Source organism: Microbacterium galbum, assembly GCF_032464915.1.
In the GTDB taxonomy this organism is placed as follows: domain Bacteria; phylum Actinomycetota; class Actinomycetes; order Actinomycetales; family Microbacteriaceae; genus Microbacterium; species Microbacterium galbum.
The window spans coordinates 1-114701 of the sequence record NZ_JAWDIS010000002.1; the positions used below are offsets into that span (position 1 = coordinate 1).

The following is a 114701-nucleotide window of genomic DNA, read 5'->3' on the forward strand; positions in this document are numbered from 1 at the left end:
CGCTACTTGAGGGGCTGCGGGGCCTTCCGGCCGCTCCGCTCTCCCCTGTGGGGCGAACAAGTAATAAGTTACGCCCGAACGACCACCCCGTCGAATCGAGCACACACCCCGGGCGTGTCGCGATCGTGATGCCGCGGAAACAGGCCCGAAACGCGGGATGGCCCGGCGGACCGTGACCGTTCAGGCGTTCGCGGCCTCGGCGCTCTTCTGCGCCGGAGCGGGCCAGAGCGCATCGAGCAGCTGCCGCACCCAGGCGATGAGGTTCGCGTCGTCGGCATCCTGAGGAAGGGGGACGACCATGGCATCCCCTCCCGCCACCAGCTTCGCCTTCGGGTAGAGGCGCTGGAGACGCACGCGCATGGAGTCGGGGAGGTCGGCGGGGGCGATACGCAGGTTGGACCCCATCGCCACGACGTCGGCGAGTCCGGCCTGGGCGGCACGGCGACGAAGACGCGCCACGGCGACGAGACCCTCGACCTCCGCCGGGGGCTCACCGTAGCGGTCGCGGAGCTCTTCGACGACGAGGTCGATGGCATCGTCCTTCGCCGTGGCGGATGCCGCGGCCGAAAGCTTCTGGTACGCCTCGAGGCGCAGCCGCTCGCTGTCGATGTAGAACTCGGGCAGACGCGCATCGACCGGCAGCTCGAGGCGCAGCTCGGTCGGGCCGTCGACGTCTTCACCGCGGAATGTCGACACCGCCTCGCCGATCATGCGCAGGTAGAGGTCGAACCCGACGCCGGCGATGTGGCCCGCCTGCTCCGCTCCCAGCAGGTTGCCGGCTCCGCGCAGCTCGAGGTCTTTCAACGCCACCTGCATTCCGGAACCGAGGTCGTTGTTGACCGCGATGGTCTCGAGGCGGTCGGCCGCGGTCTCGGACAGTGGCTTCATGTCGTCGTAGAGGAAGTACGCGTAGGCCCGGTCGCGGCCGCGCCCCACACGCCCGCGCAGCTGGTGCAGCTGCGACAGGCCGTACTTGTCGGCACGGTCGATGATGATCGTGTTCGCGTTCGAGATGTCGAGACCGGTCTCGATGATCGTGGTCGACACGAGCACGTCGGCCCGGCGCTCCCAGAAGTCGTCGACGACCTGCTCGAGGGCGTGCTCACCCATCTGCCCGTGGGCGACGACGATGCGCGCCTCGGGTACGAGCTCGGCGAGGTGCGCGGCGACCCGCTGGATCGACGACACGCGGTTGTGCACGTAGAACACCTGGCCTTCGCGCAGCAGTTCACGGCGGATGGCCGCGGCGATCTGCTTGTCGTTGCGCGGGCCTACGTACGACAGGATCGGATGCCGGTCCTCCGGCGGGGTGGCCAGGGTCGACATCTCGCGGATCCCGGTGACCGCCATCTCGAGTGTGCGCGGAATGGGTGTCGCGCTCATCGCCAGGATGTCGACGTTGGTCTTCAGCTTCTTCAGTTGGTCCTTGTGCTCGACGCCGAAGCGCTGCTCCTCATCGATGATCATGAGCCCGAGGTCCTTGAAGACGACCTTCTCGGTGAGGATGCGGTGCGTTCCGATGACCATGTCGACCGTGCCGTCGGTGAGGCCCGCGAGCGTCGCTTTCGCCTCTCTGTCGGTCTGGAAGCGAGAGAGCGGGCGAACGGTGACGGGGAACCCGGCGAAACGCTCGGCGAACGTCTCGAGGTGCTGCTTCACCAGCAGGGTCGTCGGCACGAGCATCGCGACCTGTTTGCCGTCCTGGATGGCCTTGAACGCGGCGCGCACCGCGACCTCGGTCTTGCCGAAGCCCACGTCGCCGGAGAGCAGGCGATCCATCGGGATCGGCTTCTCCATGTCGGCCTTGATCTCGTCGATCGTCTGCAGCTGATCCTGCGTCTCGGCGAAGGGGAACGCCTCCTCCAGCTCGCGCTGCCACGGCGTGTCGGGCCCGAAGGCGTAGCCCTTGGACGCCATACGCGCCGAGTACAGCTTCACCAGCTCGACCGCGATGTCGCGCACGGCCTTGCGGGCACGGCCCTTGGCGGCCGCCCAGTCGCTGCCGCCCATCTTCGACAGCGTCGGCGCCTCACCGCCGACGTACTTCGACAGCAGGTCGAGCTGGTCGGTGGGGACGAACAACTTGTCGCCGGGATAGCCGCGCTTGGCCGGCGCATACTCCAGAACGAGGTACTCCTTCGTCGTCTTCACCGCGTTGCGGCCTCCGCTGGAGACCTCGCGCTGCGTCAGCTCGAGGAACTTGCCGATGCCGTGCGTGGCGTGCACGACGACGTCGCCGGGCTTGAGCTGCAGAGGATCGACGACGTTGCGCCGACGGGATGCGAGCTTCTTCGCGCCGCGGTTGTCGGAACCCACCGACCGGCCGTAGAACTCGGTCTCGGTGATCACGGCGAACCGCGCCTCGACGAGCTGGAAGCCCCGTTCCATCGGCGCGCACACGACGTGGGCCACCCCGGGCTCGGGCGGGCGGCGCAGATCGTCGACCCGTCGGGCCGCGATACCGCGCTCCGCGAGGACGTCTCGGGCGCGATCCACCATCCCCGGTCCGGAGGCCGTGACCACGACGGACCAGCCGTCGGCGAGCAGCTGACCGACGTGCGCGGTGGCGCCCTCGACGTTGCCCTGGAACGACGGCACCGCGTCGGCCTTGACGCGCTGAGCGGAGTCGTCGCCGATCACGAGGCCCTCGTCCTCGGCATCCGCCGCTCCGGAATCGAAAGCGCTGAGCTGCCACCACACGCCTCCGCGGCCGCTCGCGCGCTCGTGCAGGTCGTCGAGCGTCACGAAGTCGCCGGAGTCGAGATCGACGGGGGTGTCGGCCCCCGCGGTCGCCGCCGACCAGGCGGCCTCGAGGAACTCGCGGTTGGTGTCGCCGAGGGTCGTCGCGCGGGCGAGAGAACGCTCGGGATCGACGAGGGCGACGGCGCTGCCGCCCGGCAGGTAGTCGACGAGGGTGACGAGATCGTCGACGAGCACGGGGATGAGGGACTCCATGCCCTCGGCGGGAATTCCCTCGGCCATCTTCTCCAGGAGCTGACGCAGGCCCGGGTACCCGTCGCGCAGCGCGGCCGCTCGGGCGCGCACCTCCGAGGTGAGGAGGAGTTCGCGGCTGGGGACGAGCGTGACCTCGGTGACCTCGCCGGGCAGCGATCGCTGGTCGGCGACCGAGAAGGCGCGGATCTGATCGACCTCATCGCCGAAGAACTCCACGCGATAGGGGTGGTCGGCCACCGGAGGGAAGACGTCGAGGATGCCGCCGCGCACGGCGAACTCGCCGCGCCGGGACACCATGTCGACCCGGTGGTACGCCAATTCGACGAGGCGGGTGGTCACGCTCTCGAGCTCGTGCCCGCGTCCGCCGACGACGAGTTCGACGGGCTCGACGTCGCCGAGCCCGGGCGCGAGGGGCTGAAGGGCGCTGCGGACGGACGCGGTGACGACCAAGGGCGACTCGCCGTTCCACGCGGCGATGCGCCGGAGGACGTCGAGGCGGCGCCCGACCGTCTCGGGGCTGGGGCTCAACCGCTCGTGCGGAAGCGTCTCCCAGGCGGGGAAGTGCAGCACCTGGGCGCCGGGGAGCACGGCATCCAGTGCCGGACCGAGCGACTCGGCCCGACGACCCGTCGGCGCGATCACCAGAACAGCGCCCGGGTCGCCCGAGGCGCGACGACGCTCGATCAGGCCCGCGATGACGGGCGCGTCGAGGCCGTCGACGAGGGAGAGAGACAGGTCGGCGGAGGCCGCGGACGCGGCCTCGCGGTACGACTCAGCCTGCTCGAGGGCGCGGACGATCCCGGGAACTGTCACTCGGGAAAGTCTACGCGGGGCCACCGACACCGGGCGGGGCTGGACGAACACGGGCACGGTCATTCGTACGGTGTCGACCGGTGACGTCGACGGGTTCTGCCACCTCCGCGTGAAGCGAAGCCACCCGGGACGGGGCTCGACGGGCTGAGCCACCCCGGAGGGAGGGTGCTGCGTAGAGTGGCGGCATGTCCTCCCCCAGCGCTCCGGACGGACCGGTCTTCACGGCGCCCCACGTCGCGCCGCCGGTCGGGACCCTGCTCGCTCCCGTGCCGACGAAGCGCCGCGGGCGGCCTCTGGGAACGTGGGCTCTGCTGCTGGCGCTGATCGCGGGGGTGCTGGCATCCGCCGTCGCCGGATTCGTCGCGTTCCGCATCGCGCGGGGTGCCGGGCCCGGTCTCCTCGCCGCCGGCCCCTCGACCATCGATCTCCGGGTGCTCTCACCCGTCCGCGATCTGGTGCTGGTCGGCGAGATCACCTTCTGGACGGCGACGGTCATCGGCGTCGCCGCGGTCGCGATGGGCATCGTGGCGACGGTGCGCGGCTCCGCACGCGGGGCGGGCATCGCGGCGATCGTGATCGGCGTGCTCGGACCTGTGCTCTTCGGGATCTTCGTCGCCCTCGCGCTCGTCGGCGGGATCGCGACCCTGCCGGGTGGAACCGGCGTCGCGGTCTGACCCCGCTACCGGTCGGCGCGCCCGCCGTCCACCCGGTGAGCGGCGACGGCGGATTTCCTAGGCTGGGGTCCGGGCAACGGCCCGTCGACCCATCCGAGGAGGATCCCGTGAGCAGCACCACTCCCCCGCCCTATGATCGCGCGAACGCCTACCCCGACGCCGGCCGGGCGCCCTCGGCACCGGTGTACGACGGCGGTCGGCGATCGACGACCCTCGGGCTGATCGCGTTCCTCGCCGCGGCCGCGGGCGTCGTCGTGGGCATCATCCTCGCCGTCATCGCCGGCGTGCAGGCCGGCGGGTTGCAGCAGTACGCCGGGCTGGACGGTCAGAACGACCCGACGACCTTCCCGCCGGACGCCTCGCAGAAGGCCATCGCCGCCAGTGTGCTCGGCATCGCCGCGTTCGCCGTCTACGGGATCTTCGCGCTCTGGGGATTCATCCAGGGCATCGTCGCCGCGGTCAAGAACCGCGGGCGCGGATGGGGCTTCGCCGCCGTCGCCATCTCGGTCCTCGGCGGCATCGCCGTCATCGTCGCGTTCGTGAGCGGCATCGGGATCGGCGTCGGCTCCGGCATGTGACCCCCTCACCGTCGTGCGTACGGGGCGTCGGCTCAGCGCCGCTCAGGCGCGCGGGGCGTGGAATCGCTGCTGCGCGGCGACGAGTCCCTCCTCGACCAGGAGCTCCACGGCATCCGCGGCATCCGAGACGAGGATCGGCAGCGTCGTGCGCTCGGTGGCGCCGAAGGGGTCGAGCACCCAGTCGGCAGGATCCTGGCGACCCGCCGGTCGGCCGATGCCCACCCGCACACGCGGGAAGTCCGCCGTGCCGAGCGCCTTCGCGACGTCGCGGACGCCGTTGTGCCCGCCGTGACCGCCGCCGGTCTTGAGCTTGAGCGTGTCGAAGGGGATGTCGAGCTCATCGTGGACAACGACGACGCGATCGGGGTCGATGCCGTAGAAACGCGCGAGACCCGCCGCGGGGCCGCCCGAGACGTTCATGAAGCTGTTCGGCTTGGCGAGGATGAGCTTCGCCGCGCCGGGGCGCACCCAGGTCTCGGCCACGCGCGCGTTCGCCTTGTGCGCACGGAACGCCTCACGCCGGCGGGCGGCGAGCTCGTCGACGACCATCTGGCCGATGTTGTGGCGCGTGGCCTCGTATCGCGGTCCGGGATTGCCGAGACCGATGATGAGCCAGGTGTCAGCCATGGCATCCATCCTTCCGGATCCGCGCGCGGACCCCGTGGAAACGACCGAGGGGACGCGAATCCGCGTCCCCTCGTCGTGTGCGGGTCTCGGAGGACCCGCGCAGGATCAGTTCTCGTCGCCCTCTTCGGCGGCCGTCTCGGCCTCCTCCGACTGCTCCTCGGCGACCTCGGCGTCGGCCTCGGCGATCTCCTCGTCGGCGGCGATGGTGTCGAGCGGAACCGAGACGCCCACGACGAGGGTCTCGGGCTCGGTGACCAGCGAGGCGCCGGCGGGGAGGGTCAGGTCGGCGGCGGTGATCTGGGTGCCGTCCTCGGCGCCCTCGACGTCGACCTCGATGTTCTGCGGGATGTGGGTGGCCTCGACCTCGAGCGACACCGAGGTGGCGTCGAGCATCGCGATGGTGCCGGGGAAGGGCTCACCGGTGACGACGACGGGCACGTCGACCTGGACCTTCTCGCCCTTCTTCACGACGATGAGGTCGATGTGCTCGATGATCTGACGCACGGGGTCCTTCTGCACGTCCTTCACCAAGACGAGCTGGCTCTTGCCCGCGATGTCGAGGTCGAGCAGCGCGTTGGCGCGACGGATGAGCAGCGCGGTCTGGTGACCGGGCAGCGCGACGTGCTGGGGCTCGGTGCCGTGACCGTAGATGACGGCCGGGATCTTGCCCGCGGCGCGGAGGCGACGGGCGAAGCCCTTGCCGAAGTTCTCGCGGAGCTCCGCGACGACCTTGTTGTCTTCCGACATGTTGTTCTCCTCGCGGGCTCATGTCCCGCAGCTTGTGAGCGGACGGTGTCCGCACCTGTGTGGTCTGGATTCGACTCGAACGCGAGCGCGTGAGGAAAGCCGGGAGCCTGCATCACCGCGTCGATCACGGATGCCGGGTGCTCCCTGCGGGCGCACGGCGATGGCATCCCTCGCCGAAGTACCCCGGAAGTCTACCAGCGACGGCCCGCGCTCTCGACCCCCGCGATGCGGGGGCGGACGGGAGCACGCGACGGCGACGGTAGGATCGAGGGGCCACACCGACCCGGAGGATCATCATGGACAGCGGCTTCTTCTCTCACGTCGTGATCTGGGTCGTCGGCGGCCTGGCCGCGATCGGCGGCGTCGCCGCGATCGGCGCGCTCTTCTCGCTCGGCCGCAACGCCTCGTACAAGAAGCACTGACGCCCACCCGGGCTGCTCCTCGAGCCCCGGTCTCGCGTCGAGGTGTCCGCGCGGGGGTCGTCCCCGGCGCGCGCCCCGGCTTCTTCCGACGGATTCGACGCGCCGAGCCCGTAGACCATCGTCGCCGCGACCTGACGGCGTCCGCGCGCGCATTCACGACACGTCCCGGCCGGCCCGGGCCCATCGGACGCTCGAACGCCCCGGTCACCGTCCTCGCGGGCGGCGACCGGGGCGTTCTCGTCGGTCAGAGCGCGAAGACGACCTTGCCCGAGCGCTGCGAGTCGCGCGCCGTGGCGAAGGCCTCCTCGGCATCCGTCACCGCGAACTCGTGCGTGAGCGCGCTCTCGATACCGGGGGTGGACGCGAGCAGCTGCACCGCGCGGTCGATCTCGTCGAGGAATCGGAACGCGCCGAGGTAGCGGACCTCCTTCGAGATGAAGGGGGCGAGGTTCACCGGGCGCGGGTCATCCGGCAGCATGCCGACCTGCACGACGGTGCCTCCGGGGCGTACGGCCTTCAGCGCCGTCGAGATGGAGACGGGCACGCCCGAGCATTCGAGCACCACGGCGTACGCGTTCGGCTCGACCTGCTCGCTCGACACGTCGACGGTCGCCGCAGCGCCCAGGTCCGCGGCGCGCTCGAGGGGCCCGGTCAACACGTCCGTCGCCGTGACGCGCGCTCCCGCCGCCGCCGCGGCGGCCACGGCCATCAGGCCGATGGGTCCCGAGCCGGTGACGAGGACGTCGAGTCCCGCGACGTCTCCCGCCTTGCCGAGCGCGTGCAGCGCCACGGCCAGAGGCTCGGCCAGCACCGCCCGGCGCACCGGCAGCTCCTCCGGCAGCACGCGCACCATGCCGGCCTCGACGATCAGGTACTCGGATGCCGCGCCCTGGGTGTGCGGCCATGTCGAGGCGCTGCCGAGGTACGACCCGCCCGGCCACAGGTGCGGGGCGTTCTCGATGCCCTCTCGCGGCGTGCCGAAGCGGGCGGGGTGCACGGTGACCGGCGTCCCCTCCGCCAGAACACCGGAGGGATCGAGGTCGACCCGCCCCGAGAGCTCGTGCCCCGGGACCAACGGCTCGCGCACGACGAAGGCGCCGTTGGCCCCCTCGTAGTAGTAGTGCAGGTCGGATCCGCAGATGCCGACGTATTCCACGCGAAGGCGCACCTGCCCCTCCCCGGGCTCGGGAACGGCGACGTCCTGCACCTGGGCGGTGAGCGCCTTCTCGATCAGCAGCGACTTCATCGGTCTTCCTCTCCGCGGTCAGACGACCGCCGTCATCCCGCCGTCGACGAAGATGTTCTGCCCCGAGACGAAGCTCGACGCGTCGGACGCGAGGAACAGCAGAGCCCCGCGAAGCTCGTCGAAGTCGCCCCATCGGGCGGCGGGCGTGCGCTGGGTCAACCAGCGCGTGAACTCGGGATCGTCGACCAGGGCGCGGTTCATCTCCGTCGCGAAGTACCCCGGACTCAGGGCGTTCACCTGGATGCCGAACCGCGCGAGGTCGGCGGCCATGCCGGCCGTGAGCTGCGCGACGCCGCCCTTCGTGGCCGAGTACGGCGCGATCGTCTGCCGCGCCAGGCGCGATTGAACCGACGCGACGTTGACGACCTTGCCCGATCCGCGCGCGACCATCGCGGGGGTGACGAACCGCGAGACGTAGAAGACGCCCGAGAGGTTCGCCGCGACGATGTCGTCCCAGTCGGCGACCGCGAACTCGTGGATCGGCGCCCGGCGCTGCACGCCGGCGTTGTTGACGAGGATGTCGGGAACCCCGACCTCCTCGAGCAGGCCGGTCACGCTCGTCTCGACCGCGGTGGCATCGGTGACGTCGAACACCACCGCGTGGGCGGGGCGCCCCGACAGCTCCTCGGCCTCGGCGCGGGTCCGCTCCACGGCATCCTCGTCACGACCGTGCACGATGACGCGGGCGCCGCCGCGGGCGAGGGTGAGGGCCAGCGCGCGGCCGAGGCCCCGCGATGAGCCGGTGACGAGCGCGAGTCGGTCGGAGACGTCGAACAGGTCGGCGTTCGAGCCGGTCACAGCAACGCGCCGATGCCGAAGACGAGGAGCGCCGCGAGGAAGCCGAGCACCGACTCGATGGCCTGCTGCACCGTCCACGTCTTCAGGGTGGTCTTGACGTCCATACCCATCAGGCGTCCGACCAGCCAGAAGCCGGAGTCGTTGACGTGACCGGCGAACACGGAGCCGGCGGCCGTGGCGAGGGTGATGGCGACCACCTGCAGCGGCGAGAAGTCGCCCGCCATGACGGCCGGGGCCGCCAGGCCCGCGGCGGTGACGAGGGCGACGGTCGCCGAGCCCTGCGCGAGACGGAGGATGACGGCGATGACGTAAGCGGCGACGATGACCGGCAGACCCAGGTCGCCCAGGCTGTCGGCCAGCGCGTCGCCGATGCCCGAGGCGCGCAGGACGGCGCCGAACATGCCACCGGCGCCGGTGATGAGGATGACCGAGCACACCGGTCCGAGCGCCGAGTCGACGACCTTCTCGAGGGCGGTGCCGTTCTCGCCGCGGCGGAAGCCGAAGACGACGGTCGCGACCAGCACAGTGATGAGCAGCGCGACGGGCGAGTTGCCGAGCAGGATGAGCACCTGGACGACCGTGTTGTCCGTCGGCACGACGCCGGCGGCGCCCAGGGTGGTCAGACCCGTGTTGAGGAAGATGAGCAGCATCGGCAGCAACAGGACGGCGATGACCGTGAGCGGCTTGGGCGGGTTGGCCGGCTGATCGGCGTCGACGTCGCCGAAGAGGGCGGGCACGGGCAGCACGATGCGGCGCGCGATGAACTTGCCCCACAGGTAGCCCGAGAGGTACCAGATCGGGAACGCGATGATCAGGCCGACGATGAGCACGAGGCCGAGGTTCGCGCCGTAGAGGCCGCTCGCCGTGACCGGGCCCGGGTGCGGCGGCAGGAAGACGTGCATCACCGAGAAGGCGGCGGCGGCCGGCAGACCGAACAGCAGCACGTTGTTGCCCGAGACGCGGCGCGCGATCGCGAAGATGATCGGCAGCATCATGACGAGCCCGGCGTCGAAGAACATCGGGAATCCGAGGATGAGCGAGACGATGCCGAGGGCGAACGGCGCCCGCTTCTCGCCGAAGATGCGCACGAAGGTCTCGGCGAGCGACTGCGCACCGCCGGAGTGCTCGATGAGCCTGCCGAGCATCGCGCCGAGGGCGACCAGGAGGGCGACCGTGCCGAGTGTCCCTCCGAACCCTCCCGTCAAGGTGGTCACGATGGTCGACACCGGGATGCCGGCGACGAACGCCGTCACCAGCGACACGATGATGAGCGCGAGGAACGCGTGCACCTTCAGCCAGATGATGAGCACCAGGATGAGCGCGATCGCGCCCGCGGCGATGGCGAGCAAGGGCGCCGTGCCGAGTGTTTGGGTCCAGTCGTCCACGAGATCTCCGTTGATTCAGGGGGGCGCGGCATCGGGCAAGCTGTGTGTGACCCGCACCCACGGGTGAGTGAAGGCATTTTCACATAAAGATCGTATCTTTGACAAGATAAGGTCGTATCAAACGACCTGAGGAGGGGTCATGGCCCGCGCATCGCACGGATCGTTGCTGGACGCCTTCGGCATGCGCATCGTCGACGGGGACCTGCCCACGGGCCACGTTCTGACCCTTGCCGCGCTCGAGGCCGAGTACGGCGTCTCGCGCACCGTCGTGCGCGAAGCCGTCCGCGTGCTCGAGGCCATGGGCATGCTCGCTCAGCGTCGTCGCGTCGGCATCACCGTGCGGCCCGCCTCCGACTGGAGCGCTCTGGACACCCGGCTCATCGGCTGGCAGCTCGCCGGCAAGCGCCGCGACCAGCTCATCGCGAACACCACGGAGCTGCGCGCCGCGGTCGAACCCGTCGCCGCGCGACTGAGCGCGCGTCGGGCGACCGACCTGCAACGCGGGGAGATCCTGCGCCTGGCCGAGGAGCTCGAGCGCCTCGGCGCCGCCGGTCTCGGCAACTCGCCCGAGTACCTCGCAGCCGACATCGCCTTCCACGACCTGATCCTCGTCTCCAGCGGCAACCTCATGCTCGCCGCCGCGCGCGCCCCCATCGCCGCCGCGATCGAGGGACGCTCGATGCACGGCCTGACCCCCGGCATCCCGAACCCCGACGCGCTGGACAATCACGTCGCCACCGCCGCCGCCATCGCCCGGGCCGACGCCGACGCGGCGGAGGAGCACACGCGGCTATACGTCGCCGCCGTGCTCACCGAAGTGCGCCGCTCCATCTGACCCCTTCCCCCGACGAAGAGAGAAGCCATGACCGTCCCCGTCCTCGTATTCATGGGCCCCGCCGGCACCGGCAAGTCCACCGTCGCCGGCATGCTCGCCGGCCGGCTGGGGTGGGACTTCCAGGAGGGCGACGACCTGCACCCCGCGGAGAACGTCTCGAAGATGGCATCCGGTCACGCCCTCACCGACGACGACCGCTGGCCGTGGCTCGACCGGGTCGCCGGATGGATCGACGGTCAGATCTCCGCCGGACGGCCCGGCGTCATCACGTGCTCGGCACTCAAGCGCAGCTACCGCGACGTGCTGCGCCGCGACGATGTGACCTTCGTGCTGCTCATGGGCGACCCGAAGCTCGTGCTGGACCGCCTGCTGCGCCGCCAGGGGCACTACATGCCGCCCTCCCTGCTGACCTCGCAGTTCGAGACGCTGGAGATCCCGGATGCCGACGAGCGGGCGATCCGCGTCGACCTCGACCTGACCCCCGGCGAACAGGTGCAGGAGGTCGTCGACCGCCTCAGCCTCTCCCCCGCCTGAAACACGCGGGAGTCGAGCCGATAAAGTGGCATCGGCAACCCCACGTGCGCCCGAAACCCCTTCTCGCAGCCGATTTACGGAGCAACGAATGACGTCGACCCCCTCCCCGACCGGACCCTCGACCGACCAGGATCAGGCCCCTCACGAGGCCGCACAGGTGCACGAGGGTGCGCCCGGTATCGAAGAGGTGGACCGCCCCACCGCCGAGGCCGACTCGCGCCCCGAGGGCGAAGGCGACGGCCGCGCCAACATCGGCGTCGTGGGTCTGGCCGTGATGGGCTCGAACCTCGCCCGCAATCTCGCCAGCCGCGAGGGCAACACGGTCGCGATCTTCAACCGCAGCCAGGACAAGACCGAGCACGTGCTCGCGCAGCACCCCGAGGCGGACTTCGTCGCCTCGTTCTCGTACGAGGACTTCGCCGCGTCGCTGTCGAAGCCCCGCACCGCGATCATCATGGTCAAGGCCGGCCGCCCCACCGACTTCGTCATCGACGAGCTGGTGAAGGTGTTCGAGCCCGGCGACATCATCGTCGACGGCGGCAACGCCCTGTTCACCGACACCATCCGCCGCGAGAAGGCCGTGCGCGAGACCGGCATCAACTTCGTCGGCATGGGCGTCTCGGGCGGCGAGGAGGGCGCGCTGCGCGGCCCCTCGATCATGCCGGGGGGCTCCGACGAGGCCTGGGCCACGCTCGGCCCCATCCTGAAGTCCATCGCCGCGGTCGCCGAGGGCGAGCCGTGCGTCACGCACGTCGGCCACGACGGCGCGGGCCACTTCGTCAAGATGGTGCACAACGGCATCGAGTACGCCGACATGCAGCTCATCGCCGAGGCCTACGACCTCATCCGCCGCGCCACGGGCAAGTCGCCGGCCGAGATCGCCGACGTCTTCGCCGAGTGGAACCGCGGCGAGCTGGAGTCCTACCTCATCGAGATCACCGCCGAGGTGCTGCGCCAGACCGACGCCGACACCGGCAAGCCGCTCGTCGACGTCATCCTCGACCAGGCCGGGGCCAAGGGCACCGGCGCGTGGACCGTTCAGACGGCTCTCGACCTGGGCGTGCCGGTCTCGGGCATCGCCGAGGCGACCTTCGCCCGCTCGCTGTCGAGCCACCCCGAGCAGCGCGAGGTCTCGCGCGAGCTCCCCGGCCCCTCCGGCACCGACGTGCTGTCGGGCGAGGATGCCGACGCGTTCATCGAGCAGGTTCGCCTCGCGTTGTACGCCTCGAAGATCGTGGCCTACTCGCAGGGCTTCGACGAGATCCGCGCCGGCGCCGCGCAGTACGACTGGAACATCGACCTGGGCGCGGTGTCGAAGATCTGGCGCGGCGGCTGCATCATCCGCGCGCAGTTCCTCAACCGCATCGCCGAGGCGTACGACGCCGAGGCCACCCTCCCCGTGCTGCTGACCGCCCCGTACTTCGTCGAGGCGCTCGGTCGCGCCCAGGACGCCTGGCGCCACATCGTCTCGCTGTCGGCGGCGAGCGGCATCCCGGCCCCCGCCTTCAGCTCGTCGCTGGCGTACTACGACGGCCTGCGCGCCGAGCGTCTGCCCGCAGCGCTCATCCAGGGTCAGCGCGACTTCTTCGGGGCGCACACCTACCGCCGCATCGACAAGGAGGGCACCTTCCACACCCTCTGGTCGGGCGACCGCACCGAGATCGAGGCGGAAGACACCCACTGACCATCGGTCGGGCGAGGCGGCGACGGGCACTGCTCGTCGCCGCCTCGTGCGTCTACGCCGCAGCGGTGTGGTGGATGACGCTGCGCCCCTCGATCTACGACGACCGGGTGGGCGGCATCCTGCACCGGGTGTTCCGGGCGCTGGCGTCGTGGCCCGGCACGGCGTGGATCACCTTCGACCTGGTGGAGTTCAGCGCGAACGTGCTGCTGTTCGTCCCCCTGGGCGTGCTCGTCGTCGCGTGGCGTCGACGGTGGTGGCAGGGGATCCTCCTCGGCCTGGTGCTGAGCGCCGCGATCGAGATCACTCAGCTGGCGTTCCTGCCGACCCGGGTCGCCGACCCGCGAGACGTCATCGCGAACACGCTCGGGGCGGCCGTCGGCGTGGGGGTCGCGATCGTCCTCAGCCGCCGGATCGTTCGCTCTCAGGAATCCCATAAGCCGCGCCATAGAAAGCTCATAGATAGGGGCGCACAATGAGTTCCATGACCGCGACCGCCGCCGCCCCCGCCTTCACCCGCCCCGACGGGAGCGCGCTGCGCGTGCTCGTCGTCGACGATGAGCAGATGCTCACCGACCTCCTCTCGATGGCTCTGCGCATGGAGGGCTGGGAGGTCAAGACCGCCGGCTCCGGATTCGATGCGCTCTCCGCCGCCCGTGACTTCGAACCGGATGCCATGGTGCTCGACATCATGATGCCCGACCTCGACGGCATGGCCGTGCTGCAGCGCCTGCGCCACTCGGGCAACGACGTGCCCGTGCTGTTCCTCACCGCGAAGGACGCCGTCGCCGACCGCGTCGCCGGTCTCACCGCCGGCGGAGACGACTACGTCACCAAGCCCTTCAGCCTCGAGGAGGTGGTGGCGCGCCTGCGCGGCCTGATGCGGCGGGCCGGGACCGCGCTGACGCGCGACTCCGAGCCCATCCTGCGGGTCGGCGACCTGTCGCTCAACGAGGACAGCCACGAGGTCGTGCGCGGCGACAAGGAGATCGAGCTCACCGCCACCGAGTTCGAGCTGCTGCGCTTCCTGATGCGCAACCAGCGCCGCGTGGTCTCGAAGGCGCAGATCCTCGACCGCGTCTGGAACTACGACTTCGGTGGTCGCTCGAGCGTCGTCGAGCTGTACATCTCGTACCTGCGCAAGAAGATCGACGCCGGCAACGAGCCGCTCATCCACACCGTCCGCGGCGTCGGCTACATGATCAAAGCCCCCCAGTGACCCCGCCTCCGCGGCCGGCTCCCCCGGTCCCCCCACGCGCATCCGCGACCGAGACCCGGTTCCAGCGGCTGCGGCGGCGACCCTGGACGCTTCAGGCGCGCCTCATGACGGCGGTCATCGGCATGGTCGCTTTCATCCTCGTGATGATCGGCATCTCCACCAGCGCGATCCTCAGCGGCGTCCTCTACGTCAACCTGGGGGCGCAGGTCGACGAGGCCGCGGCCTCGATCCAGCCGCGCGCGGCGTTCCAGAGCTCGGCGGAGGAAGTGCTGGCATCCGGGTTCTTCGATCCGGGCACGCTGCTCGTCATGAACTCCCGCGGTACGGGCATCACCGGCGCCGTGGTGGGCGACGAGGGCGCCCGCGCCCTGTCGACGGACGACCTCAGTCGCATCGCCGACAGCCTGCAAGCGGCGGCGGACTCGAACGCTCAGACCGTCGAACTCCCCAATCTCGGCGAGTATCTGGTCCGCACCTTCCAGTCCCCGGGCAGCGACAGCCTCTTCCTCGTCGGTCTGCCCCTCTCGAGCGTCACGAGCACGATCGGAGCGATCCTCACCACCGTCGCCCTCGTCACCACCGGCGGTCTGCTGCTGCTGGGCGCGATCATCGCGATCGTGATCCGCCTCGGTCTGCGTCCCCTCCGTTCGGTCGCCGAGACCGCCACCCGGGTGGCCTCGCTGCGCATGGACCAGGGCGATGTGTCGATCACCGAGCGCGTCCCCGCCGACCAGGTCGACGACCATACCGAGATCGGGCAGGTCGGCCTGGCGTTGAACACCCTGCTCGACCGCGTCGACGCCTCGCTGTCGGCCCGCCAGCGCAACGAGGAACTCATGCGCCGGTTCGTCGCCGACGCCAGTCACGAGTTGCGCACCCCCTTGGCATCCATCCGAGGATTCTCGGAACTGTCGCTGCGTGCCATGCGGCAGGCCCAGGATGACGAGAGCCGCCAGCGCACCGCTCTCGCGGTCGAGACCACCGAACAGTCGCTCGAGCGCATCCAGGCGCAGTCGCTGCGCATGACCACTCTCGTCGAGGATCTGCTGCTGCTCGCGCGGCTCGACGAGGGGCAGGAGCTCGTCTACGGATCGGTCGATCTCACGCAGCTCGCGGTCGAGGCGGTCGGAGACGCCCGCCCGGCCGGCCCCGACCACTCGTGGAGCATCGAGGTCCCCGACGAGCCGGTCGAGCTGGCCGGCGACGCGTCACGGCTGCACCAGGTGATCGCGAATCTCCTCGCCAACGCCCGCACCCATACGCCCGCCGGCAGCACCGTGACCGTGTCGGTCGCGCACGAGGGCACCGAGGCCGTGCTGCGCGTCCACGACGACGGCCCCGGCATCGACCCCTCCGTGGCCTCGCAACTGTTCGAGCGCTTCGCCCGCGCCGATCGCTCGCGCGACCGCAAGACCGGCGGCACGGGACTCGGCCTCTCGATCGCGCGCGCGATCGTGGACGCCCACAACGGCACCATCACCGTGCGCAGCGCTCCCGGCGACACGACATTCGAGGTGCGTCTGCCCGCGAAACCGACCGACCCGGCGTGAGCCGGACGGTCTGAGCCCACCCGGTGCGAGCCGGACGGTCCGGGCGACCGGGTGGGAGCGTTCGGTGCGGGTCGTCACGGTCCGCGCTGCGTCGGCCGGCCCGGGCCGTCAGGTGCAGCGGGCGCGCAGCTCGTCACGGGCCCGTTCGAGGTCGCTCGGGACGCTGCCGGGCGGCGCGACGACATCGGGCTCGAGGGGGCCGTCGTAGACGGTGCCCGTGCGGTCGACGTCGTACGAGGTGGTCAGCACCAGCCTTGCGCCGTCGCTGAGCTCGCGCACCTCGTTGCCGGTGGTCAAACCCGCCGTGCGCGCGCCGACGCGCACGGTGTCGGCCTGACCCGCGAAGGCGATCGCCACGATCTCGGCGGCGCTTGCGGTGGTCGTCGACGTCAGCAGAGCGACGGGGGCGTCGATCGTGAAGCCGCCCGGCGTCTCGGTGCCGGCGTCTCCGGGGGTCGACACGACGCCGCCGCCCTCGACGCGCGCCCACGCCAGCTCGCCCTCCCGCGAGCGCAGACCCACGACGTCGCCGTCGTCGAGCAGCGGGGCTGCCACGGCGAGCATCGGCCACGCGTTGCCGCCGCCGTTCGTGCGCAGGTCCACGATCCACCCGCACGTGGTGGCGTCCGCCGCCCGCTTCATCGCCGTGAGCCCGGCGGATCGGTACCGCTCCTCGGCCTCCGCGGACTGCCCGTTGAACGACGGCAGCGACACGGTCGAGATGCCCTCGAACGTCGACACCGACGGCACCGGGAACGTCGCGCCCGGCTGATCCACCGACCGCGCTGCAATAGCCTCCGCGGGGGTGAGGAAGAACGAATGGATGCCGCCGGCCGCCACCGCCAGTTCGCCGAGACCGGCGTGCGCATCGCTGATCGTCTCCCGCGCTTTCAGCTCGCCCTCCGCCGCGGTCACGGCATCCTGGAACTCGGCGGTGTCGGCATGGATGCCGTCGCGCATCTCGGCGACGGCGCGGTCGACGTAGGCGGCCACGTCGTCGTCGGCCGCCGTGCACCCCGGCAGGGACAGCGCGCCCAGGAGCGCGACGCCGATGACGACGCGGAGGCGGGACGTCACCGCCCGCCGCCCTCGAACCGCGTCGCACCCGGCGTGAGAGCAGCGCGCACCCGCGCCGCCATCTCGGCGTCGAGCACCTCGTCGACGCGCGAGACGTCGTACCACCCGAGGTCGGTCATCTCGCCGTCGACCGGCGTCGGCTCCCCCGACAGCCACCGGCACGCGAAGACCAGATCGAGGTAGTCGGCACGATCGCCGTTGGCGTAGGTCACGCGCGGGATCTGATGCACCCAGGCGAGGCGGTCGACGCCGATCCCGACACCCGCCTCTTCCAGCGCCTCGCGCGCCGCGGCGTCGGCGGGCTCCTCCCCCGGGTCGACGATGCCCGTGAGGGGAGTCAGCCGGCCGTTGTCGCTGCGGCGCCCCAGTAACACCTCGTCGCCGCGGCGGATGACGGCGGTCACCCCCACGAGGGGGAGCGGAACCGTACCGACGTGTCGACGCAGCTCGAGAACGAAGTCCGGTGTGGGCACCGGCTCACTGTAACCGGTGCTCAGTACCCCGCGAAGGCGTCGGTCGTGAGCGACTTCGCCTTCGCGAGCGCCGGCGCGAGGGCGGCGATCAGCCGCGGCGGACCGGAGACGTACGCCGCGCGCTGCGCGATGTCGGGCACCGCGCGCAGCAGCGCACCGGCATCCACGCGATCCGGCCCCGCCCACGTCCAGCCCGCCGGGAGGTCGCCCGGTTCGTCGCGCGAGAACACCACGACGGGGATGCCGCTGGCCGCGATGTCGTCACGGAAGGCCAGCTCCGCCGCCTCCGACACCACGTACACCAGCACCGCGTCGCGCTCCTGGCCGGTGGCGACGAGGTGGCGCAGCTGCGCGACGAAGGGGGTGACCCCGATGCCGGCCGCGACCATGAGCACCGGGGCGGTCGGACGCGCCGGAAGGACGAAATCGCCCCACACGCCCGTGACCGCGAGAGTGGAGCCGTGCGCGACGGCGGCGAGGGCGCGCTTGTACGACGACTGCGACCCGTCCTTGAAAGCGATGCGCACCTCGGGCAGGTCTTCGGGTGCCGAAGCGATCGAGAACTCACGGCGCGTACCGCGGCGGTCGGGCCGACGGTGCGGCACGTCGAGTTCCAGGTACTGGCCCGGGGCGAACGAGAAGGGACGCGCCGCGCGGAAGGTGAGCTCGCGCACGGTGGGGGTCAGATCGCGCCGCTCCTCGACGCGCAACCGCACGGCCGCTCGCAGGCAGAACAGGAACGCCACGACGTTGCCCACGAGCAGCGCCCGCTCCTGGCCGAGGGTGATCCCCCCGACCGCGAGCGGCCACCCGGCCAGCACGCCCACGACGATGGCGACGAGGAGCTGCTGAGCGCGGCGCGGCGGCAGCGTGAGCGGCTCCGAGAGCATGAACGCCCCGAGGAAGAGGAACGGCGACGAGAAGGCCACCTGCACCAGCACGCTCGGCACGTCGACCGGGAACCCCGCGGAGGTGAACTGAACGGTCGTGCGGACGAACGCGACCGTCATGGCCACGACCCAGAACGTCGCGACGACGGGCAGCTTGTCGGTGCGCAGCAGCAACAGCACTCCCAGCACCAGAACCGGCGCCGCGAGCCACGGCGAACCCACCCACCACGCCGACGACCCCAGATCGGGCGCCCAGATGCTCACGATCGTCAGAACCGTCGCACCGGCCGCCGCGGGGTTGAAGATGTGGCGCCCCCGCCACGCCAGCACGTACTTCGACGCGGATGCCACGACCCCGGCCAGTACGAGACCCGCGATGCCCAGCGGTTCGACGCTCGGGCGCAGCACGAACAGCAGGATCGCGGCAGTGATGAGCGAGGACTCCAGGCGGCGCGGCATCCGGAGCACGCTCTGCGCGACGAGATCGGTCACCGCGCACGCCGCGACCAGGACGACGGCGCTGACGACGAGCTCGAGCGGCTCCGGCACGACCAGACCGGCGAACGACAGCACGAGCGAGAAGATCGCGAGCAGTCCGAGCGATGACAGGACCAGGCGGTACATCGAGACACGGCCGATGAGACCGCGCACGCGGGTGGAGCCGGCGGTGAGCGTGGTGCTCATGACAGGGGTCCCTTCCGAGGGGTGAAGAGGGTCAGGCGAAGATCTCGCCGGAGAAACCGGGCGACCACTCAACCCGGCCGTCGGTGCGCATGCGCACCCACTGCGCATCCCAGGATGCCGCGAGCTCGGGCCCGCCGTCGAAGAACAGCGCCGTCGCCAGGGCATCGGCGCGCATCGCGGTGTCGGCGAGCGCCCACGTCGCCGCATACGCGCGGACGGGAGCGCCGGTGCGCGCGTCGAGAACGTGATGGAGGCCGTCGCCCCACGCGCGGCGATTGATGGCCGAGGCGCAGAGGGCGGCATCCTCCACCGTGACGACGCCGATCACCCGCGTGGGGTCGTAGGGGTGCTCGAGGCCGACGCGCACGGGGTCCCCGCGAGCGGCGAGGTCTCCGGAGGCGTCGACGATCAGGTCGCCGCCGACGTGCGGGGAGAGGGCCTCGACGACGAGGTCGACGAGACGCCCCTTCCCGAGCGCCCCCACGTCGATCGTGGCGGGACGCGCGAGCCGCAGCCTCCCGTCGGACCACGACAGGTCCCGGCGCCAGTCGGGTGCCGCGACAGGGTCGCCCTGCGGCGCGAGGGAGAGGCGCGCGTCGTAGCCGAGCCGGGCGAGGGCGTCGCCGATCAACGGATTGACGGCACCCCCGGTCGCCCGATCGAGTTCGTCGTAGAGCGAGAGCATGGCATCCGCGTCACCGGGAAGGTCGACGGATGCCGCACGCCCGTCCGCGAGGGCCGACACCACCGAGTCGTCGCGGAAGCGCGACCACTCGCGGTCGAACCGCTCGACGACGGCGGTCACTGCATCGCGGGCGACCGGCGGCACGGGTGCGGCCGAGTCGATCGCCCACGAAGTGCCGATCGCGTCGAAGGCCCACGTCGAGCCCGTCGCGGTCGGAGTGCTCATCTCGGTCAGGCCTTCGCCTCGGTCTTGATGGTCTCGACGGCCGTGTTGAAGCCGCCGCTGGTGAGGGAGGATCCGGCGACCTTGCTCACCGAGATCTCGTCGAGCTTCTTGCCGACGACCTCGTCCTGGATGCCGCCGATGAACTCGCTCTGGTACCGCTTGGACTCCGCGGCCTGCGGGTCGCCGGTCACCTCGACGGCCGTGACGGTGTCGCCCGCGATCGTGAGGGTGACGTCGATCGTCTCGACGCTCTCGGGGGTCGCGTACTGCCCCGTGGCCTCGTAGGTGCCGTCGGCGTAGGTGCCCGAGGTCGCGGAGCCGGTGGCGGAGCTCGCGCTCGCGCTGGGGGCGGACGAGGCGGCGGGGGCCGCGGTCGTCTCGGCGGGAGCGGCGGCGTCGGTCGTGCCGCCCGCGCACCCGGCCAGGGTGACGATGCCGGCGACGCCCAGGAGGGCGGTCCCGACGCGGACGGGACGGGGTACGGCTGTGGTGCGGATCATGAGGGTCCTCCTTCGGTCGTGCCTCGCGGCGCGTGCATGCTCACGGTAGGGACACGACCTTCACGGCTCCCCGGTTCATACCTTTGTGCCGGCTATGAGCGGAGGCGACGCGGGAGGTCTCAGCGCTTGTCGAAGGGACCGGTGGCTTCGACAGGCTCAGCCACCTGACGAGCGTCGGGAAAACGGACGCAGCCACCTCACCCAGCGAGGACCGGTGGCTTCGACAGGCCCAGCCACCTGGCGACCGTGGGAAAACGGGCGCAGCCGCCTCCCGGCGGGGAGGCGGCTGCGTCGCGACAGGCGGGGAGGGCGCTTACGCGTCCCCGCCGAACATGCTCGTGACCGAGCCGTCTTCGAACACCTCGTGGATGGCGCGGGCCAGCAGCGGTGCGATCGGCAGCACCGTCAGGCGATCGAAACGGCGCTCGGCGGACAGCGGAACGGTGTCGGTGACGACGACCTCGTCGATCGCGGCATCCTGAAGCCGTTCCGTGGCGGGATCGCTGAAGATCGCGTGGGTCGCGGCGACGATGACCTTGCGGGCTCCGGACGCCTTGAGCGCCTGCGCGGCCTTCTGGATCGTGCCGCCGGTGTCGATCATGTCGTCGACGAGCAGGCAGGTGCGGCCCTTCACGTCACCGACGATCTCGTGCACCGAGACCTGGTTGGCGACCTTCGGGTCGCGACGCTTGTGGATGATCGCGAGCGGAGCGCCGAGGCTGTCGGACCACGTGTCGGCCACGCGCACACGGCCCATGTCGGGAGAGACGACGGTGAGGGTCTCGCGGTCCTCCCCCGTGAGCCCCTGCTCGAAGTGCTCGAGCAGCACGGGCTTGGCGAAGAGGTGATCGACGGGGCCGTCGAAGAAGCCCTGGATCTGCGCGGCGTGCAGGTCCACGCTCATGATCCGGTCGGCGCCCGCGGTCTTCAGCAGGTCGGCGACGAGACGAGCGCTGATCGGCTCGCGTCCGCGGCCCTTCTTGTCTTGCCGCGAGTACGGGAAGTACGGCGCGACGACGGTGATGCGCTTGGCGGAGGCGCGCTTGAGGGCGTCGAGCATGATGAGCAGCTCCATGAGCCACTCGTTGACCGGCGGTCCGAACGACTGCACGACGAAAACGTCGCATCCTCGGATCGACACCTCGAAGCGGGTGTAGATCTCGCCCGAGGCGAAGGTGCGGTGCTCGGTGGGGGCCAGCTCGGTGCCGAGGTGCTCGGCGACCTGCTTCGCCAGTTCGGGATGCGACCGGCCGGAGGCGACGACGAGCCTCTTCTTGGTCTTGGCGACGAGCCCGGGGGCGATGCCGTTGTCGCGGTCGAGGTCTACACGATTCTTCTTACGAGCCATCGGCCGCTTCCTGTTCAGCCCGAGCCCGCGCAGCCACGTCGGCCGCCGCGGTGCCCGGTCGGTTCTTCTCGACCCACCCCTCGATGTTGCGCTGGGGGGACACGCTGAGCGCCAGAGCACCGGCCGGAACGTCCTTGCGGATCACCGCCCCGGCACCCGTCTTGGCACCGGCTCCAATCGTAACCGGCGCCACGAAGACGTTGTGCGATCCGCTGTGCACATCGTCGCCGATGACGGTGCGGTGCTTGGCGATGTCGTCGTAGTTGGCGGTGATCGCGCCGGCGCCGAGGTTGACCCCGCGGCCGATCTCGGTGTCGCCGATGTACGACAGGTGCGGGACCTTGCTGCCCTCTCCGATCGAGGAGTTCTTCACCTCGACGAAGGTGCCGACCTTGCCCTTGACGCCGACGCGGGCGTTCGCGCGGAGATAGGCGAAGGGACCGACGGTTGCGCCCGCCTCGACGACCGCGAGAGTCCCGTCGGTGCGCGTGACCGTGGCATCCTCACCGATCTCGCAGTCCACGAGGCTGGTGTCGGGGCCGATCGTGGCGCCCGAGGCGATGACGGTCGCTCCGCGCACGTGCGTGTTGGGCAGGATCGTCACGTCAGGAGCCAGCGTTGCCGTCACGTCGATCCACGTCGTCGCCGGGTCGACCACCGTGACGCCCTCGAGCTGCCAGCGGCGTACCGTCCGGGCGTTGAGGGTGCGTCCGGCTTCCGACAGCTGCACGCGGTCGTTTACGCCGAGGGCGGCCGCCGCATCGGAGGTGACGGATGCCGCGACGCCCAGCTGCGCGTCGCGGAGCAGTCCGATCACGTCGGTGAGGTACTTCTCGCCCTGCGCGTTGGCGGTGCCCACGAGCGCCAGCTGGGCGCGCAGCGGTGCCGCCTGGAAGACGTAGACCCCCACGTTGATCTCGGTGACCGCGGCCTCGTCGGTCGTGGCATCCTTCTGCTCGACGATGCGGCGCACACCGTCGGTCTCGTCGCGCAGGATGCGGCCGTAGCCGAAGGGCTCGTCGACGCGGGCGCTCAGGAGCGTCACGGCCGTTCCGCCGGTGCGGTGGGTCGCGAGCAGCTCGGTGAGGGTGCCGGTCTCGAGCAGCGGCACGTCGGCGCTGAGCACGAGCACGTCGCCCTCGAACCCGTCGAGCGCGTCGAGTGCGGCCTCGACGGCGCGCCCGGTGCCCGGGACCTCGTCCTGATCGACCACGACGACGCCGGGGGCGAGCTCCGACACCGCCTCGGCGACGAGCTCGCGCTCGTGCCGCACGACCACGACGATGCGGGCCGGGTCGAGGGATGCCGCGGTGTCGAGCACGTGTCCGACGAGCGGACGACCGCCCACCGGATGCAGCACCTTGGGAAGACGCGACCGCATGCGGGTGCCCTGACCCGCAGCGAGGACGACGACGGCCAACTCGGTCGGTGATGTCATGCTCCGCCGCCAGGATTCGAACCTGGACCTAACAGCTCCAAAGGCTGTCGTGCTGCCGTTACACCACGGCGGACCGGTGCCCGCGGGCACCGGTCAAGTCTGCCAGACGTCGGCCCTCCGCACCCTCCCGACGCCACGACCACGGCGTCCTCTCGCCATAATGAGGGAGTGAGCCGGGACAGCGACGAAGTCGACCGCATCGTCGATGCGTGGATGCGGCAGCGCCCCGATCTCGACTTCTCCCCCCTCGAGGTGCTCTCGCGCGTGGCGCGGCTCTCGCGCCACCTCGACATCGCGCGCAAGGAGGCGTTCCGCCGCAGCGACATCGAGTCGTGGGAGTGGGACGTGCTCTCGGCCCTGCGGCGTGCGGGAGAGCCGTACCAGCTGAGCCCGAAGCAGCTGCTGCAGCAGACGCTGGTGTCGAGCGGCACGATGACCAACCGCATCGACCGCCTCGTTGCCCGCCGTTTCGTGCGGCGCGAGGCCGACCCCGGCGACGGTCGCAGCATCCTGGTGACCCTTACCGATGACGGACGCGTGCGAGTGGATGCCGCGATCACGCGCCTCGTCGACGCCGAGGCTCTGCTGCTGGAGGGTCTGGCGAAGAACGACCGCGAGCGCCTCGCGACACTGCTGCGCAAGCTGAGCCTGGGATTCGACGCATGAGCGCCCCCGTCTCCTCCCCCTCTCGATGGGCGCGCGTGCGCGCGTGGTTCGACGTGCGCTTCCGCTCCCCCGCGGCCATCTACGGCCTGATCGTCTTCGCGGCCTTCGTCACGATCGCCGACGACCACGCCGAAACGGTGTGGGAGGTGCTGCTGAGCGCGTCGACCTCGCTCGTGGTCTTCTTCATCGCCCACGTCTTCGCCCACACGCTCACCGAGCACGCTGACCACGGCCTGCGCCACGCCACGCGCGAGGGGATGCGCCACGGCGCCGGCATGCTGTACGCCTCTGTGCCCTCGGTGCTGGTGCTGGTGTACGCCGGTGTCACCGGGATGCCGATCGACGACGCGTCCGAGCTGTCGATGTGGTCGACGTTCGTGGTGCTCTTCCTGCTCGGCTACAGCGCCTATCGCCGCCGCGGCGCCCGCCTCTTCGGGCGGCTCGTCGGCGGGTTCGCGACCGCGTGTCTCGGGGTCTTCATCGCGATCCTCGAGTACGCGATCCACTGAGGCCCGCGGGTCGCACCCGATCGCGGGGGCGACGACCCGGAGGCCGCAGCTGCGGCATCCGGAACGGCGCGAGTAGCGGCGCTCGGGCTCAGCCGATCGCCTCCGTGAGCTCGAACCAGCGTCCCTCGAGCTCGTCGCGCTCGTCCTCCAAGGCGCTGATGCGCTCCATCTCCTTGCCCAGACCGACGTAGTCCGACTGATCGTGGTCGGCCAGGGCGGCTTTCGCCCTGTCGATCTGCTGCTGCAGCTTCTCGATCTTGCGCTCGGCGGCCGAGGCCTCCTTCTGCGCGGCGCGCAGGTCGGCGCCCTGCAGCCCCGCCGGAGCCACTGACCCACCGGATGCCGCGGGGCGGGAGGGCTCGGCATCCTGGAGCGCCCGCAGGCGCAGGTACTCGTCCACTCCCCCGGGGAGGTGGCGGAGCTTGGCATCCAGGATCGCGTACTGCTGGTCGGTGACGCGCTCGAGGAAGTACCGGTCGTGGGAGACGACGATGAGGGTGCCCGACCACGAGTCGAGCAGGTCCTCCATGGCCGCGAGCATGTCGGTGTCGAGGTCGTTGGTGGGCTCGTCGAGGATCAGCACGTTGGGCTGGTCGAGGATGACCAGCAGCAGCTGCAGGCGCCGCTTCTGCCCACCCGAGAGGTCTTTCACCGGGGTCGACAGCTGGGCGCTCGAGAACCCGAGGCGCTCCAGCAGCTGCCCGGGGGTCAGCTCCTGCGCCTTCGACCCGGTGCCGAAGGCGTAGGTGGTGCGGAGGTTCGAGATGACCACGCGCACCGGGTCGTCCAGGTGCTGGTCGAGTTCGTCCAGGCGCTGGGTCAACGTGGCGACTTTGACGGTCTTCCCGCGCTTCACGCGTCCGCTGGTGGGTTCGAGGGATCCGGTCACCAGGTTCAGCAGCGTCGACTTGCCCGCGCCGTTGACGCCCAGGATGCCGGTGCGCTCCCCCGGCGCGATCCGCCACTCGACGTCCTTCAGCACCGTCTTGTCGCCGAACGCGACGCCCGCGTCGAGCAGGTCGACGACGTCCTTGCCGAGCCGCGCGACCGCGAGCGACTGGAGCGCCACCTTGTCGCGGATCTCGGGGACGTCGGCGATGAGCTCGTTCGCGGCGTCGATGCGGAACTTCGGCTTCGACGTGCGCGCCGGCGCCCCGCGGCGCAGCCACGCGAGCTCCTTGCGCGCGAGGTTCTGACGGCGCTGCTCGATGGATGCCGCCTGGCGGTCGCGCTCGACGCGCTGCAGGATGTACGCCGCGTACCCGCCCTCGAAGGGCTCGACGAGGCGGTCGTGCACCTCCCACGTGGTGTTGCAGATCTCATCGAGGAACCACCGGTCGTGCGTGACGACGAGCAGCCCGCCGGCGCTCGGCGCCCAGCGCTTCTTGAGGTGTCCGGCGAGCCAGGTGATGGCCTCGACGTCGAGGTGGTTGGTGGGCTCGTCGAGGAACAGCACGTCCCAGTCGCCCGAGAGCAGCTTCGCCAGAGCGACGCGACGCCGCTGACCACCGGAGAGCTCGCCGAGTCTGGCATCCCAGGGCAGGTCTCCGAGCAGCCCGGCGATGACGTCTCGCGTGCGGGCGTCGCCGGCCCACTCGTGCTCGGGGCGGTCGCCGACCACCGCTTGTCCGATCGTGTCGTCGTCGTCGAGGGTGTCCTGCTGGTCCAGCACCCCGACCGTCACTCCCCCGCGCACCGTCACGCGCCCGCCGTCGGGTTCGCGGATGCCGGCGAGCATGCCCAGCAGGCTGGACTTGCCGTCGCCGTTGCGGCCGACGATGCCGATGCGGTCGCCCTCGTTCACTCCCAGCGAGACGGAGTCGAACACGACCTTGGTCGGGTATTCCAGGTGCAGGGCTTCGCCCCCGAGCAGATGTGCCATATCCGTCCCAGGCTACGCGGTGCGGTGACCCGCCCGAGCGCCGCGGTCGCGGCATCCTCCCTCCCGCTCACGCGGCAGCGCCGACGCAAGGGCGATTTCGACGCCGTGAGACGGCGACTCGGGCGCAGGATGCCGCCGACCCGGCCGCGGAAACACGGCGGGGCCGCCCGGCGAACCGGACGGCCCCGCACTGCGGAACGGGCTCAGAAGCCGTTGGCGGCGAGCCACTCCTTGGCGATGTCGGGCGTCGACTCCTGGTCGACGGTCGACTTCACGTTGAGCTCGACGAGGCCCTCGGGGGTGAGCGCCGCGCTGACCTTGTTCAGCACGTCGGACACCTCGGAGGCGACGTTCGAGTTGACGACCGGCACGACGTTCGACGCGAGGAACAGGCCCTTCGGGTCGGTCAGCGTGACGAGGTCGTCGGTCTGGATGCGGGGGTCGGCCGTGTAGACGTTCGCGACCTGGATGGTGCCGGCGACGAGGTCGTCGACCGTGGTCTCACCGGTCGGCGAGAACTGCACGTTCACGCCGTAGGTCGACTGCAGGCCGGTCGGGCCGTAGGGACGCTCGGCGAGCTCGGCGTTTCCACCGAGCGTGACGCCCGAGGTGACCTTGGCCAGATCGGCGATGCTCGTGAGGCCGTTCGCCTGCGCGAAGGCCGCGGTCACGGTGTACGAGTCCTGGTCGGTCGCGTCGGACTGGTCGAGCACCTCGAGGCCCTCGGGAAGCGCCGCCGGCAGCGCCGCGTACACGTCGTCCGCGGTGCGGGCCGTGGTCTCGGCGTCGAAGAACTGCAGGAGGTTGCCGGTGTATTCGGGGAACACCGAGACGGTGCCGTCCTCGAGCAGCGGGATGTAGGCGTCGCGCTGGCCGATCTGGAACTGGCGCGTGACCGTCTTGCCGGCGCCCTCGAGGGCCTGGGCGTAGATCTCGGCGACGATCTCGTTCGAGTAGTAGGCCTGCGAGCCGACGACGATGGTGTCGGACGACGCCGACGCGTCGCCGCCGCCGTTGCTCAGCGGGTCGCTCGAGCCGCCACTGCAGCCGGCGAGGGCGATCGAGGCGACAGCGAGGCCGGCGAAGACGCCGAGGCCCTTCCGGGTTCGTGCTGTGAACATGGGTGCTCTCTTTTCTGGTGATGCGGGATTCGGGTGGGTCAGGGGGTCGCGGGCGGCACGGCGGGGGCGCCGACGGCGATGGCCTCGGCACGGCGCTGACGCGCAGAACGTCGCTGCGGTTGCGCGGAGCCGGCGGCGCGGATGCCGCGCGGCACGACGAGATGCTGGAGCAGGGCGAACAGGCCGTCGATGACGAGGGCGAGAACGGCCACGAGGATCGCGCCGCCGATGAGGATGTCGAAGCGACGCAGCGGGATGGCTGCGATGATGTACTGCCCGAGACCGCCGAGACCGATGTAGGCGGCGATCGTCACGGTCGCGAGCACCTGCAGTGTCGCGGCGCGGATGCCGCCGACCAGCAGCGGGAGTCCGAGCGGCACCTCGATGCGCCAGAGGATCTGCGATTCGGTCATGCCCATCGATCGGCCGGCGTCGATGACGCGCCGGTCGATCGCCTCGAAGCCGGTGTACGCCCCGGCCAGGAGGGAGGGGATCGCGAGGACGACGAACGAGATGACCGCCGCCTCGGGCTTGTGCAGCACGCCGAGCAGGAGGGTCAGGAGGATGAGCAGTCCGAACGACGGGATCGCACGCGCGGCCCCGGAGATCGCGACGGCGATCTCTCGTCCCTTACCCGTGTGGCCGATGTACCACCCGAGCGGGATCGCGATGACGCCCGCGATGACCACCGCGATGAGGGTGTAGAGCAGCTGTACGCCGATCGCGAGCGGGATGGCATCGAACCCGCGGCCGGGATCGCCGGAGAAGATCCACCCGATGGCATCTCCGAGAAGGTTCACGCGGCCACCGCCGTCCGTGCGCGTCGCGCCGAGGGCACCGCGGCACGACGGGTCCAGGGCATCAGCAGGCGCCCCGCGATCACCAGCACGAGGTCGATGACCAGCGCGAGCACGACGACGGCGACGACCCCGGCGAAGACCTCCGGGATGATCCGGCGCTGCAGTCCGTTGGTGAAGAGGTAGCCGATGTTCTGGATGCCGACCAGGATGCCGACCGTGGCCAGCGCGATCGTGCTCGCCGAGGCGACGCGAAGACCCGCCAGCACCACGGGTCCGGCGAGGGGGAACTCCACCGCGATGAAGCGGCGGAACGAGCCGTAGCCGATGGCGGTGGACGCCTGGCGGACGCCCGCATCCACCGAATCGAGACCGTCGGCGACGGCGCGGACGAGGATGGCGACGGCGTAGATCGCGAGCGCGACGATGAGGTTGGTCTCACTGACGATGCTGTACCAGCCGGTGACCACGGGCACGAGGATGAGCAGCGCGAGCGAGGGGATCGTGTACAGCAGCCCCGTGATCGTGATGACGCCGCTGCGCACCAGACGGTACCGCCAGGCGACCCAGCCGAGGGGGACGCTGATGACGAAGCCGACGACCAGGGCGATCAGACTCTGACGCAGGTGCACCAGCGTCAGCTGCCCGATGAGGTCGAGGTTGTTGCCGACCCAGTTCACGGGCGCGCATCCTCCACGAGGGCGCCCTGCGTGCGGCCCTCGGCATCCACCACGACCGTGCCGGTCGGCGTCTGCTTGAGGTGGAGTGCGCGCTTGCCCTTGACGGCACCGATGAAGCTCGCCACGAAGTCGCTCGCGGGGTTCTCCACGATCTCGCTCGGCGTGCCCACCTGGGCGATCTTGGCGCCCTTCTCGAGGATGACGACCTGGTCGCCGAGGAGGAAGGCCTCGTCGATGTCGTGAGTGACGAAGACGATCGTCTTGCCGATCTCGCTCTGCAGCCGCAGGAGCTCCTGCTGCAGCTCGTCGCGCACGATCGGGTCGACGGCGCCGAACGGCTCGTCCATCAGCAGGATGTTGGGGTCGGCGGCGAGGCCCCGGGCGACGCCCACGCGCTGCTGCTGGCCGCCCGAGAGCTGGCTCGGGTAACGGTCGGCCATCGCCGTGTCGAGGCCGACGGTCTTCATCAGCTCGAGCGCGCGCGTGCGTGCGGTCTTGCGGTTCTGGCCCTGCAGCACGGGAACCGTGGCGATGTTGTCGGCGACGGTGAAGTGCGGAAGCAGACCGGAGTTCTGCATCACGTAGCCGATGCTGCGTCGCAGCTGCACGGCGGCCTTTCCGCCGATGTCGTCGCCGTCGATGGAGATCGTGCCCGACGAGGGCTCGACCATGCGGTTGATCATGCGCAGGAGGGTGGTCTTCCCGCAGCCCGAGGAGCCGACGAAGACGGTGGTCTTGCGCGAGGGGATGACGAGGTGGAAGTCGTCGACGGCGCGGGTGCCGTCAGGGAAGACCTTGGAGACGGCCGAGAACTCGATCATGCGAATCGCCGCCTCAGTCGGAGACCACGACCTTGCGGTCGAAGGCCACGTAGCCGGCGAAGTCCTTCCCGACGCGCTCGACGGCACCGTCGCGCAGGTCGGGGTACGACCATGCGCCGTCCTTCAGCTCGGCACCGTCGAGGGAGACGTTCCAGTACTGCGCGGCGCCCTTCCAGGGGCAGGTGTAGGCCGTGGGGCTCTTCTGCAGAGCCCCCTCGCGGATCGCCTGCGGCGGGAAGTACCAGTTGCCCTCGATCGAGGCCAGGTCGTCGCGGTCGGCTTCGGCGATCACGACGCCGTCGAGAACTGCCTTCATGGGTACCCCCTCCGTGGCGCCCCGCGGGCACAGCGCCGACGGGTGACGATCCACCTCGGTCGAGGCTAGCGAGGTACGGAACGCGTCAGCGGAAGATTGCTCCGTGTGTCGACCTGGGCTATGGTGCCCGGCTCCTGCGAGGCGACCCGGATCGGCCGGAGGGACCGGGGACATGGGGACCGGTGGCTTCGACAGGCTCAGCCGCCTCTGCCGCGACGCGGGTCCCCCGACACGGTCGAGGGACCGGGGGCGCGGCGGGGTCAGACGACGCGGGCTCCGGGCACCGGTCCGTGCACGTGGAGAGCCACGTGACCGGCAGCGCTCAGCGTCACCTGAAGATCGATCGCCGACGACTCGTCGGCGGCGAGGAAGGCGAGGGTCGGCCCCGACCCCGATACGAGACCCGCCAGAGCGCCCGAGCTCTCTCCGCGTTCGAGGACCCGGGCCAGGTCGGGCCGCAGGTGAAGCGCCGGAGCCTGCAGGTCGTTGCGCAGGGTCGCGGCGAGCATTCCGGCATCCCCCTGGCGCAGGGCGTGCAACACGTCGGGGTCGACGGCCGGGACCCGCCGGGCGGGTCCGATGTCGACCGCGTGGCGTTCGCGGTGGGCGTCGAGTTCGCCGTAGACCACCGGCGTCGACATGCCGACCTCGTTCGTGACCAGCACCCAGTCGAAGCGTCCGCGCGCCAGGGCCGGGCTCAACTCATCACCACGGCCCGTGCCCACGGCGGTGCCGCCGAGGAGGGCGAACGGCACGTCGGCCCCCAGCTGCGCCGCCAAGTGGGCGAGCTCGCTCGTCGGCATCCCGAGCCCCCAGAGGGCATCGCAGGCGACCAGGGCCGCCGCCGCATCCGCGGACCCGCCGCCCATACCGCCGGCCACGGGAACGGCCTTGCGGATCGCGAAGTGCGCGCCGCGGTCGACACCGGCCGTTCGCGCGAGCAGCCGGGCGGCGCGGATCGCGAGGTTGCGGTCGTCGGTGGGAACGCCCTCGATGTCGACCGGACCCTTCGCACTCACCGACATCGCGAAGTCGTCGGCCGGGGTGGCGATCATCTCCTCGTAGAGAGACACGGCCTGGAACGCCGTCGCGAGTTCGTGGTACCCGTCGTCCTGCACGTCGCCGACCTCGAGGAAGACGTTGATCTTCCCGGGCGCGCGCACGCGGACGGACGCGGGGGTGGTGAGGCTCACGACAGCCCCCGCTCACCCGTGCGCCGCGAGGCCCCGGCGTGTGCGAAACTGGAACGTCGGCCCGCTTCCCGCCGTCGCTCGCAGGGCGGTTCGGGACAGACCGGGCCGGAGCGAGCGATGAGAGTCACTCCTCGACAGTAGCGCTCCGCTCCCCGCCGTTCGGCGTCGCCGCCGAAACGTCTTCGTAACCCCGGAACCTTACGGTGTCCGGAACCCGTCACCTACCCCCGAGGAGGCAGTATGCGCCCGATGGTCCCCCTGTCGATCGACACCGACCCCTGGCGCGCGCTGCTCTCCCGCTCCGATATCCGGATGCACGACGGCATCCTGCACGTCGTCGACGACACCTCGACCCCCTCGATCGCCGAGCGCGACGACCTGCTCACCGCGGCATCCGCGATCGAAGCGGCCGGCGTGCGCGTGCTGCTCGTGCGCGACGCGAACCGTCGCCCGAAGCTCGTGGTCGACACCGCCGACGCCGAGGCGGCGCTGACGGCACTGCGCGACCCCGAGCTCGGGCCGATCTACCTCAAGGCCCGCGGCGAAGACCCGGTGCCCGCGCACAGCGTGCACCCCTCCGCCGGTTCGGTGCAGGCGTACGCCGTCTTCCGTCCGCGCACCTCGACCGAGGGCTCCTACCGCTACGGCGCCTCGCTCGCGCCGCGGCTCGAACTCTGGCGCTTCGGCGAGAAGACGATCGAGGCGCCCCGCCCCAGCGCCCTCACCCGCCGGCGATTCGCCGCAGCCGACCTCGACCTGGTCGAGATCGAGCGCTACGGACGCCGGTGGATGACCGTGTCGGGCATGTTCGACCCGCACCCGAACGAGTTCACCGCCGAGGTCGACATGGTCTTCTCGTGGGTCGACGGCTCGTCGAGCGAGTTCCAGCGCCAGCGCGCGGCGCGGATGAAGGGCTACGTCGTGGGCGACGGCGACGACAACGCCGCCCGTTACCGCCAGGTCGACGAGCTTCGCTACGCGCTGCGCAGCGTGCACATGTACGCGCCGTGGGTGCGACGCATCTTCATCGCGACGGACTCCCCCACCCCTGAGTGGCTCGCCGATCACCCGAAGGTGACGATCGTGCGCAGCGAGGACTTCTTCGCCGACCCCTCCGTGCTGCCCACGCACAACTCGCACGCGGTCGAGGCGCAGTTGCATCGCATCCCGGGGCTGGCCGAGCACTTCCTCTACAGCAACGACGACATGTTCTTCGGTCGCCCGGTGACGCCGGAGCTGTTCTTCAGCGGCGGCGGCGTGAGCCGTTTCGTCGAGAGCGGTGTCCGCATCGGCAGCGGACCGGCGCACATCGAGCGCTCCGGTCACGACAACGGCCTGCGCGTGAACCGCGCGCTGCTGAAGGAGCGCTTCGGGCGCGTCATCACGCTCGATCTGGAGCACTGCGCCACCCCGCTGCGCCGCTCCGTCGCGTTCGAGCTCGAGCGCGAGTTCGCCGACGACTACGCCCGCACCGCGGCCAGCCGCTTCCGCTCCGCCACCGACATCTCGGTGACGAACAGCCTCTACCACTACTACGCCCTGGCGACCGGCCGCGCGATCGTCACGACCGAGCCGCGCACCCGCTACGTGCAGACGACGCAGCTGGACTCGCTGCGCACGATGGAGCGCCTCGTGTCGCGTCGCGACACCGACATGTTCTGCCTCAATGACGGCAGCGTGCCCGAGATCCCCGAGGAGGTGCGCGTGCCCGCGCTGCGCGCCTGCCTCGAGCGGTACTTCCCCGTGGCGGCGCCGTGGGAGAAGGAAGCGGTCAGCGAAGGATCGGCAACGGCGTCGTCGGCGGCGACACCGGTCCGCTGAACGCCCGCGACGCCGGCACCACGACGCCGGCGTCGCGCAGCCGTCGCTGCGATTCCTCGGCATCCACGTACTGCAGGGCCGCGCTGGCGGCGAGCGGCACGACCGAGTGGACCACCGTCTCGTCGTAGACGTGCACGAGGTTGAATCCCTGGGCGGAGTCCTGCGGACGGGTTCCGCCGACGGGCACCATGAGGTCCTGCGTGTAGCAGGTGGCCGAGGCCACCGACACGGGGATGCCGGCGAACGTCGCGAACGTCGAGTAGTGCAGGTGCCCCGCGAGGATCGCGCGCACGTCGGATCCGCGGAGCACCTCGGCGAGGCTGCGCTGATCGCGCAGCTCGACGGATGCCGCGAGGTCGAGGACGCTCGGCACGGGCGGGTGGTGCATGGCGAGGATCGTGCCCAGGGGCGCGGGGGTGGCGAGCACCTCGGCGAGCCAGCGCAGCTGGGCGGGGGTGACCTCGCCGTGGTGGGCTCCCGGGACCGACGTGTCGAGGGTCACGATGCGCAGGCCGTCGAACTCGTCGACGCGGTCGACCGGGGCCGTCGGCTCCGCCGTGTCGCCGGGGAGCAGTTGAGAGCGGAAAGCGGCCCGGTCGTCGTGGTTGCCCATGACCCAGACCACGCGCGTCGCGAGGCGCTGCGCGAGCGGCTCGACGAGGGCGCGGACCCGGTCGTAGGCGTCGCTCTCGCCGAAGTCGGCGAGGTCGCCGGTGAACACGAGCGCGTCGGGACGGATGCCGGAGGCCTCGATCGACGCGACCGCCCGGGCGAGATAAGCCTCGGAGTCGACGTCGTCGTACAGCGGCGCACCGCCGGCACGGAGGTGGGTGTCGCTCAGGTGCAGCAGCACCCGTTCGGCGCGGGGGTACTCGGCGTAGCGCATCTCGTTCCTCTCGGGCCGTCGGGTACGACCTCGTCACCGGCGTGATGCTCCCGGTTGGCTCGAAATGTTACCGGCATGTTTCAGGAACGCGTGGTGAACACGTCAAGAATTGCCTGACGGGCGTCTCCCCTCCCGGCGAGCCGCGCGCGTCGCCGAGAATCGTCGCGGGAGCGCAGCCCGAAGCGACGATTCTCGGCGAGTCGTGCGAGGGGCGCGGGCTGCCGGGGCGTCAGGACGAGGCGGCGATGCGGGCGTAGTCGTCGATCGTGAGCTGCTCGCCGCGCAGGGTCGGGTCGACCCCCGCCGCCTCGAGGCGCGCGGACGCGTCGGCCGCCGTGCCACCGAGCACCCCGGCCAGCGCCTGACGCAGCATCTTGCGACGCTGCTGGAAAGCGGCGTCCACGATCCGGAAGGTGCGCAGCCGGTGCTCCTCGGTGCCACGGGGCTCGGCATCCCGCTCGAAGGCGACCAGCACGCTGTCGACGTTCGGCACGGGCCAGAACACCTGGCGCGACACGGTTCCGGCCAGGCGCCACGAACCGTACCAGGCCGCCTTCACGCTCGGTGCGCCGTACACCTTCGACCCCGGAGGGGCGGCGAGACGCTCGCCCACCTCGGCCTGCACCATGACGACGCCGCGCTGCAGGTAGGGGAAGGTCTCGAGGAAGTGCAGCAGCACCGGCACCGACACGTTGTACGGGAGGTTCGCGACGAGCACGCTCGGCTCGCCAGGCAACTCCTCGACGCGCAGCGCGTCGGCGTCGATGACCTGGAGGCGCCCCTCGGGCACGTCGTGCGCCGCCGCGGTCACGGGGAGGCGCTCGGCGAGCCGGTGATCGATCTCGACGGCGACGACCGAGGCTCCGGTCTCGAGGATCGCCAGCGTCAGGGATCCGAGGCCCGGACCGATCTCGACGACCCGGTCGGATGCCGTGACCCGGGCCGCCTGCACGATCTTGCGCACCGTGTTGGCGTCGACGACGAAGTTCTGCCCGAGCTTCTTGGTGGGGGTCACGTCGAGGTCGGCGGCGAGCCGACGGATCTCGGCGGCACCGAGCAGCGAAACAGGCATTGTTCCACTGTAGTCAGGGCTCCGCCAGAACCCTTGCTGAGCGCGAGCCGGGAGTAGCGTGGTCAGGTGAGTCAAACGCAGTCGATCCCCGCAAACGCCTTCACCCTGCGAAGCCCCTACGGGCGACGAGCCATCGGCCTGTCGGTCGCGGCGGCGGTCGGCGGCTTCCTCTTCGGATTCGACTCCTCCGTCATCAACGGTGCCGTCGACGCGGTCGAGGGCAACTTCGAACTGACCCAGGTGCTGACCGGATTCGTCGTCGCGGTCGCGCTGCTGGGCTGCGCGGTCGGCGCGGTGGTCGCCGGAGCCCTGTCGGACCGCTGGGGCCGACTGAAGGTCATGCTCCTCGGCGCCGTGCTGTTCTTCGTCTCGTCGATCGGTGCCGCCCTCACCTTCAGCGTCCCCGACCTGATCCTCTGGCGTGTCATGAGCGGCCTCGGCATCGGCATCGCGTCGGTGGTGGCCCCGGCCTACATCGCCGAGGTGGCTCCGCGTCAGATCCGCGGCTCGCTGGCGTCACTGCAGCAGCTCGCGATCACGCTCGGCATCTTCGGTGCCCTGCTCTCCGACGCGCTCCTGGCGAACTCCGCCGGCGGCGCGGCCAACCAGCTGTGGCTGGGTCTGGAGGCGTGGCGCTGGATGTTCCTCGTCGGCGTCATCCCTGCCGCGGTGTACGGCATCCTGTCGTTCACCGTTCCCGAATCCCCGCGCTACCTGCTCGCGAAGGGCAAGCGCGACGAAGCGAAGGCGATCTTCGCCCGCCTCGTGCCGCCCGCCGATCTCGACAAGACGATGAACGAGCTGTCGAACACGATCGAGGCCGACCGCAAGAACAAGAACGTCTCGCTGCGAGGTCCCGTGCTGGGCCTGCAGGGCATCGTCTGGACCGGCATCCTGCTGTCGGTGTTCCAGCAGTTCGTGGGCATCAACGTGATCTTCTACTACTCCACGACCCTCTGGAAGGCTGTCGGCTTCGACGAGAGCAACTCGCTGTTGATCTCCGTCATCACCTCGGTCACGAACGTGGTCGTGACCTTCGTCGCGATCTTCCTGGTCGACCGGGTGGGCCGAAAGCCGATCCTCATCACCGGCTCGCTGCTGATGACGCTGTCGCTGGGCGCGATGGCCCTCGCGTTCGCGTTCGCCACCGGCTCGGGCCAGGACGTGTCGCTCCCCGCCCCCTGGGGCAGCGTCGCGCTCGTCGCCGCGAACGTCTTCGTCGTCGGATTCGGCGCCTCGTGGGGACCGCTGGTGTGGGTGCTGCTCGGCGAGATCTTCCCGAGCCGCATCCGCGGCAAGGCGCTCGGCGTCGCTGCCGGCGCCCAGTGGATCGCCAACTTCGCCATCACGGTGTCGTTCCCGGCCATGTCGAGCTGGTCGCTGCCGCTCACCTACGGCATGTACGCCCTGTTCGCGGCCCTCTCCTTCGTCTACGTGCTGCTGCGCATCCCGGAGACGAAGGGCATGGAGCTCGAGCAGACCGAGACGCTGTTCGTCCGCAAGCCGAAGGACGCCGCCAAGGCCTGAGCCCGGATGCCGAGAGGCCGGCGCCCTGCGGGGTGCCGGCCTCCGTCGTTCGGGCGTCGTGTGCGCCCGCGTGATCTCTGCGATCTGCACAAGCTCAACGGCATCCGCGACTCTCGGGCTGAGGATGCGCGAATCGCCGAGATCCGCGCTCGCGTCAGTCTTCGAACGCGCCGTAGACCTCGAGGGTGTTCGCGGCGACCCGGGCGGCGAGCTCGTCGGCATCCATCGACAGTTCTGCGGCGAGGAAGCGCAGCGTCACGGGGATCAGGTACGGCGCGTTGGGGCGGCCGCGATACGGAGCCGGCGTGAGGAACGGGGCGTCGGTCTCGACGAGGATGCGATCCACCGGGGTGACCGCGAGGGCGTCGCGCAGGTTCTGCGCGTTCTTGAAGGTGACGTTGCCCGCGAACGAGAGGTAGTAGCCGCGGTCGGCGGCGATCCGGGCCATGTCGGCGTCGCCGGAGAAGCAGTGGAACACCGTCTTCTCGGGAGCGCCGACGCGCTCGAGCGTCTCGAGCACGGCCTCGTGGGCGTCGCGGTCATGGATCTGCATCGCGATGCCGTGCTTCTTCGCCAAGGCGATGTGCGCCTCGAAGGAGCGGATCTGGGCGGGGATGCCGTCGGCCTCGGTGCGGAAGAAGTCGAGTCCCGTCTCGCCGATCGCGCGCACCCGCGGTTCGCCGGCGAGCTCGTCGATGACGGCGATCGCGGCATCCAGCTCCCCCGCCTGCTCGTAGACGGGGGCCTCGTTGGGGTGGATCGCGACCGCCGCGAGAACGCGCGGGTGGGACCGCGCCGCCCACGCCGACCAGCGCGAGGAGTCGACGTCGCCGCCCGCCTGCACGACCCCGTGCACGCCGACCGCGAGCGCGCGTTCGAGCTGCTCGTCGAGCGACATGCCGGTCTCGCCATCCTCGATCTCGAGGTGCGTGTGGTTGTCGTAGACCGGGATGCCGAGGGGCTCGGGCACCGGCGGATAGCTGACGTCGCGCCGACCGTCGGTGGAGCGCTCGCGGACGTACTGACTGGGGTCGGTGCCGTCGATCGTTCCGCGCGGGCGCTCGACCGGGGCGGAACCGGCGGCGGGCCGGGGGGCGGAGGCGTCGACGGGCTCAGGAGCCGCCGCTGCACCCCGGGCCGCCGCCGACTCCGCGGCCGACGCCCCCGGGGCCGCCGCCGACTCGGAAGGCATCGCCGTCACGCCTGCTCGACGCGCGGGAAGAGCGGCGTGAGCGGGGTCACCGTGGCCCCCGCCGGCAGCAGGCCCCACGCGCCCGCCTCGCGGATCGGCTGGTCGACGAGTGCGCCGAGGCCCTGCTCGGCACCGAGGGCGACCCACAGCTTCGCGGTCGCGGCGGGCATGACGGGCGACAGCAGCACGGCCAGGGAGCGCAGTCCCTCGGCCGCGGTGTAGAGGACCGTTCCGAGACGCTCGCGCTGAGCCTCGTCCTTCGCGAGCGCCCACGGCTCGTTCTCGGTGATGTAGCCGTTGAGCGCGTCGACGATGGTCCAGATCGCCGAGATCGCCTCGTCGATGCGGAAGCGTTCGATGGCGGCGTCGGCGGCGGTCGCGGCATCCGCCACCACCTTCTGGATCGCGAGGTCGAGCGCGGTCGAGGGCCCGGCCTGCGGGACGACACCGTCGAAGTACTTCGAGATCATCGCGACCGTGCGCGACGCGAGGTTGCCGAAACCGTTGGCGAGCTCCGCCTGGTAGCGGGCCGACAGGTCTTCCCACGAGAACGAGCCGTCCTGGCCGAACGCGATGGCCGAGAGGAAGTAGAAGCGGTACGCGTCGGAACCGAAGACGTCGGTGATCTCGGTCGGCGCGATGCCGGTGAGCTTCGACTTCGACATCTTCTCGCCGCCCACGAGCAGCCAGCCGTGCGCGAAGACCCCGCGAGGCACGTCGAGACCGGCGGCCATCAGCATGGCCGGCCAGATGACCGCGTGGAAGCGGAGGATGTCTTTCCCGACCACGTGGAACGCCGGCCAGCGACGCGCGAACTGCTCGGGATCGGTGCCGTAGCCGACGGCGGTGGCGTAGTTCAGCAGCGCGTCGACCCACACGTAGATCACGTGCGACGGGTCCCAGGGGACGGTGATGCCCCAGTCGAACGCCGAGCGCGAGATCGAGAGGTCTTTCAGACCGCTGCGCACGAACGAGACGACCTCGTTGCGGGCCGATTCGGGCCGCACGAAGTCGGGCTCGGTCTTGTAGAGCTCGAGCAGGCGGTCCTGGAACTCGCTGAGCTTGAAGAAGTAGTTCTTCTCCTGCAGCAGCTCGAGGGGCTTCGAGTGGATGGCGCACACCTTGAGGCCCTCGAAGGGCCCGGTGCCGTCGACGATCTCGGCCTCGGGCTTGAACTCCTCGCAGCCCACGCAGTACAGCGCCTCGTACTCGCCGGCGTAGATGTAGCCGCGGTCGAAGAGCGCCTTCACGAACTGCTGCACGCGCTCTTCGTGGCGCGGCTGCGTCGTGCGGATGAAGTCGTCATTGGCGACGTCGAGCGTCTCGAGCAGCGGGAACCACGACTCGGACACGAGCTTGTCGACCCACTCCTGCGGGGTGACGCCGTTGGCGGCGGCCGCGCGCAGCATCTTCTGCCCGTGCTCGTCGGTGCCGGTCAGCATCCAGGTGTCATCGCCCGCCTGGCGGTGCCAGCGCGCGAGCGTGTCGACGGCCACCGTCGTGTACCCGTGCCCGATGTGGGGCAGGTCGCTGGGGTAGTAGATCGGCGTCGTGATGTAGAAGGATCGGCCGGAAGTCACTCGGAGATTCTACGGGGAGGCTCCGACACGGCCGCGCGTGTGACGGGCGGTCAGGCCGAGGCGCGCACGACCAACGTCGTCGGCAGCACCACCGGCTCGACCGCGCGACCGTCGATCGCGTCGAGCAGAAGGGTGACCATGCGCTCGCTCAGCTGCTCCCACGGCTGGCGCATGGTCGTCAGGGGCGGCTCGTGCGTCGCGGCGAGTCCCGAGTCGTCGAAGCCGGCGACGGCGATGTCGTCGGGCACCCGTCGTCCCGCGCGGCGCAGCGTCTGCACGGCGCCCGCCGCCATGAGGTCGGATGCCGCGAACACGGCGTCGATGTCGGGAGCGCGCTCCAGCAGCCGCTCCATGGCCGCGGCACCGGAGTCCTGCGAGTAGTCCCCCACCTCGACCAGCTCCGGGTCGAAGTCGTCGCCCATCTCGTCACGGAACCCCACGAGGCGGAAGCGTCCGCCCGGCGTGTCGTCGGGCCCGGCGATCATGGCGATCCGCCGATGCCCGTGCGCCCGCAGGTGCGCCGTCATCGTGCGCGCCGACCCGGCTTCGTCGACGGAGACGCTCAGCACCTCGCTGCGATGCCCCAGGGGCACCCCGCACGCCACGGTGGGGATCCCGGCATCCATCAGGGATTCCAGCAGGGGATCGGCCTCGTGCGAAGAGATGAGCAGAACGCCGTCCACGTGCCCGGCACTGACGTAGTGCGCGACGTTCGCGCGCTCGGCCGGGGTGCCGGCGATGAGGAGGACGAGCGTCATCTGACGCTTGGAGAGGGCCTCGGCGGCACCGCGCAGCAGCAGGGCGAAGGTCGGGTCGTCGAAGAGCAGGTGCTGCGGCTCGGTCATGAGGAAGGCGAGGGACCCCGCGCGTCCGGTGGCGAGACTTCGCGCGGCGTGGTTGGCGGTGTAGCCGGTGCGCTCGATGGCATCCTCGACCGCCGCGCGCGCATCGGGAGACACCCAGTGGCCGCCGTTGATGACGCGCGAGACGGTGCCGCGTGACACGCCCGCGGCTGCCGCGACGTCGCGGATCGTCGGCTTGCGCCGAACGGTCGGGGTCTGCTCCATGCGGGAATGCTATCGGCCGGGAGACGGTCCGGGATGCCGACACCGAGCCGAGACTGGGACCGGTCACAGTTCGGTAACGAACATCGACCCGTTGTTGCGCGATGCGGCCGGACCGCCGGAGGCTGTGACCGGTCCCAGTCCGGGACGCACGAAGATCCGATGGAGTGTCATGACCCGCGCTACCCCCTGGCCCGCTCTCGACGGCATCGCATACGGCGGTGACTACAACCCCGAGCAGTGGCCTCGCGAGGTCTGGGACGAGGACGTCCGCCTCATGCGCGAGGCGGGCGTCAACCTCGTGAGCGTCGGCATCTTCTCGTGGGCCCTCCTCGAGCGCAGCGAGGGCGTCTTCGACTTCGCCTGGCTCGACGAGCTCCTCGATCTGCTGCACGCCAACGGCATCCACGTCGACCTCGGCACCCCCACCGCCTCCCCGCCCGCGTGGTTCTTCCACGCCCACCCCGAGGCGCGGGTCGTGACCCGCGACGGCCGCACGATGGGCTTCGGCTCGCGGGGCATGGCATCCCCCTCCTCGCCCGCCTACCGCACCGCCGTCGCGCGCATCGCCGACGCGCTCGCCGCCCGCTACGCCGCGCACCCCGCGGTCGTGATGTGGCACGTGCACAACGAGTACGGCGTGCCCGTCGGCGAGGACTACTCCCCCGCCTCGGTCGCCGCCTTCCGCGACTGGCTGCGCGAGCGGTACGGCTCGCTCGACGGTCTCAACGCGGCCTGGGGCACCGCCTTCTGGGGTCAGCACTACGGCGACTGGGAGCACGTGGGCGCCCCCGCCGACGCCCCGAGCGTCGTCAACCCCGCGCAGCGCCTCGACTTCGCGCGCTTCACCGACCACCAGCTGCGCGCGTGCTTCCGCCTCGAACGGGATGCCATCCGCGCCCACGCCACGCAGCCGGTCACCACGAACTTCATGGCGAACCAGAGCTGGACCACCGACCTGTGGGCCTGGGGCCGCGAGGTCGACATCGTCTCGGACGACCACTACCTCTGGGCCGCCGACCCCGATGGACACGTGGGCCTCGCGATCGCCGCCGACCTGTCACGGTCCGTCGGCGGGGGTGCGCCGTGGATCCTCATGGAGCACTCCACCTCGGCCGTGAACTGGCAGCCGCGCAACGTCGCCAAGCGCCCGGGCGAGATGGCCCGCAACTCGCTGACTCACCTCGCCCGCGGCGCCGACGCGATCCTCTTCTTCCAGTGGCGCGCCTCCCGCTCCGGGGCGGAGAAGTTCCACTCGGCGATGCTCCCCCACGCCGGCACCGACTCCCGGGTGTGGCGTGAGGTCGTCGATCTCGGCACGGCCCTCGGGCGCCTGGGCGAGGTGCGCGGAGCACGCGTGCAGGCCGAGGCCGCGGTGCTGTGGGACTTCGAGTCGTTCTGGGCGCAGGACCTCGAGTGGCGTCCCTCGGTCGACGTCACCCACCAGGCGCAGGTGCGCGCGTACTACGAGCAGCTGTGGCGCGACGGCATCACCGCCGACTTCGCTCTGCCCGGTCACGACCTCTCGGGCTACCGCCTGGTCGTCGTCCCGGCCCAGTACCTGCTGTCGAAAGCGGATGCCGACAACCTCGCCGCCTACGTCCGCGGCGGCGGCACGCTGGTCGTGTCGTTCTTCTCGGGCATCGTCGACGAGAACGATGCCGTCCACCCGGGCGGCTACCTCGCCCCTCTGGCCGACGTGCTCGGCCTGCGCCTGGAGGAGTTCCTCCCGCTCCGCGAGGGCGAGACGATCACCCTCGAGCGGGCCGACGGCGCGGCCCTCACCGCTCGCGCCTGGGCGGAGGACCTCATCGTCGACGGGGCCGACGTCGTGGCCCGCTACGTCGACGGTCCGGCCGCCGGGCGCGCAGCCCTCACCCGGCACGCGTACGGCGCCGGGACCGGGTGGTACGTGTCGACGAGCCTGGATGCCGACAGCCTCGCGCACGTGATGGCCGCCGCCTACGCCGACGCCGGGGTCTCGGCATCCGTCGTCCCGGCCGGGTGCGAGGTGGTCGTGCGGAGCTCCGACGAGCACGACTTCACGTTCGTCGTCAACCACCGCGACGACGCCGTCGACCTCGCCCTCGACGGCACCGAGCTGCTCACCGGCGCACCGACGGACGGCGCGCTGACGGTACCCGCGGGCGGCATCGCCGTCGTCCGCACCGCACGTGAGGAGGCCGGCCGGGCCTGACGGGCCGGCATCCCACTCCGAACGACACCCGGCCGCACCGACGCGGCCGGGTGAGCGGGCCGCGAGGACCGCGACCCCGCACGACCCGACCGCGACCACCGCGGTCACCCGAACCGACCGCAATGGCTGCGGTCGCACAGAAAGGGACCTCTCATGCGCATGACAGCACCCCGGCGCACGCTCCTCGGCTCGGCGGCGATCCTCGCCGTCTCGGCCCTCGCCCTCACCGGTTGCTCCGGCGGCGGATCCGGCGACGACTCCGCCCAGGGCGGTGACGGCCCCGAGATCGTCGTGTGGACCGACGCCGAGCGCGAGCAGGCCATCGGCGATGCCGCGAAGGCGTTCGAGGAGGAGACGGGCGCGACCGTGCGGCTCGTGCAGAAGAACTTCGAGGACCTCCGCAACGACTTCATCGCCCAGGTCCCCACCGGCGAAGGGCCCGACATCACCGTCGGCGCGCACGACTGGCTCGGCGCCCTCGTCGCGGCCGGCGTCGTCGACACGATCGACCTCGGCGACACCGCCTCGAACTTCGAGCCCGTCGCGCTGGAGGCCATGACCTACGACGGGCAGCTCTACGCCCTGCCGTACTCCCTCGAGACCGTCGCCCTGGTCCAGAACACCGCCCTCGTCGGCACCGACGCGCCGGCCACGTGGGACGACATGATCCAGCGGGGTCTGGCATCCGGGGCCGAGCGCCCGTTCGTCATCAACACCGCTGGTGAGACCGGCGACGGGTACACGATGTACGGACTGCAGACCTCCTTCGGCGCCCCCGTGTTCGTGCAGGACGCCAGCGGCTCGTACACGTCCGAGGTGGGCATGGGCGGGGCCCCGGGCGAGAGCTTCGCGCAGTGGCTGTCGACCAACGGCCAGGCGGGGTACCTCTCGACCACGATCGACTACGACATCAACAACGAGCTCTTCGCGAGCGGCAAGGCGCCCTACACGGTGCAGGGCCCGTGGGCGATCAGCTCGTTCGAGGGCATCGACGTCGCCGTGAACCCCCTGCCCAGCGCGGGCGGCGAGACGGCCGCGCCGTTCGTGGGCGTGCAGGGCTTCTACCTCAGCGCGCAGAGCAAGAACGCGCTGCTCGCGACGGAGTTCCTCGTGAACTACCTCGGCACCGAGGACGCCCAGCGCGCCCTGTATGAGGCCGACCCGCGCATCCCCGCCTACACCTCGCTCGGCCAGGAGGTCGCCTCCGACCCGATCATCGCCGGCTTCCTCGCCTCGGCCCAGAACGGCGTGCCGATGCCCTCGATCCCCGAGATGGGGTCGGTGTGGGACCTCTGGAACGCCGCCGAGGCGCAGATCATCTCCGGCGCCGAGCCCGTCTCGACGTGGAACCAGATGATCACCGACCTTCAGAGCACGCTGGCCGGCTGACGACACGCTCCGTGGGCGGGCGCGGTTCCCCCGCGCCCGCCCGCGGTACCACCCCGACGAATCCGGAGCACCCATGTCGGTCACCCCTCCCGTCGCGCCCCCGGGCGCGGCCCCCACCGCCCCCGCGCCCCTCCCGGCACGCGAATCGCACGCCCGCAGCTTCCGCGGCATCGGCGTCGGCTTCCTCCTCAAGCTCATGATCATGGCGGTCGTCAACGCCTTCGGCATCCTGACGATCCTCACCGCCGTCGGCGCCGAGTCCTGGCTGCTGGCCTCGATCACCGCCGTGCTGCTGATCATCGCCGACATCGTCTACTTCACCCGGCGCGCACTGCCGCTGAAGTACCTGCTGCCGGGGCTGATCTTCCTCTTCGCGTTCCAGGTCTTCATCTTCGGCTACACCGCCTACATCGCCTTCACGAACTACGGCACCGGTCACGCGGGCTCCCAGTCGCAGGCGGTGGATGCCACCCTGATCCAGGGCGAGCGCCGGGTCGACGACTCCGCCACCTACCCCATGGCCGTGGTGGAACGCCTCGGCACCTACGGCCTCGCGATCGCCGACGACGACGTCGTGCGCGTGGGGACACCCGACGAACCCCTGGCGACGGTCGAGGGCGAGATCGGGGCGAGCGGCGCTCCGACCGAGGTGTCGGGCTGGACCGTGGTGCCGCGTGCCGACGTGCTCACCGACCCCGCGGTGCAGCAGGCCGCCGCGAGTCTCCGGGTGCCCCTGTCCGACGACCCCAACGACGGTGCGCTGCGCACACGCGACGGCTCGACCGCGACGGTCTACACCTCGACGCTCGTGTGGGACGAGCAGGCGCAGACCATCACCGACACCACGACGGGCACGGTCTACACCGTGACCGACCGCGGCACCTTCACCTCCGCCGACGGGCAGAGCCTGCCCACCGGCTGGTACGTCAACGTGGGGTTCGAGAACTTCCTTCGCGTCTTCACCGACGGCGCGCTGCTGCAGCCGCTGCTGTCGGTCACCGGGTGGACGTTCGCGTTCGCGATCCTGTCGGTGGTGATCAGCTTCGGCCTCGGGCTGCTCTTCGCGATGATCTTCAACGACCCGCGCGTGCGGGCGCGGAAGTTCCTGCGGACCCTGTTCATCCTCCCGTACGCGTTCCCGGCGTTCATGTCGGCGCTGCTGTTCCGCGGCATGTTCAACTCCGAGTTCGGTGTCATCAACGACGTCTTCTTCTTCGGCCTGCCCATCAACTGGCTCGGCGACCCGGTGCTCGCGAAACTCGCCGTGCTGTGGGTGAACGTGTGGCTGAGCTACCCGTACTGGTTCCTCGTCTGCACGGGCGCCCTGCAGGCGCTGCCGTCCGACACCCTCGAGGCCGCGCAGCTCGACGGCGCCGGCCGCTGGCGCTCGTTCCGCTCGATCGTGCTGCCGCTGCTGCTCGTGTCGACCGCTCCACTGGCGATCTCGTCGTTCGCGTTCAGCTTCAACAACTTCACCGTCATCTACATGTTCAACAACGGCGGACCCGCGATACCCGGGGCGCCCTACGCGCTGGGCTCGACCGACATCCTCATCTCCGCCATCTACGACATCTCCGGCGTCTCGGGCGGAGCGGCGGATTACGGCCTCGCCAGCGCTCTGTCGATCGTCGTGTTCGTCGTCGTCGGCGCCATCTCGGCGCTGGCCTTCCGTCAGACCCGCAAGCTGGAGGAGTTCGCATGACCGTCACCGCACGCGGCACCGGACACGATGCCGCCCGCAGCACCCCCGCGAAGAAGCGCCGCTGGCTCGCCGAGGTCGGGTGGAAGTACCCCGTCGCCGCACTCGTCGCCTTCTACGCGCTGTTCCCCCTCGTCTACGCGCTCTCCGCTTCGCTCAACCCGCGCGGGAGCCTCGCCTCGTCGAACGCGCTGTTCTCGGCGGTCGATTTCTCGAACTACGCCGCCCTGTCGGGCACGAGTTACTGGACCTGGGTCGGTAACACCCTCCTCGTGGGCGGTGTCGCCTCGGTCGGCGCGGTGCTGATGGGCGCCGCCGGCGCCTACGCGTTCTCGCGCTTCCGCTTCTCGGGGCGGCGGGCGAGCCTCACCGGCCTGCTCATCGTGCAGATGTTCCCCCAGGCGCTCGCGTTCGTGGCGATCTTCCTCATGCTCCTGACCATCGGCGAGGTCGTGCCCGCGCTCGGCATCAACTCGAAGCTCGCCCTCATCTGCGTCTACCTCGGCGGCGCGCTCGGCGCGAACACGTTCCTCATGTACGGCTTCTTCAACACGATCCCGATCGAGATCGACGAATCGGCCAAGATCGACGGCGCGACCCACGCGCAGATCTTCTGGAAGCTCATCATGCCGCTGGTCACGCCGATCCTCGCGGTCGTCGCGCTGCTCGCCTTCATCGCCGCCTTCGGCGACTACATCCTGGCGCGCATCATCCTCGTATCCGAGGACAACTGGACCCTCGCCGTCGGCATGTACCAATGGGTCTCGAATCAGCTCACCTCCCGGTGGGGCCTGTTCGCCGCGGGATCGGTGCTCGCGTCGATCCCGGTCCTCGCCCTGTTCCTGTCGCTGCAGCGCTACATCGTCGGCGGCCTCACCCAGGGGTCGGTCAAGGGCTGAGCCCCGACCGACCCGTCCTCGATCGATGGAGATCCGGATGCCGAATCACCCCCGTCCCACGGCCCTCGCGGCCCTGACCCTCGGCGTCGCCCTCGCGGTGGCGCCCCTCACGGCGGCCCAGGCCGCGCCCGCCGCCGAGCCGGTCGAAGCCGGGATCACCGTCCCGCGAGTCGAGGGCCTGGCATCCGATTTCGCCCTCGGCGTCGACGTGTCGTCGGTGCTGTCGCTCGAGGAGTCGGGAGTCGTGTTCCGCGACGACGACGGCGCCCCCGCCGACCTGTTCGAGGTGCTCGCCGACCACGGCGTGACCGACGTGCGCCTGCGCGTGTGGAACGACCCGTTCGACGCCGAGGGCCGCGGGTACGGCGGAGGCAACGTCGGTGTGGAGCGGGGCGTCGAGATCGGCGCGCGCGCGACCGCCGCGGGTCTCGGCGTCGCCGTCGACTTCCACTACTCCGACTTCTGGGCCGACCCCGCCAAGCAGAAAGCGCCGAAGGCCTGGGCGGGAATGGATACCGCCGAGACCGCCGACGCGGTCGGCGACTTCACCCGCGAGGCGCTCACCGAGTTCGTCGCCGCCGGCGTCGACGTGCAGCTCGTGCAGGTGGGCAACGAGACCAACGGCGGCGTCGCCGGGGTGACCGGTTGGCCCGACATGGCGCGCGTGTTCTCGGCCGGATCCGCCGCGGTGCGCGCGGTGACGCCCGACGCCCTCGTGGCCGTGCACGTCACGAACCCGGAGCGTCCCGGCCACTACGCCGCCTACGCCGCACAGCTCGCGGCGAACGAGGTCGACTACGACGTGTTCGCCTCGTCGTACTACCCGTTCTGGCACGGCACGACCGAGAACCTCACCGCGGTGCTGCGTCAGGTCGCCGACACCTACGACAAGAAGGTCATGGTCGCCGAGACGTCGTGGGTGCGCACGCTCGACGACGCCGACGGTCACCCCGACGTGATCGACGCGGCCTCCGAGGCCGAGGCCTATCCCATCAGCGTCCAGGGTCAGGCGACCGCGCTGAGCGACGTCGTCCAGGCCGTCGCCGACGTCGGCGACGCCGGCATCGGCGCGTACTACTGGGAGCCCGCGTGGCTCCCCGTCGGCTCGCCCGACCAGCTGGCGCAGAACCGCGTGCTCTGGGAGCGCGACGGCTCGGGCTGGGCGACGAGCTTCGCGGGCGAGTACGACCCGGAGGATGCCGGTGAGTACTTCGGCGGATCGGCGTGGGACAACCAGTCGCTCTTCGACGTCGACGGCACCCCGCTCGAGTCGCTGCGCACCTTCGCCTACGTCCGCACCGGCGCTGTCGCACCCCGGGAGGTCACGGGCGTCGACACCGTGCGGCTCTCCGTGACCGTCGGCGACGCGGCGGCGCTCCCCGGACGGGTGACCGTGCGCTACAGCGACGGCACGAGCGAAGAGAGCCCGGTGACCTGGGAGGCCGCGCCCGACCTGTCGCGCCCCGGCGTCTACGAGATCGCCGGCGCGACCGCCGAGGGTCACGCCGCTCTCGCGGTCGTCACCGTCTCGACCGAGAACCTCTTGCGCAACCCCGGGTTCGAGGATCCCGACGTCTCGATGTGGATCGTCGACGGTCCGCTCTCACTGCGCGCGACCGACGATCCGCGCACGGGCGAGCGCTCGGCCCACTTCTTCGCCGCCGAGGCGATGTCGTTCACCCTCGAGCAGCGCGTCGACGACGTCCCGGCCGGTCGGTACGTCGCCGCCGGAGCGCTGCAGGGCGGCGCGTTCGGCGACGGGACGGCGAGCATCGAGCTGGCCTCGGATGCCGACACCTCGGCCGCTCCGTTCACGGCGGGCGGATGGCGGGTGTGGTCGGAACCGCGCACCGACGAGATCGAGATCGCCGAGGGCGAGAGCCTCACCGTACGGGTGAGCGCCGAGCTGCCCGCCGGCGCGTGGGGGACGATCGACGACCTCGGGCTCGAGCGCGTCGGCGATGCCGCGCCCGCCCCCGGCGGACCGACGCCCGGTGAGCCCGGCCCGACGCCCACGCCGGGCGCTCCGTCACCCGCGCCGACGGAGCCCGCTCCGGCCGAGCCCGTACCGGCCCCCGCGGCGCCCGTACCCAGCAGTCCCGCACCCGCCCCGGCGACGCCCGCGCCCCCCTCCGCACCGGCGCCGGGTCTGGCCGAGACCGGCACGAGCGTTCCCCTCGGCATCCTCGCCGCCGGACTCCTCGCCCTCGCGACCGGAACGGTCCTGATCGCCCACCGCCGCCGCTCGCGCTCTCCACGCGCGTAAGGGGTCAGAAAATGTCGCCTGGCAGCTCGCCAGGCGACATTCTCTGACGCCTCGCGCGGCTAGCGCGCGGCCAGAGCGGCCTGGTAGAGCTCGCGCGAGGAGTGACCGGTCTGCGACGACACCTCGGCCGCGGCCTCCTTGAGCCGCGCGCCGCTGCGCACGAGCTCGAGGGTCTGGGCCACGGCATCCGGGAACGCCACCTCGCGCGCCGAGGCGCCGCCCACGACGATCGCGATCTCACCGCGCACGCCCTCCGCCGCCCACGCGGCGAGTTCGCCGAGGGGGCCCCGCTTGACCTCTTCGTAGAGCTTCGTCAGCTCGCGGCAGACGGCGGCGGGGCGATCGGCGCCGAACGCCGCGGCGAGGTCGTCGAGGGTGGATGCCAACCGCGACGGCGACTCGAAGAAGACGAGGGTCCGCTCCTCCGACGCGAGCTGCGCGAAGGCCCGGCGACGTTCGCCGGGCTTGCGGCGCGGAAAGCCCTCGAACGCGAACCGGTCGGTCGGCAGGCCCGCCACGGCGAGCGCGGTGACGACCGCGCTGGGGCCGGGAAGGGCCGTGACGGTGACGCCCGCGGCCGCGGCGGCGGCCACCAGGCCGAACCCGGGATCGCTGACCGTCGGCATGCCGGCGTCGCTCAGCACCAGCAGATCGTCGACGCGGGCGAGCTCGACGAGCTCCGCCGCGCGCTGCTTCTCGTTGTGGTCGTGCAGGGCGATCAGACGCGGGCGGTTCTCGACGCCGAGGCCCGCGAGCAGGCGCTGCGTCGTGCGGGTGTCTTCGGCGGCGACGACCGTGGCGTTCTCGAGGGCTTCGACGAGACGCCGCGAGGCGTCACCCAGGTTGCCGATGGGGGTCGCCGCGAGGATGATCACCGTTCCACCTTAGGCTGGGGGCCGTGAGCACAGCCGTCTCCCCCCTGCTCCCCGACGAGCAGACGCGCCTCGATCGCTGGCGCGACGCTCTGCTCTCCACCCCCCGCGGGATGCGGCTCTGGCGATGGCTCGCGCCGACCCTCGTGACCCTCGTGGCCGCCGTGCTGCGCCTCGTCGACATCGGCAACCCGCACCAATTGGTGTTCGACGAGACGTACTACGTCAAAGACGCCTGGAGCCAGTGGGTGCTGGGCTTCCCCTCGACGTGGCCCGACGACGCCGACGCGAGCTTCGCGGCCGGCGACACCGACGTGTTCACCGGGATCGGCAGCTACGTCGTGCACCCCCCGCTGGGCCGGATCCTCATCGGCGCGGGGATGGCCCTGCTCGGACCGGACTCGGCCACCGGGTGGCGCATCTCGGCCGCCGTCATCGGCACGGTGACGGTGCTCGCCATCTACCTCTTCGCGCGGACGCTCACCCGGTCGATCCCCCTCGCCACCGTGGCATCCGGACTCTTCGCCATCGACGGTCTCGGCATCGTGCTCAGCCGCATCGCGCTGCTCGACATCTTCCTGACGTTCTTCATCGTGCTGACGTTCTGGTTCGTCGCCCTCGACCACCGTCGCTCCGGCGACCGGATGGCAGACCTCGTCGCGGCGCGCGGACTCGAGCACCCGATGTGGGGGCCGATCCTGTGGAATCGCCCGTGGCTGCTCGCCGCCGGCGTCGCCGCGGGGGCCGCCACGGCCGTGAAGTGGTCGGGCCTGTACGTGATCGCCGCCGTCGGCGTCTACGCCGTCGTCACCGACGCGCTCGCGCGCCGCCGCGCCGGGATCGTGCAATGGCCGATGGATGCCGTGCGCCAGGGCCTGGCATCCTTCGTGCTGCTCGTGCCGGTGGCCGCCGTCGTCTACGTCGCCAGCTGGTCGGGGTGGCTCTTCACCACCGGCGGGTACAAGCGCGGGACGCCGGTGGATGCGACCGGCTTCTGGGCGTGGGTCCCCGAGCCGCTCCAGCGCCTGTGGGCGTATCACCAGGAGATGTACGCCTTCCACGTGGGCCTCGTCACCCCGCACAGCTACGCGAGCCCCGCGTGGCAGTGGCCGCTGCTGATCCGTCCCACCTCGATGTACTGGCACCAGGATGACGCGGGCGTCAACGGCTGCGCCCTGCCCTCGGGCTGCACCGAGGCGATCTCGAGCATCGCGAACCCGATCATCTGGTGGGCGGGCGTCGCGGCATCCCTCTTCCTGCTCGTGCGGTTCGTCATGATTCGCGACTGGCGCTACGCCCTCATCCTGACGGGGCTGGCGGCGACCTACGTGCCGTGGCTGCTCTATCCCGAGCGCACGATCTTCCAGTTCTACACGGTCGCGATGCTGCCCTTCCTCGTGCTGGCCCTCGCGTTCACGCTGCGCGAGATCGCGCGGGGGGTGAGGGGCTCGAGCCGTCTGAGCGGCCAGATCATCGTGCTCGCCTTCCTGGGGCTCTGCGTCGTCGTCTCGGCATTCTGGTATCCGGTGTGGGCGGGGCTCCCCGTGCCCTACGAGTTCTGGCGACTGCACAACTGGCTGCCCACCTGGATCTGACGGGTCCAGACGAATGCCGAGGGGGCGGGCGTGACGCGAGGAGACGAGTGGCTGCACGACCCGCGGCCGGTGCAGCGGGTGAAGCTGTTCCGGGACGCGCCGGTGGACCGCGGGGCGTGGCCGGCGACCGTGCCGGCGGTGGCGCACTTCCTCGACGTCGCCGGGGCGGACGGGTGGGAGTTCGGCCCCGGTGTGACCTTCCTCGTCGGGGAGAACGGGTCGGGCAAGTCGACGCTCATCGAGGGCATCGCCGAGGCGGCGGGTCTGCCCGCTGAGGGCGGGTCGATCAACGGCGGAGGCGAGACACGGCGAACCGAGAGCCCGCTCGGCGAGTGGTTGCGGATCGAGCGGAGCCCACGTGCTCCGCGGTGGGGCTTCTTCCTGCGGGCCGAGACGATGCACGGCTACTACTCGTGGCGAGACGATCTCGGTGGCCCGGCGCCGAGCCTCCACGAGATGAGCCACGGCGAGTCGTTCAACAGCCTCCTCGACGAGGTGCTCGACCACGAGCGTTACGTCGCGGGCCTCGCCTGCCTGGATGAGCCCGAGGCGGCTCTGTCGTTCTCCTCCACGCTGCGCTGGCTGGCCTCCCTCGACCGCATGCGTTCGCGCGGGACCCAGGTCATTTGCGCGACGCACTCCCCCGTGCTGGCGGCGCTGCCGGGCGCGACGATCCTCGAGCTGGGCGAGTGGGGCATCCGCGAGAGCTCCTGGGACGACCTGGAGCTGGTGCGGTTGCACCGAGGGTTTCTGGAGGCGCCGGGGAGGTTCTTACGGCACCTGTTGGAGTGAGCGGATGCCGGGAACGACCACTTCGACTCGCTCTCCTCAGACCAGCCGGCCCGGGTCCGTCGTCGGCAACGCGCAGGTGAACGCCCGGCAGTCGTAGGCCGTGGCCTCCCCGTTCTGCGCGACCTTGCTCGCGAAGAGCTCGAACCCGGCCGCGGCGAACGCCTGCGCCTGCGCGGGAGAGACCACCGCGACGACGTCGGCGGCGACCCGGCGCGCGGCATCGGCGATCTCGGCATCCGCCTCTCCCACCACGACCACCTGACGCGGTGCCGTGGCGAGCCCCGTCGCGACCTCGAGGATCGCCCCGTGCGCGAGCGGCGAGGCGAGGGCGACGTCGGCGGCGCCGCGCACGAGGGCGTCGGCGGCGGCGCGGTAGCGCTCCCCCGCACCGAGGCGCCAGAGGTCCAGGGACGCGGCCGCGAACACCGACGGACCCGACGGCGACGCACCGTCGGTGGGAACCCCGTGGGGCTGCATGCCCTGCGCGACGAGCACCGCGTCTCCGCCGCCGGGCGGATGGATGCCGTCATCCCCCAGGCACAGGTCGACCAGCGCCCGTGCCCGCTCGGCGTAGGCCACCTCGCCGGTCGCGCGGGCGAGGGCGAGGAGGCCGCGGGCGAGGCCCCCGTAGTCCTCGAGAGTCGCGGGGGCCGTGGAGCGCACCTCGTCGAGCGAGGCGCGGCGGAGCGTGCCGTCATCGGCGACGTTGCTCTCGAGGACCGCGTCGGCGGCCCAGCGAGCGGCTTCGAGCAAGCGCGGGTCGGTACGGGTGCCGGCGGTGGCCAGCGCGGCGATCGCGTGCCCGTTCCAGCCGGTGACGACCTTCGCGTCGAGGGCCGGAGGCTGCAGCCCCGAGCGGTCGGCGACGCGGTAGTACCCGCCCTCGTTGCGGACGCCGTCGATGATCGACTCGGAGTCCTGCGCCGCGGCGATGCCGCCCGACGGCAGTTGAAGGACGTCAACGAGGAAGCGCGCGGCATCCGTGGCCGCAGCCTCATCCCCCGCGGCGAGCGCGACCTCGACGAGCCCGGCGTTGTCGGTCAGCATGCGCTCGTAGTGCGGCACGCTCCAATCGCGCCGCGTGGCGTAGCGGAAGAAACCGCCCTCGACGGTGTCCTGCAGGTCGGAGTCCACCATGGCGGAGAGAGCGCGGGATGCCACGGCCGCGGCATCCGGAGCCTCCGACGCCAGAGCGGGGTGCTGCAGGAACCGCAGCACAGGGGTGTTCGGGAACTTCGGCGTCTCGAACGCGGGGCCGGCGGCGAAGCCGGCGTATTCGCGGTCCTCGCGCGCGGCGACCGTGCGCGCGGCGGCGGCGAGCTGGTCGAGGGTCGGTGCCGCGTCGACGGGGGCTGTCGCGGCGGCGGCGAGGGCGTCGCGGAGCGAGGAGCCGGTGGCATCCACCTCGGCGCATCGCTCGGTCCACGCCTCGCGGACCGCGGCGAGCACCTGGCGGAACGAGGGCTGCGGCGGGCGGGGCGCGGGCGGGAAGTAGGTGCCCGCATAGAAGACGCGGCCCTCGGGGGACGCGAAGACGGTGAGGGGCCAGCCCAGGTGCGGGGTGAAGGCGGAGGCGGCGTCGAGATAAGCGGCGTCGACATCCGGGTTCTCTTCACGATCGACCTTGATCGACACGAAGCCGTCGTTCAGGATGCCGGCGGTCTCGGCATCCTGGAACGACTCCCGCGCCATCACGTGGCACCAGTGACAGGTGCTGTAGCCGATCGAGATCATCACGGGGACGTCTCTCTCGGCCGCGAGCGCGAACGCCTCGGCCCCCCACGGGAACCACGCGACGGGGTTGTCGGCGTGGGCCCGCAGGTAGGGGCTCGAGGCGTTCGCGAGGCGGTTCACATCGCGCCCGACGTCAGTTGAGGTCGTCGGGGTGCGTGCCGACGCGGCCGGAGCCGTCGCCGGGGTCGACGGCGTCGATCGCGGCCATCTCGTCGGCGGTGAGCTCGAAGTCGAACAGGTCGAAGTTCTCCTCGAGGCGCTCGCGGCGCACCGACTTGGGGAACACGATGAACCCGTGCTGGATGTGCCAGCGCAGCACGGCCTGAGCGGGGCTCTTGCCGTGGGCTTCGGCGGCATCCTTCACCGCGGGGATCTCGAACAGGTCGTACTTGCCCTGCCCGAGCGGGCCCCACGACTCGATGTGCATGTCGTGCTCCTGGCCCCAGGCCGCGATCTCGCGCTGACTGAGGGCGGGGTGCAGCTCGATCTGGTCGACCACGGGGGTCACACCGGTCTCGGCGACGATGCGGTCGAGGTGCGGCACGAGGAAGTTCGAGACGCCGATCGAGCGCGTCTTGCCCGCCTCGCGAATCTCGATCATCTTCTGCCACGCGTGGACGTAGTTGTCGTTCTTCGGCGTCGGCCAGTGGATGAGGTAGAGGTCGACGGCGTCGAGCTGCAGCTTCTGCAGGCTCTCGTCGATCGCGGCGAGCGGCTCGTCGCCGTCGTGGCGGTCGTTCCAGAGCTTGGTGGTGACGAAGAGCTCGTCACGAGGGATGCCGCTGGCGGCGATGGCGCGGCCGACACCCTCTTCGTTCTTGTAGATGGCGGCGGTGTCGATGTGGCGGTAGCCGACCTCAAGGGCCTCGGACACGGCGCGCTCGGCGTCGTCGGCGGGCACGAGGAACACGCCGTAGCCGAGCTGGGGGATGGAGTTTCCGTCGTTGAGCTGAACAGAAGGAACGGTCATGGATCGAGCCTAGAAGAGGCGGACGGATGGGGCGCCGGGGTTGACGCGCCCCGCGAGGGTCACGACGCGGGAGGCGCGAACGCCGCCCGAGCGAGCGCCTCGGCCACGAGCCGCACGTTCTCGATGACGGAGCCGCCCGTGACGCGGACCCACCCGCCGACACCCGCCCCCTCGGCACTGGCGCCGCCCGATCCGGCGGCGCCCGATCCGGCGATCTCGGGGGCGTCGATGACGAAGGGCGTCCCCGCGGCCACCGCGATCCCCTCGGCCGCGAGGTGCACGAGCGCCGCGCGTTCGTCGCGCACCGGCATCCACAGGTTGATCCCGTCGGGCTCCCCCACCTCGACGCCGAGACGGCGGAGCGCGGCGGCGAGGCGGTCGAGACGGTCACGGTAGATGAGCCGCGCGGTGCGCACCGGGGCGATCGAGCGGGCATCGGTGAGGAGCTCGAGCAGGATCGATTGGAGGAGCCGCGAGGTCCACCCGGGACCGAGCATGCGGCGGCGGATGATGCGCTCGACGATCTCGGACGGGCCCCCCAGGGCCGCGATCCGCAGGTCGGGTCCGTGCGACTTCGAGAATCCGCGAACGTGCACCACCTGGCCCGGGATCCACAGCGCGAGCGTCACCGGCGGCGCCGACGCGATCAGCGCCGAGTGGTCGTCCTCGATCACGGTGACGCGCGTGCCCCCGGGCACCGTCAGCAGAACGTCGGCGAGCCGTCGCGCGCGATCGATCGACATCGAAACCCCGGTCGGGTTCTGGGCGCGCGGCTGCAGCACGAGGGTGGACGGACGCTGAGCGAGGGCGAGCGCGAGCGAGGCGGGAAGGATGCCGTCGCGGTCGCTCTGCAGGGGCAGGGGGACGCCGCCCGCCGCCTCGACGAGGTCGAAGATGTACGGGAACCCCGGGGATTCGACGGCCACGCGATCGCCGAAGCGGACGACCTGTTCGACCGTGCGCGAGATCCCGTCGAACGCTCCGTCGACCACGGTGATCGCCTCGACACCGCGTACCGGCCACTGCTCGCGCAGCAGGTCGTGCAGCTCCGGCAGCACGGGCAGGTCGTGGTAGCGACCGGTGTCGGCGCGCGGTCGGGCGAGAGCGAGAGCGCGCTCGAGCGAAGGGAGCATCGCCGGATCGGGTGTGCCCAGAGAGAGGTCGAGGGCGACGGATGCCGCACCCCGGCGACCGTCGCCGAGTCCGGGCGGTACGGCGACCCCCGCGCCGACCGCGGGAGCGGAGAGCCCCCGGACCCGCGGACTCAGCCATTCGCGCTTCTCGGTGCGCACGAACGTCCCCGCGCGCCCCCGGGACGTGACGACGCCGGCGTCGGCGAGCGCACGCCACGCGGTGGCGACCGTGCCGGTCGACACCTCGAGCGCGGCGGCGACCTGGCGCACGGTCGGGAGCCGGTCGCCCGGCGGGAGCGTGCCCTCGCTGACCAAGCGCGCGATCTCCGCGGCGAGGCCCGCGGCGGTGCGTTCGACGAGGGTGTCGGGCGCCAGCATCCGGTCCTCCAATTTACGGGGGTGTCACTCGTGGAAATCGTCGGGAAATGTTCAGGCGCGACAGTAACAGAACACGACACGACCGGGCGGGCGCGCGGTCGAGAGCGAGGAGAACCCGATGACGACGGTGCGAGCGGCCATCACCCAGACGACGTGGACCGGCGACAAGGAATCGATGCTCGACAAGCACGAGCAGTTCGCGCGGGATGCCGCTGCGGCCGGAGCGCAGGTCGTGTGCTTCCAGGAGCTGTTCTACGGTCCCTACTTCGGCATCACGCAGGACCAGAAGTACTACCGCTACGCCGAGCCGGTCGACGGTCCGATCGTGCAGCGCTTCGCCGCACTTGCGAAGGAACTCGGGCTGGTCTCGGTGCTCCCCATCTACGAAGAGGCACAGACCGGGGTCTACTACAACACCTCGGTCCTCGTCGACGCGGACGGCACGGTGCTCGGCAGCTACCGCAAGAACCACATCCCGCACCTCGACAAGTTCTGGGAGAAGTTCTACTTCCGTCCCGGCAACCTCGGCTACCCCGTCTTCGACACCGCGGTCGGCAAGGTCGGCATGTACATCTGCTACGACCGGCACTTCCCCGAAGGCTGGCGCGAGCTGGGCCTGAACGGCGCGCACATGGTCTTCAACCCCAACGCGACCAAGCCCGGGCTCTCCAACCGCCTGTGGGAGGTCGAGGGTCCCTGCGCCGCGGTCGCCAACGGCTACTTCGTTCTGCAGCCCAACCGGGTCGGCCGCGAGGACAACGAGTACGGCGACGAGGCCGTGTCGTTCTACGGGACCAGCCAGGTGATCGACCCGCGCGGCAACCACGTCGGCGCGGTGGGCTCGTCGGAGCACGAGGAGATCCTCGTCCGCGACCTGGACATGGACCTCGTCCAGCAGATGCGCGACGACTGGCAGTTCTACCGCGACCGCCGGCCGGACACCTACGGCGAGATCGTGGAGGCCTGACCGTGGGCACCACCCTCGTCTCCGGCGGCACCGTCGTCTCGGCCACCGGCCGCACCGCCGCCGACGTGCTGCTGGACGGCGAGACGATCGCCGCGGTCCTCGCGCCCGGCTCCACCCTGCTCGGCCATGACCTCGCGGCATCCGTCGACACCGTCATCGACGCCACGGGCAAGTACGTCATCCCGGGCGGCATCGACGCGCACACGCACATGCAGCTGCCGTTCGGCGGTACGAGCGCCTCCGACACCTTCGAGACCGGGACCCGAGCCGCGGCGTGGGGCGGAACGACCACCATCGTCGACTTCGCCGTGCAGCGCGCCGGCGAGCGCGTGCAGGACGGCCTCGCCCACTGGCACGAGCTCGCGGCGGGTAACTGCGCGATCGACTATGGGTTCCACCAGATCGTCGGAGGAGTGGATTCCGACTCCCTCGCCGCTCTGCCCGGATTGATCGACGAGGGCATCTCGAGCTTCAAGATGTTCATGGCGTACCCGGGGGTCTTCTACGCCGACGACGCGCAGATCCTCCGCGCGATGCAGGTCGCGGCCGACACGGGGTTGCTGACGATGATGCACGCCGAGAACGGCCCGGTCATCGACGTGCTCGCGGAACAGCTGATCGAGAAGAACAAGACCTCGCCGTACTTCCACGGTGTCGCCCGCGCGTGGCAGATGGAAGAGGAGGCCACGCACCGCGCGATCATGCTGTCGCACCTCACCGGCGCGCCGCTGTACGTCGTGCACGTCAGCGCCAAGCAGGCCGTCGAACAGCTCGCGTGGGCCCGCGACAACGGGCAGAACGTCTTCGGCGAGACGTGCCCGCAATACCTCTATCTCTCGCTCGAAGACCAGCTCGGCGCCTCGAGCGACGAGTGGGGCGACTTCGAGGGCGCCAAGTGGGTGTGCTCCACTCCCCTGCGGTCGAAGCACGAGGGCCACCAGCACCACATGTGGCAAGCGCTGCGTACGAACGACGTCCAGATGGTGTCGACCGACCACTGCCCCTTCTGCATGAAGGACCAGAAGACACTCGGCCAGGGCGACTTCCGGGCGATCCCCAACGGCATCGGCTCAGTCGAGCACCGGATGGACCTCATGTACCAGGGCGTCGTGACGGGGCAGATCACCCTGGAGCGCTGGGTCGAGCTGACCAGCACGACCCCGGCGCGCATGTTCGGCATGTACGGCAAGAAGGGCGTCATCGCCCCCGGCGCCGACGCCGACATCGTCGTCTACGACCCGGCCGGACACACCTCGATCGGAGTCGGCAAGACCCACCACATGAACATGGACCACTCCGCGTGGGAGGGCTTCGAGATCGACGGGCACGTCGACACGGTCATCTCGCGCGGCAAGGTCGTCGTCGACGACGGCGCCTACCTCGGCTCCAAGGGCGACGGACGCTTCGTCAAGCGCGGCCTGAGCCAGTACCTGGTCTGAGAGGAGACCCCATGGATTTCGGCGTCGTCCTGCAGACCAACCCGCCCGCCGCCCGCACGGTCCAGCTCTCGCAGCTGGCCGAGGCACACGGCTTCAGCCACGTCTGGACCTTCGACTCGCACCTGCTGTGGGAGGAGCCCTACGTCGTGCACTCGGCGATCCTCGCAGCCACGCGACGGGTCACCGTCGGACCGTTCGTGACCAACCCCGCGACCCGGGACTGGACCGTCACGGCCTCCACTTTCGCGACCCTCAACGAGATGTACGGCAACCGCACGATCTGCGGCATCGGCCGCGGCGACTCGGCGGTGCGCGTCACCAACGGTCGGCCCACGACACTGAAAGCGCTGCGGGAGTCGATCCACGTCATCAGGGAGCTCGGCAACTCCCGAGCCGTCGAGTACAACGGCGCGACGCTGCAGTTCCCCTGGAGCCGCGGATCGAAGCTCGACGTGTGGGTGGCGGCCTACGGCCCGCTCGCCCTGAAGTTGACCGGCGAGGTGGGCGACGGGTTCATCCTGCAACTGGCCGACCTCGACATCGCGGAGTGGATGATCAAGACGGTCCGTCAGGCCGCCGAGAACGTCGGCCGCGACCCCGACGAGATCGCCTTCTGCGTGGCCGCACCGATGTATATCGGTGAGGACACTCCGGAGAGCCGCGCGCACATGCGCGAGCAATGCCGATGGTTCGGCGGGATGGTGGGAAACCACGTCGCCGACATCGTCGCGAAGTACGGCGTCGGCTCCGACGTGCCCGCCGCGCTCACCGACTACATCGCCGGGCGCACCGGGTACGACTACAACTCGCACGGCAAGAGCGACAACGACCACGTCGACTTCGTGCCCGACGAGATCGTCGAGCGGTTCTGTCTGCTCGGCACCGCCGAGGAGCACGTCGCCAAGCTCGAGAAACTGCGGGCGCTGGGCGTCACCCAGTTCGCCGGCTACCTCCAGCACGACAACAAGGAGGAGACGATGCGGGTCTACGGCGAGACGGTCATCCCCGCGCTGTCCGAGCACGTGACGGCGAAGCAGTGAGCACCCCGTGACCGATCAGGTCCTGACCCCGGGCGCCACCGAGGTCGTCGGTGCGGCCCGCTCCTCGCGGGGACGCGGGATGGCCGCCCGGATCGGCTGGGGAATCGCCGGAGTGACCGCGGTCGTCGTGCTGTGGGAGCTGTACAAGTTCCTCGGACCGGCGGACGGCGTGACCGTGGGCGGGGACGGATCGGCGGGGTCGGGTGTCATCCTGCTCCCCCGCACCCACGACCGCGCCATGCCGCACGTGTGGGACATGGTCGCGCGGATGTTCGCCCCGACCAGCGGGGGCGACACCCCGCCCCTGATCCTCTCGGTACTCCAGGCGGCCGGAACGACCCTCGGGCTGGCCGCCCTGGGATGGCTCATCGGCGTCGTCGTCGGCGCCCTGCTGGGGATCGCGATGCAGCGCTGGCGGCTGGTCGAAGCCGGCCTCCTCCCGTGGATCGTCGTCAGCCAGATCGTTCCGCTGATCGCCTTCGCGCCCGTCGTCAACGCGCTCGGAACGCAGATCGACCGCGCCGGATTCCCCTGGCCGCAGTGGCTCTCGGTCGCCCTCATCGCGTCGTACCTCGCGTTCTTCCCCGTCGCGATCGGCATGCTCCGCGGGCTCGATGCCCCGGACGCCCTGCACCTCGACCTCATGCGGTCAGGCTCCGCCGGGTGGTGGCAGACGCTGGTCCACCTGCGCCTGCCCGCGGCCGTGCCGCATCTGCTCCCCGCTCTGCGTCTCGCGGCGGCATCCGCCGTCGTCGGCGCCGTCGTCGCCGAGGTGTCGATCGGACTGCGCGGCGGGATCGGCCGCATGCTCATCCAGCTCGCCGGGCAGGCGTCGTCCGACCCGGCCGCCCCCTGGGCGCCGACTCTCGGCACCGTCGTCATGGGACTCGTCGCGGCCCTCGGCGTGGCCCTCATCGGCGTCGCCCTTCATCGATTCCGTCGCGGGGAGGACACCGCATGACCACCACCACCGCTGTTCGGGCCCGCGGGCTCGGAAAGGTCTTCCCGAGCGCCGGCGGCGAGGTGATCGCCCTGACCGACGTCGATCTCGACATCGCCGCCGGGGAGTTCGTCTCGCTCATCGGCCCCTCCGGCTGCGGCAAGTCGACGCTGTTGCGTCTCATCGCCGACCTCGACACGGCCACCAGTGGAGAGCTCACCCTCGCGGGCAAGACCGCGCGGCAGGCGCGACTCGACCAGGACTACGGCATCGCCTTCCAGCAGGCGGGGCTCCTCCCCTGGCGCACGGTCGCGGCGAACATCGCCCTGCCCCTCGAGCTGCACCGCTGGACCCGCGCCCGCCGCGACGCGCGCGTCGCCGAACTCGCCGACCTCGTGGGTCTCACCGACTTCGTCGGGCGCTACCCCGACCAGCTGTCCGGCGGCATGCAGCAGCGCGTCGCGATCGCCCGCGCGCTCGCGGCCTCACCGCGACTGCTGCTGATGGACGAGCCGTTCGGCGCCCTCGACGAGATGACCCGCGAGCGGCTGCAGTCCGAGCTCGCGCGCATCGCCGCCGAGACCGGGGCCACGGTCGTCTTCGTCACGCACTCGATCCCCGAGGCGGTGTTCCTCTCCGATCGCGTCGTCGTGATGAGTCCCCGACCCGGACGGATCACCGAGGTCGTCGACACCCGACCGGGCCGTGCCCGCGACGACCTCCTCCGGGAGTCGCCGGAGTATTTCTCGCGCGTCACCGCCGTCCGCGAAGCGCTCCACGGCTCGCCCCTGCACCGGGCGAACGAGCGATGACGGCCGCTCGACTCCCCGGGTGGGCGCGGCTGCTGGCGCCCCTCGTCGTCGGTGTCGCCGGACTCGCCGCGTGGTACGCCTTCGTCGCCTCGGGCAGCGCCCCACGGATGCTGCCCGCCCCCTTCGCGGTGGCGAACGAGTTCGTCGATCGCTTCGGCCTGATCGCCGAGGCCGCGGGGATCACGGGGACGAACGCCCTCGTCGGCCTCGTCGCCGGCAGCCTGCTCGCGATTCTGTTCGCCGCCCTCGCCGCCACCTGGCGTCCCGTCGACGGCATGACCGCACCTCTCGTCGCCGCGCTCGCCGTCGTCCCCATCGTCGCGCTCACCCCGATCTTCAACACGATGTTCGGCGCGTCGAGCCAGTTCGGTCGCCAGGCGGTCGCCGGGATCGCCGCGTTCGTCCCGGTGTTCGTCAACACCCTCCGCGGCCTCCGTCAAACCAGGCCCGTCCAACGCGACTTCTTCCGCGCCACCGCCGCGAGCGGGGGCCAGACGTTCCTGCGCCTCACGCTCCCCACGGCCCTGCCGTATCTCGTCACGGGCGTGCGGGTCGCGGCATCCCTCGCCGTCATCTCCGCCCTCGTCGCCGAATACTTCGGCGGGCCCGCCGACGGCATCGGCACCGCGATCGCCACCTACGCCAAGTCCGGCCGCGCCTCTCTCGCGTGGGCGTTCGTGGGCGGGGGCATCGTCATCGGCCTCGTCTTCTTCCTCGTCACCTCGCTGCTCGAACGCCTCGTCGCCCGCCGCCTCGGCGCGGGCCGTCCGCCGAGCTGACCGGCGTCCGCCCTCCGACGAAAGAGCCTGCACCACCCGACACACGCTCCACCCGAACCGGAAGGACCTTCCATGAGACACAGCACCCGACGCACGCTCGGCGCGATCGCCGGCGTCGGCGTCGCCGCCCTCGCGCTCTCCGCCTGCTCCGGCGGCGGCTCCGCGCCCGCGGCATCCGACGCCGACTTCACCCCGCTCACCTCGGTGAAGCTGCAGTTGCAGTGGCTGCCGCAGGCGCAGTTCGCCGGCTATTACGTCGCCCTCGACAAGGGCTACTTCCAGGAGGAGGGCTTCGACGACGTCGAGGTGCTGCCTTCCGGCGGCGACATCGTCCCGCAGGACGCGCTCGTCGCCGGCGACGTCGATTTCGCCGTCGCGTGGGTACCCAAGGTTCTCGGGACGCTCGAGAACCAGGGCGTCGAGCTGACCGACATCGCGCAGGTGTTCCAGAAGTCGGGCACCACCCAGGTGTCGTGGAAGGGCTCGGGCATCACGAGCGTCGACGACTTCGAGGGCAAGCGGATCGGCTCGTGGGGCTTCGGAAACGAGTGGGAGATCTTCGCGGCCATGGCCGACAAGGGCCTGGACGCCTCGACCGTGCAGATCACGACGCAGGACTTCTCGATGAACGCCCTCCTCGACAAAGACGTGGATGCCGCGCAAGCGATGACCTACAACGAGCTCGCGCAGCTGCTCGAGACGGTGAACCCCGCCACGGGGAGGCTCTACACGATGGATGACATCGACGTGATCTCGTACGAGGACACCGCGGGCGCGATGCTGCAGGACGCCATCTGGGCGGACACGACGCGCCTGGCCGACGACCCGGCCTACGCCGACGCCGCCACGCGCTTCCTCAAGGCCGTGATCAAGGGCTGGGTCTTCGCGCGCGACAACCCCACCGAGGCCGCGGACATCACCTACACCGCCGCGACGGCCCCGGGCGTCGACGCCTTCCCGGTCGGCCCCACGCACCAGCTGTGGCAGATGAACGAGGTCAACAAGCTCATCTGGACCGGCGGCGACTTCGGCATGATCGACGCCGACGCCTGGAAGAAGACCGTCGATGGCGCTCTCAAGGCGGTCAACCAGGACGGGCTCAACCTCATCACGGCGGAGCCGGCGGCATCCGCGTATTCCAACGACTACATCGAAGCCGCTCACAGCGCCCTGAAGGACGAGGGGGTCACGGTCGACGGCGACTACACGCCGATCGACGTGACACTCACCGAGGGCGGGCAGTAGGACGCGAGGAGCCGAGGAGGCGGGGCGGCCGGGTCATCCGGCCGCCCCGCCGTCGTGTCTGCGCGTCGTCTCCCTCGTGCGCGGTCGGCGGAATCGAGCCGGGCGTTTGCTCGCTGCTCCCGGCTCCGCCGAAGGTGACCACCGCGCCGCTCGTGCAGCCGGTGCGCGGCCCGGCACCGGGACGAGCCGGCTCCCGCGTGGTTGACTGACCCCATGCACGCCAGCCCCGCCCCGAAGCACGCGCGCCGCCGGCCCGAGTCCGGGCTCCGCCGCGGGCTCACCCTTCTCGCGATCGCCGTGGCCGTGATCGTCGTCGCCGGGGTGGCGGTGGGAGGCTTCTACGCCTGGTCGCTGACGAGCCGCCTGCAGGAGGCCTCGGTTCCGTTGAAGGACGCCCCGGCCGAGCCCCCCGCCCTCAGCGAGTACAACGAGCCCTTCGCGGTGCTGGTGGTCGGCACCGACGAGTGCGACGACGTCGTGGCCGCGGCGTTCGGCCCGCGCTGCACCGACCCCGAGAACGACGGCGCGCGCAACGACGTCAACATGCTGCTGTACGTCTCGGCGAACCCGCGGCGCGCCACCGTGGTGTCGTTCCCGCGCGACCTGCAGGTCGCGATCCCGGAGTGCACCAACGACGACGGCGCCGTCTTCGGCGGCACCGACCGCGCCTCGATCAACACCGCGTTCGAAGACGGCGGTCTGTCGTGCGTCGCCGACACCATCTCGAACCTCACCGGGCAGAGCATCCCCTTCGCCGCGAAGGTCAGCTTCGGCAACGTCGTGAACATCACCGACGCGATCGGGGGCATCGAGGTGTGCATCGGCGGCGAGGGGATCGACGACCCGGATGCCGGCATCCAATGGGAAGCCGGCCCCCGCACGGTCAAGGGTTTCGACGCCCTCGCCTTCCTGCGCACGCGCAAGGGCATCGGCGACGGCAGTGACCTCGCCCGCATCGGCAACCAGCAGCAGTACATGTCGCGCCTGGTCAACAAGCTCCGCAGCGACGAGGTGCTGTCGAACCCGGGCACCCTCATCGGTCTGGCGAACACGGCCGTCAACAACATCCAGCCGAGCGAGAGCCTCGCCGACCCCGTCCGCATCGCGCAGCTGGCGTACACGCTCAAGGACGTGCCGTTCTCCGACATCACCTTCGTGCAGTACCCCGTCGTCGACGACCCGTACGACAGCAACCGCGTCGCGCCCGACGAGGCCTCGGCCCAGGTGCTGTTCGAGGCCCTCGCCGCCAACGCGCCCCTCACGATCACCGGCGAAGCCGGCCGCGGCGTGGTCGCCGACCCGTCGGCTCCCACCGAGGAGCCCACCGCGCCGGCCGAGGAGACCCCCGCTCCGGATGCCACCGATGCCACCGCCTCGCCCGACGCGAGCGCCGCCCCGGGCGTGGTCGATCTGCCCCAGAACATCAACGGCACGAAGGCGGACCAGGCGACCTGCTCGGCCGGCAACGGCTGATCCCGACCACGACGTCGCCGTCCGACGGGCGCACGCCCCCGCGCACGGAGACCGCACACTCAGGTCGATGGGACAGCATCGAGGGGTGAAGACCTCCGCCCGCTTCTCGCTGGTCGTCGTGACCGCAGCGTTCGCCCTCGCCGGTTGCGCGCCCGCGGCCGCCCCGTCGACCCCGACGGCATCCGCCACTCCCACCCCCACCCCGACGCCCAGTCCCACGCGCACGCCCGATCCCCTGGACGGCATGAGCCTGGCCGACAAGGTCGGGCAGCTGTTCATGGTGGGCACCTCGGTCGACGGTGCCGATGCGACGACGGTCGCGGCCGTGCGGGACGACCACATCGGTGGGATCTTCCTGCACGGACGATCGGATGCCGGCACGGAGGCGATCGCGAACCTCGTGAGCGGATTCACCTCGACGGTGCCCGCGGGCCGACCGCCGCTGTGGGTCGCCACCGACCAGGAAGGCGGGACGGTGCAGGTGCTGTCGGGTCCGGGATACGACGACATCCCGTCGGCGCTCGATCAGGCGCAGTCCGATGACGCCGCCCTGCGTGCGAGCGCTGCGACGTGGGGGACGCAGCTCGCCGCCGCGGGGGTGAACATGAACCTCGCGCCGGTCGCCGACATCGTCACGAGCGCGGAGTTCGCGGCATCCAATCCCCCGATCGGCGAGCTGGCCCGCGAGTACGGCTACGACGAGGCGACGGTCGCCGCGAAGGCAGGTGCGTTCGCCGCCGGGATGCGAGACGGCGGGGTGCTGCCGACGTTCAAGCATTTCCCGGGCCTCGGACACGTCGACGACAACACCGACTACTCCACGGGCGTGACGGACGACACGGTCACCGCCGACGGACCCGACGTGGGCGTGTATTCCACGGTGCTGCCGCAGGGGCCCGCCGTCGTCATGCTCTCGACGGCGATCTCCGCGCAGATCGACCCCTCGGCCCCCGCCGCCTTCTCCCCCGCGGTGGTGGGCGTGCTGCGCGACCGCGTGGGGTTCGACGGGGTGGTCACGGTCGACGACCTCTCGGCCGCGCGCCAGGTGCAGCCCTGGTCGCCCGCCGATCGGGCGACGCTGGCGGTCGACGCCGGCGTCGACCTGCTGCTCGTCTCGGCCGACCCGTCGGTGTACCCCGAGATGCATCAGGCCGTGCTGTCGCGCGCCGAGTCCGACCCCGCCTTCGCCGCGAAGGTGGACGCCGCCGCACGCCGCATCCTGGCCCAGAAGGCCGCGATGCCCTGAGCTCTTGCGCGAGTCTCCACGATTCGTCGCCTCCGACACCGGCGTAGCGACAGATCCTGGCGACTCACGCGCGCTGCGGGCGATACGCTGGAAGGCTGTGTCTGTCGAACCCGTCATCGTCTACCCGCCCGAGCTGCCCGTCAGCGCGGCCCGGGACGAGATCGCGCGCGCCATCCGCGACCACCAGGTCGTGATCGTCGCCGGGGCGACGGGCTCCGGGAAGACCACGCAGCTGCCCAAGATCTGCCTCGAGCTCGGGCGCACCTCGATCGCGCACACCCAGCCCCGCCGCATCGCCGCGCGCACGATCGCCGAGCGCATCGCCGAGGAGATGCAGGTCCCCCTCGGTTCCACCGTCGGCTACAAGGTGCGCTTCACCGACAAGGTGTCGGCCGACACGCGCGTGGCGCTGGTGACCGACGGCATCCTGCTCAACGAGATCCACCGCGACCGGCTCCTGCGCCGCTACGACACGATCATCGTCGACGAGGCGCACGAGCGCTCGCTCAACATCGACTTCCTGCTCGGCTACCTCCGCCGCATCCTGCCGAAGCGCCCCGACCTCAAGGTCATCGTCACCTCCGCGACGATCGACCCCGAGAGCTTCGCGCGGCACTTCGCCGCCGCCCCCGCCGAGCCCGGCGGCGAGCCGGTGCCCGCGCCGGTGATCGAGGTGTCGGGGCGAACGTATCCGGTCGAGGTCCGGTACCGGCCGCTCGACGGGGCGGACGAGGTTCCCGACGACGCCGACGACGAGACTCCGCATGCCGGGACCTCGACACCGCGCCCGAAGAAGCCCCGCAGCCCCGCACGGCCGACCGCCACGTCCGGCCGCTCCGCCGACGACGTCGACGAGGTCGGAGCCGTCGTCGCGGCCCTCCGTGAGCTCGACCGGGAGCCCGCGGGCGACGTGCTCGTGTTCTTCCCCGGTGAGGCCGAGATCCGGGATGCGGCGGATGCCATCCGCGGGGCATATCAAAAGGACGCCGCGCCCACCGAGGTGCTCCCCCTGTACGGCCGCCTCTCCGCCGCCGAACAGCACCGCGTGTTCGAGCGCTCCACCGTCGCGGGTGTGCGCCGCCGCGTCATCCTCGCCACGAACGTCGCCGAGACGAGTCTCACGGTCCCCGGCATCCGGTACGTCGTCGACACCGGCACCGCGCGCATCTCGCGCTACAGCAACCGCTCGAAGATCCAGCGCCTGCCGATCGAGGCCGTCTCGCAGGCGTCCGCGCAGCAGCGGTCCGGCCGCGCCGGCCGTACGTCGCCCGGTGTCGCGATCCGCCTCTACTCCGAAGACGACTTCCTCCGCCGTCCGGAGTACACCGAGCCCGAGATCCTGCGCACGTCGCTGGCATCCGTCATCCTGCAGATGCTGTCGCTCGGGTTCGGCGACATCCAGGCGTTCCCGTTCCTGACCCCGCCGGATTCGCGCGGCGTGAAGGCGGCGTTCGACCTGCTCGTCGAGCTCGGCGCGGTGAAGCTGCCGGCACCGGGTTCCGAACGCCGCGATCCCCGCGGCGACGGCGACCCCTCGCGCCAGCGGGGTGGGCGGGGAGACGATCGCGGCCCCCGCCTCACCGAGATCGGCCGCGAGATCGCGCGCCTGCCGATCGACCCCCGCTTCGCGCGCATGCTCATCGAGGCCCGCCGCAACGACGTGTCGAGCGAGGTGCTCGCGATCGTGTCGGGCATGTCGATCCAGGACGTGCGCGAGCGCCCCGAGGAACGCCGCGAGGAGGCCGACCGCTTCCACGCGCGCTTCACCGACCCCACCAGCGACTTCCTGTCGCTGCTCAACCTCTGGGACTACCTGCAGGAGAAGCAGGCCGAGCTCGGCTCGAGCGCGTTCCGACGACTCTGCCGCAGCGAGCACCTCAACTACGTGCGGGTGCGCGAATGGATCGATGTGCACCGGCAGCTGCGGTCGCTGGGCGCCGAGCGCGGGTCGGGCGACGGCGGGCGCGCGGGGAGCCCTGCCCCACGGCGCACCGGACCCGCCCCCTCCCGAGCAGAACGCGGATCATCGACCGTCGACCACACCACCGCCCCCGAGGGACACGCCGCCGGCGACGCGATCCACCGCGCGATCCTGTCCGGGCTGCTGTCGCACCTCGGCATCCTGGATCCGCGCACGATGGCGCAGACCAAGGACCGCAAAGCCCCGGGCGACGCCCGCCCCGTCAAGGGCGAGTACATCGGCGCGCGCGGGGCGCGGTTCGCGATCTTCCCCGGCTCGGGGCTGAAGAAGAAGCGTCCCTCGGCCGTGATGGCCGCCGAGCTCGTCGAGACGTCGCGCCTGTTCGCCCGCACGGTCGCCGCCGTCGACCCCGCGTGGGCCGAAGAGCTCGCGCCCGACCTCGTCAAGCGCTCGCTGAGCGAGCCGCACTGGTCGAAGGATGCCGGCTCCGCCGCGGCCTACGAGAAGGTCACCCTCTTCGGGGTCGAGCTCGTCGGCCGTCGCCGGGTGCAGCTCGCGCGCTTCGATCGCCCTCTCGCGCGCGAGATGTTCGTGCGCCACGCGCTCGTGGAGGGCGAGTGGGACCCCTCGGTGCTCGACAAGCGCCTCACGGCGTTCCTGCGCCGCAACGTCGAGCAGCGCCGCCTGCTGGAGAAGATCGAGGAACGCGAGCGCCGCCGCGACATCCTCATCGGCGACGAGGCGGTCTTCGCGTTCTACAACGCGCGCATCCCCGCTGATGTCACCGACGTGCGCTCGTTCGAGACGTGGTGGAAGGATGCCGTCACCCGCACGCCCCACCTGCTCGACCTGCGCGAGTCCGACCTCACCGGCGACCGAGCGCAAGGCGACGACCGCGCCTTCCCCGCGCGCTGGCGCCAGGGAGACCAGACCCTCAACCTCGCGTACCGCTTCGAGCCCGGTGCCCCCGACGACGGCGTGACGGTCGTCGTGCCGCTGCCGTTGCTGGCTCAGCTGCGCCCCGACGGGTTCGACTGGCAGGTGCCGGGCATGCGCGACGAGCTCGTGACCGCGCTGCTGCGAGCCCTGCCGAAGACGATCCGCCGCAACGTCGTGCCCGCCGCCGACTGGGCTGAGAAGTTCTCCGCCGAGCTGGCCGAGAGGGGCCCCGAGCACACGGACGGTCTGCCGAAGACGACGCTGGTCGACGCCCTCGCCGCCCAGGTGCAGCGCGTGGCCAACCAGCGCGTGAGTGCTGCCGACTTCGAGCTCGAGCGCGTCCCGGGGCACCTGCTCCCGTCGTTCCGCGCGGTCGATGCGCGCGGGCGGGCGATCGGCAGCGACCGCGACCTCGGCGCCCTGCAGCGCCGCCTGGCCGACAGGGCCCGCTCCAGCGTCGAGTCGACGATCGCCCGACCGGCGCAGAGAGCCGCGAAGGTCGCCGAGGCCTCCCCCGCGTTCGCCGCGCGCACGAAGCTCACGACGTGGGACCTCGACGAGCTCACCGAGGTCGTCGACACGCCCGTCGCCGGCGGCGTCGTCCGCGGCTACCCGGCCCTCGTGGACGAGGGGGACAGCGTCACGCTGCGCGTCGAGGCGACGCCCGAGGATGCCGCGCGGCACACGCGCACCGGCATCCGACGCCTGATGCTGCTGGCCGTGCCCTCCCCCGCCACGTACGTCCTCGACCACCTCACCGCGAACGAGAAGCTCGCCCTCGCGGCATCCCCGTACCAGAATGCGAAGGCGCTGATCGAGGACGCCCGCGTCGCCCTCGCCGACGACGTCCTCCTGCGCGAGGCGCCGGCCGGTGTCGTCCGCACGAAGGCCGAGTTCGAGCGCGTGCGGGATGCGTTCTCCGCCGTCTCGGTCGAGCGCACGTTCCAGACGGTGTCGCTCGCCGCGAAGATCCTGCTCGCGCAGCGCGAGGTCGAGAGGGCGATGAAGGATGCCGCCTCCATCACGCTGTTGGGCGCGCTGAACGACGTGCGGGGTCAGGTGGCGGGGCTGCTCTTCCCGGGCTTCCTCTCGCGCACGGGCCTGCATCGGCTGCAGCACTACCCGCGCTACCTGGCGGGGGCGCTGGAACGTGTGAAGACCCTGTCGGACAACCCCGGTCGCGACCGCCAGCGGCAGACCGAGTACGAGCGCTCCGCGACCGCGTTCGCCGAGGCGGGCGGTGTCATCCCCCTGCCCGCCGATGCTCCCGCGAACCTCGTGCAGACGCGGTGGCTGCTGGAGGAGCTGCGCGTGAGCCTGTTCGCCCAACGCCTCGGCACGGCCGAGCCGGTGTCGCCCCAGCGCATCACGAAGGCGCTGAAGGGCGCGTAAGCCGCCGAGGCGGTACGACCGAGCCCCCGGTGCGGGACGTTCGCGTCCTCACGGGTGAATCGCCGCACTTCGCCGCCCAGGCACACCGCACGCGACCACGTCGGGCAACCGAGGGGGCGTCCGGCAGGGCCCGCAGCGTGAGATGCCGCACATGGCCGTCTGGGGCACACCCCACCCGACCATGTCGGGCAACCCGAGCGGGCGCGCCGGCAGCGGCAGCAGCGTGAGATGCCGCACATGGCCGCGCGGGCACACCCCGAGCGACGAAGTCAGGCAACCCGAACGCCCCCGGCCGCGTCGTATGCTCACCGCGCAACCGTCCGTCGCACTCACACGCCGAGCGACGCGCCCCACTCCCGCAGGAGGCCCTCGAGCGTCCGCCGCTGAGGCGGGGTGAGGCCCGCGAGCAGGCGTTCCTCGTTCGCCACGTGGGCCGCGAAGGCCTCGTCGATCACGCGTCGCCCCGCCGTGGTGAGGCGGATGACGCGTCCTCGTCCGTCGTCGACGTCGGCGTCGCGCACGACGAGACCGGATGCCACGAGGCGGTCGACGCGTTTGCTCACCGCTCCCGTGGTGACCATCGTGTGCCGCGCGAGCTCGCCGGGGGCGGCCGCGAACGGCTCCCCCGCACGCCGCAGCGCGGCGAGGATGTCGAACTCGCCCTCACCCAGGCCGTGGCGACGGTACTCCGCGACCAGTTCCTCGCGCAGGTGGTCGGCCAGTCGATGCAGGCGTCCGATCACGTGCAGGGGGGAGACATCGAGGTCGGGACGCTGGGCGCGCCACTGGGCCGTGAGGGAGTCGACGCGGTCGGGCGTGGTCATGGCATCCATCTTATCTTCCACGGAAGCTATTGTGTCTTCCATGGAAGCTACGTGGCGCACCGTCGCCGTGACCGCCGTCGCCCCGATCGCGTGGGGCGCCACCTACGTCGTGACGCGGCACGCGCTGCCGGCCGACGCTCCGCTGTGGGGCGCGGCGCTGCGCGCCCTGCCGGCCGGGCTGCTGCTGTGGGCTCTCGCCCGACGCCGCCCGCGCGGATCGTGGTGGGCGAAGGCGCTCGTGCTGGGGCTGCTGAATTTCGCGGCGTTCTTCGTGCTCGTGTACGTGTCCGCACACCTGCTGCCGTCGTCGATCGCCGCCTCGGTCATGGCGCTCGCTCCCCTCGCCCTCGCGGGGATCGCGTGGCCCCTGCTCGGGCAGCGGCCGACGGTGCGGTGGGCCCTGGCCTCCGCCGTCGGCATCGCCGGCGTGCTGCTCGTGGTGGGTGGGAGCACCGGAGCGATTCCCCCCGTCGGCGTCATCGCCTCCCTGCTCGCCCTGCTGACGTCGTCATCCGGGGCGATCCTCACCACCCGCTGGCGTGACGAGACGCCGCTGCTCGCCACGACCGCCTGGCAGCTCACCGCCGGAGGACTCGTGCTCGTCGTCGTCGCCGCCGTCGGAGAGGGCCCTCCGCCTCGAGTGGATGCCGCGGGGGTCGCCGCCTATGCCGGGATCGCGGTCGTGGCCACCGCCCTGGCGTTCGTCTGCTGGTTCACGGGTCTGCGACACCTTCCGGCCGGAACGGTGGGCCTCGTCGGACTGCTGAACCCGGTGACCGGGGTGCTCCTGGGCGTCTTCGTGGGCGGGGAGACCCTCACCGGTCCCCAGCTCATCGGCATCGCCGCGGTTCTCGCCGCCATCGCCGCCACCCACGCGCGGCGGCGGAGTTCGCGGCGTTCCACGCGCGGACCCGTGCCCTCCCCGAAGGGATGAGCACGGGTGCGCGCGGGGCGCGGATGGTCACGAGCGTAGGCGCACCTCGCCCATCGTCGCCGTGACGTCGACCTCGGCGGTGGCCGTGGGGCTCTGCCGCAGACCGTTGTCGACCTGCCCCAGACCGTCGTCGATGCTCACGCGGTACTCGTCGTCCGGCAGACGGAGGTCGACGGACCCGGCCGTGAGCTGCACATACGTGCGGATCGGGGCGGATCCGCGCAGGTGCGCCGTCACCTCTCCCCCGGCCACCTCGAACGCGGCGGTGCCGACGTCGCGCAGCTGCACCGAGGCCGATCCCCCCGATATGTCCAGCTCGAGCTCCCCCGCCGCGCCGTTCAGCGAGGTGGTCCCGCCGGCGACGCGGACCGAGACCGTGCCGTAGTCGCCCTGGAGGTCGAGAGCGCCGCCGCTGACCTGCGCCTCGACACCGAGTCCCGTCCCCGCCCACTGGCGCGGAAGGGTGATCGTGGCGGATGATCCCCCGCCCCAGTCGACGAACGACCGGTTCGGCGAGGCGACGCGCAGCGCGTCTCCGCGGCGTTCGAAGGTCCAGCCCGCACGACCGGTCGCGGCATCCAGCCGTGCGCTGTCGACGTCGCCGTAGGCGATCGTCAGGGCTCCCCCGGTGACGTCGATGTCGAGCGACCCCACCGCCTGCGCCGCACCGTCGACGCGGACCGATCCGCGGTCGGCGTCGCGCAGCACGACGACGGCCGAGGCGGCGGTTCCGGCGACCGTGCCGAGGGCGACGCACGCGCCGACCACGATCGTGACGATCGACACCGCGAAGGCGGCGACGCGACGTCGGGGCGGCGCAGGGGCGGCGGGAGGTGTGTCGATGGTCATGAGGTCGCTCCGGTGTGGTCGTGGCCCAGGTGCACGAGAGCGGCGATGACGCGGCGGTTGCCGGTCTCGTCCTGCTCCAGGCCGAGCTTGGTGAAGATGGCGGTGATGTACTTCTCGACGCTCGCCTCGCTGACGAACAGCGCCCCGGCGATCGCCTGGTTCGAGCGCCCCTCGGCGATCAGGCCCAGGACGGCCCGCTCGCGGTCGGTGAGGCTCTGCAGTCGCTCGTCGCGGCGACGCCGTGTGAGCAGCTGCGCGACGACCTCGGGATCCAGCACGGTGGCACCGTCGGCGATGGAGGCAACGGCGGCGAGGAAGTCGGCGACGTCGGCCACACGGTCCTTGAGCAGATAGCCCAACGCGCCCTGCCCGTCGGCGATCAGGTCGCTCGCGTAGCGCTCCTCGACGTACTGCGACAGCACGAGCACCGGGAGCCCCGGATGCCGCGACCTCAGCGCGATCGCGGCGCGGATGCCCTCGTCGGTCCAGGTCGGCGGCAGCCGCACGTCGAGGATGCACAGCTGCGGCGCCGTCGCGGCGACGGCGGCGTCCAGGCCGTCCGCGTCGGGCAGGGCCGCGACCACCTCGTGGCCGTCGTCGGCGAGCAGGCGCACGAGGCCCTCGCGCAGGAGGACGGAGTCCTCGCAGATCAGGATGCGCACGGGACGTTCACCTCCACCGTCGTCGGGCCGCCCTGGGGGCTGTCGATGCGGGCCGTGCCGCCCGCCGCTGTGACGCGATTGACGATCCCGTCCAGGCCGCCACCGGGCACGATGCGCGCCCCGCCCAGACCGTCGTCCTCGACGCGTGCCCACAGCGACCCGTCATCGCGCACCCGCACGTCGACACGGCAGGCGGCGGCACGGGAGTGCTTGGCGGCGTTGGTGAGGGTCTCCGCGATGGCGAAGTACACGGCCTCCTCGGCCGCCCGCCCGCAGCGGCGGGGCAGACGCACGTCGAGGGTGACCGGGATGTGCGAGCGCGACGCGAGCGCCGAGAGGGCGGCATCCAGGCCCCGATCCTCGAGCACCGAGGCGTGGATGCCGCGGGCGAGCTGCCGGAGTTCCGTGATGGCCGACTTGGTCGAGGCGTGCGCCTCGGCGACGAGGGCCTTGGCCGCCTCGGGGTCGTCGTCGATCTTGGTCTGCGCGAGTCCGAGGGTCATGCCGATCGACACGAGCCGCGGCTGGACCCCGTCGTGCAGGTCGCGTTCGATGCGCGTGCGCTCGACCTCGGCCGCGCGGACCGCTCCGGCCCGACGGGTGTCGGACGTGCGGGCCTGCTCGACGAGCTGCGCCTCGCGGGAGGGGACGAAGATCGCGCGCACGACCACGCCGTGCAGGATCGCGAGGCCGATGGCGGCCGCCACCCCGACGATGACGGCGATGACCCCCACGAGGGGGACCCCCGCGCCGCTCAGCGGGATCAGATCGAGGAAGCGCGTGTTCGACCAGCCAAAGATCGGGCTGACGGCGAGGGCGAGGCCCCACGCGAGTCCGGCGAGGGCGGTCACCGTCACGAGTCCCATCACCGTCGCGATCGAGAACGAGGCCACCGCGCGCCACTGCAGCGGGTCGATCGCCTGCAACCAGATCGAGTGCAGCACCCCGACGAAGCCCGGCTTGGCACTGCGGCGCGGCCGCAGCGGCGCGAGACCGAGATCGTAGAGCCCGTCGACGCGCGCACGTTCGAACCAGGCGACGGCGAAGAGCGCGTAGACGAAGACGACCAGCACGACGACGCCCACGAGAAGCGCCGCGAGCAGCCCGACGCCCGAGCCCAGCATGCTGAACAGCCCCGTGAAGACGGCCGGCCCGATCACGCCCAGCGCGGCCAGGTGCGCAGCGGCGCCGGCGACGCGCCCGGGCGAGGCGACACGCACCCGCTCCGGCACACCGCCCGTCGGCGGGGCGGTCTCGACGGGCCCGCCGGGAACCGGCGGAGGGGGCGGGAGGACGGATGCCGTGGTCATGCGTTCCACGCTAGGGCGCGGTCGGCGCGGGCACCGCCCGGTCAGCCCCCGCGCGGGTTCGGGTTATCCCGAATCACGCGGTCACAGCTCGTCGGCGGAGATCCACCCCGAGGCGATCAGCTCTTCCACGTCGTCGGCGCGCAGGATGCTCGGCGCCACCTCGTCGCCGGCCTCGTCGGGCGCGTCGCGGTCGGCGAGCAACGCCGCGACGGCGTCGGCGGTCGCTGACACGAGCGCCCGCGGATCGGCGAACACGGTGGCGTCGAGGTCGCCGTCGCGCAACGCGCGCACGGTCGGCGCGTCGGCTCCCGATCCGACCACGAGCGGTGCGGGGGCGGGCTCGGCATCGCCGTCGCCGCGGTCCGTCGCCTCCGGGGAGGGCGTCGGCGTGGCGGTCTCGCCCTCGGCCTCGGGAGCCTCGGTCGTGAGCGCGGTCACCACACCCCGGGTCACCGCGTCGCCGAGCGCGAGCACGGTCGTGGGCACGTCGCCGGGGCCACCCGCCCGGAGCTCGCGCACGCGCTTCTCCGCCGCGTCGGCCTGCGCCTGCGCGGTCCGACCGCCGACGGCGGCGGCCTCGGGGGTCGCACCCGACACGATCTCGATGCGGCCGTCCGCGACGGCCGGCTGCAGGGCGGCGAGGGCGGCGGCGTAGCGCTCGACCTCCCAGGCGTCGGAATCCGCGCCGCTCAGCACGGCGACCCGGGCCGTCTCGGCCTCGGCGGTCTCGGGCGCGACCGCCTCGGGCTCGGCGGTCTCGGTGCCCGGCGATCCGGGCGTGGCCGCCGGGCTCGGGCTCGACGACGCCGTCGCGGTGCGCGGCGCGTCGGCGAGATCGGCGAGAAGCGCCTCCGCCTGCGCGCGCCCGAGGGCGGCGGCGTCGAAGGCGACCGCTCCCCCCACGTCGAGTCCGTCGAGCGACCGCCCGAACGCGACGACCGGCACCCCCGCCTCGTCGGCGGCGGCGATCGACGCGGACAGGTCTCCGGATGCCAGGGGCGCGACGACCACGGCATCCACGCTCTTCGTGAGCATGTTCTGCACCTGGGCGGCCTGCGTGCGAGCGTCGGAGGCTGCGAACTGCAGGTCGACGCGGTACCCGCGCGCGGAGAGTTCGCGGCTGAGCGCGTCGCCGCCGCGACTCCACAGCGCGTCGGCCGTCGTCGGCAGCGACACCCCGATGACGCCCGCGCCGTCGTTCGAGCCGGGGGCGGTCGCCGGCGCCGGGGAGCAGGCGGCGAGAGCCACGGTCACGGCGACCAGGGCCGCGGCCGCACGGAGCGCGCGCGAAGGTGTCATCCGATCCATCCTCCCCCACGCGACAACGCCCCGCCGCACGAGGCGACGGGGCGTTGCAGAGAGAGCGGGACTCAACCGCGGGTGCGGTTCTTGTTCCACACGTCGAAGGCCACGGCCAGCAGCAGCACGAGACCCTTGATGAACTGCTGCACGTCGGTCGAGATGCCCATGAGCGACATGCCGTTGTTCAGCACACCCATGACCAGACCACCGGCGATCGCGCCGACGACGCGGCCGACGCCACCCTGCACGGCGGCACCGCCGATGAAGGATGCCGCGATGGCGTCCAGCTCGAAGAGGTTTCCGGCGCCGGGGCCGGCCGAGTTCAGGCGGCCCGTGAAGACGATGCCGGCGAGGGCCGCGAGCACTCCCATGTTCACGAAGAGCAGGAAGTCGACGCGACGGGTGTTGATGCCCGACAGCTTGGCCGCGGTGCGGTTGCCGCCGATCGCGTAGATGTGGCGACCGAAGACGCTGCGGCTCATGACGGTCGAGTACCCGATGATGAGCAGCGCCAGCACGACGAGCACGATGGGCGTGCCGCGCGATCCGGGCGCGACACCCAGCAGGTAGGTGAGGTACGCGATGAGGGCGCCGCCACCGATGACCTTCACCAGGAACGCCGCGGTGGGCTCGTTCTGCAGCTCGAGGGCTGCGCGCTTGGCGCGCTGACGCACCTGCGACGCGACGAAGAGCACGAGGGTGAGCACGCCCAGGGCGACGGTGATCCACTCGGCCGGCGAGCTGGTCGCCGGGAAGAGGTCGGGGAACAGGTAGCCGCCGCCGAGCTGGCGGTACTCGGTCGGGAAGGGCGTGATCTGCGTGTTGCCGAGCGTCATCTGCGTGAGGCCGCGGAACAGGAGCATGCCCGCCAGGGTCACGATGAAGGCCGGGATGCCGATGTATGCCACCCAGAAGCCCTGCCACATGCCGACCACCGCGCCCAGCACGAGGGAGAGCAGGATGCCGAGCCACCAGGGCAGGCCCCACTGCACGATGAGCACGCCCGAGACGGCGCCGACGAAGGCCGCGACCGATCCGACCGAGAGGTCGATGTGGCCGGCGATGATGATCATCACCATGCCGATCGCGAGGATCAGGATGTAGCTGTTCTGGACGATGATGTTCGACACGTTGCCCGCGGTGAGCAGGCGCCCGCCGGTGAGGGCCTGGAACAGCAGCACGATGACGATCAGCGCGATGAAGATGCCGATCTCGCGCAGGCGCGAGGTGAAGAACTGCACGATGCCGCCGGCACCGCTGCCACTGCCGTTACCGGCGCCACCGCCGACGGGGCCCTTCGGCGTTGAGGGACCCTGCGGGGTCACCGTGTTGTCAAGCGCTGACATGGTCGGCTTCCTTTTCCTTCGTCATGAGCACCATGAGGGCCTCCGGTGTGGCCTCTTCGATGGGCAGCTGGCCGGTGATGTGGCCTTCGCTGAGGGTGTAGATGCGGTCGCAGATGCCGAGGAGCTCGGGCAGCTCCGAGGAGATGACGAGCACCCCCTTGCCCTGCGCCGCGAGGGAGTTGATGATCGTGTAGATCTCGTACTTGGCACCGACGTCGATGCCACGGGTGGGCTCGTCGAGGATGAGCACCTCGGGGTCGGAGAACAGCCACTGCGACAGCACGACCTTCTGCTGGTTGCCGCCGGAGAGCTTGCCCACGACCACGTCGACGCTGGGCGCCTTGATGTTCATCGACTTGCGGTAGCGGTTGGCGACCAGGTACTCCTCGTCGCCGTCGACCCAGCCGCCCTTCACGAGCTTGCGCATCCCGGCGAGCGAGATGTTGCGCTTGATCGTGTCGATGAGGTTGAGCCCGGCGCCCTTGCGATCCTCGGTCACGTAGGCCAGACCGCTGCGGATCGCCGCGGGAACGGTCGAGGTGTCGGCCTTCTGCCCGCGGATGTAGACGCTGCCGGAGATGCGCGAGCCGAAGCTCTTGCCGAAGACGCTCATCGCGAGCTCCGTGCGACCGGCGCCCATGAGACCCGCGATGCCGACGACCTCGCCGGCGCGCACGTTCAGGTTCGCCTGGTGGATGACGGTACGGGTGGCATCCGTGGGGTGGCTGACGTTCCAGTCCTCGATGCGCAGGACCTCTTCGCCGATCTCCACGTCGCGGTCGGGGTACCGGTTCTCCAGCTCACGGCCGACCATGCCGCGGATGATGCGGTCTTCGCTGGTGCCGCCGGTCGCGACGTCGAGCGTCTCGATCGTGCGGCCGTCGCGGATGATGGTCACCTCGTCGGCGATCGCGCGGATCTCGTTGAGCTTGTGGCTGATGATGATGCAGGTGATGCCCTGGCCGCGGAGGTGGCGGATCAGATCGAGCAGGTGCTCGGAATCGTCGTCGTTCAGGGCCGCGGTCGGCTCGTCGAGGATGAGGAGCTTGACGTCCTTCGACAGCGCCTTGGCGATCTCGACGAGCTGCTGCTTGCCGACGCCGATCTCGTTCACCGGCACGTCGGGGCTGTCGCCGAGTCCCACGCGCGCGAGGAGCTTCGAGGCCTCGCGGTTGGTGGCATCCCAGTCGATGAGACCACGGTGGGTGATCTCGTTGCCGAGGAAGATGTTCTCGGCGATCGAGAGGTAGGGGCTCAGCGCGAGCTCCTGGTGGATGATGACGATGCCGGCCGCTTCGCTGTCGCGGATGTCCTTGAACTCCACGGTCTGGCCGTCGAAGACGATCTCCCCGCGGTAGTCGCCCGCGGGATACACACCGCTGAGCACCTTCATGAGGGTCGACTTGCCGGCGCCGTTCTCGCCGCAGATGGCGTGGACGGTCCCGCGCTCGACGGTCAGCGACACGTCGGCGAGCGCGATGACGCCGGGGAACTCCTTGGTGATCGAGCGCATCTCGAGGATGGTGCTCACGAGGTCCTCCTTGCAGAACCGGCTCGTGGCCGGTCGGGATGGTGGGGCGGGCGCCGGAGGCGGACCCGCGGGAGCCTCCGCCGCGACCCGATGGGGCCGCGGCGGAGGCGGGGTGGGAGACCGGGGTCCCCCGGGGGATCAGCCCAGGTCAGACTCGGAGTAGTAGCCGCTGTCGACCAGGATCTCCTTGTAGTTGTCCTTCGTGACGATCGTCGACTCGAGCAGGTACGACGGGACGACCTTCTCGCCGTTGTCGTAGGTCTCGGTGTCGTTGACCTCGGGCTCGGTGCCCTTGCGGATGTCGTCGACCATGGTCACGGCCTGCTTGGCGAGCTCGCGCGTGTCCTTGAAGATCGTCGAGTACTGCTCACCCGCGATGATCGACTTGATCGAGCCGACCTCTGCGTCCTGACCCGTGATGACGGGCAGGTCGGAGGCCGAGTAGCCGCCCGAGGTGAGGGCCGAGATGATGCCGATCGACAGGCCGTCGTAGGGCGAGAGCACGCCGTTGAGCTTGGTGCCGCCGATGACGGTGAGGATGTTCTCCATGCGCTTCTGCGCCGTCTCGGGCAGCCAGCGGAGGATGGCCGCCTGGCCGAACTCGGTCTGGCCGGAGGGGACGACGAGCGTGCCCTTGTCCAGGTACGGCTGCAGGGTGTCGATGGCACCCTTCCAGAAGAACGTGGCGTTGTTGTCGTCGGGGCTACCGGCGAACAGCTCGACGTTGAAGGGACCGGCGGCGCCCGTCTCCTTGCCCGAGGCGTCGAGGACGCCCAGGCCCGTGAGGAGCGAGGTGGCCTGCTGCACGCCGACCTTGTAGTTGTCGAACGTCGTGTAGTAGTCGACGTTCTCGGTGCCGTTGATGAGGCGGTCGTACGCGATGACGGGGATGTTCGCGTCCTTGGCCTGCTGCAGCACGTCGGTCAGCGTGGTGCCGTCGATCGAGGCGATGATCAGGGCCTTGGCGCCCGTGGTGATCATGTTCTCGATCTGCGAGACCTGCGTGGGGATGTCGTCGTTGGCGTACTGCAGGTCGACCTGGTAGCCGAGCTCCTCGAGCTGCGACTTGACGTTGTTGCCGTCGGCGATCCACCGCTCCGACTGCTGCGTGGGCATGGCGACGCCGATGGTTCCGCCGGCCTCCTGCGAGTCGCCGCTGCCGGCGCCGGTGCGGTCTCCCGCGCAACCGGCGAGGCCGATGCCGAGCGCGAGGACGCCCGCTCCCGCGACCGCCTTGAGCATGCTGTGCTTCTTCACTCTGGTTCCCTCCGTTGGGTATGTGGCGCGGTCTCTCCCCATGGAGCCCACCGCTTCAGCGAGCGACGCACCGGCCGGGCGCAGAGGTCGGCGGGGCGAAACGAAGCCGTTCGGCGAGGCGGTGACCCGCATCGTTCGAAACCTCTTCGTCTCGACGGATCCGCTCCGCAGCGAGTCCCGTCGGCCTGTGCGACCGGTCATGTGACCGTTCACATCGTGTGTGTGATGCTACCCCGCCGCCGGAGGAAGCTGTCAAGTCCCGGTGCGCTCACCGACCAGCCGTTGCCGAAACGTGACGATTCGAGGCCAAGGCGGCACGCGCGACGCGGGCGCGGTCAGCGGGAAGGCGGTGCGGTGGAGGAGCGCACGATGAGGCGCAGCTGGGCGGGGTCCGACGACGAGTCCTCACCCGTCGCCTCGCCCAGGGCGGCGAGGAGGTCGGTCATCGCGCGGGTCCCGATCCCGACGAAGTCCTGCCGGACGGTCGTCAGCGGGGGCCAGAGGTGAGCGGATTCGGGCACGTCGTCGAACCCGACGACCGAGATGTCCTCGGGGACGGAGCGACCTATGGCCCGAACGGCATGCATGAACCCGAGCGCCATATGGTCGTTGCCCGCGAACACCGCGGTGGCGTCCTCGGTGCGCAAGAGCTCCAGCCCGGCCTCGAAACCGAACTGCGCGGTCCAGTCGCCCAGCACCGGCGGACGGGGCGACAGGTCGTTGGCATCCATCTCGGCGAGGTAGCCGCGCATGCGGTGATCGGCCTCGACCCAATCGCGGGGCCCGGCGATGTGCAGGATGCGGGTGTGCCCCAGCTCGATGAGGTGGCGCACGGCGGCGCGGGCACCGGCCGTCTGATCGTTGTGGGATGTCGCGGTGCCGGTGGACGCGACGATCTGCACCGGAACCGGGAGCTTCAGCTCGTCGAGGATCGGGACCACCCGTGTCTGCGGCGCGACGGCGATCAGCCCCTCGATCGACTGCTGCATGAGGTGGTCGATGGAGGACCGCACGTCGTCGGGGGCACTGGTGGCGAGGTTGGTGATCGTGAGCCGATAGCCCGCAGCGCGGGCGGCCGACTCGATCGCCTGGACCATCGAGGCGACGCCGTGCGTGGGCGTGCGCGGACCCAGCACGCCGATGAGCTTCGACCGGCTGGTCGCCAGCGCGCGGGCCGCCTGGTTCGGCACGAACTTCAGCTCGGCGATGGCGGAACGCACCTTGGCGGCGGTCTCGGGCCGCAGCGCGGAACTGTTGTTGATGACCCGCGAGACGGTCTGGTACGACACCCCGGCGAGCCGCGCGACATCGCGGATGCTCGGGGCGCGCCCCGTGGTCTCCGGGATGTCGGTGTCGCTCATCAGCCGCCTCATTGCGGGTCGCGCGCGTTGCGTGACCGGTCACACGAGGATAGCCGACGCGGCGCTGTTCCCCGTTCCCGGCCCGTTCTCCCCGCTCCGACCACTCGCCGCAGACTTCCCGTCGCCGACGAAACCGCCGCCGGCTGCCGCCCCGATGTCAGCCGGATGCCGTCTCGCGCGGGCGGCGGCGCGGGGCGACCCGCTTCGTGACACCCCGCTCACGCGGGCCGGCACGAGTGCGCTCAGGAACGCAACAGGGCGCCGTAGAACCGGATGCCGCGCAGCCACACGTCGACACGGATGCGCTCGTCGGGCGCGTGCAGGGCGTCGCGCTCGGAGCGGGTGAGGTGGAACGGGGCGAAGCGGTACACGGCATCCGTCAGTCCCGTGTAGAAGCGGCTGTCGCTCGCCCCCAGCTGCAGGTACGGCAGGGGGACGACGTCGTCGCCGAGGGTCTCGGTCACGGTCCGAGACAGCCGCCGCCACGCCTCACCCCGCCAGGGCGAGACCGGCGACGGATCGTCTCCGTGGCGCAGCTCGATGTCGACGAGGGGGTCGCGCACCGCGCGCCGCAGATGGATCGCCGCGTCCGCGAGCGTGTCGCCGGTGAGCAGCCGCACGTTGACGCTCGCCCGCGCGGTGGTGGCCAGCACGTTCTCGCCCGGCGATCCCTCCAAGCGGGTGACCACGGCGGTCGTGCGCACGAGGGCGTTGGTCTCGGGACCGAGCGCCGACAGCACGACGGTGAGCACGGGTGCCGCCAGCCGCGGGCGTCGGAACACCGAGGCCAACGGCTCCGCGACGTGGGCGGCGGCGGTGGCGAGCATCGCGTGCACGGGAGGGGCGAGACGCCGAGGGAACGGGTGGCGCCGCAGGCGGTCGATCGCCCGCGCCAGCCGCGCCGTGGCCGGCATCGGCGGCGGCGTCGACGCGTGTCCGCCCGCCTCGCGGGTGACGAGGTCGAAGGTGGCGACCCCGCGCTCGGCGACCCCGATCATCGCCGTCGGCGCCGCGACCCCGGGAACCGCGCCGTCGACGACCGCTCCGCCCTCGTCGAGCACCAGCGCCGGTCGCACGCCCCGCTCCGCGAGGAGCCGCGCCATCGCACGGGCCCCGGTCCCGCGTGTCTCCTCGTCGTGGCCGAACGCGAGCCAGACGTCGGCCCGCGGTACGACGCCCTCGGCGAGCGCCTCCTCGACCGCTTCGAAGACGGCGACGAGCGCCCCCTTGTCGTCGATCGCGCCGCGGGCGTGGATCGTGGCATCCGGCCCCTCGCCTTCGATATCGGCGGCGAAGGGGTCGTGGCGCCAGGATTGCCCCTCGATCGGGACGACGTCCTGGTGCGCGAGGAGCAGCAGCGGCGCCTCGGTCGAGGCGCCCGGCCAGCGGTACAGCAACGAATGACCGGCGACGACCTCGCGCTCGAGGTGCGCATGCGTGAGGGGGTAGAGGCGCTCGAGCGTGTCGCGGAAGAGCACGAATGCGTCGTCGTCGACCTCGGCCGGATCGGCTCGGGAGACCGTGGGGATGGACAGCAGCTCACGGAAGCGCTCGACGGGCGTCATGCGACGAGCCTACGGGCCGTCCCGCCGCGCGTGCGGGGCCGCCCGCGTCGCCGGCGGAGGTGCGCGCGGCGTCCTGTCGGCGCCCGTGCGGCCCGGGCACGGATACGGTGGAGCGCATGACCGGACTGCACTGGGGCATCCTCGCAACGGGCGGCATCGCGCACGCCTTCACCTCCGACCTGCGCACCGCGGGCCTCGACGTCACCGCCGTCGGCTCGCGGAGCCTCGACAGCGCGCGGGAATTCGCCGCGGCGTACGACATCGCGCACGCGCACGGCTCGTACGACGACCTCGTGGCCGACCCCGACGTCGACATCGTCTACATCGCCACCCCGCACCCCTCGCATGTCGAGAACGCGCTGCTCGCCCTCGACCACGGCAAGCACGTGCTGGTCGAGAAGCCGTTCACCCTGAACGAGGCGGAGGCCGCAGCCATCCGCGAGAAGGCGGCCGAGAAGGGCCTGCTGGCGATGGAGGCGATGTGGACGCGCTACCTGCCGCACATGGTGCGCATCCGCGAGATCATCGCCGCCGGAACGCTCGGTGAGATCCGCGTCGTCGCCGCCGACCACACGCAGAAGATCTCGACCGACCCCGCGCACCGCCTCAACGACCTCGCCCTCGGCGGCGGCGCCCTGCTCGACCTCGGCATCTACCCGATCTCGTTCGCCGTCGACGTGCTGGGCCTGCCCGAGCAGGTGTCGGCACTCGCCCGGATCTCGGATGCCGGCAGCGACGCCGAGGTGGCGACCATGTTCGTGCACGAGGGCGGCGCCCTGTCGACCACGGTGTCGTCATCGCGCGCGGCGGGCGCCGACACGGCGCAGGTCGTCGGGACCGAGGCCCGCATCGAGATCGACCGCGTCTGGTACACGCCCACCTCGTTCCGGGTGATCACCTCCGACGGCACGGTCACAGAGGAGTTCACCAGCGAGATCGAGGGGCGCGGCATGCAGTTCCAGGCTCTCGCGGCGGAGCGCCTCGTCGCCGACGGCGCGATCTCGAGCGATGTGCTGGGGATCGACGAGACCGTCGCGATCATGGGCGTGCTCGACGAGGTGCGTCGTCAGATCGGCGTGGTGTATCCCGGCGAGCGCTGAGCGCGCCGCCCGTCACCCGCCCCGTCCGACCCCGCGGTCGGGCGGGGCGTCGCGTTTCAAGCAAAGAAGCGGGGCCGCACGGGCGGTGGTTGCGCGCCGGGCGGACCGGGATGCGGCCGCGGCGCATCGGTGCGCGGACCGGGCCCCGGCCCGGCGGCATCCGGGACGCCTCCTCGGCGCAATGGCCGCACGCAGCGCGTGACGGACCACGGCGGGACGGATGCCGGATCGCGCCGCGGCTACCCGGGAGGGGTCGCGACCGGTCAGACTGGAGGCATGCCCGACACCCAGACCGCCCGCGTCGCCGTCTACCTCGACTTCGACAACATCGTGATGTCGTGGTACGACCGCGTGCACGGGCGCAACGCGTATTCGCGCGACCGGCAGAAGATCGCCGAGAACCCCATGGACCCCGAGATCGCGGAACGCCTCACCAAGGCGACCATCGACGTGGGCGCCGTGATCGACTACGCAGCCTCGTTCGGCACGCTCGTGCTCACGCGCGCGTACGCCGACTGGTCGGCTCCGGTGAACGCCGAGTACCGCTCGCAGCTGGTGGCGCGCGCCGTCGACCTCGTGCAGCTCTTCCCCGCGGCGGCGTACGCGAAGAACGGCGCCGACATCCGGCTCGCGGTGGATGCCGTGGAAGACATGTTCCGCCTCCCCGACCTGACGCACGTCGTGATCGTCGCCGGCGACAGCGATTACGTCCCGCTCGCTCAGCGCGTCAAGCGCCTCGGTCGCTACGTCGTGGGCGTGGGGGTGGCGGGGTCGACGGCGAAGTCGCTCGCCGCGGCCTGCGACCGCTTCGACGCATACGACTCGCTGCCCGGCATCCCGAATCTCGCCGAGACGAAGAAGGATGCCGCGCCCTCGCGGCCCCGCGCCCGCAAGCGCTCGAAGGACCCGGCGGTCGACCTGCTCGACCGCGCCATGCAGCTGGAGGCCGAACGCGCCGACGGCGAGTGGCTGCACGCCTCGGCGGTCAAGGACCTCATGAAGCGCCTCGACCCGTCGTTCAGCGAGAAGGCGCTCGGGTTCCGCAGCTTCTCGGACTTCCTCAAGGCCCAGACCGACCACGTCGAGGTCGACGAGGAGTCGAACGTCGTGCAGGTGCGCGCGGTCGCCAGAAGCTGAGGCGCGCGGGCGGCTCCGCAGCCCCCTGGTCGAGTGTCCAGAACACCCGGACGCCGAAGGAAATCGTCCGGGTGTCGTGGACACTCGATGGTGGCGGAGGGCGCGCGGGAGCGGCGTGTCAGCGGCGCTCGGTGCCGGGCGCGACGTGCGCGAGCACGCGCTCCCAGACCGACGTCAGCGTGACGTGTCCGTTGATCGAGCCGATCTCATCGGTGGGGATGACCTCCATCTCGGCGACGCGCATGCGCTCGACGTACCACTGCGCGTCGGCGGGGTGCGCGGGCCCCTCGCCCCCCACGATCACGAGCGCCTCGGCATCCAGGTGGTCGAGGAGAGGGGTGCGCAGGTCGCGACTGAGGGGGTCGACGGGACTCTCGACGCCCACGATCGCGAGACGGTCCACGACCGGGCCCATGGCGGCGGCCAGATAGATCGCGATCGGCCCCGCCGATCGTTCGCCGACCAGCCCCACCGTCGCGCCGGGGGCCTCGCGGTCGAGTAGCGCCCGGAGCGCCTCGACGGTGAGACCGGCGGGCGTCTGGCCGCCGAAGACCGGCGGGTCCTCGAGCTCCGGAGCATCGAGGCCGACCGCCACGACGCGCACGTCGAAGGCCGAGGTCACGCGGGCATCGGGATCGGTCGTGGCGACGTCTCCGGTGCGCAGCACGACGACCACGCGCGGAGCACCGGGGGTGCCGAAGCTGCGGTAGCCGAGTTCGCCGTCGAGCCAGGGGGCCAGACTCATCGCGTCATCCTTCCGTCGCCGCACCGCCGCCGGGCAGCAGCGCGCGCAGGGTGTCGATCGTGTCGGCCTCGGCCGCGGGCTTGTCGGAGCGGTACTGCTTCACCCGGGCGAAGCGCAGGGCCACTCCCCCGGGATAGCGGACCGACCGCTGCACGCCGTCGATCGCGATCTCGACGACGGTGTCGGGGACGACACGGATGCCGCCGGGCACCTCGCCCGTCTCGCGTTCGGCGAAGTGCGCCGTCTGCCAGGTCAGCAGTTCGTCGGTGAGGCCCTTGAACGTCTTGCCGACCATGACGAAACCGCCCGGTTCGCCGAAGACCCCCTCGGGATCGCGGGCACCGAGGTGGAGGTTGGAGTACCAGCCCGACCGGCGACCCGAGCCGCGCTCGACGCCGAGCACGACGAGGTCGAACGTGTGCACCGGCTTGACCTTGAGCCAGCTCTTGCCGCGGCGGCCCGCGGTGTAGGCCGCGTCGAGCCCCTTGATCATGACGCCCTCGTGACCCGCCGCCAGGGCGTCGCGCGCGAAGGCGTCTGCGGCGTCGGAGTCGTCGGTAACGACGGCCGGGATGCGCCAGGCCGCCGCCACCCGCTCGAGCGCGTCGAGGCGCGCTCCGAGGGGTTCGTCGACGAGGTCGCTCCCGTCGAGATGCAGGATGTCGAAGAACCACGGTCGCAGGGCGATCTCGCGCGCGGCCTCGGCGCCGAATCGCGCCATGGTGTCTTGGAAGGGGCGCGGGGCACCGTCGTCGTCGAGTGACAACGTCTCGCCGTCGAGGATCACCGCCTCGACGGGCAGAGCCCTCACGACCTCCACGATCTCGGGGACGCGGTGGGTGACGTCGGCGAGGGTGCGGGTGTAAACGTGCACCTCGTCGCCCTGGCGGTGCACCTGCACGCGCGCGCCGTCGAGCTTGTACTCCACCGAGGCGCGCCCCGCGACGGCCAGCGCCTCCGCGACGGAGGTGGCGGTCGAGGCGAGCATGGGCTGCACGCCGCGGCCGACGACGAGTCCCACGGCATCCAGCTCGGCGTCCGAGCCCGTGAGGGCGACGAGCGCGGTGCCGCCGAGGTCGCCCGAAAGCATCGCCGCGCGTCGCACCGCGGCACCGTCGCGATCGGAGGCCCGGGCGACGGCATCCAGAAGCACGCCTTCGAGGGCACCCGTGCGCAATTCGCCCGTCATCACCCGCACGAGCAGGTGCCACTCGGCGGCCGTGGCGCGACCGGCCACCTCGTCGAGCAGTGCGGTGCGCTGCGCGGCCGATCCGCTGCCGCCGAGGGCCACGAGTCGGTCGAAGGCCTCGTCGACGTCGGAGACGGTCAGCGACGGGGTGTCGGCGTGCTCTCCCCCGCGGCTGGACAGCGTCTTCCACCCGACGCCGAGTCGCCCCTGGCGCGGGGAGGCGGTGAGGATCCCCACCGCGGGGACGATCTCGTCGGGCGCGAGCCCGCGCAGCAGTTGCGCGAGGGCGTCGACCTTCGCCAGACGCGAGCGCGTGCCGGTCACCGCCGCGAGCGCCGTCTCGATGTCGCCGAAGAGCATGTCGGCATCCTGGCATCCCCCTCCGACATCGCCGCGCCGCTTGCGTCGGCGCTCGGCGCGTGCCACCTCGCCGGACGGTGCGCCTCGCGCGTCGCGCACCACACGTCGGCCCCGCCCGCAACCCCCGAGCCGTTGCGGAACGCCTGAGGTGTGCTGGAGGACCTCCCCCCAGGAATGAGGCCTTCGTGAACGCTCCCGCCACCCTCGAACAGTCCGCCCGCACCGCCCGTGAGGTCTTCGGGTGGGACGACCTGCTCCCGGGGCAGGCCGAGGCGATCGACGCGGTGGTCAGCGGACGCGACACCCTCGTCGTCTTCCCCACCGGCGCCGGCAAGTCGGCGGTGTACCAGATCGCGGGGTGCGAACTCGGCGGCGTGACGGTGGTCATCTCGCCCCTCCTCGCCCTGCAGCGCGACCAGATCGACTCGATCGACCGCGCTCCCGACGCCCCCGCCGCCGTCGCGCTGAACTCCCGCACGAGCGCGAGCGCGAAGCGCGCCGCGTGGGCCGCCATCGAGGGCGACGATGCGGTGTACGCCTTTCTCGCCCCCGAGCAGCTGGCCAACAGCGAGGTGTTCGACCGTCTCGCGCGCGCCGACGTGCGGCTCGTGGTGATCGACGAGGCGCACTGCGTCTCGGCCTGGGGCCACGATTTCCGGCCCGACTACGCGCGCATCGGCGATGCCGTCGAAGCGCTGGGCCATCCCCCGGTGCTGGCGCTCACCGCCACGGCATCCGCCCCCGTCCGAGACGACATCGTCTCGAGCCTCGGCATGCGCGACCCGCACCTCGAGGTGCGCGGGATGGACCGCCCCGAGATCCACATGGCCGTCCGCCGACACGAGCACGACGACGACAAGCGTCGTGCCGTGATCGCGGATGTACAGGATGCCGACGGTCCGACGCTCGTGTACGTGGCGACGCGCAAGGAGACCGACGCCTACGCCGACGAGCTCGCCGACCTCGGGCTGCGCGCGGCGCCGTATCACGGGGCCATGGCGCAGAAGCGACGCGACGAGGTGCACGCCGCGTGGAGCGCGGGCGACCTCGACGTCGTCGTGGCCACCTCCGCCTTCGGCATGGGCGTCGACAAGTCCGACGTGCGCCTGGTCGTGCACGCCGACGTGACGGAGTCGCTGGACTCGTACGCCCAGGAGATCGGCCGCGCGGCGCGCGACGGCCGCCCCGCCCGCGCGATCCTGCACTACCGCGCCGAGGACTTCTCGCTGCGGTCGTTCTTCGCCGGTGGGCACAGTAAGCGCGCCGATGTCGCCGGGGTCTGGGACGAGCTGCGGCGGGCGGAGAAGCCGATGCGCGCGAAGGACATCGCCGCGTCGTCGGGCCGCTCGGTCCGCGCCATCGGGCGCGTGCTCAATCAGCTGGTCGCGTGCGAGCTCGCCGAGTCGGGTCCCGACGGCGTCTCCGCGCGCACGAAGGCGTCGGCGGGCGATGCGGTGGCCGCGGTCCGCGATCGCGACGAGGCCGAGGAGCGCGTCCGCGCCTCACGCATCGAGATCATGCGCGGCTACGCCGAGACCTCGCACTGCCGCCGTCGAGCCCTGCTGGAGTACTTCGGTGTCGAGACCCCGACCCACTGCGGGTCGTGCGACCGCTGCGACGCGGACGCCACCGCTCCGGCCCCGGTCGAGACGACGGCCCCGGATGCCGCGGCGGCCGACGCGGACGGCATCCGCATCGATTCCGTCGTCCAACACGGCGAGTTCGGCACCGGGACGGTGATGGGCGTCGAGGAGGACCGCCTCACGGTGTTCTTCCCCGAGCACGGGTACAAGGTGCTGGTCCGCGCGGCGTTCGAGACCGGCGTGCTGGAGCTGGGCGAAGCGGCCTGAGGCGCGGGGCTCGCACTCGCGCGAGGTCGCAGGTGCGGGGGCGGTACGCGCGAAGCGGCCTGAGGCGCGGGGTCAGTGCTCGCGCGTCGCCCACCACGCCCACGCCACGAGCGGCGGCTGCAGGAACAAGCGGAGGAAACGCGACCGGTCGGTGTTCAGGCCCGGGGCCGAGCGGCCCGTGCGCCACTGGTGCACGTTGCCCGGGAACACCGCGACGAAGAACGCGGCGATCGCCGCCCCGACACGCCGCCGCTCCACCGGAAGGGCGATCAGCGCGACCCCGAGCACCATCTCCACGGCGCCGGATGCCACGACGATGGCGTCCTTGTCAGTGTGCAGCAGTCGCGTCGCCCATCCCGGGACGACGATGCGGTAGCCACGACGCCCCCACGTGAGGTGGCCCGCGCCCGCCGCCACCAGCAAGAGGGCCAGCGCGCCGCGCGAGACCGATCGGAGTGTGGGGCGTCGTCGTCGTGGCATCCGGTCAGTCTGCCACCGCGCTCGACGCGCGGGGCCGATCGTGGGGGATCTCGAGACGCGGGCGGCGTCCCTCCGCGGCAGCGCGCCACAGCCACTCCACCGGTCCGAGCGCGAACCGACGCAGCCAGAGATGGGCGGACACGGCGACCACCCCCGTGATGACGACGAACGCCAGGACGGTCACCGGAACGCGCCAGGCCTGGGCGCTCTCGGCCACCCCGAGACCCCAGCCGTAGAAGAGCGCGCCCCCGAGCAGGTTCTGCAGGAGGTAGGCGCTGAGGGCTACGCGACCGACCTCCCTCCCGCGTCGGGCGAACCACCCCTCGGTCCCGCGCCGCAGGCACAGCTCCGCCACGAGCCCCAGGATGCCGAGGGCCACCACGGGCGCGACCACATAGCGCTCGAGCAGCAGACCGCCCGGCGATGCCGTCAGTGCGAGAGCCACATCGATCGGCGCGGCGACGGCACCGGCCGTCATGAGACGTCGACGCACGCGCGCGCCTGCGTCGCCGAAGACCTCGGCTCGCCACAACGCCGCGCCCGTCAGGAACATCGCGACCGAGAGGAAACCGATCAGCACCGGCTCCGCCCGGAAGACGGCGACGTTGTCGAGGCGGAAGAGCGCGAGGCCGAGGAAGGACTCCGTCGCGTACGGGCTGGGTCCGGCGGGGAGACCGGCGTCGACATCTGCGCCGGGCACGGCCGTCAGCAGCAGCACGAGCGCGGAGATGAGGGCGAGGTGGAGTGCACCGAAAGCGAGGATCATCGCGCGCTGAGCCCGCGGCCGCGTCAACAGCAGCACCGACACCACGGCGGCAGTGACGGCGTAGCCCATGAGCACGTCGAACTCCGCGATGAGCACGTAGTTCACCACGCCGTCCACGAACAGCAGGGTGGCGCGCCAGAGGTAGCGTCCGGGCCAGCGCCGCGCGCGGCGCCGCGCTGCACGGTGCTGAATGGCGAGACCGACGCCGAAGGTGAGCGAGAGCAGGGCGAGGAACTTCCCCTGCGCGAGGGCCATGAGCACCAGCTGCGTCGTCGCGGCCCCCGCGGATTCGTCCGGCAGCACCGGGTCGTCCAGCATCCCCCACAGGCCCCACGGATGCGAGAAGACCCAGATGTTCGTGGCGAGAGTGCCGATCAGGGCGATACCGCGCACGACATCGAGCGTGTCGATCCGGCGCGGACCCGTCGGGCCGGGCAATACGTTCGTATTGTTCACGGGTTCACCGTAGCCTACGACGGTGACCTCCTCCCCTCCCCCGCCCCCGCGCGCCACGCGCGCGGGTATCGCCGAGGCGGTGCTGGAGGTGCTGTCGGAACGCGGTGCCGACGCGCTGAGCGTGCGCAACGTCGCCGCCGCCGCGGGGGTGTCGGTGGGCGCCGTGCAGCACCACTTCCCCACGCGCGCCGCGCTCGTCACCGGAGCGATGGATGCTGTCACGGCCGGCTTCCGCGCTCGTCTTTCGACCGCGCTGACCGACGTCGACTCCGCCCCTCGCCGCCTGGAGGTCTTCTGCGCCGAGCTCGCCGCGCTCGGAGATGCCGGTCGTCGTGACGCCGTCGTGTGGACCGCGTTCGCGTCACGCGCCGGCACCGATCCCGACGTCCGCGAGATCCATCGGAGGGAATGGGCGCTCACGGAGGCCGGCTTACAGGCTCTGCTGGCGGCCGCTTACCCCGACGCCGGGATCGACGCGGACGACGCGGGGCTCGTCCTCGCCGTCCTCGACGGCATCGCCGTGGCGCGCGGCGCCGAGGGCGATGAACGCATGTCGCCGGATCGGGGGCGACGTCTCATCGACGCGACGCTGGCGCACTTCGCCACTCGACGCGGAGGTCGACCTGCCGTCACCCCTCCGGTGGAGGGCGCGGGTCTCACCGACGAGGGCCGCCTCGGGTGAACGGACCCGCTGCCCCGAGCGCCGTCGGGCGCGGCCGCACGACGCGTGGGGCCGACGTGAGCGCGGAGCGGGCGTCCAGCCGCGGCGCCGACCCGCGTGCCCGGAGGCGCCCGATGCCCGCGTCTCCTAAGCTCTCGCCATGACGCCCGCGGAGACGACCATCACCATCCGTCCGGCCCGCCCCGAGGATGCCGAGGGCATCGCGTTCGTGCACGCGACCTCGTGGCGCGAGACGTACGGGCGCTTCGTCGACGATCCGGAGACGAACCCGTGGTTCGCCGTCGAGCCGCGGATCGGCATGTGGCGGTCGAACCTCGCCGATGACGTCCTCTCGACGGTGGTGGCCGTCGCCGAGGAACGCATCGTCGGGTTCGCGTCCGTGCAACCGACCCCGGATGCCGACGCCGCACGACCGGAAGAGCTGACCATGATCTACGTCCTCAACGCCGCCCACGGGACGGGAGCGGGGCAGAGCCTTCTCGATGCCGTCCTGGGCGAACGACCCGCCTCGCTGTGGGTGGCCGCCGACAATCCCCGCGCCCGTGCGTTCTACCGCCGGAACGGCTTCGTCGCGGACGGGGCGCAGTCCTCGTTCGGCCCGATGAAGGAGACCGTCCGGTTGGTGCGCTGAGGCGGACGACGCGGCGCGGCGGCGCAGCACGAGCCCCGCGTCCCGGACCCGACCCGGCGCGGGCGCGCGCGGGTCGCGCCTCTCAGCCCGGGTTCGGCGCCGTCCGTCGCGCGAAGTCGACGTAGGCGGCCACGGTGTCGTCCGGCACGATCGCACGGAGCACGACCTCGTCGGCGGCGGCGGCGTAGGCGTCGAGGGCTTCGGCGAGCTCGGTGACGTCGCGGATCGTCGTGTCGATGGCATCCACCCCCATCCGCTCGAAATTCGCGGCGTAATTCGGGAACGACGCGTAGCGCGCCGTCTCGGCCTCGAGGCGCTCGCGCGCCGCGGGGACGATGGCGGTGCGCACGTAGACCGCCACGTGCGTCTCGGGCGCGATGTCATGCAGGGCGGCTGCCTGGTCGGCGGCCTCGGTCGGCGGTACCCAGTTCAGCAGCACGCCGTCGGCGCGCTCGGCGGCGAGGCGGCGCATCTTCGGGCCCAGTGCCCCGACCAGCACGCGCGGCAGACCGGCGGCGTGCAGCTCGTCGGCGGCCGCGCGCACGCGGGCGAGGGCGCCCTCACGCGCCATGCCCGAGCCGATGCCGATCGTCACGCGATCGGACGGGAGCGACAGGGATGCCGCGTCGGCGGCGATCGCGGACGCGGGGCGACGATCCACAGGCACGACGCCCGTCGCCAGCCGGAGGCGTTCGGTCACGCGCGCGGCCGCGGCGAGCGCCGCGAGGGCGTCACCGTCGGGGGTGTCGTTGACCCACAGGGTGTGGAACCCGGCCTTCTCGACCTCGGGGGCGATCTCGGCGATCGCGTCGGGACCGAGCGACCCGGCGACGCCGAGCGAGACGACGCCCCGGGTCATGACACGCCCCCGGCGTCGGGGACCGCGACCGCGACCTGACCCACCGCCGAGAAGAACGCGCGGAGGTCGACGTCGTCGGTGGGCAGCAGCACCACGTCGTCGACGCCCGCCGCCTGGAACCGGGCGACCCCCTCGGCGACCTCGGACACGGATCCCGCGAGCACCCGGTCGGCGGCGTCGGGGCGGTCGGCGAGCACGGCCGTCGCGCGATCGTGGGCGTCGGGTCCGAAAGCCGTGAGCACGTACGCCACGACATCGGCCCGACCCGCGCGGCCGGCCGCACGACGCGCGGTCTGCACAGTCTCGACGGCGGCGGCGATCTCGGCGACGGTGTGCCGGCTGTCGAGCACCACGCCGTCGGCCACCTCTCCCGCGAGGGCGAGCGTCTTCGGCCCCTCCGCCGCGGCGTAGACGAGAGGAGCGGCCGCCGGCGGCCAGTCGAGCGCGACGTCGTGGAGTGTCACGTAGCGCCCTTCGGCGTTCACCGTCTCACCCGCCAGCAGGGCGCGCAGGGCCGGGAGCTGTTCCCGCATGAGCGTCAGCGGAGACGCGGCCTTGGCGCCGACCTGGCGCATCCAGTCCTGCACGCCGTGCCCGAAGCCCGGAAGGAGCCGCTGCGGGAACATGCGCTCGATCGTGGCCACCTCCATCGCGGAGGCGGCGACGTTGCGCAGCGGGAGCGGCGCGATGCCCACGCCGACGCGGAGGTGGTCGGTCACGGCGAGGGCCGCGGCCGCAGCCGCCCAGGCGGACGAGCGGAAGCAGTCCTCCCACAGCCACAGCTCCTCGACGCCGGCATCCTCCGCCGCGCGTGCGGCGTCGCGCAACTCTTCGGGCGGGTGGGGGTACGGGCTGACGATCGTGCCGATACGACTCATGCGTCTACTCTGCCGCGAACCTCCGACATCCGGGCAGGGGTGGCGCCCGCGGACGACGCGACGCCCCCGGCGCCGAAGCACCGGGGGCGTCGAAGAAACCGCGCGTCAGGCGGCGACGGCCGACACGACGGGCATCACCACGAACGCCGAATCCGTGGCATCCACCGTCACCGTCCCGCCGTCGCTCAGGGCGCCGGAGACGAACAGGTCGGCGATGCGATCGTCGACCTCGCGCTGGATGACGCGGCGCAGCGGCCGGGCGCCGTACTCGGGCTCGTACCCGACCTCGGCGAGGCGGTCGATCGCCGCATCCGTGACCTCGAGAGTCACCTCGCGGCCCGCGAGCCGGCGCGAGGTGGCGCCCAGCAGCAGCCGCACGATCTCGCGCAGCTGCGCCTTATCGAGCTTGCGGAACAGCACGATGTCGTCGATGCGGTTGAGGAACTCCGGCCGCATCGCCTCGCGGAGCTTGCCCATCACGCGGTCGCGCAGGTCGTCGTCGGCGAAGTCGCGACCCGTGGTGGTGAAGCCGATGGCCCCCGAGCGGGATGCCAGCACTTCGGCGCCCAGGTTCGAGGTCATCACGATCACGGTGTTGCGGAAGTCGACCGTCCGCCCCTGACCGTCGGTCAGTCGACCGTCGTCGAGCACCTGCAGCAGCAGGGTGAACACGTCGGGGTGGGCCTTCTCGATCTCGTCGAACAGCACGACCGCATAGGGGTTGCGGCGCACGCGCTCGGTGAGCTGACCGGCCTCGTCGTAGCCGACGTATCCCGGAGGGGCACCGATCAGACGCGACACGGTGTGACGCTCGCCGAACTCGCTCATGTCGAAGCGGATGACGGAACCGTCGTCGTCGAAGAGGGAGCCGGCGAGCGCTTTCGCAAGCTCGGTCTTGCCGACGCCGGTGGGTCCGAGGAAGAGGAACGATCCGACGGGCCGGTTCTCGTCCCCCATGCCGGTGCGGTTGCGGCGCACGGCCTTGGCGACAGCGGCGACCGCGTCGTCCTGCCCGATGACGCGGGCGTGCAGCTCCGTCTCGAGCTCGGCGAGGCGTCCGCGCTCGGTGGCGGTGAGACGGGCGACCGGGATGCCGGTGGCCCGGCTGATGACCGCGGCGATCTCGGGTTCGTCCACCACCGCGGCGCCGCGCGGGGCGGTCGTCGCATCGTCGAGCCGGCTCTGCACGGCGGCGATCTCGTCGCGCAGGCGCGAGGCCTCCTCGTAGTGCTCGGCGGACACGGCGGCGTTCTTGTCGGCCTCGAGGGTGGCCAGCCGTTCGAGGAGCGCCGAGGTGTCGACCGAGACGCCCAGGCGCAGGCGCAGCCGGGCTCCGGCCTGATCGATCAGGTCGATCGCCTTGTCGGGCAGCACGCGGTCGGGCAGGTAGCGGTCGCTGAGTTCCACCGCGGCGCGCAGCGCGTCGTCGGTGTAGGCGACGGCGTGGTGCTGCTCGTAGGCGGCGCGCAGGCCGCGCAGGATCTCCACGGCATCCGTGATCGAGGGCTCCCCCACGCGCACGGGTTGCAGGCGCCGCTCGAGGGCGGGGTCCTTCTCGATCGTGCGGTACTCGCGCAGGGTGGTCGCCCCGATCAGGTGCACGTCGCCGCGAGCGAGCCGGGGCTTGAGGATGTTGCCGGCATCCATCGATCCGTCGCCGCTGCCGCCCGCACCGACGAGGGTGTGCACCTCGTCGATGAAGACGACGAGCTTGTCGGATGCCGAGATCTCGTCCATCGTCTGGGTGAGGCGCTCCTCGAAATCGCCGCGGTAGCGGGCACCCGCGAGCATCGCGGCCAGATCGAGCGAGACCACACGGGTGTCGCGCAGCTGCTCGGGCACCTCGTCCGCGACGATCGCACGGGCGAGTCCCTCGACGACCGCGGTCTTGCCCACGCCGGCCTCGCCGATGAGCACGGGGTTGTTCTTCGTGCGACGACTGAGGATCTCGATGGTCTGCTCGATCTCGTCGGTGCGGCCGATCACGGGGTCGAGTTCGCCCGCCGCGGCGCGCGCGGTGAGATCGGTGCCGAAGCGGTCGAGGTTCGGGGTCGTGGATGCCGCCTCGGTCGGGGCATCGCTCTGCTCCCCGCCCACGACGGTCTCGCGCACGCCCTGGGTCAGGGCTTCGGCGGTGACGCCGGCCTGCGCGAGGATCTGCCCGGCCGGGGCGTCCTGCGCGAGCACGAGAGCGAAGAAGAGGTGGTCGGGGTCGACGTAGGTCGAGCCCGCGGCGCGGGCGACCTGGAAGGCGTGGAAGAGGGCGCGCTGCACGGAACCCGCGACGACCGCTCCGTCGACGTGCGCCGGGGCGCCCGCGGCGGGCAGGCGGCTCTCGGCGGCACGCGCGATCGCGGCCGGGTCGGCGCCGAGTCGGGCCACGGCGTCCTTCGCGGGCGAGCGCCCCACGAGCACGTGCAGCACGTGCAGGGCGTCGAGTTCACGCTGCCCGCGGCCGAGGGCGAAGCGACCGGCCTCCTGGAGCGCGTCCTGCGTCCGCGCGCTCAGGAACCGGCTGAGGTCGATCGAACGCTCGGCGCGTGCCTGCTCGCCCGCGAGGTAGCGCGCGAGGAACTCGTCGAACGACTGGGCGCCGTCTTCCCCGGCGCCGGGGGTGAAGTCTTCGGGCAATTCCGTCTCCTGTGATACGTGAGTGCGGTTGGCTCAAGTCTGCAACTTGAGCACCGTCGTATCAACTTCAACGCGTCACCCGCGCGGCTATTCCCGGGTAGCCGCGATCGACGGGTCGACCTCGTCCCAGAGCTCCACCGTCTGCACGATCCAGAACACCGCGAACAGGGCCAGCGCCACCGACTCCCCCACCAGCACCACCGGGATGCCGCGCTGCTCCGCCCCCGCGAGAACCCCGACGATCAGCAGCACCAGAGTGGCCGCGATGGCCGCCGCCACCGTCGCGTACGCCACGCGCAGGCGGCTCCGCCTCACCCGCGCGGGCCGGGGGCGCCACGCGGCCAGGCCCGCCACGACGGCGATGAGCACGAAGAACGCGACGGCGGCGGCCTCGTGCGCGCGCGCGAGGAAGGCCTCGGGCGCCACCCGGGCCCAGACGCCGCCGCCGAGCACGATCGCCGTGATCACCGCGGCCGTCGTCACCACCCCGCGACTCAGCGTGCCCTGCACCCGCGCGAGCACGATCGCGACCACGACCCCCAGGAGAACCACGGATGCCACCGCCCCCGCGTTGTTCGCGACCGTCGCGCGCACCTCGGGCGGGATGCATCGCACGTCGACACCGCAGGAGACCGAGGTCGGCACGAACGCGATGACGAGGGCGAGCACGGCGGCGACGTCGAGCAGCCCCTGTTCCACACTGCGCCCCGACAGGGCGAGCAGCGCCAGCGCGATGGCGCTGAGAGCGCCCACGAAGACGGGACCGGCGGGCGTGTAGTACGCCGCACTCACCGAGGGGAGCACGCCCCTGCCGACCAGTTCGATCCCGACGCCGACGGCGAGGAACACCGTGGCCCCCACGATCGCGAGCCGTACGTACCGGTACGTGCGCTGGGTCGACGTCGTGCGGATGCGCATACCCGCATCCTGGCAGGAGCCGCCGACACGACCGGTCGCCCGGCGGGTGTCGGCGGCGTCTGGAAGACTTCCCGCATGCGCGAATTCCTCGCCGGAGCAGGTCTCCTCGCTCGTGGGCTCGGCCAATGGCGTCGCACGCCGGGCGCGATGGCGCTCGGACTCATTCCCGGGACGCTCGTGGGCCTCGTCTTCGGCGGCGCCCTCGTGGCCTGGGGTCTGGTCCTGCCCGGTCTCGTCGACGACTGGACGCCCTTCGCCGACGGCTGGGCGCCCTTCTGGGCGGGGGCGCTGCGCACCGCGATCGGGGTCGCGTCGTTCGGCGCGGCCCTACTGCTGGCCGTCGTGTCGTTCACCGCCGTCACCCTCGCCGTCGGCGAGCCGTTCTACGACCGCATCTGGCACGCCACCGAACGCAGCGCCACGGGCGAGGTCCCCGAGGCCGAGTACGGCTTCTGGCGAGCCGTCGGCGACAGCGCACTGCTCATCCTCCGCGGCATCCCGGCCGCTCTCCTCGCCTGGCTGCTGGGCCTGATCCCCTTCGTCGGCGGGGTCGCGGGGTTCGTCGCCGGCGTGCTGCTCACCGGCTGGCTCCTCGCCGACGAGCTCACCTCCCGCGCCCTCTCGGCGCGGGGCCTCGACCGGCGCGCGCGTCGCGCGATCATCCGCGCGCATCGCGCGCGCGCCCTCGGATTCGGGGTCGCCACCCAACTCTGCTTCCTCGTGCCGTTCGGCGCGGTGGCCGTCATGCCCGCGGCCGTCGCCGGCAGCACCCTCTGGGCGCACGCCGCCCTCGGGTCCGCCGCGTCGCCCCCTCAGACGAGGGAGGCCGACAGGGCCGCGACGCAACCCGCGCCGGCCGCGGACCGTTCCTCCGACGCGGCACGATAGCCTGGAGCGACCGAAGGGATCTTCATGTTCATCGTCTCGCTCATCCTGTTCGTCGGCGGCATGCTGCTGACGGGACTGTCGTTCTCGCTCGCGGCCCCCGCGCTGTTCTTCGCCCTCGGCATCCTGCTGGTCACGGCGTCCCTGGCCCTGCCCTTCCACTTCGGCACGCGGTAACTCCTCCGCTCGGCGTCCGCGTGAGCGGCGCCGAGCCGCCGGGTACCGTTGCACGGTGCCCTTCTCGTTCGACGCCCTCCGTCGCCGCCCCGATCTCGAGGGTCCCGACCTCGTCGCCGTCGACGCCGCCGATCGCCTGATCCTCGACGAGTCGGCCGTCGCCCGCGCCGACCTCCCCGTCGGCGCCCTCGTCGTCATCGGCGACACGCACGGCGCGCTCACCCTGGCCTCCGCCGACGCGGGGGCGCGCGGCATCCGCGTGCATCAGGACGAGCTGCTCGGCGAACGGGCGCTGGCCGCGAACGCTTCCGACGCCGGGCTCGACGAGGCCTTCACCTCGCTCCCGCTCGATGCCGACCTGCTGCGCGGTGCGCGCGTCGTGCTGATGCGCCTTCCCCGCTCGCTGCGGGCCCTGGCCGATGCGGCCGGGCTCATCGCCCTGCACGCGCACCCTGAGGTGCAGGTGTTCGCGGGCGGGCGCATCAAGCACATGACGCTCGCGATGAACGAGGTGCTCCGCGAGCACTTCGACCGCGTCGACGTCTCGCACGCGCGGCAGAAGTCGCGCGTGCTCCTCGCCCGCGGACCGCGCGGCGGCGCGACCCCGGTCCCCGACGAGGCGGAGGTCGACGGCATCCGGATCCGCGCCTTCGGCGGCGCCTTCGCGGGAGCCTCGATCGACATCGGCACCCGCCTGCTCCTCGCCCACCTGCCCGCCCCGCGCGGCGACGAGGCGATCGACCTCGCGTGCGGCACGGGGGTCGTGGCGGCGGCGCTGGCCGTGCGCACCCCCTCGCTGCACGTCGTCGCGTGCGATCAGTCCGCGGTCGCCGTCGCCTCGGCCCGGGCCACCGCGGCGGCCAACGGCGTCGCCGACCGCGTGCGCGTCGACCGCGACGACGTGCTGGGGGCGAGACCGGATGCCAGCAGCTCCTTCATCGCGCTCAATCCCCCGTTCCACGCGGGTGCGGCCCTCGCCGACGGTCTCGCTCCCCGCATGTTCGCCGACGCCGCGCGCGTGCTGCGGCCGGGCGGCGAGCTGTGGACCGTGTGGAACTCCGCCCTGCAGTATCGACCCGCCCTCGAGCGCCTCGTCGGCCCGACCCGCCAGGTCGCCCGCGACCGCAAGTTCACCGTGACGGTGTCGACGAAGCGGTGACCGACCGAGGGGACGCGACGGCGGGACATGCCGCGTCCCCGTCGCGCAGGCAAGCCGTCGCATCGGCACGCGCTTCGGCGTAGATTCGGGGACGCTCGACGAGGAGGGAGGACAGCACCATGCGCGTGCCCGCCGTCGCCACCACTCTCATCGTCGTCGCGGCACTGCTCTCCGGCCCCGCGCCCGCCCTGGCCGACACGCGCGCCGACCCGCTGGATGCGACGGTGTCGACACCGGCGCTCGCCGACTGCTCGAGCATCACGGCGACGGGACGCGAGTACGCCCGCCTGCACGGCATCGCCCTGTGCGGGGCCGATTCCGCTCCGGCATCCGCGCCCCTGCGCACAGAGCAGGTCGGCGGCGAGGAATGCGGGTCGGCGACGCTGGTCATGACCAGCCGCGGCGGCGGCGTCGCCACGGTCGAGTGGCGCGTCGAGTCGACGACCGGGCCGGTGCTCGGGGTCGAGCTCGATGTGTCGACCGCGGGCCGCTCGGGCGACACGATGCGCCGGTTCGTCGATGACGCCGCCAGTCAGCGCGTGCGCCGGAGCACGGTGGCGTTCCTGGGCGTGGGGCGGGCGGTGGCGACCGTCTCGGGCACCGTCACCACCTTCCTGGCGACGTGCCGCATCGCGCCCGCGAGCGTGCGCATCCACGTGCGGTGACGCCCGCGCACCACCGCCGCGCGGGCGGTCAGCCCTTGCCGCCCGGCGGACCCGCGATCAGCAGCACGACGAACACCAGCGCGACGACCACGACCAGCACGAGGCCCAGAATCGCGGGTCGGCGCAGGAAGAAGCGCAACAGGCGGTCGAGCGGGCGACGATCGCGCGGATCCGACGTCTCGTCGAGTCGCCAGGCACCCTGCAGGCGTCCCGTGCGGTGCAGCCAGATCTCCGTCGGCACGGTGGCGTACGGGATGACGGCGCTCACGACCGCGATCGCGGCCGGGCCGAAGCCCCACCGCTGATTCAACGCGACCAGCACGGCCGTGGCGCCGTAGGCGAGGAACACGAAGCCGTGGATGCCGCCGCCGATCGACACCGCGATCGGCAGGTCGGCCGTGGCCCGCAGGATGAGGCCGGCGATGAGCAACGTCCACGAGACCGCCTCGGCGATCGCGAGGGTGCGGAACAGGGTCAGGGGCGTGCGGAACACGTCTCTCCTCGATCGGTCGGGACTTCCCACCCTACGGAAGGGCTCGACGGGTCACCCGGGCACCCTTCGACGTCGAGACGTCCCGCCGCCCGTCACTCGATCGGCTGGTCGTCGCCGTCCAGGCTCGGGTCGGAACGCTCCCCCTCGGCGGCCGTGGTGGTGTCGGGCTCGGGCCCGGGTTCGATCGGGGGCTTCTCGCGGTCGGCATCCATGCCCCCACCTCACCAGATCCCCGCGCGCAGGCCACGGCCTTGACGCCGCCATCTCGGAACGGATGCCACCCACCCGGCGCGTAGGCTGGAGGGGTGGCGGAATCCCGGGGGCGCGTGTGGACCGGCGTCATCCGGGTCGGCCCCCACCGGGGCGATCATCGGGTCGCGGTGCGCGCGGTGCTCAGTGTCGGCATCCCCCTGATCGCCCTCCTGCTGCTGAACCGCCTCGACCTCGCCGTCTACGCGAGCTTCGGCGCGTTCGCCGCCCTGTACGGCCGCACCGACGCGCCGCGAGCCCGTGTGCGCATGCAGGCGACGGCGGGGGTGATCCTCGTCGGTTCGATGCTCGTGGGCACCGCCCTGTCGGCCTTGTCGACGCCCGCCCCCGTCAGCGTCGCGGTCGTCGCCGTGCTCGCCGCGATCGTGACGCTCTTCGCTTACCGCGCCCAGTGGCATCCTCCGGGCGCGCTCTTCGCGGTGTTCGCCGCGGGAGCCACCGCGAGCTTCCCGGCGACGGCGTCGACGTTCGCGACCGTCGTCGTGGTCGGCGGCGCGAGCGTGGCGTGGAGCCTGCTCGTCACGACCGTCTTCGTGCTGGCACGGCGGGGGTCGTGGGCGCGTCCGACGCGCCCCCGGCCGTCGATCGGCGCGGTGGCCGGGGAGATGACCGCGACCGTCGGAATCGCCGCACTGCTCGCCGGCATCGCGGGGGCGCTGCTGGTCGGGACGCACTGGTACTGGGCGATGGTCGGCGCCGTCGCCGCGGTCGGCGGGGCTCACGTCACCGCGCGCCTCATCCGGGGCGTCCAGCGTCTCGTGGGCACCCTGCTCGGTGTGCTGATCGCGGCGGGGCTGCTCGCCCTCCACCTCCCGCCGTGGCTCGTCATCGCCGTGGCGGTCGTGCTGCAGGCCGGGGCCGAATTGTTCGTGGGGCGCAACTACGGCATCGCGATGCTCTTCATCACCCCGCTCGCGCTGCTGATGATCTCCCTCGCCTCGCCGGCCTCCCCCGACCTGCTGTTGCGCGACCGCGTGATCGAGACGGTCATCGGCGTCGCGGTCGGCACCGCGGTGGCGATCGTCTCCGCCGGACTCCGCCGCCGCGGAACGCGGGGGTGACGACGATGGATGCCCCCTCCCCCCGCCGCCTCGGACACGACGCCGCCGAGCGCATCAGTGCGGGCTGCTACGGCGCGCTCGTCTCGGCATCCACGCTCATCGGGCTGAGCGACAGCGAGCTGAGACTCGTCGTGGCCGTGGTCGCGCTGACGAATCTCGTGTACTTCGCGACGCATGTCTTCGCGTACTCGCTCGGCGACACCTCCACCGAGCGCCCGTCGAGGATCTTCCGCCACCACCTCGCGGTGAGCGCGCCCATGGTGTCGGTGACGTTCCTGCCGCTGCTCGTGGTCGTGCTCCTCGTCGCGTTCGGTGTCGCCCTGGCGACCGCGCTGCTCTGGGGCGTCGGGGTGGCGATGGCCTACCTCGTCGTCGTCGCGACGGCCGGAGCGCGCCTGCGGGGGTACTCCCTCGTCGGCGTCGTCCTGACGGCGATCGGGGCCGCGCTGGTGTCGGCGCTGCTGATCGTGGCGAAGCTGTTGCTGCACTGACCTCGAAAGGACCCGCGCATGCCCTCCCCCTCCCTCACCGTCGTCGGTGCGATCAACGTCGACCTCACCGCGCGCGTGGACCGCGCGCCCGCCGCGGGCGAGACCGTCGCCGACGGCGTGCTGCAGCGCGGACCCGGGGGAAAGGGCGCCAACCAGGCGGTCGCCGCGGCCCGCCTCGGCGCCGCCGTGCGTCTGGTCGGCGCGGTCGGCGACGACCTCGACGGGCGCGGGATCCGCACGCAGCTCGCGGCCGAGGGCATCGACGCCTCCGGGGTGCAGACGGCGTCGGCCGCCACGGGGACGGCGCTCATCGTCGTCGATGCGACCGGCGAGAACTCGATCGTGGTGTGCCCGGGGGCGAACGCCGAGATCGACGCGACGCACCTGCGCATCGAGCCCGACAGCGCCGTGCTGCTGCAGCTCGAAGTGTCGGATGCCGTCGTGATCGCCGCCGCGCGCGCGTCGAGCTTCCTCGCCGTCAACGCCGCCCCCGCCCGCCCGCTCCCGCCCGGCGTGCTCGAGAAGTGCGACGTCGTCATCGTCAACGAGACCGAGTACGCACAGCTCCCCGAGGTGCACGACGTGCCGCTGCTGTGCGTGACGCTGGGCGCCGCGGGTGCTCGCCTGTACCGTTACGGCGAGCTCGCGGCATCCGCCCCGGGACTCGCCTCGACCGTCGTCAACACCGTCGGCGCGGGCGACGCGTTCTGCGCGGCCCTGGTCTGCGGTCTGCTGCGCGGCGACTCCGATGAGACCGCGCTCGTGCGCGCGTGCGCCGTGGGGGCCGCCGCGGTCGCCGATCCCGCCTCGCAACCCCGTCTCTCCCACCTCGACACCTACGGAGCCGACGCATGACCCGCCGCCCGATCCTCGTCGACTGCGACACCGGCATCGACGACGCGCTCGCCCTGGCGTACCTGCTGGCCGAGCCGGCGGTCGAGGTCGTCGGCGTCACGACGGTGTCGGGGAACACGGATGCCGCCCGCGCGGCCGCCAACACGCTCTCGCTGTTCGAGCTCGCGGGGGTGCACGACATCCCGGTGGCGATCGGCGCGCACGACTTCCGCGGTCGGGCCTACGCCGGAGGCGCTCCCCACGTGCACGGCGGCGACGGCGTCGGCGGCATCGCCCTGACCGCCGCCGCCCGGGCCCACGACGCGCGACCCGCGGTCGAGCTCATCGATCACCTGGCGACGCGGCATCCCGATCTCACCGTTCTCGCCCTCGGTCCGCTCACCAATCTCGCCGCCTACGCCGAGACGTCCGGAGTCGCCGCCTGCGACCACCTCGTCGTGATGGGCGGCGCCTTCGCCCACTCGGGCAACGTCACGGCGTGGGCCGAGGCGAACATCCACAACGACCCCGAGGCGGCGGCCGTCGTGTTCGCGCAGGACTGGGACACCACCCTCGTGCCGCTGGACGTCACCATGACGCAGACGCTCGACGAGGCCGACCTCGTGCGCCTCGAGGCGATCCCGGGCGCCCTGCCGCGGGCGCTGGCCGCGATGCTGCCGCTGTACCTCGACTTCTACGCCGGACGCGTCTTCCCCGATCGCCGGTGCGCCCTGCACGATCCCCTCGCCGCGATGGTCGCCGCGGGGGCGCTGCGGGGCGTGAGCGTCACCTCGGGACACGTCGATGTGCGCCTCGAGCGCGGCGAACGCGGGCGCACGGTGTCGTCGCGCGGCTCCGACACGCAGCGCTGGGTGCGCGGCATGAAGGGCTCCGCGGTCGAGGTGCTGCTCGAGCGGCTCGAGGCGCGGGAGTGGCCGGTCTGACGCTCTCGCGCCGGGCCGGCGCGCCGCTGATCGCGGGCGGGGCCGGTTCCGCGAGAAGCTGTCGATGCCGGCGGGGTCGGCTCCGCGAAAAACCGTCCGCACCGGCGCCGCCGGCTGCGCGAGGGAGCACCGGCGCCGCCGCGCGAGCGGACCGGCGCGCCGGGCCCCGCGGCCCGCTAGCGGCTGAGCGGAGCCCCGGCGCCGAACGCCGCCGCCGCGAACCGCTCCCCGATCAGGCGGTGCGTCGCCGTGTCGGGGTGCAGCCCGTCCGGGAGCGGGTGGGTGACCGCCTCGTCGGCGCCGTACAGCGACAGACCGTCGAGGTAGTGCAGCGCGGGGTCGTCGGCCCGCGCAGCCATCACCGACGCGAGCAGATCCCGGATCACCTCCAGAGTGAGCGCTCCGCGCGCGACCTCGGCGGGCGACCCGGTGGCGACGAATCGCGCCGACCCGGAGCGCAGGCTCTCCGGATCGAAGGCGCCGGGGCCGGGGGTCTTCTCGTGGATGCCGCTGAAGATCGGCGACACCACCAGCAGCGGGGTGTCGGGATGCCCCTCGCGGATCGTGTCGAGGAACCCGTGCACCGCCGGGACGAAGGCGCGCGCCCGCATCGCGTCGGCATTCACGACGTTGATGCCGAGCTTGACGCTGATGAGGTCGGCATCCCGGTCGCGGATCACCCGGGCGAGGAAGGGGTCGACCATCGCGCTGCCCCCGAAGCCGAGGTTCTGCAGCTGCACCCCCGCGGCGCGCGCCGCGATGACGGGCCAGATCTCGGTGGGAGCGGCGGCGTTCGAGCCGTGGCTGATGGAGCTGCCGTGGTGCACCCAGACCGGTCGGGCGTCGGCGATCGGGGCGAGCGGCGCGTCGGACTCGAGCGAGACGAGGTCGATCTGCTCGTTGTGGGGCAGCCAGATCTCGACGGTCTTCTCGGCCGGAGCGAGATCGCCCACCGCGACGGTGTCGGCCGCCCCGGGCCGAGGAGTCGCCGCTCCCGTCGCCAGGTCGAGCTCGAGCGCGTCGCCGTCTTCGAGAGGTCGACGCCGCACGAGCACGTCGTCGACCAGCACGTCCACCTGCCCACGGGCACGATCGAGCCCGCGGTACGACACCCGCGTGGCGTGCAGGCGCAAGGTGAGGGTGGTCGCCGTCGTCCGGAAGCGCAGATGGAGGCCGGACGGCTGACGCTCCACCATCGCGAGCTGCCCGTCGGCCTCCCGGGAGCGGTACGGCAGCGGCAGGCGATGCAGGCGCAGGCCGCGCTCGACCGGCTCGAGCTCCGCGCCGCCGCGAATCAGCTCCGGGGTCAGGGGGGTCGTGATCACTTCTCGTCCTTCGCGTTCCACTGAGCCAGGAGACCGTGGAGACGGTCGATGAGCAGGCGCCAGGAGTCGTCCGCCGGCGGCGCGCTGTGCGCGAAGCTCCCGATGTGCTCGAGGTGCAGGAAGCCGTTCAGGAACGACCCGATGAGCCGCGTCGCGTGCACGCGATCGTCCTCGGGGATGCCGTAGCCGCGCAGCACCGCTGCCGGCGCACGGCTTGATCGCGCGGCCTCCTCGGTGCGCGCGACCGCGTCGCCGGCCCGGCGCTGCAGGCTCTCCCAGCGGCCGGGGTGGGCGCGCGCGTACTCGCGGTGGGCGTCGCACAGCGCGCGGAGGGCGTCTCGCCCGGCGCGACCGGCCACCGCCTCGCTCGCACGGTCGCCCACCTCGCCGAGCGCGAGGGTCGTGATGCCGTCGCGGAGGGCCGCGAGATCGCGCACGTGGCCGTAGAGGCTCGGGGTGCGCACGTCGAGTTCACGGGCGACGGCGGAGAGGGTCACCTCGGTGAGGCCACGCGCGTCGGCGAGGTCGGCCGCGGTGCGGATGACGGATCGCGGGGTGAGCGGGGAACGTTGCATGCCGTAAGCCTATAGGTATTAGGCATTTAGCTACTAATCGTAGGTGGGAAGCGGCGAACGACGAAGGCCCCGCACGGTCGTCCGTGCGGGGCCTTCGTCGTCGGAACTCAGAAGTCCCAGTCGTCGTCTTCCGTCGCCTCGGCCTTGCCGATGACGTACGACGAGCCCGACCCCGAGAAGAAGTCGTGGTTCTCGTCGGCGTTCGGCGAGAGCGCCGACAGGATCGCCGGGTTCACGTTCGTCACCGACGCGGGGAACATCGCCTCGTAGCCGAGGTTCATCAGCGCCTTGTTGGCGTTGTAATGCAGGAACTTCTTGACGTCCTCGCTCAGTCCGACCGAGTCGTAGAGGCTCTGGGTGTAGCCCACCTCGTTGTCGTAGAGCTCGTACATCAGCGAGAACGTGTAGTCCTTGATGTCCTGACGACGGGCCTCGTCGACGGTCTCGAGTCCGCGCTGGAACTTGTAGCCGATGTAGTACCCGTGCACGGCCTCGTCGCGGATGATGAGGCGGATCAGGTCTGCCGTGTTGGTGAGCTTCGCGCGGCTCGACCAGTGCATCGGCAGGTAGAAGCCCGAGTAGAACAGGAACGACTCGAGCAGGGTCGAGGCGACTTTGCGCTTGAGCGGGTCATCGCCACGGTAGTAGTCCATGACGATGCGCGCCTTCTTCTGAAGGAACTCGTTCTCGGTCGACCAGCGGAACGCCTCGTCGATCTCCTTCGTCGAGCACAGCGTCGAGAAGATCGACGAGTAGCTCTTCGCGTGCACCGACTCCATGAACGCAATGTTCGTGTAGACGGCCTCCTCGTGCGGAGTGATCGCGTCGGGGATCAGCGAGACCGCGCCCACCGTGCCCTGAATCGTGTCGAGGAGCGTGAGCCCCGTGAAGACGCGCATCGTGAGCGTCTGCTCCTCGGGGGTGAGCGTGTTCCACGACTGGATGTCGTTCGACAGCGGCACCTTCTCGGGGAGCCAGAAGTTGTTCACCAGACGGTTCCAGACCTCGAGGTCTTTGTCGTCCTGGATGCGGTTCCAGTTGATGGCCTGCACGTGGTTCAGCAACTGCAGCTTCTCAGCCATGTCGTTCCTGTGTCCTTGATCGGTCGGTGGTCAGCGGATCAGAGCATGCACGAGACGCACTCGGTCATGTCGGTGCCCTCGAGCGCCAGCTGACGGAGGCGAATGTAGTAGATGGTCTTGATGCCCTTGCGCCAGGCGTAGATCTGGGCCTTGTTGATGTCGCGCGTCGTGACGGTGTCCTTGAAGAACAGCGTCAGCGACAGGCCCTGGTCGACGTGCTGGGTGGCTGCGGCGTACGTGTCGATGACCTTCTCGTAGCCGATCTCGTACGCGTCCTGGTAGTACTCCAGGTTCTCGTTCGTCATGAACGGGGCCGGGTAGTAGACGCGACCGAGCTTGCCTTCCTTGCGGATCTCGATCTTCGAGGCGATCGGGTGGATCGAGCTCGTCGAGTTGTTGATGTACGAGATCGATCCGGTCGGCGGCACGGCCTGCAGGTTCTGGTTGTAGATGCCGTGCTGCTGGATGGAGGCCTTCAGCTCGCGCCAGTCGTCCTGCGTGGGGATCTGCACCCCGGCGAAGAGTTCTTTCGCCTTGGCCGTCTGCGGCTCCCACGCCTGGTCGATGTACTTGTCGAAGAACTCCCCCGACGCGTAGGTGGAGTTCTCGAAGCCGTCGAAGGCCGTGCCGCGCTCGATCGCGAGGCGGTTCGAGGCGCGCAGCGCGTGGAACAGCACCGTGTAGAAGTAGATGTTCGTGAAGTCGATGCCCTCTTCGGAGCCGTAGTAGACGTGCTCGCGAGCGAGGTATCCGTGCAGGTTCATCTGGCCGAGGCCGATGGCGTGCGAGCGGTCGTTGCCGTCTTCGATCGAGCGCACCGAGGCGATGTGGCTCTGCACGCTGACCGCGGTGAGGGCACGGATCGCGGTCTCGACCGTCAGGCCGAGGTCGCCGCCGTCCATCGCGAGGGCGATGTTCATCGAGCCGAGGTTGCAGGAGATGTCCTTGCCGATGGTGTCGTACGAGAGGTCCTCGTTGTACGTGGTCGGCGTGTTGACCTGCAGGATCTCGGAGCACAGGTTCGACATGTTGATGCGGCCGGCGATGGGGTTCGCCTTGTTCACCGTGTCCTCGAACATGATGTACGGGTAGCCCGACTCGAACTGGATCTCGGCGAGGGTCTGGAAGAACTCGCGCGCGTTGATCTTCGTCTTCTTGATGCGCGGGTCGTCGACCATCTCGCGGTACTTCTCGGTGACCGAGATGTCGCCGAACGGCTTGCCGTAGACCTTCTCGACGTCGTACGGCGAGAAGAGGTACATGTCCTCGCCGTTCTTCGCGAGCTCGAACGTGACGTCGGGGATGACGACACCCAGCGACAGCGTCTTGATGCGGATCTTCTCGTCGGCGTTCTCGCGCTTGGTGTCGAGGAACCGGAGGATGTCGGGGTGGTGGGCGTTGAGGTACACCGCGCCGGCGCCCTGACGCGCACCGAGCTGGTTGGCGTAGCTGAAGCTGTCTTCGAGGAGCTTCATGACGGGGATGATGCCCGACGACTGGTTCTCGATCTGCTTGATCGGCGCACCCGCTTCGCGGATGTTCGACAGCAGCAGGGCCACGCCGCCGCCGCGCTTCGACAGCTGCAGGGCGGAGTTGATGCCGCGGGCGATCGACTCCATGTTGTCTTCGATACGGAGCAGGAAGCACGACACGAGCTCGCCGCGCTGGGCCTTGCCCGCGTTGAGGAACGTGGGGGTCGCGGGCTGGAAGCGGCCCGAGATGATCTCGTCGACGAGCTGGACCGCGAGACGCTGGTCGCCGTCGGCGAGGGCGAGGGCGGTCATGACGACGCGGTCCTCGAAGCGCTCGAGGTAGCGCTTTCCGTCGAAGGTCTTGAGCGTGTAGCTCGTGTAGTACTTGAACGCGCCGAGGAAGGTCTCGAAGCGGAACTTGGCACCGTAGGCGCGGTCGTTCAGCTCCTGGATGAACTCCATCGAGTACTTCGCGAGCACGGTCGGCTCGTAGTACTCCTTCTCGACGAGGTAGTCGAGACGTTCCTTGAGGGAGTGGAAGAACACCGTGTTCTGGTTGACGTGCTGCAGGAAGTACTCCCGCGCCGCGCGCTTGTCGGCGTCGAACTGGATCTTGCCGTCGGCGTCGTACAGATTCAGCATCGCGTTGAGGGCGTGGTAATCCAGTCCCTCGAATCGCGCTTCGGTCTTGAAGTCCACGTCGGTCAGCTCAACTTCCACCATCGTTCCAATCCCTCGGTGACCCGCTCGACATCGTCGGGGGTGCCGAAAACTTCCAGCCGGTATAGGTGCGGCACCGCGCATTTGCGCGCGATGATGTCTCCGGCGAGGCAGAAGGCGTCGCCGAAGTTCGTGTTTCCCGCGGAGATGACCCCGCGGATGTTTCGTCGGTTCCGCTCCTCGTTGAGGAACCGGATGACTTGCTTGGGGACCGCGCCCTTCTCGACGCCCCGGCCAGCTCCCCCGCCATAGGTGGGGGTGACCAGCACGAAGGGTTCGTCGATGTGGAGGGGCGGGTCGGTCGGCCGGAGCGGAATGCGCACGGCCCGCTTGCCGAGCTTCTCGATGAAACGTGCGGTGTTGCCGGACACGCTCGAGAAGTAGACGAGCAACGGGGCCTCGGTCGCCGACACGACAGCGCTCATGACGGGGGTCTGAGAGCCTGTCGCCGGATCAGGCGAGGCGCGACGCGAGCTCGTCGATCTTGTCGGGGCGGAAGCCCGACCAGTGGTCCTCATCGGTGATGACGACGGGCGCCTGCAGGTACCCGAGCGACTTGACCTGCTCGAGCGCCGACGGGTCTTCGGACAGGTCGAGCACGTTGTACTCGATGCCCTTCGAGTCGAGCGCGCGGTAGGTCGCGGTGCACTGGACGCAGGACGGCTTGGTGTAGACCGTGATCGCCATGTCGTTCTCTCTCTCCCCTGGAAAATCGTCGTCCGGGCGGGCAGGGCTCGCCGGGACCTCAATACTACATATGGGGACGGACATCGGAAGGCACCACAAGGGGTAGTAGTTACATCCGTGTGATTTTCCACCGTCTCTCCCCATGTACAACACAGGTTGTCCACGATTTCATCCACAGATAGCCCTCCCTCCCGAGCGCTGTTAACAGGCGCGATTCCGCGGTTGTCGCCGAGTCCGACGCCGTCTGTCCACAGATCGGACGCTAGACGGGGGTTCCGACATCGCACAGGCCGTGGAATTCGCCCACCGGCGTGTCGCGGCGTGTCGCCGGACCGGCCCCACCGGCCGCCGATCGAGATCCCACGGTCCGCGCGAGAGCACGGCATCCGATCCCCGAGGACGGCGTGATCTCGACACGACCGTGTGCGTCCGGGGCGCAGGGCCGGTGCTCCCCCTGCGCACGACACCCGCCGTCGACACGGATGTCCGAACCGCGCTGTAGCGTTGTGCGGTGGCCGGCTACCGCGAACTGCTTCGAACCCCTGGCGTGGGGCGCATCATCGCCGCGCAGCTGACCGCGCGCTTCCCCAACGGCATGACGAGCCTCGCCGTCCTGCTGCACATCGAGCACGTCACGGGGTCGTACGGCGCCGCGGGCCTGGTGCTGGCCGCCACGAGTATCGGGCAGGCCGTCGCGGGCCCGGTCACGAGCCGGTGGATGGGGCGCTGGGGCATGCGCCGCGTCCTCACCGTCACGCTGCTCGTGTGCGCGGCCGCCATCGCCACTCTCGCGCTCATCGAGATGCCGCTGCCCCTGTACATGACGCTCGGCCTCGTCGCGGGCCTTTCGACACCGCCGATCCAGTCGGCCGTGCGCACCATCTACCCCAAGATGGTCAATTCGAAGCAGCTCACCCCGCTGTACTCGCTCGACGCCTCGCTGCAGGAGATCATCTGGGTGCTCGCACCGGTGCTCATCACCCTCGTCGCGACCCAGGTCGGCACCGTCCCCGGGCTGTTGCTCGTCGTCGTCATCCTGCTCGGCGGCGGCGCCTGGTTCATCCTCAGCCCCGAGGTCGGCCGTGTCCGCATCCCGCGCAGCCGTCGGGGTCTGGGGCGCGTCCTGGCCAAGCCGCCCGTGATCCTCGCCACCGCGACCGGGTTCCTCCTCATCGGCGCGTGCGCCGCGGTCGAGGCGGGCGTGGTCGCGACCTTCGACCACGGCGGCCTCGAGGCCGGGCTCATCCTCGCCGTCTTCGCCGTCGGCAGCCTCGCGGGCGGACTCTCGTTCGGCCACATCCCGATCGGCCCCTGGGCCATGGCGCGCCGCCTCGCGATCGTCGCCCTGGGCCTGTCGCTCACGATCGTCTCGCTCAACGCATGGTGGCTGGGAGCGACCCTGCTGGTCGCCGGCGCCGGCATCGCCCCCGCCCTCGCGGTGATGTTCGCGATGACCTCCGCGAGCGTCCGCTTCAGCGAGACCGCCGAGGCCTACGGCTGGATCAGCACCGGGCAGCTCATCGGCGCCGCCGCCGGCTCCGCCGTCGCCGGGCTCCTCATCGACGGCATCGGCCCCACCGGGGCCTACGTCGCGGCGGCGGCTTTCGCGATCGCCGGTTTCGTCGTCGCCGCGGTCTGCGTGCGCGGCTTCCCCGACCTGCGCCACCGCGACGCCAGCCCGATCCCCGACACCGAGCCGGTCGAGACCATCACCTGACCGGATTCCGGGCGCCCGGCATCCACGGCCCCGCCGGAACCCACGGGAGCCGCTCGGGCACGGGTCCGGGTGCGGTTCGGGGTGCATTCCGCACGTCGGGGCGCGATTCCCGCGCCCGGACCGCAGGATCACGCCCCGAACCCGCTACCCGCGGCCCCGGCGGGGCCACCGCGAGCGAACGGAAGTGGGACGATCAGTGCGTGCGGCGCAGCAGCTCCAGCACGGCGAGCGCGTAGGCGTCCTCGGGAGCGGGGTGGTCGAACACGAGGGTGGAGCCGCCGATCGAGATCTCGACCTCGTAGGTGTCGGACAGCCGCCGCAGCGAGCGGAACGTCGAGCGCAGCAGCTCGCGCAGCTGCAGCTCAGACGGCAGCCACAGCGCCTCCTCGGTCGCCACGGAGTCCAGCGCCCACTCGGTCGTGCCGTTGAAGGCCAGGATGCGCCCCGTGGGGTACTCGCGCGGCTCGACCGTCATCTCGCTCACGGTGAACACGTCGGCCTCGAACTCGGGCTCGTCGAGTTGGAAACGGTCGCCGGATCGCGGATGCCACACCAGACCCGCCTCGCGCAGGGCCAGGGCCATCTCGGTCGAGATCATGGCATCCATTCTGGGGGGCGATCGGCGCACGGCGGCCGAACGGGCGCGCGCGCACGGAGCCTCGAGGCCTACGGCGCCTCGACCCCCCTGTCACCCCCGGCCGCGATGTCGGCGGTCACGAGCAGAATGGATGCCATGACCTCGTTCGATCCGGCTCGGTATCTGCCCGACGATCTGCTGGCGCGGATGCGCGAGCGGGCGGTCGTCCACGACCGCGAGAACACGTTCCCCCACGACGACCTCGACGAGCTGCGCGCGGCGGGGTATCTCGGCATCCTGGTCTCCGAGGAGCGGGGCGGCGGAGGCCTCGCCCTCGCCGAGGCGTCGGTGCTGCAGCAGCGACTCGCCGGGGCGGCGCCCGCCACGGCGCTCGCGGTGAACATGCATCTCGTGTGGACCGGGGTGGCCAAGGTGCTGCGCGACCGCGGGATCGATGATCTGTCCTTCGTCGAGGAGGGCGCCGCGGCGGGCGAGGTCTTCGCGTTCGGCATCAGCGAGGCCGGCAACGATCTCGTGCTGTTCGGCAGCGACACGACAGCCGAGCCCGACGGCGAGGGCGGTTACCGGTTCACCGGCACGAAGATCTTCACCTCCCTCTCCCCCGCGTGGGACCACCTCGGCGTCCACGGGCTCGACAGCACGTCGCCCGACGGCCCGAAGATGGTGTTCGCCTTCCTCGATCGCGATGACTCCGTCGTCAGCCGCGACGACTGGGACACCCTCGGCATGCGCGGCACCCAGAGCCGCACCACCGAGCTGCGCGGCGCGCACGCGCCCGCGCGCCGGGTGGTGCGCCGACTCGACCCGGGCCCGCAGCCCGATCCGCTGGTGTTCGGGATCTTCTCCGTGTTCGAGATCCTTCTCGCCTCGGTCTACACGGGCATCGCCCGCCGCGCCCTGGAACTCGCGGTCGAGGCGGCGACCTCGCGCCGCTCGAAGAAGACGGGCACCACCTACGCCAACGACCCCGACATCCGCTGGCGCGTGGCCGACATGGCCCTCGCGTACGAGGCGCTCCCCCCGCAGCTCGCCGCCCTCGCCCACGACGTCGACGCCCTCGCCGACCACGGCGGGCGATGGTTCTCGCTGCTCGCGGGCGTCAAGCATCGGGCCGTGACGATGGCGAAGTCCGTCGTCGACGACGCGATCCTCGTCGGCGGCGGCTCCGCTTACTCGTCCCGCAACGAGCTCAGCCGGCTCTACCGCGACGTGCTCGCCGGGATGTTCCACCCCTCCGACCCGGAGTCCGCGCACTCGACCGCGGCGACCGCGTGGCTCGGACCGGTGACCGCCTG

General features: G+C 71.3%; 101 protein-coding genes and 1 tRNA gene (1 of these 102 running past the window's edge). 46 read left to right on the plus strand and 56 right to left on the minus strand.

The genetic code is table 11. From position 1 onward, the window contains the following. Positions 1–180: 180 nt before the first annotated feature. Entirely contained in the window at positions 181–3768 is a 3588-nt protein-coding gene (gene mfd / locus RWH45_RS09170; RefSeq protein WP_315994610.1) for a transcription-repair coupling factor, read from the minus strand. 185 nt (positions 3769–3953) lie between these two features. Between mfd and RWH45_RS09175 the strand changes: the two genes are divergently transcribed. Then, the gene (locus tag RWH45_RS09175; protein ID WP_315994611.1) at positions 3954–4442 is read left to right on the plus strand and encodes a hypothetical protein; all 489 of its coding nucleotides are present in this window, start codon (positions 3954–3956) and stop codon (positions 4440–4442) included. Between the two features lie 107 nt (positions 4443–4549). Further along, complete coding sequence (locus RWH45_RS09180; RefSeq protein ID WP_315994612.1) at positions 4550–5020, plus strand: hypothetical protein; 471 nt, start codon at positions 4550–4552, stop codon at positions 5018–5020. A 42-nt stretch (positions 5021–5062) separates the two neighbouring features. Here RWH45_RS09180 and pth read toward each other — a convergent pair whose 3' ends face one another. Then, positions 5063–5647: an aminoacyl-tRNA hydrolase gene (gene pth / locus RWH45_RS09185; RefSeq protein WP_315994613.1), complete on the minus strand. Its 585-nt coding sequence runs from the start codon at positions 5645–5647 to the stop codon at positions 5063–5065. Between the two features lie 105 nt (positions 5648–5752). Further along, a complete protein-coding gene (locus tag RWH45_RS09190) occupies positions 5753–6394 on the minus strand; it encodes a 50S ribosomal protein L25/general stress protein Ctc (RefSeq protein ID WP_315994614.1) in 642 nt (213 codons plus the stop codon). Positions 6395–6690: 296 nt separating this feature from the next. On the opposite strand from RWH45_RS09190, the gene RWH45_RS09195 reads away from it, so the two are divergent. Next, the gene (locus RWH45_RS09195; RefSeq protein WP_315994615.1) at positions 6691–6816 is read left to right on the plus strand and encodes a hypothetical protein; all 126 of its coding nucleotides are present in this window, start codon (positions 6691–6693) and stop codon (positions 6814–6816) included. A 244-nt stretch (positions 6817–7060) separates the two neighbouring features. Here RWH45_RS09195 and RWH45_RS09200 read toward each other — a convergent pair whose 3' ends face one another. Genes RWH45_RS09200 through RWH45_RS09210 form a run of 3 tightly spaced genes read right to left on the minus strand, consistent with a single transcriptional unit; the run spans position 7061 to position 10245 of the window. Then, positions 7061–8062: a zinc-binding dehydrogenase gene (locus RWH45_RS09200; protein WP_315994616.1), complete on the minus strand. Its 1002-nt coding sequence runs from the start codon at positions 8060–8062 to the stop codon at positions 7061–7063. A gap of 18 nt (positions 8063–8080) precedes the next feature. Then, positions 8081–8860 (minus strand): SDR family oxidoreductase, encoded by a 780-nt coding sequence (locus tag RWH45_RS09205; RefSeq protein WP_315994617.1) that lies wholly within the window; start codon positions 8858–8860, stop codon positions 8081–8083. Beyond that, the gene (locus tag RWH45_RS09210) at positions 8857–10245 is read right to left on the minus strand and encodes a GntP family permease (RefSeq protein ID WP_315994618.1); all 1389 of its coding nucleotides are present in this window, start codon (positions 10243–10245) and stop codon (positions 8857–8859) included. The genes RWH45_RS09205 and RWH45_RS09210 overlap by 4 nt, the downstream gene beginning before the upstream one ends. 139 nt (positions 10246–10384) lie before the next feature. Here RWH45_RS09210 and RWH45_RS09215 point away from each other — a divergent pair, with 139 nt between their 5' ends. From RWH45_RS09215 to RWH45_RS09240, 6 genes are all read left to right on the plus strand, one after another. Continuing rightward, the gene (locus RWH45_RS09215) at positions 10385–11080 is read left to right on the plus strand and encodes a FadR/GntR family transcriptional regulator (RefSeq protein WP_315994619.1); all 696 of its coding nucleotides are present in this window, start codon (positions 10385–10387) and stop codon (positions 11078–11080) included. Positions 11081–11107: 27 nt separating this feature from the next. Then, on the plus strand, positions 11108–11614 hold the full coding sequence (locus RWH45_RS09220; RefSeq protein WP_315994620.1) for a gluconokinase: 507 nt from the start codon (positions 11108–11110) through the stop codon (positions 11612–11614). Positions 11615–11702: 88 nt separating this feature from the next. Continuing rightward, a complete protein-coding gene (gene gnd, locus RWH45_RS09225) occupies positions 11703–13298 on the plus strand; it encodes an NADP-dependent phosphogluconate dehydrogenase (protein WP_315994621.1) in 1596 nt (531 codons plus the stop codon). 29 nt (positions 13299–13327) lie between these two features. Continuing rightward, positions 13328–13774: a VanZ family protein gene (locus RWH45_RS09230; RefSeq protein ID WP_315995256.1), complete on the plus strand. Its 447-nt coding sequence runs from the start codon at positions 13328–13330 to the stop codon at positions 13772–13774. Between the two features lie 5 nt (positions 13775–13779). Next, the gene (locus RWH45_RS09235; RefSeq protein WP_264631701.1) at positions 13780–14514 is read left to right on the plus strand and encodes a response regulator transcription factor; all 735 of its coding nucleotides are present in this window, start codon (positions 13780–13782) and stop codon (positions 14512–14514) included. 104 nt (positions 14515–14618) lie between these two features. Further along, complete coding sequence (locus tag RWH45_RS09240; RefSeq protein WP_315994622.1) at positions 14619–16064, plus strand: sensor histidine kinase; 1446 nt, start codon at positions 14619–14621, stop codon at positions 16062–16064. Between the two features lie 108 nt (positions 16065–16172). Here the strand turns inward: RWH45_RS09240 and RWH45_RS09245 are convergent, their stop codons facing one another. The 8 genes from RWH45_RS09245 to RWH45_RS09280 all read right to left on the minus strand — a co-directional run bounded on the left by RWH45_RS09245 (position 16173) and on the right by RWH45_RS09280 (position 23457). Next, entirely contained in the window at positions 16173–17141 is a 969-nt protein-coding gene (locus RWH45_RS09245) for a S41 family peptidase (protein ID WP_315994623.1), read from the minus strand. Next, positions 17138–17614, minus strand: a complete 477-nt coding sequence (locus RWH45_RS09250) for an NUDIX domain-containing protein (RefSeq protein ID WP_315994624.1) — start codon at positions 17612–17614, stop codon at positions 17138–17140. The genes RWH45_RS09245 and RWH45_RS09250 overlap by 4 nt, the downstream gene beginning before the upstream one ends. A 20-nt stretch (positions 17615–17634) precedes the next feature. Continuing rightward, a complete protein-coding gene (locus RWH45_RS09255; protein WP_315994625.1) occupies positions 17635–19188 on the minus strand; it encodes an FAD-dependent oxidoreductase in 1554 nt (517 codons plus the stop codon). 31 nt (positions 19189–19219) lie between these two features. After that, positions 19220–20098, minus strand: coding sequence for an FAD:protein FMN transferase (locus tag RWH45_RS09260; RefSeq protein ID WP_315994626.1), 879 nt, complete (start codon positions 20096–20098; stop codon positions 19220–19222). A 5-nt stretch (positions 20099–20103) separates the two neighbouring features. Then, positions 20104–20598, minus strand: coding sequence for a hypothetical protein (locus RWH45_RS09265; protein WP_315994627.1), 495 nt, complete (start codon positions 20596–20598; stop codon positions 20104–20106). 313 nt (positions 20599–20911) lie between these two features. Continuing rightward, positions 20912–21946: a ribose-phosphate diphosphokinase gene (locus RWH45_RS09270; protein ID WP_315994628.1), complete on the minus strand. Its 1035-nt coding sequence runs from the start codon at positions 21944–21946 to the stop codon at positions 20912–20914. Then, positions 21936–23384, minus strand: coding sequence for a bifunctional UDP-N-acetylglucosamine diphosphorylase/glucosamine-1-phosphate N-acetyltransferase GlmU (gene glmU, locus RWH45_RS09275; RefSeq protein ID WP_315994629.1), 1449 nt, complete (start codon positions 23382–23384; stop codon positions 21936–21938). Before glmU ends, RWH45_RS09270 begins: the two co-directional genes overlap by 11 nt. A 1-nt stretch (position 23385) precedes the next feature. Beyond that, a tRNA-Gln gene (locus RWH45_RS09280) sits at positions 23386–23457 on the minus strand. A gap of 140 nt (positions 23458–23597) precedes the next feature. Here RWH45_RS09280 and RWH45_RS09285 point away from each other — a divergent pair. Together RWH45_RS09285 and RWH45_RS09290 are read left to right on the plus strand one after the other, a co-directional pair. Next, positions 23598–24050, plus strand: a complete 453-nt coding sequence (locus RWH45_RS09285) for a MarR family winged helix-turn-helix transcriptional regulator (RefSeq protein WP_176776666.1) — start codon at positions 23598–23600, stop codon at positions 24048–24050. Beyond that, on the plus strand, positions 24047–24559 hold the full coding sequence (locus tag RWH45_RS09290) for a hypothetical protein (protein ID WP_315994630.1): 513 nt from the start codon (positions 24047–24049) through the stop codon (positions 24557–24559). Before RWH45_RS09285 ends, RWH45_RS09290 begins: the two co-directional genes overlap by 4 nt. Positions 24560–24647: 88 nt before the next feature. Here the strand turns inward: RWH45_RS09290 and RWH45_RS09295 are convergent, their stop codons facing one another. The 7 genes from RWH45_RS09295 to RWH45_RS09325 form a co-directional block, all read right to left on the minus strand. Further along, a complete protein-coding gene (locus RWH45_RS09295) occupies positions 24648–26441 on the minus strand; it encodes an ABC-F family ATP-binding cassette domain-containing protein (RefSeq protein ID WP_315994631.1) in 1794 nt (597 codons plus the stop codon). A 203-nt stretch (positions 26442–26644) separates the two neighbouring features. Next, complete coding sequence (locus RWH45_RS09300; RefSeq protein ID WP_315994632.1) at positions 26645–27562, minus strand: ABC transporter substrate-binding protein; 918 nt, start codon at positions 27560–27562, stop codon at positions 26645–26647. A gap of 38 nt (positions 27563–27600) precedes the next feature. Then, complete coding sequence (locus RWH45_RS09305; protein WP_315994633.1) at positions 27601–28362, minus strand: ABC transporter permease; 762 nt, start codon at positions 28360–28362, stop codon at positions 27601–27603. Beyond that, on the minus strand, positions 28359–29039 hold the full coding sequence (locus RWH45_RS09310; protein ID WP_315994634.1) for an ABC transporter permease: 681 nt from the start codon (positions 29037–29039) through the stop codon (positions 28359–28361). Before RWH45_RS09310 ends, RWH45_RS09305 begins: the two co-directional genes overlap by 4 nt. Further along, entirely contained in the window at positions 29036–29860 is an 825-nt protein-coding gene (locus RWH45_RS09315; RefSeq protein WP_315994635.1) for an ABC transporter ATP-binding protein, read from the minus strand. Before RWH45_RS09315 ends, RWH45_RS09310 begins: the two co-directional genes overlap by 4 nt. 13 nt (positions 29861–29873) lie before the next feature. Further along, entirely contained in the window at positions 29874–30176 is a 303-nt protein-coding gene (locus tag RWH45_RS09320) for a DUF427 domain-containing protein (protein ID WP_315994636.1), read from the minus strand. A 260-nt stretch (positions 30177–30436) separates the two neighbouring features. Continuing rightward, on the minus strand, positions 30437–31369 hold the full coding sequence (locus RWH45_RS09325; RefSeq protein ID WP_315994637.1) for a 4-(cytidine 5'-diphospho)-2-C-methyl-D-erythritol kinase: 933 nt from the start codon (positions 31367–31369) through the stop codon (positions 30437–30439). Between the two features lie 240 nt (positions 31370–31609). On the opposite strand from RWH45_RS09325, the gene RWH45_RS09330 reads away from it, so the two are divergent. Beyond that, on the plus strand, positions 31610–33190 hold the full coding sequence (locus tag RWH45_RS09330) for a stealth conserved region 3 domain-containing protein (RefSeq protein ID WP_315994638.1): 1581 nt from the start codon (positions 31610–31612) through the stop codon (positions 33188–33190). Here the strand turns inward: RWH45_RS09330 and RWH45_RS09335 are convergent. Both RWH45_RS09335 and rsmA read right to left on the minus strand, forming a co-directional pair. Next, the gene (locus RWH45_RS09335) at positions 33141–34076 is read right to left on the minus strand and encodes a phosphodiesterase (RefSeq protein ID WP_315994639.1); all 936 of its coding nucleotides are present in this window, start codon (positions 34074–34076) and stop codon (positions 33141–33143) included. The two genes, RWH45_RS09330 and RWH45_RS09335, sit on opposite strands and share 50 nt — an antisense overlap. A gap of 229 nt (positions 34077–34305) precedes the next feature. Next, on the minus strand, positions 34306–35148 hold the full coding sequence (gene rsmA, locus RWH45_RS09340) for a 16S rRNA (adenine(1518)-N(6)/adenine(1519)-N(6))-dimethyltransferase RsmA (protein WP_315994640.1): 843 nt from the start codon (positions 35146–35148) through the stop codon (positions 34306–34308). A 66-nt stretch (positions 35149–35214) separates the two neighbouring features. On the opposite strand from rsmA, the gene RWH45_RS09345 reads away from it, so the two are divergent. After that, entirely contained in the window at positions 35215–36675 is a 1461-nt protein-coding gene (locus RWH45_RS09345) for a sugar porter family MFS transporter (protein WP_315994641.1), read from the plus strand. 154 nt (positions 36676–36829) lie between these two features. On the opposite strand, the gene RWH45_RS09350 is transcribed toward RWH45_RS09345, so the two are convergent. From RWH45_RS09350 to RWH45_RS09360, 3 genes are read right to left on the minus strand one after another with little or no spacing between them, the layout of a single operon-like run. Beyond that, positions 36830–37867, minus strand: coding sequence for a TatD family hydrolase (locus tag RWH45_RS09350; RefSeq protein ID WP_315994642.1), 1038 nt, complete (start codon positions 37865–37867; stop codon positions 36830–36832). Positions 37868–37872: 5 nt separating this feature from the next. Beyond that, on the minus strand, positions 37873–39447 hold the full coding sequence (metG, locus tag RWH45_RS09355) for a methionine--tRNA ligase (protein ID WP_315994643.1): 1575 nt from the start codon (positions 39445–39447) through the stop codon (positions 37873–37875). Between the two features lie 50 nt (positions 39448–39497). Continuing rightward, positions 39498–40514: a LacI family DNA-binding transcriptional regulator gene (locus RWH45_RS09360; protein ID WP_315994644.1), complete on the minus strand. Its 1017-nt coding sequence runs from the start codon at positions 40512–40514 to the stop codon at positions 39498–39500. A 169-nt stretch (positions 40515–40683) separates the two neighbouring features. On the opposite strand from RWH45_RS09360, the gene RWH45_RS09365 reads away from it, so the two are divergent. The 5 genes from RWH45_RS09365 (at position 40684) to RWH45_RS09385 (ending at position 48961) form a co-directional block, all read left to right on the plus strand. Then, positions 40684–42708, plus strand: coding sequence for a beta-galactosidase (locus tag RWH45_RS09365; protein ID WP_315994645.1), 2025 nt, complete (start codon positions 40684–40686; stop codon positions 42706–42708). Between the two features lie 153 nt (positions 42709–42861). Continuing rightward, positions 42862–44097 (plus strand): sugar ABC transporter substrate-binding protein, encoded by a 1236-nt coding sequence (locus RWH45_RS09370; protein ID WP_315994646.1) that lies wholly within the window; start codon positions 42862–42864, stop codon positions 44095–44097. A 73-nt stretch (positions 44098–44170) separates the two neighbouring features. Beyond that, complete coding sequence (locus RWH45_RS09375; protein WP_315994647.1) at positions 44171–45799, plus strand: ABC transporter permease subunit; 1629 nt, start codon at positions 44171–44173, stop codon at positions 45797–45799. Next, entirely contained in the window at positions 45796–46695 is a 900-nt protein-coding gene (locus tag RWH45_RS09380; RefSeq protein WP_315994648.1) for a sugar ABC transporter permease, read from the plus strand. Before RWH45_RS09375 ends, RWH45_RS09380 begins: the two co-directional genes overlap by 4 nt. Positions 46696–46732: 37 nt before the next feature. Beyond that, the gene (locus tag RWH45_RS09385; protein WP_315994649.1) at positions 46733–48961 is read left to right on the plus strand and encodes a glycosyl hydrolase 53 family protein; all 2229 of its coding nucleotides are present in this window, start codon (positions 46733–46735) and stop codon (positions 48959–48961) included. Between the two features lie 59 nt (positions 48962–49020). On the opposite strand, the gene rsmI is transcribed toward RWH45_RS09385, so the two are convergent. Next, complete coding sequence (gene rsmI / locus RWH45_RS09390) at positions 49021–49836, minus strand: 16S rRNA (cytidine(1402)-2'-O)-methyltransferase (RefSeq protein ID WP_315994650.1); 816 nt, start codon at positions 49834–49836, stop codon at positions 49021–49023. Between the two features lie 23 nt (positions 49837–49859). Here rsmI and RWH45_RS09395 point away from each other — a divergent pair, with 23 nt between their 5' ends. Further along, positions 49860–51428: a dolichyl-phosphate-mannose--protein mannosyltransferase gene (locus RWH45_RS09395; protein WP_315994651.1), complete on the plus strand. Its 1569-nt coding sequence runs from the start codon at positions 49860–49862 to the stop codon at positions 51426–51428. A 30-nt stretch (positions 51429–51458) separates the two neighbouring features. Continuing rightward, the gene (locus RWH45_RS09400) at positions 51459–52220 is read left to right on the plus strand and encodes an AAA family ATPase (protein WP_315994652.1); all 762 of its coding nucleotides are present in this window, start codon (positions 51459–51461) and stop codon (positions 52218–52220) included. 36 nt (positions 52221–52256) lie between these two features. Here RWH45_RS09400 and RWH45_RS09405 read toward each other — a convergent pair whose 3' ends face one another. Genes RWH45_RS09405 through RWH45_RS09415 form a run of 3 tightly spaced genes read right to left on the minus strand, consistent with a single transcriptional unit; the run spans position 52257 to position 56435 of the window. Then, positions 52257–54074, minus strand: coding sequence for a thioredoxin domain-containing protein (locus RWH45_RS09405; protein WP_315994653.1), 1818 nt, complete (start codon positions 54072–54074; stop codon positions 52257–52259). A 13-nt stretch (positions 54075–54087) separates the two neighbouring features. Beyond that, on the minus strand, positions 54088–54924 hold the full coding sequence (locus tag RWH45_RS09410) for an aldo/keto reductase (RefSeq protein ID WP_315994654.1): 837 nt from the start codon (positions 54922–54924) through the stop codon (positions 54088–54090). Between the two features lie 59 nt (positions 54925–54983). After that, entirely contained in the window at positions 54984–56435 is a 1452-nt protein-coding gene (locus RWH45_RS09415; protein WP_315994655.1) for an aminotransferase class I/II-fold pyridoxal phosphate-dependent enzyme, read from the minus strand. Between the two features lie 118 nt (positions 56436–56553). Here RWH45_RS09415 and RWH45_RS09420 point away from each other — a divergent pair, with 118 nt between their 5' ends. The 10 genes from RWH45_RS09420 (at position 56554) to RWH45_RS09465 (ending at position 70628) form a co-directional block, all read left to right on the plus strand. Next, on the plus strand, positions 56554–57402 hold the full coding sequence (locus RWH45_RS09420; RefSeq protein ID WP_315994656.1) for a nitrilase-related carbon-nitrogen hydrolase: 849 nt from the start codon (positions 56554–56556) through the stop codon (positions 57400–57402). A gap of 2 nt (positions 57403–57404) precedes the next feature. Further along, complete coding sequence (hydA, locus tag RWH45_RS09425; protein WP_315994657.1) at positions 57405–58841, plus strand: dihydropyrimidinase; 1437 nt, start codon at positions 57405–57407, stop codon at positions 58839–58841. 11 nt (positions 58842–58852) lie between these two features. Continuing rightward, positions 58853–59881, plus strand: a complete 1029-nt coding sequence (locus tag RWH45_RS09430; protein WP_315994658.1) for a TIGR03842 family LLM class F420-dependent oxidoreductase — start codon at positions 58853–58855, stop codon at positions 59879–59881. 7 nt (positions 59882–59888) lie between these two features. Next, entirely contained in the window at positions 59889–60842 is a 954-nt protein-coding gene (locus RWH45_RS09435; RefSeq protein WP_315994659.1) for an ABC transporter permease, read from the plus strand. Next, entirely contained in the window at positions 60839–61633 is a 795-nt protein-coding gene (locus tag RWH45_RS09440; RefSeq protein WP_315994660.1) for an ABC transporter ATP-binding protein, read from the plus strand. Before RWH45_RS09435 ends, RWH45_RS09440 begins: the two co-directional genes overlap by 4 nt. Then, positions 61630–62412, plus strand: coding sequence for an ABC transporter permease (locus tag RWH45_RS09445; protein WP_315994661.1), 783 nt, complete (start codon positions 61630–61632; stop codon positions 62410–62412). The genes RWH45_RS09440 and RWH45_RS09445 overlap by 4 nt, the downstream gene beginning before the upstream one ends. 72 nt (positions 62413–62484) lie before the next feature. Further along, positions 62485–63657 carry an ABC transporter substrate-binding protein gene (locus tag RWH45_RS09450; protein ID WP_315994662.1) on the plus strand — a complete coding sequence of 391 codons (1173 nt, stop codon included), beginning with the start codon at positions 62485–62487 and terminating at the stop codon, positions 63655–63657. A gap of 213 nt (positions 63658–63870) precedes the next feature. Further along, positions 63871–65130, plus strand: coding sequence for an LCP family protein (locus tag RWH45_RS09455; RefSeq protein WP_315994663.1), 1260 nt, complete (start codon positions 63871–63873; stop codon positions 65128–65130). Between the two features lie 85 nt (positions 65131–65215). After that, positions 65216–66376, plus strand: a complete 1161-nt coding sequence (locus tag RWH45_RS09460; protein ID WP_315994664.1) for a glycoside hydrolase family 3 N-terminal domain-containing protein — start codon at positions 65216–65218, stop codon at positions 66374–66376. Positions 66377–66473: 97 nt separating this feature from the next. Beyond that, on the plus strand, positions 66474–70628 hold the full coding sequence (locus tag RWH45_RS09465; protein ID WP_315994665.1) for a DUF3418 domain-containing protein: 4155 nt from the start codon (positions 66474–66476) through the stop codon (positions 70626–70628). A 329-nt stretch (positions 70629–70957) separates the two neighbouring features. On the opposite strand, the gene RWH45_RS09470 is transcribed toward RWH45_RS09465, so the two are convergent. After that, entirely contained in the window at positions 70958–71452 is a 495-nt protein-coding gene (locus RWH45_RS09470) for a MarR family winged helix-turn-helix transcriptional regulator (RefSeq protein ID WP_315994666.1), read from the minus strand. Positions 71453–71492: 40 nt separating this feature from the next. Here RWH45_RS09470 and RWH45_RS09475 point away from each other — a divergent pair, with 40 nt between their 5' ends. Continuing rightward, on the plus strand, positions 71493–72386 hold the full coding sequence (locus RWH45_RS09475; protein WP_315994667.1) for an EamA family transporter: 894 nt from the start codon (positions 71493–71495) through the stop codon (positions 72384–72386). A gap of 27 nt (positions 72387–72413) precedes the next feature. Here the strand turns inward: RWH45_RS09475 and RWH45_RS09480 are convergent, their stop codons facing one another. The 9 genes from RWH45_RS09480 to RWH45_RS09520 all read right to left on the minus strand — a co-directional run bounded on the left by RWH45_RS09480 (position 72414) and on the right by RWH45_RS09520 (position 83569). Beyond that, the gene (locus RWH45_RS09480; RefSeq protein WP_315994668.1) at positions 72414–73235 is read right to left on the minus strand and encodes a GIN domain-containing protein; all 822 of its coding nucleotides are present in this window, start codon (positions 73233–73235) and stop codon (positions 72414–72416) included. Then, positions 73232–73897: a LuxR C-terminal-related transcriptional regulator gene (locus RWH45_RS09485; RefSeq protein WP_315994669.1), complete on the minus strand. Its 666-nt coding sequence runs from the start codon at positions 73895–73897 to the stop codon at positions 73232–73234. The genes RWH45_RS09480 and RWH45_RS09485 overlap by 4 nt, the downstream gene beginning before the upstream one ends. Then, on the minus strand, positions 73885–75207 hold the full coding sequence (locus RWH45_RS09490) for a sensor histidine kinase (protein ID WP_315994670.1): 1323 nt from the start codon (positions 75205–75207) through the stop codon (positions 73885–73887). Before RWH45_RS09490 ends, RWH45_RS09485 begins: the two co-directional genes overlap by 13 nt. Positions 75208–75288: 81 nt before the next feature. Continuing rightward, positions 75289–76506 carry a substrate-binding domain-containing protein gene (locus RWH45_RS09495; RefSeq protein WP_315994671.1) on the minus strand — a complete coding sequence of 406 codons (1218 nt, stop codon included), beginning with the start codon at positions 76504–76506 and terminating at the stop codon, positions 75289–75291. 71 nt (positions 76507–76577) lie between these two features. Further along, positions 76578–77855 (minus strand): multiple monosaccharide ABC transporter permease, encoded by a 1278-nt coding sequence (mmsB, locus tag RWH45_RS09500; protein ID WP_315994672.1) that lies wholly within the window; start codon positions 77853–77855, stop codon positions 76578–76580. After that, entirely contained in the window at positions 77842–79368 is a 1527-nt protein-coding gene (mmsA, locus tag RWH45_RS09505; protein WP_315995257.1) for a multiple monosaccharide ABC transporter ATP-binding protein, read from the minus strand. The genes mmsB and mmsA overlap by 14 nt, the downstream gene beginning before the upstream one ends. A 156-nt stretch (positions 79369–79524) precedes the next feature. Next, positions 79525–80628 carry a multiple monosaccharide ABC transporter substrate-binding protein gene (gene chvE, locus RWH45_RS09510; protein WP_315995258.1) on the minus strand — a complete coding sequence of 368 codons (1104 nt, stop codon included), beginning with the start codon at positions 80626–80628 and terminating at the stop codon, positions 79525–79527. Between the two features lie 350 nt (positions 80629–80978). Then, the gene (locus RWH45_RS09515; protein WP_315994673.1) at positions 80979–82004 is read right to left on the minus strand and encodes a LacI family DNA-binding transcriptional regulator; all 1026 of its coding nucleotides are present in this window, start codon (positions 82002–82004) and stop codon (positions 80979–80981) included. A 242-nt stretch (positions 82005–82246) separates the two neighbouring features. Beyond that, on the minus strand, positions 82247–83569 hold the full coding sequence (locus RWH45_RS09520; protein ID WP_315994674.1) for a M20/M25/M40 family metallo-hydrolase: 1323 nt from the start codon (positions 83567–83569) through the stop codon (positions 82247–82249). A 116-nt stretch (positions 83570–83685) separates the two neighbouring features. Here RWH45_RS09520 and RWH45_RS09525 point away from each other — a divergent pair, with 116 nt between their 5' ends. Both RWH45_RS09525 and RWH45_RS09530 read left to right on the plus strand, forming a co-directional pair. Then, on the plus strand, positions 83686–84669 hold the full coding sequence (locus tag RWH45_RS09525) for a Gfo/Idh/MocA family protein (RefSeq protein WP_315994675.1): 984 nt from the start codon (positions 83686–83688) through the stop codon (positions 84667–84669). 276 nt (positions 84670–84945) lie between these two features. After that, positions 84946–85806, plus strand: coding sequence for an NYN domain-containing protein (locus RWH45_RS09530; RefSeq protein WP_315994676.1), 861 nt, complete (start codon positions 84946–84948; stop codon positions 85804–85806). Positions 85807–85924: 118 nt separating this feature from the next. On the opposite strand, the gene RWH45_RS09535 is transcribed toward RWH45_RS09530, so the two are convergent. Further along, a complete protein-coding gene (locus RWH45_RS09535; protein WP_315994677.1) occupies positions 85925–86551 on the minus strand; it encodes a hypothetical protein in 627 nt (208 codons plus the stop codon). Positions 86552–86555: 4 nt separating this feature from the next. After that, positions 86556–88100: an ATP-dependent DNA ligase gene (locus RWH45_RS09540; RefSeq protein WP_315995259.1), complete on the minus strand. Its 1545-nt coding sequence runs from the start codon at positions 88098–88100 to the stop codon at positions 86556–86558. A 185-nt stretch (positions 88101–88285) separates the two neighbouring features. Between RWH45_RS09540 and RWH45_RS09545 the strand changes: the two genes are divergently transcribed. Further along, on the plus strand, positions 88286–89950 hold the full coding sequence (locus RWH45_RS09545) for a RecQ family ATP-dependent DNA helicase (protein WP_315994678.1): 1665 nt from the start codon (positions 88286–88288) through the stop codon (positions 89948–89950). 72 nt (positions 89951–90022) lie between these two features. On the opposite strand, the gene RWH45_RS09550 is transcribed toward RWH45_RS09545, so the two are convergent. Both RWH45_RS09550 and RWH45_RS09555 read right to left on the minus strand, forming a co-directional pair. Further along, complete coding sequence (locus RWH45_RS09550) at positions 90023–90430, minus strand: DoxX family protein (protein WP_315994679.1); 408 nt, start codon at positions 90428–90430, stop codon at positions 90023–90025. A 4-nt stretch (positions 90431–90434) separates the two neighbouring features. Next, a complete protein-coding gene (locus tag RWH45_RS09555) occupies positions 90435–91652 on the minus strand; it encodes a DUF418 domain-containing protein (RefSeq protein WP_315994680.1) in 1218 nt (405 codons plus the stop codon). Positions 91653–91674: 22 nt separating this feature from the next. Between RWH45_RS09555 and RWH45_RS09560 the strand changes: the two genes are divergently transcribed. Together RWH45_RS09560 and RWH45_RS09565 are read left to right on the plus strand one after the other, a co-directional pair. Beyond that, positions 91675–92334 carry a TetR/AcrR family transcriptional regulator gene (locus RWH45_RS09560; RefSeq protein ID WP_315994681.1) on the plus strand — a complete coding sequence of 220 codons (660 nt, stop codon included), beginning with the start codon at positions 91675–91677 and terminating at the stop codon, positions 92332–92334. A gap of 139 nt (positions 92335–92473) precedes the next feature. Continuing rightward, the gene (locus RWH45_RS09565; protein ID WP_315994682.1) at positions 92474–92965 is read left to right on the plus strand and encodes a GNAT family N-acetyltransferase; all 492 of its coding nucleotides are present in this window, start codon (positions 92474–92476) and stop codon (positions 92963–92965) included. Positions 92966–93047: 82 nt separating this feature from the next. On the opposite strand, the gene RWH45_RS09570 is transcribed toward RWH45_RS09565, so the two are convergent. From RWH45_RS09570 to RWH45_RS09585, 4 genes are all read right to left on the minus strand, one after another. Beyond that, positions 93048–93824 carry an LLM class flavin-dependent oxidoreductase gene (locus RWH45_RS09570; RefSeq protein WP_315994683.1) on the minus strand — a complete coding sequence of 259 codons (777 nt, stop codon included), beginning with the start codon at positions 93822–93824 and terminating at the stop codon, positions 93048–93050. Further along, positions 93821–94702, minus strand: coding sequence for an LLM class flavin-dependent oxidoreductase (locus RWH45_RS09575; RefSeq protein ID WP_315994684.1), 882 nt, complete (start codon positions 94700–94702; stop codon positions 93821–93823). The genes RWH45_RS09570 and RWH45_RS09575 overlap by 4 nt, the downstream gene beginning before the upstream one ends. A gap of 105 nt (positions 94703–94807) precedes the next feature. After that, entirely contained in the window at positions 94808–97333 is a 2526-nt protein-coding gene (locus RWH45_RS09580) for an ATP-dependent Clp protease ATP-binding subunit (protein WP_315994685.1), read from the minus strand. A gap of 87 nt (positions 97334–97420) precedes the next feature. Further along, entirely contained in the window at positions 97421–98251 is an 831-nt protein-coding gene (locus RWH45_RS09585; RefSeq protein ID WP_315994686.1) for a hypothetical protein, read from the minus strand. Between the two features lie 75 nt (positions 98252–98326). Here RWH45_RS09585 and RWH45_RS09590 point away from each other — a divergent pair, with 75 nt between their 5' ends. From RWH45_RS09590 to RWH45_RS09605, 4 genes are all read left to right on the plus strand, one after another. Beyond that, a complete protein-coding gene (locus RWH45_RS09590; protein WP_315994687.1) occupies positions 98327–99139 on the plus strand; it encodes an EI24 domain-containing protein in 813 nt (270 codons plus the stop codon). A gap of 24 nt (positions 99140–99163) precedes the next feature. Next, the gene (locus RWH45_RS09595) at positions 99164–99313 is read left to right on the plus strand and encodes a hypothetical protein (RefSeq protein WP_298873232.1); all 150 of its coding nucleotides are present in this window, start codon (positions 99164–99166) and stop codon (positions 99311–99313) included. 55 nt (positions 99314–99368) lie between these two features. Then, entirely contained in the window at positions 99369–100472 is a 1104-nt protein-coding gene (locus RWH45_RS09600) for a class I SAM-dependent methyltransferase (protein WP_315994688.1), read from the plus strand. A 119-nt stretch (positions 100473–100591) separates the two neighbouring features. After that, complete coding sequence (locus RWH45_RS09605; protein ID WP_315994689.1) at positions 100592–101137, plus strand: hypothetical protein; 546 nt, start codon at positions 100592–100594, stop codon at positions 101135–101137. Positions 101138–101165: 28 nt separating this feature from the next. On the opposite strand, the gene RWH45_RS09610 is transcribed toward RWH45_RS09605, so the two are convergent. Continuing rightward, positions 101166–101630, minus strand: coding sequence for a DUF3817 domain-containing protein (locus RWH45_RS09610; RefSeq protein WP_315994690.1), 465 nt, complete (start codon positions 101628–101630; stop codon positions 101166–101168). A 305-nt stretch (positions 101631–101935) separates the two neighbouring features. Here RWH45_RS09610 and RWH45_RS09615 point away from each other — a divergent pair, with 305 nt between their 5' ends. The 4 genes from RWH45_RS09615 to RWH45_RS09630 are packed head-to-tail and all read left to right on the plus strand — an operon-like array spanning position 101936 to position 105230. Continuing rightward, on the plus strand, positions 101936–102961 hold the full coding sequence (locus RWH45_RS09615) for an FUSC family protein (RefSeq protein ID WP_315994691.1): 1026 nt from the start codon (positions 101936–101938) through the stop codon (positions 102959–102961). A 5-nt stretch (positions 102962–102966) separates the two neighbouring features. Further along, entirely contained in the window at positions 102967–103452 is a 486-nt protein-coding gene (locus RWH45_RS09620; RefSeq protein WP_315994692.1) for a hypothetical protein, read from the plus strand. A gap of 18 nt (positions 103453–103470) precedes the next feature. Further along, positions 103471–104307: a PfkB family carbohydrate kinase gene (locus tag RWH45_RS09625; RefSeq protein WP_315994693.1), complete on the plus strand. Its 837-nt coding sequence runs from the start codon at positions 103471–103473 to the stop codon at positions 104305–104307. Continuing rightward, a complete protein-coding gene (locus RWH45_RS09630; RefSeq protein ID WP_315994694.1) occupies positions 104304–105230 on the plus strand; it encodes a nucleoside hydrolase in 927 nt (308 codons plus the stop codon). Before RWH45_RS09625 ends, RWH45_RS09630 begins: the two co-directional genes overlap by 4 nt. A 176-nt stretch (positions 105231–105406) precedes the next feature. Here RWH45_RS09630 and RWH45_RS09635 read toward each other — a convergent pair whose 3' ends face one another. From RWH45_RS09635 to nrdH, 6 genes are all read right to left on the minus strand, one after another. Further along, complete coding sequence (locus RWH45_RS09635; RefSeq protein WP_315994695.1) at positions 105407–106555, minus strand: GDSL-type esterase/lipase family protein; 1149 nt, start codon at positions 106553–106555, stop codon at positions 105407–105409. After that, positions 106552–107130 carry a TetR/AcrR family transcriptional regulator gene (locus tag RWH45_RS09640; protein ID WP_315994696.1) on the minus strand — a complete coding sequence of 193 codons (579 nt, stop codon included), beginning with the start codon at positions 107128–107130 and terminating at the stop codon, positions 106552–106554. The genes RWH45_RS09635 and RWH45_RS09640 overlap by 4 nt, the downstream gene beginning before the upstream one ends. 107 nt (positions 107131–107237) lie before the next feature. Further along, positions 107238–108212 carry a class 1b ribonucleoside-diphosphate reductase subunit beta gene (gene nrdF, locus RWH45_RS09645; protein WP_076676657.1) on the minus strand — a complete coding sequence of 325 codons (975 nt, stop codon included), beginning with the start codon at positions 108210–108212 and terminating at the stop codon, positions 107238–107240. A 38-nt stretch (positions 108213–108250) separates the two neighbouring features. After that, complete coding sequence (gene nrdE / locus RWH45_RS09650; protein WP_315994697.1) at positions 108251–110407, minus strand: class 1b ribonucleoside-diphosphate reductase subunit alpha; 2157 nt, start codon at positions 110405–110407, stop codon at positions 108251–108253. After that, positions 110389–110829, minus strand: a complete 441-nt coding sequence (gene nrdI, locus RWH45_RS09655; RefSeq protein ID WP_315994698.1) for a class Ib ribonucleoside-diphosphate reductase assembly flavoprotein NrdI — start codon at positions 110827–110829, stop codon at positions 110389–110391. The genes nrdE and nrdI overlap by 19 nt, the downstream gene beginning before the upstream one ends. 28 nt (positions 110830–110857) lie before the next feature. Next, positions 110858–111091, minus strand: a complete 234-nt coding sequence (nrdH, locus tag RWH45_RS09660; protein WP_055838040.1) for a glutaredoxin-like protein NrdH — start codon at positions 111089–111091, stop codon at positions 110858–110860. Between the two features lie 511 nt (positions 111092–111602). Here nrdH and RWH45_RS09665 point away from each other — a divergent pair. Next, complete coding sequence (locus RWH45_RS09665) at positions 111603–112808, plus strand: MFS transporter (RefSeq protein WP_315994699.1); 1206 nt, start codon at positions 111603–111605, stop codon at positions 112806–112808. A 193-nt stretch (positions 112809–113001) separates the two neighbouring features. On the opposite strand, the gene RWH45_RS09670 is transcribed toward RWH45_RS09665, so the two are convergent. After that, positions 113002–113406 carry a pilus assembly protein CpaE gene (locus RWH45_RS09670; protein WP_315994700.1) on the minus strand — a complete coding sequence of 135 codons (405 nt, stop codon included), beginning with the start codon at positions 113404–113406 and terminating at the stop codon, positions 113002–113004. Between the two features lie 135 nt (positions 113407–113541). On the opposite strand from RWH45_RS09670, the gene RWH45_RS09675 reads away from it, so the two are divergent. Next, a protein-coding gene (locus tag RWH45_RS09675) for an acyl-CoA dehydrogenase family protein (protein ID WP_315994701.1) crosses the window boundary here: on the plus strand, positions 113542–114701 show its 5' portion. It continues 1 nt past the right edge of the window; the window shows 1160 of its 1161 coding nt (coding positions 1–1160); its start codon is at positions 113542–113544; its stop codon straddles the right edge of the window (only 2 of its three bases are visible, at positions 114700–114701).

What these genes read in the sequence shown, in the direction of transcription:
- RWH45_RS09590 (WP_315994687.1), top strand. Translation starts at nt 98,327, where the DNA reads ATGCGCGAATTCCTCGCCGGAGCAGGTCTCCTCGCTCGTGGGCTCGGC.
- RWH45_RS09415 (WP_315994655.1), bottom strand. Translation starts at nt 56,435, where the DNA reads ATGCTGGCGCCCGACACCCTCGTCGAACGCACCGCCGCGGGCCTCGCC.
- RWH45_RS09490 (WP_315994670.1), bottom strand. Translation starts at nt 75,207, where the DNA reads ATGACCACGGCATCCGTCCTCCCGCCCCCTCCGCCGGTTCCCGGCGGG.
- RWH45_RS09420 (WP_315994656.1), top strand. Translation starts at nt 56,554, where the DNA reads ATGACGACGGTGCGAGCGGCCATCACCCAGACGACGTGGACCGGCGAC.
- RWH45_RS09630 (WP_315994694.1), top strand. Translation starts at nt 104,304, where the DNA reads ATGACCCGCCGCCCGATCCTCGTCGACTGCGACACCGGCATCGACGAC.
- nrdI (WP_315994698.1), bottom strand. Translation starts at nt 110,829, where the DNA reads ATGAGCGCTGTCGTGTCGGCGACCGAGGCCCCGTTGCTCGTCTACTTC.
- RWH45_RS09265 (WP_315994627.1), bottom strand. Translation starts at nt 20,598, where the DNA reads ATGATCCGCACCACAGCCGTACCCCGTCCCGTCCGCGTCGGGACCGCC.
- RWH45_RS09670 (WP_315994700.1), bottom strand. Translation starts at nt 113,406, where the DNA reads ATGATCTCGACCGAGATGGCCCTGGCCCTGCGCGAGGCGGGTCTGGTG.
- RWH45_RS09520 (WP_315994674.1), bottom strand. Translation starts at nt 83,569, where the DNA reads ATGACGCCCGTCGAGCGCTTCCGTGAGCTGCTGTCCATCCCCACGGTC.
- RWH45_RS09595 (WP_298873232.1), top strand. Translation starts at nt 99,164, where the DNA reads ATGTTCATCGTCTCGCTCATCCTGTTCGTCGGCGGCATGCTGCTGACG.
- RWH45_RS09335 (WP_315994639.1), bottom strand. Translation starts at nt 34,076, where the DNA reads ATGCGCTACGCCGAGTACCCCCGCGCCGAACGGGTGCTGCTGCACCTG.
- RWH45_RS09235 (WP_264631701.1), top strand. Translation starts at nt 13,780, where the DNA reads ATGACCGCGACCGCCGCCGCCCCCGCCTTCACCCGCCCCGACGGGAGC.
- RWH45_RS09445 (WP_315994661.1), top strand. Translation starts at nt 61,630, where the DNA reads ATGACGGCCGCTCGACTCCCCGGGTGGGCGCGGCTGCTGGCGCCCCTC.
- mmsA (WP_315995257.1), bottom strand. Translation starts at nt 79,368, where the DNA reads ATGCGCTCGATCACCAAGGAGTTCCCCGGCGTCATCGCGCTCGCCGAC.
- RWH45_RS09270 (WP_315994628.1), bottom strand. Translation starts at nt 21,946, where the DNA reads ATGGCTCGTAAGAAGAATCGTGTAGACCTCGACCGCGACAACGGCATC.
- RWH45_RS09375 (WP_315994647.1), top strand. Translation starts at nt 44,171, where the DNA reads ATGTCGGTCACCCCTCCCGTCGCGCCCCCGGGCGCGGCCCCCACCGCC.
- RWH45_RS09315 (WP_315994635.1), bottom strand. Translation starts at nt 29,860, where the DNA reads ATGATCGAGTTCTCGGCCGTCTCCAAGGTCTTCCCTGACGGCACCCGC.
- RWH45_RS09535 (WP_315994677.1), bottom strand. Translation starts at nt 86,551, where the DNA reads ATGAGTCTGGCCCCCTGGCTCGACGGCGAACTCGGCTACCGCAGCTTC.
- RWH45_RS09290 (WP_315994630.1), top strand. Translation starts at nt 24,047, where the DNA reads ATGAGCGCCCCCGTCTCCTCCCCCTCTCGATGGGCGCGCGTGCGCGCG.
- RWH45_RS09530 (WP_315994676.1), top strand. Translation starts at nt 84,946, where the DNA reads ATGCCCGACACCCAGACCGCCCGCGTCGCCGTCTACCTCGACTTCGAC.
- pth (WP_315994613.1), bottom strand. Translation starts at nt 5,647, where the DNA reads ATGGCTGACACCTGGCTCATCATCGGTCTCGGCAATCCCGGACCGCGA.
- RWH45_RS09570 (WP_315994683.1), bottom strand. Translation starts at nt 93,824, where the DNA reads ATGACCCGGGGCGTCGTCTCGCTCGGCGTCGCCGGGTCGCTCGGTCCC.
- RWH45_RS09430 (WP_315994658.1), top strand. Translation starts at nt 58,853, where the DNA reads ATGGATTTCGGCGTCGTCCTGCAGACCAACCCGCCCGCCGCCCGCACG.
- RWH45_RS09550 (WP_315994679.1), bottom strand. Translation starts at nt 90,430, where the DNA reads ATGCCACGACGACGACGCCCCACACTCCGATCGGTCTCGCGCGGCGCG.
- RWH45_RS09585 (WP_315994686.1), bottom strand. Translation starts at nt 98,251, where the DNA reads ATGCGCATCCGCACGACGTCGACCCAGCGCACGTACCGGTACGTACGG.
- RWH45_RS09385 (WP_315994649.1), top strand. Translation starts at nt 46,733, where the DNA reads ATGCCGAATCACCCCCGTCCCACGGCCCTCGCGGCCCTGACCCTCGGC.
- RWH45_RS09190 (WP_315994614.1), bottom strand. Translation starts at nt 6,394, where the DNA reads ATGTCGGAAGACAACAAGGTCGTCGCGGAGCTCCGCGAGAACTTCGGC.
- RWH45_RS09540 (WP_315995259.1), bottom strand. Translation starts at nt 88,100, where the DNA reads ATGCTCTTCGGCGACATCGAGACGGCGCTCGCGGCGGTGACCGGCACG.
- RWH45_RS09200 (WP_315994616.1), bottom strand. Translation starts at nt 8,062, where the DNA reads ATGAAGTCGCTGCTGATCGAGAAGGCGCTCACCGCCCAGGTGCAGGAC.
- RWH45_RS09320 (WP_315994636.1), bottom strand. Translation starts at nt 30,176, where the DNA reads ATGAAGGCAGTTCTCGACGGCGTCGTGATCGCCGAAGCCGACCGCGAC.
- glmU (WP_315994629.1), bottom strand. Translation starts at nt 23,384, where the DNA reads ATGACATCACCGACCGAGTTGGCCGTCGTCGTCCTCGCTGCGGGTCAG.
- RWH45_RS09260 (WP_315994626.1), bottom strand. Translation starts at nt 20,098, where the DNA reads ATGAGCACTCCGACCGCGACGGGCTCGACGTGGGCCTTCGACGCGATC.
- RWH45_RS09525 (WP_315994675.1), top strand. Translation starts at nt 83,686, where the DNA reads ATGACCGGACTGCACTGGGGCATCCTCGCAACGGGCGGCATCGCGCAC.
- RWH45_RS09195 (WP_315994615.1), top strand. Translation starts at nt 6,691, where the DNA reads ATGGACAGCGGCTTCTTCTCTCACGTCGTGATCTGGGTCGTCGGCGGC.
- RWH45_RS09330 (WP_315994638.1), top strand. Translation starts at nt 31,610, where the DNA reads ATGCGCCCGATGGTCCCCCTGTCGATCGACACCGACCCCTGGCGCGCG.
- RWH45_RS09175 (WP_315994611.1), top strand. Translation starts at nt 3,954, where the DNA reads ATGTCCTCCCCCAGCGCTCCGGACGGACCGGTCTTCACGGCGCCCCAC.
- RWH45_RS09360 (WP_315994644.1), bottom strand. Translation starts at nt 40,514, where the DNA reads ATGGAGCAGACCCCGACCGTTCGGCGCAAGCCGACGATCCGCGACGTC.
- RWH45_RS09440 (WP_315994660.1), top strand. Translation starts at nt 60,839, where the DNA reads ATGACCACCACCACCGCTGTTCGGGCCCGCGGGCTCGGAAAGGTCTTC.
- RWH45_RS09240 (WP_315994622.1), top strand. Translation starts at nt 14,619, where the DNA reads ATGACGGCGGTCATCGGCATGGTCGCTTTCATCCTCGTGATGATCGGC.
- RWH45_RS09455 (WP_315994663.1), top strand. Translation starts at nt 63,871, where the DNA reads ATGCACGCCAGCCCCGCCCCGAAGCACGCGCGCCGCCGGCCCGAGTCC.
- chvE (WP_315995258.1), bottom strand. Translation starts at nt 80,628, where the DNA reads ATGCTCAAGGCGGTCGCGGGAGCGGGCGTCCTCGCGCTCGGCATCGGC.
- RWH45_RS09470 (WP_315994666.1), bottom strand. Translation starts at nt 71,452, where the DNA reads ATGACCACGCCCGACCGCGTCGACTCCCTCACGGCCCAGTGGCGCGCC.
- RWH45_RS09495 (WP_315994671.1), bottom strand. Translation starts at nt 76,506, where the DNA reads ATGACACCTTCGCGCGCGCTCCGTGCGGCCGCGGCCCTGGTCGCCGTG.
- RWH45_RS09475 (WP_315994667.1), top strand. Translation starts at nt 71,493, where the DNA reads ATGGAAGCTACGTGGCGCACCGTCGCCGTGACCGCCGTCGCCCCGATC.
- RWH45_RS09450 (WP_315994662.1), top strand. Translation starts at nt 62,485, where the DNA reads ATGAGACACAGCACCCGACGCACGCTCGGCGCGATCGCCGGCGTCGGC.
- RWH45_RS09220 (WP_315994620.1), top strand. Translation starts at nt 11,108, where the DNA reads ATGACCGTCCCCGTCCTCGTATTCATGGGCCCCGCCGGCACCGGCAAG.
- RWH45_RS09285 (WP_176776666.1), top strand. Translation starts at nt 23,598, where the DNA reads ATGCGGCAGCGCCCCGATCTCGACTTCTCCCCCCTCGAGGTGCTCTCG.
- rsmA (WP_315994640.1), bottom strand. Translation starts at nt 35,148, where the DNA reads ATGCCTGTTTCGCTGCTCGGTGCCGCCGAGATCCGTCGGCTCGCCGCC.
- RWH45_RS09255 (WP_315994625.1), bottom strand. Translation starts at nt 19,188, where the DNA reads ATGAGCACCACGCTCACCGCCGGCTCCACCCGCGTGCGCGGTCTCATC.
- mmsB (WP_315994672.1), bottom strand. Translation starts at nt 77,855, where the DNA reads ATGTCAGCGCTTGACAACACGGTGACCCCGCAGGGTCCCTCAACGCCG.
- nrdF (WP_076676657.1), bottom strand. Translation starts at nt 108,212, where the DNA reads ATGGCTGAGAAGCTGCAGTTGCTGAACCACGTGCAGGCCATCAACTGG.
- RWH45_RS09565 (WP_315994682.1), top strand. Translation starts at nt 92,474, where the DNA reads ATGACGCCCGCGGAGACGACCATCACCATCCGTCCGGCCCGCCCCGAG.
- RWH45_RS09300 (WP_315994632.1), bottom strand. Translation starts at nt 27,562, where the DNA reads ATGTTCACAGCACGAACCCGGAAGGGCCTCGGCGTCTTCGCCGGCCTC.
- RWH45_RS09620 (WP_315994692.1), top strand. Translation starts at nt 102,967, where the DNA reads ATGGATGCCCCCTCCCCCCGCCGCCTCGGACACGACGCCGCCGAGCGC.
- RWH45_RS09295 (WP_315994631.1), bottom strand. Translation starts at nt 26,441, where the DNA reads ATGGCACATCTGCTCGGGGGCGAAGCCCTGCACCTGGAATACCCGACC.
- RWH45_RS09410 (WP_315994654.1), bottom strand. Translation starts at nt 54,924, where the DNA reads ATGACCGTTCCTTCTGTTCAGCTCAACGACGGAAACTCCATCCCCCAG.
- RWH45_RS09215 (WP_315994619.1), top strand. Translation starts at nt 10,385, where the DNA reads ATGGCCCGCGCATCGCACGGATCGTTGCTGGACGCCTTCGGCATGCGC.
- RWH45_RS09575 (WP_315994684.1), bottom strand. Translation starts at nt 94,702, where the DNA reads ATGAGTCGTATCGGCACGATCGTCAGCCCGTACCCCCACCCGCCCGAA.
- RWH45_RS09480 (WP_315994668.1), bottom strand. Translation starts at nt 73,235, where the DNA reads ATGACCATCGACACACCTCCCGCCGCCCCTGCGCCGCCCCGACGTCGC.
- RWH45_RS09625 (WP_315994693.1), top strand. Translation starts at nt 103,471, where the DNA reads ATGCCCTCCCCCTCCCTCACCGTCGTCGGTGCGATCAACGTCGACCTC.
- gnd (WP_315994621.1), top strand. Translation starts at nt 11,703, where the DNA reads ATGACGTCGACCCCCTCCCCGACCGGACCCTCGACCGACCAGGATCAG.
- RWH45_RS09640 (WP_315994696.1), bottom strand. Translation starts at nt 107,130, where the DNA reads ATGCAACGTTCCCCGCTCACCCCGCGATCCGTCATCCGCACCGCGGCC.
- RWH45_RS09605 (WP_315994689.1), top strand. Translation starts at nt 100,592, where the DNA reads ATGCGCGTGCCCGCCGTCGCCACCACTCTCATCGTCGTCGCGGCACTG.
- nrdH (WP_055838040.1), bottom strand. Translation starts at nt 111,091, where the DNA reads ATGGCGATCACGGTCTACACCAAGCCGTCCTGCGTCCAGTGCACCGCG.
- RWH45_RS09365 (WP_315994645.1), top strand. Translation starts at nt 40,684, where the DNA reads ATGACCCGCGCTACCCCCTGGCCCGCTCTCGACGGCATCGCATACGGC.
- RWH45_RS09370 (WP_315994646.1), top strand. Translation starts at nt 42,862, where the DNA reads ATGCGCATGACAGCACCCCGGCGCACGCTCCTCGGCTCGGCGGCGATC.
- RWH45_RS09515 (WP_315994673.1), bottom strand. Translation starts at nt 82,004, where the DNA reads ATGAGCGACACCGACATCCCGGAGACCACGGGGCGCGCCCCGAGCATC.
- RWH45_RS09350 (WP_315994642.1), bottom strand. Translation starts at nt 37,867, where the DNA reads ATGCCTTCCGAGTCGGCGGCGGCCCCGGGGGCGTCGGCCGCGGAGTCG.
- RWH45_RS09380 (WP_315994648.1), top strand. Translation starts at nt 45,796, where the DNA reads ATGACCGTCACCGCACGCGGCACCGGACACGATGCCGCCCGCAGCACC.
- nrdE (WP_315994697.1), bottom strand. Translation starts at nt 110,407, where the DNA reads ATGGTGGAAGTTGAGCTGACCGACGTGGACTTCAAGACCGAAGCGCGA.